Raw genomic sequence first — 113,896 nt, 5'->3', positions numbered from 1 at the left:
AGGCAGAAGATCCAGTCGGCCTTATCGGCGTAGGAGGTCCACACCTTTTGGCCATTCACCAGCCAATGATCGCCATTGTCCTCCGCCTTGGTCTGCAGGCTCGCAAGGTCCGACCCGGCATTGGGTTCCGAATAACCCTGGCACCAGCGAATTTCCCCGCGTGCGATTTCGGGCAGGAAGCGCTTCTTCTGCGCCTCCGTCCCATATTTCAGCAGCGCCGGTCCAAGCATCGAGATGCCGAAGCTGTAGAGTGGATTGCGCGCATTGATCCGCGCCATTTCCTGCCGCAAAACCTTCGTCTCGGCGGGTGAAAGGCCGCCACCGCCATAGTCGCGCGGCCAATCGGGCACGGTCCAGCCGCGCTCCGCCATCCGCTTCATCCATTGGCGCTGCGCCTCGCTCTTGAACACCGGATTGCGCCCGCCCCAACAGGCATCCTCCTCGCTCTTCATCGGCTCCCGCATTTCAGGCGGGCAATTCGCCTCCAGCCAGCTACGGGTCTCAGCCCGAAACGCCTCCAAATCCGCCATTGATCTTGTCTCCGCAGCCTCTCCGCGATAGCCCGATGATAGGTTGACGGAAACGTAAAGCAAGCGAGAGGAAGGCCGTGGATTTTACCCTTACGGAACGCGAGGCTTTTTACCGCGACCGGGTGCGCCAGTTCATCGAGACTCAGATTCGTCCGCGCATCGGCGATTATAAGAAGCAGCTCGCAACCGGCGACCGCTGGCAGCCGCTCGACGTGATCGAGGAACTGAAACCGAAGGCGCGAGAGGCTGGCCTCTGGAACCTTTTCATGCCTCCTGCCCCCGTCCTCCCGCACGTCGACGACACGTTCGGATTCGAAGGCACGCAGCTCACCAATCTCGAATATGCGCTCTGCGCCGAAGAGATGGGTCGGATCGGCTGGGCGAGCGAGGTGTTCAACTGCTCCGCGCCCGACACCGGCAATATGGAGGTGCTCCACCGCTACGGCACGCGGGAGCAGAAGAACCAGTGGCTGAGGCCGCTGATGAACGGCGAAATCCGCTCCGCCTTCCTGATGACCGAACCCGCCGTCGCCTCGTCCGACGCCACCAACATCGAATGCGACATCCGCCGCGAGGGCGATGAGTATGTCATCAACGGCCGCAAATGGTGGTCGTCAGGCGCGGGCGATCCGCGCTGCAAGGTCGCCATCGTCATGGGCAAGACCGACCGCGAGGCGCAAAAGCACAAGCAGCAATCGATGATACTCGTGCCGCTCGACGCCCCCGGCATCACCGTCGAACGCGCGCTCACAGTCTACGGCTATGACGATGCGCCGCACGGTCACATGGAGATCGAGCTGAAGGACGTGCGCATCCCCGCCTCCAACATGCTCTTGGGCGAAGGACGCGGTTTCGAAATCGCGCAGGGCCGCCTCGGCCCCGGCCGCATTCATCACTGCATGCGCACCATCGGCGCGGCCGAGGAAGCGCTGGAAGCGATGGTGAAGCGCCTCCAATCCCGCGTGGCGTTCGGCAAGCGCCTGATGGACCATTCGATCTGGGAACAGCGCGTCGCGCGCGCACGCATCGACATCGACATGTCGCGGCTCCTCTGCCTCAAGGCCGCCGACATGATGGACAAGGCCGGCAACAAGGCCGCGGCGAACGAGATCGCGATGATCAAGGTGCAGGCGCCGCAAATGGCGCTCCAAATCATCGACGATGCCGTCCAGGCGCATGGCGGCGCCGGCGTCAGCCAGGATTTCGGACTTGCCGCAAGCTGGGCGGGCATCCGCACCCTGCGCTTGGCGGACGGCCCGGACGAGGTGCACAACCGCGCGATTGCCAGAAACGAATTCGCGAAGCACGCACCGAAGGAGCATTAACCGTCATTCCCGCGCAGGCGGGCATCCAGACGATGTCCGGGCAAGGCAGAGCACGTCTCAACTCCCGCTTACGCGGGAGTGACGATGAAGAGAGGATGAAGATATGAACTTGTTCGACCTGACCGGAAAGGTCGCGATCATCACCGGCTCCTCGCGCGGCATCGGACGCGCCATTGCCGAGGCGATGGCCGAGCAGGGCGCGAAGGTGGTGATCTCCAGCCGCAAGGCAGAGGCCTGCGCCGAAGCCGCCGACGCAATCAACGCTAGGCATGGCGCTGGTACCGCGATCGTCGTCCCCGCCAACATCTCGTCGAAGGAGGAGCTTCAGAACCTCGTCGATGAAACGCGCGCACAACTTGGGCGGATCGACATCCTCGTCTGCAACGCCGCGTCCAACCCCTATTACGGGCCAATGGGCGGGATCACCGACGACCAGTTCCGCAAGATCCTCGACAATAATGTGCTGGCGAACCATTGGCTCATTCAGATGGTCGCGCCGGAAATGCTCGAGCGGAAGGAAGGTTCGATCATCATCGTGTCGTCGATCGGCGGCCTCACCAGTTCCACGGTGATCGGTGCCTACAACATTTCCAAAGCCGCCGATTTCCAGCTCGCCCGCAACCTCGCCGCCGAATTCGGTCCGGCGGGCATACGCGTCAATTGCATCGCGCCCGGTCTCGTCCGCACCGATTTCGCCAAGGCCTTGTGGGAAAATCCGGACACGCTGAAGGCCGTCACCCGCCACACGCCGCTGCGCCGCATCGGCGAGCCGCACGAAATCGCCGGTGCCGCCGTGTTTCTCGCCGCGCCCGCCTCCAGCTTCATGACCGGCCAGACGATCATCGTCGACGGCGGATCGACCACGGGAGCGGGACTGTGAAACTCGCAAACAAGGTCGCCATCATCACCGGCGCAGGCTCCGGCATCGGCAAGGCGAGCGCCAAACTGTTCGCGGAAGAAGGCGCCAAGGTCATCTGCGCCGACATCAAGAGCCATGAAGGCACCGCCGCCGAAATCGGTGATGCCGCCATCGCCATGGAAGCGGATGCAGGTTCCGAAGCCGATGTGAAGCGATTGGTGGACGAAGCCGTCGCCCGCTTCGGCGGCCTCGACATCATGTTCGCGAACGGCGGCATCTCCGGCGGACTCAAGGGCCTGTTCGATCAGACCCCGGAAGACTGGGCCGAAATCCTGCGCGTCAATTTGATCGGCCCCTTCCTCGCCATCAAACATGCGGCGCCCGTCATCAAGGAACGCGGCGGCGGCTCGATCATCTGCACCGCGTCCGTCGCGGGCATTCGCGCGGGCGCTGGAGGGCCAGCTTATTCGGCGTCCAAGGCGGGCGTCATCAACCTCGTGAAGACTGGCGCGGCGCAGCTCGTCGGATCGAACGTCCGCGTTAACGCCATCTGCCCCGGCCTGATCGAAACCGGCATGACGCAAATGATCTACGAACATGCGCGCGACCGGGGGAAGGAGGACAAGATCGGCCGCTTCAATCCGCTCCAGCGCGGCGGCGAGCCCATCGAAATCGCGCGCGCCGCCCTCTATCTTGCGTCCGAGGAGTCGAGCTACGTCAACGGCCATGCATTGGTCGTCGACGGTGGCCTCGCCGCGTCCTACCCGTTCACCAAATTGCTTTACGGCCAGACGGCCTTTTAAGTTCAGGAGAGAGACATGAGCCCCATTTCCACCAAGCGCCACGGCGACATCCTGATCGTCACGTCGAACAATCCGCCGGTCAACGCGCTCGGCCACGCCGTCCGCCAGGGCCTGGTCGCCGCGATCGAGGAAGCCGATGCCGACGACGCCGTGAAAGCCGTCGTCATCCGTTGCGAAGGTCAGACCTTCTTCGCGGGCGCCGACGTCTCCGAATTCGGCACGCCCAAGGCGTTCGAAGCGCCGATGCTGCCGCAGGTCGTCGACCGGATCGAGAATTGCACCAAGCCGGTGGTGGCTGCGATCCACGGCACGGCGCTTGGCGGCGGCCTCGAAGTCGCGCTCGCCTGCCATTATCGCGTTGCGGTGCCGACGGCGAAGCTCGGCGTTCCGGAAGTGAAATTGGGCCTGCTCCCCGGCGCGGGCGGCACGCAGCGCCTGCCGCGCGTCGTCGGCGTCCAGAAGGCGCTGGAGATGACGACCAGCGGCACCCCGATCGGCGCCAAGGAGGCCTTTGCCCTCGGCCTCGTCGACCGGCTGATCGAGGGCGATCTTGAGCAGCATTCCGTCGCTTATGCCGACGAGGTGAAGGAAGTCCGCCCGCTCCAGAAGACCAGCGAACGTGACGACAAACTCGCCGAAGCCCGCGCCAATCCCGGCATCTTCGAGGAATTCCGCAAGGCCAATGCCCGCAAGATGCGCGGCTTCGATGCGCCGGAAGCCAATATCAAGGCCGTGCAGGCGGCCGTCGAAAAGCCCTATGCCGAAGGCGTGCTCGAGGAACGCCGCCTGTTCATGGAACTGATGAGCGGCAAGCAAGCCAAGGCCCAGCAATATTTCTTCTTCGCCGAGCGCAAGGCTTCGAAAATCGAGGGCCTGCCCGAAGATACCAAGCCCCGCGACATCAAGCGCGTCGGCGTGATCGGCGCCGGCACGATGGGCGGCGGCATTTCGATGAACTTCCTTTCCGCCGGCATCCCCGTCACCATTGTCGAGATGCAGCAGGAAGCGCTCGACCGCGGCACGGGCATCATGCGCAAAAATTATGAAGCGACCGCTGCCAAGGGCCGCATGACCGCGGAACAGGTGGACGGCGCGATGGGCCTGCTGAAGCCCACATTGAACTTCGACGATCTCGCCGAATGCGACCTCATTATCGAGGCGGTGTTCGAGAATATGGACGTGAAGAAGGACGTCTTTTCGCGCCTCGACAAGATCGCCAAGCCAGGGGCGATCCTCGCGTCCAACACCTCTTATCTCAACATCGACGAGATCGCAGCCGTCACCTCGCGGCCGCAGGATGTGGTCGGCCTCCACTTCTTCTCGCCCGCCAACGTGATGAAGCTCCTCGAAATCGTGCGCGGGGCGAAGACCGCGCCAGACGTGCTGGTCACCGCCATGCAGCTTTCGAAGAAGATCAAGAAAGTCGCGGTCGTCGCGGGCGTCTGCTACGGCTTCATCGGCAACCGCATGCTGATCCCGCGCCAGACGCAGGCGATGCAATTGCTCCTCGAAGGCGCGACGCCGGAGCAGGTGGACCGCGTCCATGTCGAATTCGGCATGCCGATGGGGCCGTTCCAGATGGCCGACCTCGCGGGCGTCGATATCGGCTGGCACCGCGACCCCAACCGCATCGAAAATATCCGCGACGCGCTCTGCGCCATCGACCGCTGGGGCCAGAAGAAGGGTGCGGGCTTCTACGATTATGACGACAAGCGCCGCCCCTCGCCCTCCCCCACGGTGCAGGAGATCATCGAGCAGTTCCGTGCCAAGGAAGGCATCACCCCGCGCGACATTTCGGATCAGGAGATCATGGAGCGCACCATCTACACGATGGTCAACGAAGGCGCGAAGATCCTGGAAGAAGGCATGGCCCAGCGCGCGTCCGACATCGACGTCGTCTGGGTCTATGGCTATGGCTGGCCCGTCTATCGCGGCGGCCCGATGCACTGGGCGGACGGGGAAGGCCTGCAGAAGATCGTCGATGCCCTGAAAGGCCAGCAGGAGCGGCTGGGCAGTGACTTCACCCTTTCCAACCTCCTCGTTCAGAAGGCGCAAGCGGGCGAGAAATTCACGCGCTAATCCCGACCCTCCACGTCGTGCTCCTGTAGCAGGAGCACGACCGCACGGATCGAACGATTAGGTTCCTGCTTTCGCAGGAATACTCAAACCGGCAGCGCCGATTTCGGCGTCCGGAACCGCTGGAACAGCTTGCGGATGCGCACCCACAAGGGCCGGCGGTCCGGCACGTCTGGCACCCATTCGTCTCCGGGCGCGGGCAGCGGCTCCTCCGCTTTGTAGAGGCTGAGCGCGGCCGGAAGGCTCGGCCGCAGCCGTTCCCGCCCCCGGATCAGATCTTCGGCCGTCTTCAGCGCCCGCACCAGATCCTCCTCCGCGAACGGCTTGGCGAGGCAGCCGAGCGCCAGATCGGGCATCGGAAAGGGCGGCGCCTTGCCGCTGGTGAACAGGCAGGCGATGTCCATTTCCGCGAGCTTGGCCGCGACGCTGAACCCGGTGGAGCCGCGCGCCAGCTGCAGGTCGACCAGCGCCAAATCGGGCCGCCTGTCCTCCACCGCCGCGATGGCGCTGTCCACATCGTCGGCGACGGCGGTGACGATATAGCGCGGATTGAGTTCGACCAGCTGTTTCAGCGTTCTCGCCAGCAATGGTTCGTCTTCGACAATGAGAATGTTCAGCACCGGCCCCTCCGCGACAACGTTCCCGCCCCGGAATGGACAGCGCAAACGCGCTAAAGTCATCAGCCCGCTTGGAAATTTGCGACGAGCGATTCCTTTCGAGCGGCGAATTGACGGCATGACGCCATATTGCGGCGCGCAAAGCCCGTCATGGCCGTTTGGCAAAGGCGGCGGGACCGTGTTACGCCGGAAAAAAGAGGGAGAGAAGCAGGATGGCGACCGTTCCCGATGCCGTGCCGCAGGAAGGCGCGCTTTTGCGCTATAATAATGGCGCGGTGGCGCTGCACTGGATCACCGCGGTCCTGATCCTCGCGCAAGTCTATGTCGGTTTCACCTTCCACGATCTGCCGCGCGGGCCGTTGCGGGGCGAATGGTTCATGTGGCACAAGACGCTCGGCGCCGCGATCCTGGTCCTCGGCATAGCCCGCCTGGTCTGGCGCCTGACGCATAGACCGCCCCCCTATCCGCCCGAACTGCCGCGCTGGGAGCGGCTCGCGGCGGTGTGGAACCACCGCGCTTTCTACCTCCTCATCATCGCCCTGCCGCTGACCGGCCTCGCCGCCGTCTCGGGCGGAGCCGATGAAGCGACCACGAAGCTCGCGGGAGGCGTCCCGCTGCCGCTCATTCCGGGCCTCTCCGAAGCATTTGGCGATGCAATGGGCGAGACGCACGAGATCTTGGTCAAGCTCACCATCGCCCTCCTCATCCTCCATGTCGGCGCGGCGCTGAAGCATCAGTTCATCGACAAGAGCCGCGCGGCGGGCCGCATGCCCCCGTTCCGCAGCCCCGACCGCACGCCCACCTGCGAAGCCGACTGATGGCCTATTGGCTGATGAAGTCGGAGCCCGGCACCTACAGCTGGGCCGACCTCGTCCGTGACGGCGGCACGGATTGGGACGGCGTCCGCAACCCCGCCGCGCGCCTGCACCTGCGCGCCATGAAGCCGGGCGACGAAGCCTTTTTCTACCATAGCGCCGACGAGCGCGCGGTGGTCGGCATCATGCGCATCGCGGGCGAGGCGGAGCCGGACGGCCCGGACGGCGCCTGGGCCAAGGTCCGGGTGGAGCCGGTCCGCCCCCTCGGCCCCGTCACGCTGAAGGCGATCAAGGCGCAGCCCATGCTCGCCGCGATGGAGCTCATCCGCCAGTCGCGCCTGTCGGTAAGCCCTGTGCGGGACGAGGAGTGGGCGGCGATCGTGGACATGGCGGGCGGCTGAAGCGCGCTGCTGACGCGCTATTGCGATTTTCCGAAAGGTCCGATCAGGTGCCGATATTCGGCCTCCGCCATGCCATAGGATTCTCCGGCAATGTCTTCCAGCTGAGTGCGGTCTCGGATGATGACAAGGTTACGGCGCGCGCGAATGGCGCCGCTACTTTCCAGGGCATGAAGCGTCACCGTTACGCCCGCGCGGCGAACGGCGAGCATCATCGCCATGAATTCATGGGTGAGTGCGATTTCATCGCCGTCGACCCGGTCGTGGCACATGAGGAGCCACCGCGCCAAGCGTTCGGGTAATGTGCCGAGCGCATTGGACATCGCCGTTCGAGCGACTTGCAAGGCAAAGGTCTGAAGGTAGCGCAGCATGTGAACGTGCAGTGTTTCGCTTTGCCCCAGCGCGGTTTGCAAGGAAGCATGCGGGATGCGAAGCGAAGTGGCGCCGCCGATCTGCATGTAGGATCGCAACGGGGTGGTGTCGGAGCCAAGGAGAGTCGTGGCGCCCGACATCCCTTCACGCCCGAAAAGCCCTGTCTCTACTTCATTCCCATCGCGCTCCGTGACGACCGAACCTATTCCACCTTCCAGAAAGTGGATGTGCTTTATGGCCTGGCCCGCTGTAACCAGTGGATCCCTCAATTGCAGCTGCACTCGCTCCAGCTGCGGCTGAAGAAGAAGGAAATCTTCGGGAGACAAACTGCTCAAGAGGCGGTTTCGCGTAAAGGACTGGCTGGGGAAAGGCATGAATGCCCCTGATTTCGGGGCGGGAGCGACAAAGATCTCTCAGCCGCTCGCGCCCTGGACGTTAGCGAGCGATACACTCCATATGGTGCGCCGCACGCCATAATGGAACAGCCAAAGCATTGTATTTGCTTAAAATAATGAGACTCCAGTTGGCCTCCCAACTCCAGAGCCGAAGCGGGAGCGGGAGGCCTGCCGGCATTCGCCTAAATTCGGAAATGAGCCTTTGAAGTCAAAGGGAAGTTTCCTTCTGTTCGGAACCGCACATTTCAGTTGAGCTATCCTGACGGGGCGTCACGGGAAGGTGAAGCGGACTGTAGACAAGGCCATGTCATAATCGCTCATGGGATTTTCCTTGCCCTGCGGTTCCGGCTTTCTTCGAGGAGCGTGAAAGCGGTCCGATCAACCTCTCATATTCGGCTTCCGCAGCGCCATAGGCTGCGCCCGCCAGCGCCTCCAAGCGGTCGCGGTCGATAATGCAGATCATGCCGCGCCGTGTCTTGATCGCGCCCTCTCCCTCCAGGCTGTGCAATGTCACCGTCACGCCAGAGCGGCGAACCCCGAGCATGGTCGCCATGAATTCATGGGTCAGGCTGATTTGGTCGCCGTCCATGCGATCATGGCACATGAGAAGCCAGCGCGCCAACCGCTCCGGAAGGGTGTAATGGGCATTGGTTGCGGCCGTTTCCGCGGCCTGGACGGTCATGACCTGCGCAAACCGCAGAAGCTGCGCATGAAGACTGTGGCTTTTGCGGCACGCATCGAGGAGCGCGCCTGCGTTGAGACGGAGGGCGGTATTGCCATTCACCTGCATGAAGAAACGATGCGGGCTCGCTTCCGCCGCGAGGAGCAAAGCCGACCCCGACATTCCCTCCCGGCCGAAAATGCCGACTTCGACCTCCTCCTCATCTTCCCGGGCCGTGACGATCGAACACAAACCGCCTTCAAGGAAATAAACCTCCTTGATGGGCTCGCCCGGGTTGACCAGAATCTGGCGCAGGTGAAGCTCAACCCGATCCATATGAGGCTGAAGGAGAGCGAAGTCCGCGGGGGAAAGAGACCGGAGAAGATAGTTGCGCGTGTAAGATTGGCTGGCAGACACTTCCCCACCTCTAATGGCTAACCACCGGCCGGAAGTCGCCAGGCCCATGAGCCTAGAAGGTCGTTTCGCCCACAAATCCAGCCTCGGCCGCACGGGGGTGCGAAAGCGCACAAAGGTTAGGGAAGCCAGGAGAAACTCCCACCACATGCCGTTTGTTCGATACCGTACATTCGCAATGTGGTATCAGCCTTCCATGAAAAGGATTTCAGGAGACAAGAACCTGACCCAATCCAGTTTCTATTCCGCCAAGGCGCAAAATCCTAAGCCCGGGCATGTTGGCGAGGAATTGGAATTTGTGGCGAATGTCGAACGCGCGCCTTATTTAACGGCTCGGGAGAAGCAGGTGCTGGAATGGGTCGCATGCGGCTGGTCATCCAAGCAGATCGCCATTCTGTGCAAAAACGCGCCGAGAACCATCGAGGCCCACATCGCCAATCTCATGCGCAAGATGTCCGCCAGGAACAGGGCGCATTTGATATTGCTGGCGATGCAATGTGGCGTTCTGACAACCGCGGTCCCGCCCGCCTCCGATTGCTCTCAGTGCGACAAAAAGGCTGTAGAGCGGCTTGCGTTGACGAAGTGAACTTTCAGCGTTCCTTCATGCCGGATCAAGTCCGGCATGAAGGAGACGTGTTTAAGCCGCCGAGCGCGACGCGCGCTTGCGCTCGTGCGGATCGAGGTGGCGCTTGCGGAGGCGGATGCTCTTGGGCGTGACTTCGACCAGTTCGTCGTCCTGGATGTAGGCGATGGCCTGTTCCAGCGTCATCTTGCGCGGCGGGGTGAGGCGGATGCCTTCGTCCTTGCCGGAGGCGCGGAAGTTGGTGAGCTGCTTCGACTTCAGCGGATTGACCTCGAGATCCTGCGTCTTCGCATTCTCGCCGATGATCATGCCTTCATAGAGCTTCTCGCCCGGCGAGACGAAGAGGACGCCCCGATCCTCCAGCGCGTTCAGCGCATAGGCGACGGCTTCTCCCTGCTCCATCGAGATGAGGACGCCGTTCTGCCGGCCGCTGATCGGGCCCTTGTAGGGGCCGACATCGCCAAGTTGCGACACATGTTGCATCCGGGAAACACTCTTAACAGAAGAACGCACATGAGATACCATCGCGCTTCAGGTGCTTTACACGACTAAAACAATCTCGCATTATCCATCGGCTGCCTCGAGATCATGTTTGCAGGGCCATAAGCGAAGCAGTGGGTTTCGGTTGCCTGCAACCGCATCATGCCATTCGGGGGAACAGATGAGAAAAAGTCAAATTGCACGGCTGCGTACTGGCGTAGCCTTGTCCACGATCGTGCTCGCAGGGTCGCTTTTCGCGACGCCCGCACTCGCTCAAGACGCTTCGACAAGCGTCACGGCCGATATAGCTGACACGCAGGACGACCAGTCCGCTCAAAACGATATCGTCGTCACCGGCACGATCTTTCGCCAGTCCGACCCGCAAACCGCTCTGCCGGTGACGATCGTCACCGCCGAAAACCTGGAGCGCGCCGGCATCACCAACGTGACCGACGCCATCCGCTCGGTCTCCGCCGACGGCGCGGGCTCGATCGGCAACGGCTTTACCAGCGGTTTCTCGGCTGGCGGTGCTGCCGTTTCGCTGCGCAACCTCGGCGTCTCGTCGACCTTGATCCTGGTCGATGGGCTGCGCTCGACGAACTTTCCGCTCAGCGACGATGGTCACAATTCCTATGTCGACCTCAACAGCATCCCACTGGTCAACGTCGAACAGGTTCAGGTTCTTAAAGACGGCGCATCGTCGCTTTACGGCGCGGACGCGATCGGCGGTGTGGTCAATATCATCACGCGCAAGCAAATGGTGGGACTGAAGGCTGGCGGAGAAGCCGGCGTGACCCAGAAGGGCGATGGCCAGAAATATCGCGCGCATCTCCTTGCCGGTTTCGGAGACTACGACGCCCAGGGCTTCAACTTCTATATCGGCGGCGACTATGAATATGGCGGTCGCATTTCCGCCAATTCGCGCGGTTTCCCCTTCAATACGCTCGATCTGAGCTCGATTGGGGGCGTCGACAACAATCGCGCGGACGACACGCTGACGACCGCCACCACCGACGCGATTGTCACGCGCGTGACGCAGACCGATCTGAACAATCCGCTTGCCGGCTCGGTCACGAACGCGACCACCCCGGCGATTTTCACCTCGCTCACCCCTCTCGCGAACTGCCAGTTCGGCACCTATTCTGAGAACACGGCCTCGCGCGTTGGCACGGCGTGCAGACATGACAATACCCGGGAATATGCGCAGATCACGCCCTTGCAGGAGCGTTACGATTTTGTCGCGCGGGCGAGCCTTCGCCTCAGCGACAGCGTCGAAGGCTATCTTGCGGGAAGCTATGCGCACAATCGGGTCGATATCATCTCGCCGCCGCGTGCGATCCGTCAGACCCAGGCATTCGGCGGCGCTCCGGCGACTTCGACGAGCAACCCGGGCATCGTGCTGCCGGTCTATATCTGTTCGGCGGGCGTCAATTGCGCGACTGCAGCGGATCGCCGGCTTAACCCGAACAATCCTTATGCGGCCGCTTACGCCAACAACCCGGCTGCGGGTGCCGCGCGTATTTACTATCTGTTTGGCGATGTCCGCTCGGGCAGCACGCGCAACAATGAAGTGTTTCGCTTCACAGGCGGCCTGCACGGAAGCTTCGACGACACCTGGGACTGGAATGTCGAGACGGGCTACTCGCGCGCCAACCTGGATTTGACGCAATATGGCTGGGCCAATCTCAACGGCTTGATCAGGGCGATCAACACCGGCTCGTACAATTTCGTCAATCCGAGCCTCAATACCGAGGAAGTGCGCAACTCGGTCGCTCCTCCGATCACCGCGCGTTCGAATTCGAGCGAGTTCACCGTGGACGCCACGGTCAGCCGTAGCCTCTTTACACTCCAAGGCGGCGACGCGAAAATCGCCGTCGGCGGCCAGTATCGCAAGGAGAAGCTGACCAACAACAGCGCCAACCCGAACCTGGACGTGCCCGGCCTATCGACCGCGCAGGCCTATGGCGACCGGTCCGTCTATGCGGGCTTTTTCGAGGTCGAGCTTCCATTGCTGGATTCGCTCGATGTCAACGTGTCGGGTCGTTACGATCATTATTCGACCGACATCGGCCGCTTCTCGCCGAAAGCGACAGCGAAGTTCCAGCCGATCGAGCAGATTGCGATTCGCGGTTCTTACTCTGAAGGCTTCCGGGCGCCGACATTCGCGGAAGCGGACCCGCGCAGCTCTTATTCCGGCTTTGTCGGCTTCACGCCGAACGCCGCCTTCCGGGCCGCGCATCCCAACAATTCGTCTTACACCACAGCATACAGCTTGGGCCGCGGTTATGTCGGCAACCCGGATATCAAGCCGGAGACTGCCCGCAGCTTTACCTTGGGAGCCATTTTCGAGCCGACTCCCTGGCTGAGCCTGACGGCAGACTATTTCAACGTGAAAAAGTCGAACCTGATCGTGACCGGTCCGCAAACGTCGGATGCGATCAATGCTTATTACTCGGTCGCCAACCAGACCTTCGCTTCGGCTGACGCAGCCGCTGCGGCAGGTTGCGCCAGAGTCGCAGCGGTCGGTGCCGGCTATTCGTGCAACGTGGTCGATGGGGCCGATCCTTTCTCGCCCAATGCGTTGCCGCGTCTGCTCGTCGTAAATGCGCCTTATGTGAACGCGAACTATCTCATCATCTCCGGACTGGAATTCACCGCCGACGCGCGCGTGCGTCTCAGCGACAATCTGAGGTGGGAGAGCCGGGTCGACGCGCAAACGACACTCAAATACAATCTCCACCCTGAAACCGGCGCGGTTCAGCGCTACGCCGGCACCGTCGGTCCGGAAGATTTGTCCTCTGGTGGCGGCACCCCGCGGTGGCGCGCCAATTGGCAGAATACCTTCGTGTCCGGTCCGTTCGAACTCAGCCTGACGACCTATTATGTCGGTCGAATCAAGGCGGTTGCCGCTGACCAGGCCAGCTCGGTCAACGGGGACATTTCCTGCGCAGCGGCGATTTACAAAGCCCCGGACGGCAGCGATAAATTCTGCTATGTCAAAAGCTTCATCTATTCCGACTTGAACATGACGTACCGGGTGAACGATCAGTTCAGCTTCTACGGCATCGTCGGCAACGTGACGAACGCGCGGGCGCCGCTGTTTGCGAACACGGCTTACCCGAGCCAGGTGAACACGCTGACGTCGTGGCATGCGCCGGGCCTGATCGGCCGGACGTTCCGGGCTGGTGTGAACTTCGAGTTCTGACCGGCAAAACCGGAAGGATTGGGGGCGGCATCTTCGGATGCCGCCCTTTTTTTAAGCGAACGAGTTCTTGGAATGCATCCGGCCCAAGAGGAGGCCACGTTCGACTGTCATGAGGCCGTCGCCGGGGTACCGGGACAGTGATCATACTCCGCTCAGAAGCAGATGTGATATCGGTAGCTTGGAAGGGCGTGCCCCTCTCGGGCCGCCATCAATGCACTGCCCGCAAAAACCTATCTTCGTAAGATAGACCGCCCTGCCGGATCCGGCAGGGCGGAATGACTTACGCCGCCGAACGCGAGGCGCGCTTGCGTTCGTGCGGGTCTAGGTAGCGCTTGCGGAGGCGGATGCTCTTGGGCGTGACTTCGACCAGTTCGTCGTCCTGGATGTAGGCGATGGCCTGTTCCAGCGTCATCTTGCGCGGCGGGGTGAGGCGGATGCCTTCGTCCTTGCCGGAGGCGCGGAAGTTGGTGAGCTGCTTCGACTTCAGCGGATTGACCTCGAGATCCTGCGTCTTCGCATTCTCGCCGATGATCATGCCTTCATAGAGCTTCTCGCCCGGCGAGACGAAGAGGACGCCCCGATCCTCCAGCGCGTTCAGCGCATAGGCGACGGCTTCTCCCTGCTCCATCGAGATGAGGACGCCGTTCTGCCGGCCGCTGATCGGGCCCTTGTAGGGGCCATATTTCTCGAACAGCCGGTTCATGATGCCGGTGCCGCGCGTGTCGGACAGGAATTCGCCATGATAGCCGATGAGGCCGCGCGAGGGCGCGCTGAACGTCAGGCGCGTCTTGCCGCCGCCTGAGGGGCGCATGTCGGTCATCTCGGCCTTGCGCATCGCCATCTTCTCGACGACCGTGCCGCTGAATTCATCGTCCACGTCGACGACGACGGTTTCATAAGGCTCCTCGCGGCCGTTCGGGCCGTCGCGGAACAGCACGCGCGGGCGGCTGATCGACAGCTCGAAGCCTTCGCGGCGCATGGTTTCGATGAGCACGCCGAGTTGCAATTCGCCGCGGCCCGCGACTTCATACGCTTCGCCGCCCTGGGTTTCGGTGACGCGGATCGCGACGTTGGTTTCGGCCTCGCGCTCCAGGCGGTCGCGGATCACGCGGCTCTGGACCTTGTCGCCTTCCTTGCCCGCATAAGGGCTGTCGTTGACCGCGAAGCTCATGGCGAGCGTCGGCGGATCGATCGGGCGAGCGGGAACCGGATCAGTCACTGAGGGCGCGCCGATCGTATTCGACACGGTCGCCTTGGTGAGGCCGGCGATGGCGATGATGTCGCCCGCCTGGGCGCTGTCCACCGGCACGCGCTCGAGGCCGCGGAAAGCGAAGACTTTGGTGGCGCGGCCCGCTTCGACATCGTTGCCGTTCACGTCGATCGCTTTGATCGGCATGTTGACGTCGAGCTTGCCGCTCTCGATCCGGCCGGTGAGGATGCGGCCGAGGAAGGGATCGCGGTCGAGCAGGGTGGCGAGCATCTTGAATTCGGCTTCGGTGTCGAGGCCCGGTGCCGGGACATGCTCGACGATCTTTTCGAAGAGCGGCGTCAGGTCGCCCGAGCGCACGTCGTCGGTGAGGCCCGCATAGCCGTTGCGGCCCGACGCATAGAGAACCGGGAAATCGAGCTGCTCGTCATTGGCGTCCAAGGACAGGAACAGCTCGAAACATTCGTCCAGCACTTCGGCGGCGCGGGCGTCCGGGCGGTCGATCTTGTTGACGACGACGATAGGCTTGAGGCCGAGGCCGAGCGCCTTGCCGGTTACGAACTTGGTCTGCGGCATCGGCCCTTCGGCGGCGTCGACGAGCAGGATCACGCCGTCCACCATCGAGAGGATGCGCTCCACCTCGGCGCCAAAATCGGCGTGGCCGGGCGTGTCGACGATGTTGATCCGCATCGGCTCCGCACCCGCGCCCGTCCATTCGATGGAGGTGCACTTGGCGAGGATGGTGATCCCGCGTTCCTTTTCGAGGTCATTGGAATCCATGGCCCTTTCCTCGACACGCTGATTGTCGCGGAAGGTGCCGGATTGGCGGAACAGCTGGTCGACAAGGGTGGTCTTGCCGTGATCGACGTGGGCGATGATCGCCACGTTGCGGAGGCTCATTTCAATGCTCTTTCAGGAAAGGATTTCGGGGCGCCTATACGCGACATATTGCGGCGCAACAAGGGTGGGCTTGGGTTGAATGTCTTCGAGGGGAAGTTGATGAAATTGATGGCGTGGCGAAGTTTTCGCGGGCCTGGAACTTGATGGTTCGGGAAGGATGATGTGATGCGTGAAAGGATCGATGCTTCCGCCATATCCTCGCCATGGCAGATTCAGGCCGTGTAGGAAAATTCCACATGAGGGTCCGATTTCGACCCATAGCAGACATCTGGATCACTAAGCGCAAATTGCACCTCTTCTTCAGAGGTGGTACTCACTATGCTCCAGCGCGATCTTCCTGGGGGATGGAATGGGTATTTGGCTCCAACTCGGTTCGGTCATGGGAATATGGGCTGTAGTAGTAATGAGCCCTGGACCGGATACCCTCGCTGTTGCCTCGACTGCTATTGGCCATTCAAGACGTGCAGGAATGCTAGTGGCGCTGGGGTGTGCCGTCGCGACCTTCATGTGGGCCGCTGCAAGCCTTGCAGGTCTAGCTATCATCTTCGAGCGTGCACAATGGCTGTACCATCTGCTGAAATGGATAGGTGCCGCATACCTCATTTACCTCGGAATTAGCCTACTTCGGCAATTACATACGGGTGATGAGGCTGGTGGTCCGGAAAAGGCTCGGTCACCCGTGAGCGGCTGGCGAGCATTCCGCTTGGGGCTGGTCACTGATCTTGCCAATCCCAAGGCAGCTGCCTTTTTCACTAGTTTGTTTGCAGTCGCCTTATCCCCAGGGTCGCCGATCTGGCTTAAAGTCATTGTTGCCAGTTTCGTCACGGCAATCGCGGGCATCTGGTACGTTATATTGGCGGCCGTTCTCTCGACTGGCCCTGCTGCGCGTTTCTATGTGAAATCTCGTAAATGGATAGAAGGCAGCGCCGGCATATTGTTCATTGCGTTAGGCGGAAAATTAGCCACTGATCGCTGAGCCTGATTTGAAATGGCATGTCCGCTTTCCACCCTTAGCGGACATATGCGATCTTGGATCGCTGCTCCGATTTCGTTCGCGAATGGCCTTCTACCCCGCCAGATCGTCGATCCAGCCCGGCAACTCCGCCAGCCGCGCCAGGCGGCGATAGCGGGGGTGGTCCTCCGGCGCTGTAGCCGTTTCGTGGCTCCAGGCGAGGTCTTGGGGGATATAGGCCGCCCAGGCGCCCGCTTCGAGGGCGGGGAGGATGTCGGAGCGCAGGGAATCACCGGCCATGACGGCGCAGTGCGGATCGACGCCGTAGCGGGCGAAGAGGGTTTCGAACGTGGCCCGCGTCTTGTCGCTGACGATCTCGATCCCTGAAAAGCGGTCGCCGAGGCCGGAGGCGGCGAGCTTGGCTTCCTGGTGAAACAGGTCGCCCTTGGTGACGAGGACGAGGCGGCCGCGGTCCGCGAGCGCATCCAGCGTCTCCTCGATGCCTTCGAACAATTCGACCGGGTGGGCGAGGAGCTCGCGGCCCGCCGCCAGGATGTCGGCGATGACGCGGGCGGGAACGGCCTCGCCGCCCAATTCCAGCGCGGTTTCGATCATCGAGAGGGTGAAGGCCTTGGCGCCATAGCCATAGAGCTTCAGGTTGCGGATCTCGCACGCTTCCAGCACCTCGCGCGCGATACGAGCGTCCGCAAAGGGACGGAGCATGTCGACAAGCGCCCGCTCCGTGGCGTCGAAGAAGCGCATATTGTGCCAGAGCGTATCGTCGGCATCGAGGCAGATAAGGTCGATCGGCATGGATTGCGCGCCCTAGCAAAGCCGTGCTCCGCGAGCCATAACGCTTTCAAGCGAAGCTGGACATTCAGCCCGGAGCAACCTTCCGGACCGCATGCCCCCTCCGGGGAAGCCGTAAGGCATTGGGGAGAATTATGACTGCATTGTTGAAGATCGGCGCGCTGTGTGTCGCGCTTTCGGGCCTATCCGCGCAGGCCGTGGCGATTCAAGGAACCAGGAGCGCCCAGCCGCAAGTGACGGCGCCGAAGCTACTGACTGCCGCCGACCGCAAGGGAGTGGTCGACAACATCGCGATCGCGGCCGATGCCCGCTATGTCGATCCGGCGGGCGGCAAGAAGATCGCGGCCCATATGCGCGCGCAGCTCGCCAAGGGCGCTTATGACCGGCTGACCGATCCGGTCGAATTCGCGTCCGCGCTGACGCGGGACATGCGCGCCGCCGTCGCCGACGTGCATCTGCGCGCCGTTTATGAGCCCAATCGCGCGCAGCAGACGGTGCGCATGGCCGCCCCGGCCGCCGGAGCGGTACCCCAGCCGGGCCAAGGCGGCGGAACCGCCGGACCGCGCAGCTTCGCGCGCATCGACCAGCGCAGCGACGAACAGATCGCGCGCACCAATTATGGCTTCGACGCGGTGCAGCACCTGGACGGCAACGTCGGCTATCTGAAGCTCAACCGGTTCGTGCCGCTCGCCATGTCGGAAGAGACAGCGAAGGCCGCGATGGCTTTCCTTGCCAATACGGACGCCGTCATCATCGACCTGCGCGGCAATATCGGCGGATCGCCCGACCTTGTGCGCCACCTGATGAGTTACTTCACCGGTCCCGAACCCATGCAGTTGCTGTCCAATTACATACGCGAGGGAAACCGGTCCGACCGGATGATGAGCCTGGCGGAGGTGCCGGGCCGGAGGATGACCGGCAAGCCGCTCTATGTCCTCATCGACGCCGACAGCGCATCGTCGGCGGAGATGTTCGCCTATATCGCCCAGCGCAAGCAGCTTGGCACCGTGTTCGGGCAAAAGAGCTCCGGCGCCGGCAATGGCGGCAACATGCTTCCGGCCGGCTCCGGCATTTCCGTCTTCCTGCCCTTTGCCAGGATTACCGATGGGCCCGGCTGGGAGCAAATCGGCGTGACCCCCGATGTGGCCGTCGATCCGGAAGCGGCGATGGCGGCGGCGCACAAGGCCGCGCTGCAAAAATTGATCGCCGCCGCCACCGATCCCGTCGCGAAGCGCGAGCGGGAATGGGCGCTGGAATTGGCGATGGCCGGGGATCGCGCGAGCGCGCCGGCTGGCGGCCTCGCCGATTATGAAGGCCAGTTCGGCACGCGCGGGTTCAAGGTCGCGGAGGGCAAGCTGATGGTCGTGCCGTCGGCGGGAAGGCCGGAAGCGCTCGTCCGCACCGGCGCCGAAACCTTCCGCCTCGACAATGCCCGCTACACGTTCGAACGCGATGCGGCGGGGCAAGTGACGGGCGTGAAGGTGGAGACGCTGAGCGGCACCGAAACGCGGGCGGACAAGACGCCGTCCGCCTGATCGGCCATTCGAAACAAGGGCATGGCTGACGCGTTTCTTTCCGTCGAGAAAGGAGCGCACCATGCCGCGTGGAGACAAGAGCAGCTATACCGACAAGCAGAAGCGACAGGCCGAGCATATTGAGGAAGGATATGAACAGCGCGGCGTGCCCAAGGAAGAAGCCGAAAGCCGCGCCTGGGCGACGGTGAACAAGATAACGGGCGGCGGCAAGAAATCGGGTTCAGGCCGGGGGAAAGCGGAAAACCGCGCCCCGTCGCGCGCGGGCGGCAGGAAAGGCGGCGCTTCGGCATCGCGCAGCCGGGCCGACCGGTCGGCGGCGGCGAAAAAGGGCTGGGAGACGCGGCGCCGAAAGGCCGCGTCCTGACGGTCAGCCCTTCGCCTTCACCTTCTTATACGGCACGAATTCGCCGAGGAAGACGAGGCCGCTCATCATCCGCGAACCGGGGTCGACGAGCGTCACCACGTCATTGTCGCACAGCCGGGAACCGAAGGTGCGCGTGACCATGATGTCCCAATCGTTCATCCCCTCGGCGGACGCCGGCCGGTTGACGTAGAGGGTGTGGCCGGCATCGTAGACGATCGCGGTGTCGTCGATGATGCGGCTCGACAGGATGCGGCTGGTGTCGATGCAGTGCTGGGGCTTCCCGGCGACGCGGTCCTTGAGGATATGGGCCAGTTGCTGATCGGGCGTCGACCGGGGGGCCGCCACGGCCCCTGTGGCCAAAACGGCGGCGAGCAAGACGGATTTCATGGCGTGTCGCATATATTCTTCCTTCCGGAGCGAAAAGAATGCGCCCGCCAAGATGAATGAGGGCTGACGGCGAACCAAAGAGCCTTTGGGCCGTTTCCCGCCCCATGACCCGGCTTTTTCACGTTTCCGACCTCCATTTCGGGCGCGCCGATCAAGACGCGCTCGACTGGTTCGCCGCGACCGTCGCGGGCGAACGGCCGGACGCCGTGATCTGTACCGGCGACCTGACGATGCGCGCGCGCTCGGCGGAATTCGAAGCGGCCGCCCGCTATCTGGAAGCCTTGCCGGTGCCCGTGACGGTGGAGCCGGGCAATCACGATCTGCCTTATTTCAACCCGCTCGAACGCATGTTTCGCCCCTATCGCCGCTTCGGGCGGGTGGAGAAGATGGTGGAAAAGCCGCTGGAGCTGCCGTCCGTCACCATCGTGCCGCTGCGCACCACGGCCCGCGCGCAGCTGCGGCGCAACTGGTCCTGGGGCGTGGTGAGCGAAAGCAGCCTTCGCCGCGCCGTGGAAATGATCGCGGCGAGCGACAAGGGTCACGTCAAGATCGTCGCGGCCCACCACCCCCTCGTCGACAGGCCCGAGCTTCAATCCCGCGCCAAGACGAAGGGGGGCCTCGCGGCGCTGAAGGCCCTCGCCGAAGCCGGTGCCCACGCGGTGCTGAGCGGGCATGTCCACGACCCGTTCGACGTCGATCACACGCTGTGCGGCAGCGCGATCCGGATGATCGGCGCGGGCACCCTGTCCGAACGGCTGCGCGCGACGCGGCCGTCCTTCAACGAAATCCGGGTTATGGACGGCACGCTTTCGGTGATGGTAAGAACGATCGGCTAAGCGGAGCGGCCTTGGTCCTTCGTGCGCCAGGCACGCAACGCCAGCAACAGCCATCCCGCGATCATCAGCAGCCCGCCCACCGGCGTCACGGCACCGAGCCAGCGCAGGCCGGTCAAGGCGAGCAGGTACAGCGATCCCGAAAAGACCAGGGTGCCGATACTCAACAGAGCAGCGGGAAGGCCGAGGCGCCCCGGGAGCCCCGCCAAGGCGACGAGGGCGACGGCGTGCCACATCTGATATTGCACCGCCGTCTGCCACCAGCCGAGCGCGGCGGGATCAAGCCGGTCCTTGAGGGCATGAGCCCCAAACGCTCCCAGCATCACGCCGGTGCCGGCCAGCAGCACCCCGGTCATCAGGATCGGCCTTGAAAAAGCCCGTGCCGCCATGATGATCGAACGAGCTATTATCGCACCTCTTCCATCTTGCGAGCTATTTCATTCCAATCCGCCATGTAGAGCGCAGCGTAGAGGCGTGAAATATATTCCGTTTCCGACAATCCTTGATTATTCATTCTCAAATCCATGTCCGGGGGGCCACCTCGAATTTTACCTACCAGCAATTGTAGTTTCGAAGGAGGAATCGTCCTATCGAAGAAATCCGGATCATTACTGAAATAAGTAATGTCATCGACATGGTCATGGTATTGCAAAGGCCACCGGCTTGAATTTACGACAAAAACGTCCTCGTAAGCCAATAAGTTACCATTATATTTTCCACTCAAAAAACCGAGATTTCTAGGATATTCGAATAGCGGCATATTGAATTCAACATCCAGTGACGTGCCCTCACCGGGTGTGTAATAGCGACCATTGATTTTAATTGTTCTTGGACTACCCAAGGATATTGGTCTTGCAAATAATTTGAGCTCAGCTTCTATATGACCCGATAAAGTCCGGCGTATATTGATGCTCGACAGCAAACTAGCACCGCGAATATCCTTTAAAGACGGAAGCTCCATAAGGATTTTGTGCGCGACTTCCAACTTGCGCGCAATCAGATCAGCCTCTTTCGGCGGAACTTTCCCGTGGACATAGACTGAAGGCTTTTCATTAAATTGCCCGGGCGCCGATGCGCTGGGGTTTTCCCCTCTGCTCGATCCTGCAGGATATTCCTGCCAATATTGCACGATATAATGGTAATAGAGAGTGTGGCCATTCTCGAAGCGCCCGGTCTCACCGGCATCATGTGCGCTATTGATAATTTGATGCATAGGCGAGGGATCCGGAACAGAGCCCACCAGCAGCGCCGCGATAGCCGCCTGTACAATCATACTTCCCCTCATCCCCCGAACTACTGGCAATATATGGAGGGAGAATATCGCCGGTCGCAATAGGGATGGGTCAAAAAAGCCACCAGCGGATCAGATAGGCGACTGCGCCGGCAGCGGCGACGCCCGCCGCCCACAGGCCGACGAACCAGGCGAGGCGTTTGGGAGGGGAGCCGGGCGCCGTCATCAATGATAGCCTTCCTCGCCCACCTTGCCCCGGAACACCCAATAGGACCATGCCGTGTAGATGAGGATGATGGGGATGAGGATCGCGGCGCCGACGAGCATGAAGAGCTGGCTCTTTTCGGGCGCGGCGGCGTCCCAGATGCTGACGCGGCCGGGGATGACGTCCGGCCAGATCGAGATGCCGAGGCCGACCATCGCGAGGAGGAACAGGGCAAGCGTCCATAGGAAGGGCAGATGGTCCCTTTCCCCGGACAGGCTCCGCCAGCCGCAATAAGCGGCGATCAGCACCAGGATCGGCATCGGCACGGTGACGAAGAGGCCGGGCACGTCGAACCAACGTTCGTAATATTTGCCCTCGAGGAACGGCGTGGCGAGGCTGACCGCGCCGAAGGCGATGAGGAGGGCCGGGAAGGCGATGCGAGCATAGCGGCGGGCATCCGCCTGAAGCTGCCCTTCCGTCTTCCAGATAAGCCAGGTCGCACCGAGCAAGGCATAGCCGGCGACAAGCGCGGCGCCGGTCAGCAGGCTGAAGCCCGACAGCCATTCCCACCAGCCGCCGGCATAAGCGCGGCCCTCGACCGTGATGCCCTGAAGCAGCGCGCCGAGAGTGATGCCCTGCGCGAAGGTCGCGACCAGCGAGCCGAGGCAGAAGGCCGCGTCCCACCAGCGGCGATGAACCGGATCGCGCCAGCGGAATTCGAAGGCGACGCCCCGGAAGATGAGGCCGAGCAACATGGCGATGAGCGGCGCATAGAGGGCGGGCAGCACGATGGCGTAAGCAAGGGGAAAGGCTGCGAGCAGGCCGCCGCCGCCGAGCACGAGCCAGGTCTCGTTGCCGTCCCAGACCGGCGCGATGGCGTTCATCGCCTGATCGCGCTCCTTGCCGACGGTGAAGCCCGGGAAGAGGATGCCGATGCCGAGATCGAATCCATCCATCAGCACGTACATGGCGACGGCGGCGGCGATCACGAACGCCCAGATGACAGTGAGGTCCATCATTCCGCCTCCTCGCTGGTGTCGGGCCGGGGATCGGCGCCGCCCCGGCCCATGGCGGGCGACGGGGTGATGCCCGCGCTGCGGATCGGCGCGGCAGCGGGCGCGCTTTCGCCCGGATGCGGGGCGTGGCCCATCAGCTTCAGGATATAAAGCGTGCCGATGCCGAACACGACGAAATAAACGATAACGAAGGCGGCGAGCGAAGTGGCTACGGCGGGCGCATCGATCGGTGCGACCGCGTCCTTGGTGCGGAGCAGGTTGTAGATGACCCAGGGCTGGCGGCCGACCTCCGTCGTCACCCAGCCCGCGATCACGGCGATGAAGCCGGACGGACCCATCAGGAGCGCGAAGCGATGGAGCAGGCGCCAATCGTGCAGCTTCTTGGCCGCGCGCGCGACAAGGCTGAGGAGGCCGAGCGCGAGCATGAGGAAACCCAGCCCCACCATGATGCGGAACGACCAGAAGACGATTTCGACCGGCGGCCGGTCCGCCTTCGCGACCGTATCGAGGCCCGCGAGCGGAGCATCGGGATCGTGCTTCAGGATGAGAGAGGAGAGCTTTGGGATTTCCACCGCGGCGTGGACCGTTTCGGCCTCATCGTCGGGCAGGCCGAACAGGATGAGGGGGGCGCCGTCGGGATGGCTTTGAAAATGCCCCTCCATCGCCATCACCTTGGCGGGCTGATGCTCAAGCGTATTGAGGCCGTGGAGGTCGCCGACAAGGATCTGAGCCGGCGCGACCAAAGCGGCCATCCACATCGCCATCGAGAACATGGTTTTCGTCTCGTCGGTCTTCCGCCCTTTCAGCAGGTGCCAGGCCCCCACCCCGCCGACCACGAGCGCGGTGGTGAGATAGGCGGCGATGACGGTGTGGACGAGGCGGTAGGGAAAGCTCGGGTTGAAGACGATGTCCCACCACCCGGCGGCGGGCACGAACTGCCCGGCATCGTTCATGGCCCAGCCAACGGGTGTCTGCATCCAACTGTTGACGCTCAAAATCCAGAAGGCGGAAATGAAAGTGCCAAGCGCGACCATGAGAGTGGCGGTGAAGTGCAGCCCCTTCCCCACCCGGCTCATGCCGAACAGCATGACGCCGAGGAAGCCCGCTTCGAGGAAGAAGGCGGTCAGCACCTCATAGGCCATCAAAGGCCCGATCACCGGTCCCGCCTTGTCGGAGAAGACCGACCAGTTGGTGCCGAATTGATAGGACATGACGATGCCCGACACGACGCCCATCGCGAAGGCGATGGCGAAGATCTTCAGCCAATATCTGAAGAGATTGAGATATTTGTCCTGGCCCGTCTTCAGCCACAATCCTTCGAGGACGGCGAGATAGCTCGCAAGGCCGATGGAAAAGGACGGAAAGATGAAATGAAAACTGACCGTGAAGGCGAATTGGATCCGCGCGAGAAGAAGTGCGGTATCGTCCACGGCAGTCACCCCCTTCGGTTGGAAGCTCAAGCGGTTGCGCGCCCTTTAGCCGTTCGGACGCAGGGTTGCACGTCAAAAAACCGGCCTGCATCGATCCGTCAAATCCCGGCCTCCATTGACAAAATGGCTCTTTTTGTTGCCTCTGGACAGGCACCGGGGAGGGATGCGTGAATTTCGTCATGCGACATATCGCGCCCGAAAGCCTGGGCGATCGGACGGCAGCGTCCGGGAGCCGGAGGGCAGAGCGCACAATGCGGCCTTTTTCCTGGCCAGGGGCATGCCGCACGACGATCGCCCTCTGGCTGTTCGTGCTGCTGATCTTCCTGCCCATCATCGGCGAGCGTCACGCCGAACGGGGCTGGACGAGCGTCGCGCTGGACGGTTCGACGGTCCTCTTCTCCATGGCGTTGGGGCTGACCCTGTTCTTGCCCTTCAAATGGTCGGTTGGCCTACCGGGCCCGATGCAATGGCTCGTCCGCGCGCTGGCGGTCATCGCCGCCGCCGCCTTGAACACCGGTTTCGACCTGATCTTCCAGGCCTGGATCGCCGATCACGTCACGCAGGCGTGGCAGACATTGCCCGCCGACTTCCGCCGCGCTTATTCCTCGACGCTCAACTATCTGCTCGTTTTCGGCGTCAACATGATGCTGTACCACGTCAATCACACGCGGCGCGCCTGGATGGCGCAGGAATTGCGCGTATCAGCGGCGAACAGCATGGCGCAGGAAGCGCAGCTCGCGGCGCTCCGCTATCAGCTCAATCCGCATTTCCTGTTCAACGCGCTCAACTCCATCTCCTCCCTCATCGTCACGAAGCGCAACGAGGATGCGGAGGAAATGACGCAGCGGCTGTGCAGCTTCCTGCGCGGATCGATCAGCATCGACGCGAACGAACTCATTCCGCTTGAAGACGAGCTGTCGCTGACCCAGGAATATCTGGAGGTCGAACGGGTGCGCTTCGGCGACCGCCTGGCCATTGCCATCGACAGCACCGATGAGGCGGGCGCCGTTTTGGTGCCCGGCTTCCTCGTTCAGCCATTGGTCGAAAATGCCGTGAAGCACGGCGTTGCCCGGTCGAATCGTCAGATGGAAATCCGGATCGAGGCCCGGACGGAGGGCGGCTTTCTCAACGTCACGGTTTCAAACGGCCTGCCGCCCACCAGTGCGGACAGACAGCGCGTCCGCAGCGCCGGCGTCGGCCTCGCCAATATCCGCCGCCGCCTCAATGCCCTGTTCGGAACGCGCGCCGCTCTCGACACCGATCAGGTGGACGGGCGCTTCGTCGCGACACTGCGCATTCCCGCCAGCCTGGAAACCTACACCCGGCTTGGGTAGACGGGCTGAATATCGACGGGGATATGCGCCGTCGCTGCCAGAACCCCACGCGCCTGATCATCGAGTTTCGCATAGCGATCGAAGAAGGCTTTGGTGCCCGCATAATCGCCATCGCCCTGAAGGCGGACGAGGTCGGCGGTGAGATCGCGGATGCCGCTTTCCATCTTCGCATAATCGATCCGGTAACGCTTGGCCGCCGGATCCCAGGCGAAGGCGCCTTTCTCCTTCAAATAGCTGTACTGGACCGCCGCGCCGCGCCCGTGCGCTTCGTCGATGCCGAAGCGGACGGCGCGGAAGATGCCCGCGAAATAGGAGGCGAGCGCCTGCTCTTTCTCCGCCGCCGGAAGCTCGCCGCGCTGCATCATGTAGAGGATGTTCCAGACGCCCATCACGTCCGCCTTGCATTCCTCGCTGGCGGAATAAACGTCCTTCAACTCGGCGTTCACCGTTGTCTGGCGACCGTTTAGGGTAATCGTGCCCGGCCCGAGGCTGTGCGACAATTCGTGGAACAAGGTCTCGTTCGTCATATATTTTTCGGTGACGAGCTTCGCCTGATCCGGCACCAGAACCAGTGAGGCCATGGGCGCCAGAATGCGCTCATATTTGGCGCCCAGAACGTTTTCGAGGATCACCTTCTTCGCGCCCTTCGCCTCGCGGACGCGCTCGTCATTCGGCAGGTTGAAGGCGACAGTCTGCACGCCCGGCACATTGTCGCCGCCGCCATGGACTTGAGCGGCGACCAGGATCGGGCTTTCGAAGCCGCGCTGGAAATTCTTGTACTTCTCCTCGACGGGCAGGTTCTTCTCCATGTCCTTCAAGTAATTCTTATATTTGGCGAGCGCGGCGCTTTCCTGCGGGTTCTGGACGGTGATAAAGGCTTCGAACGCCGTCTTCGTCCCATAGAGCGTATCGGTATAGACTTCGTACGGCCCGATCACCGCCTCGATCGGCGTGCCGGTGACGTCCATCCAGGCGAGCTCGGATGCGTAATAATCGTCGGTGCGGAAGGCCTGGGCGCGCAGGATCAGGAATTTCTTGAGGCTGGCGTTTGAGGTGATCGCCGCCGCTTGCTCCAGCAGCTTGGCGGCGGGCTCCAACCATTGCCTATATTCCTGGGAATAGGGCACGGCGATCAGCTCATCCCCCTGCCGCTTCACCACCGTATAGGGGCTGGTGAGCGCCGCCTTGTCGGACGGATGGGCGGCGAGATAGGCTTCGAACGCCTCCTTCGTCAGATCCTCCGGATAGAAGCCCGCGCCGAGCGGCGCCGCCTTTGAGCCGTAAAAGAGCCGGTTTTCCTCCAGCGTGTCCCATGGGCCGAAATGCAGGTCGAACATGTCGAGCAGGGCCGCCTTGTTCGGCGCATCGCTCGCGGCGATCCCAGCACGGATTTCGGGATTATGGACGCTCTTCTGGCGCAGGTAGATGGGGTTCATCAGCTCGGCGGCCTGGATGAGCAGGTTCACCACCTGCCGCTCCTCGGCATTCAGGAAGCTCGTATCCGGATTCATGCTTATCCGCGCGATCTTCGCCCGCGCTTGGGCAAGACTGTCATCACTTCGTCCGCCGGAAGCAGTCGCTGGCGGCGCGTCGGCCGCGGGTACCGCACAGGCGGCAGTCGAAAGCAATGCCAGGGCCATGACCAGTTTGCGCATCATACTCTCCCAATCTTTTCCATGTTTTAGCAAGGGCGGCAGCCAAAGCAAACGGCGCGCGAAAGCGGCTTTGTGAAGGATCGGCGATGAATGGGAAGTGGATGCCCGACGTGGATTCGAACCACGATTGACGGAGTCAGAGTCCGTAGTCTTACCATTAGACGATCGGGCAGCGCGGGGGCGAAATAGGCGGTGGCGCTGGAGGGGTCAAGGCTCTTTCCCCTCCCCCTTGCGTTCGAATGCGAAAGTCCCTCGCCTTGCCGGATCGACCGCCACGCCGTATAGCCGGACCCAAGTCCAGGGCGGCAATGAAGCCTCCCCATGAGAAGATAAGAGTGTACGGCAATGGCGCAGGAAGCCGCCACGGTGCCGCGAACAGCCGGTGGGAGTCCGGCCAGCGCGGCCGATGCGAAGCCGCCGCCGCGGCGGACGGGCCGCCACACCTATGGCGCGCTCGACCTTGGCACCAACAATTGCAGATTGCTTGTCGCGCGGCCTTCCGAGGACGGCTTTACCGTCATCGACGCTTTCTCCCGGGTCGTTCGGCTGGGCGAAGGATTGGCGGGCAGCGGACGCATCAGCGACGCGGCGATGGACCGCGCGCTTGCCGCCCTTTCGGTCTGCGCGGACAAGTTGCGGCGGCGGCGCGTATCGATCGCCCGCTCCGTGGCGACCGAGGCGTGCCGCCGCGCGGTCAACGGCCGCGATTTCGTCGAGCGCGTCTATCGCGAGACCGGCCTTGCGCTCGACATCATCGCGCCGGAGGAGGAAGCGCGGCTCGCCATGCTCGGCTGCCATCGCCTGCTCGAGCCGGGCGACGGCCCCGCGCTCATCTTCGATATCGGCGGGGGATCGACCGAATTGGTGCTGATCGACACGGACGGCGTGACGCCGCGCATCAAGAGCTGGTGGAGTGCGCCCTGGGGCGTGGTGTCGCTGACGGAATCGGAAGGGCGGGATTTCAAGGATGCGGAGGACCGCGCCGCCGCCTATGTCCGCATGCGCGAGAAGGTGCGCCATGCCTTCCGCCGCTTCGCCGAGCAGCTTCCCGCCGCATCGGACAATATCCGCCTGATGGGAACGAGCGGCACGGTGACGACGCTCGCCAGCGTCCATCTGGCCCTCCCTTCCTACGACCGTAAGGCGATCGACGGGCTGATGGTGCCGGCGCAATCCATGCGGACGATCAGCCAGATGCTGTCGCGCATGTCGATCGGCGAGCGTTCCGAACTGCCCTGTATCGGCCACGAGCGCGCGGACCTGGTGGTTGCGGGCTGCGCGATATTGGAGGCGATCATGGACATCTGGCCGGCCAAGACCCTGGGCGTCGCCGACCGGGGCATTCGCGAAGGCATTTTGCGCTCGTTGATGGCGCGGGACGGATACAGGATATGAAGGGTAAGGGCCTCAAGGAACGAGTGCGTACCGCCAAGGGGCGCAAGACGAGCTCGACGCGCTGGCTGCAGCGGCAATTGAACGACCCTTATGTCAAGAAGGCGAAGGCGGAGGGCTATCGCTCCCGCGCCGCCTATAAATTGCTGGAGCTCGACGAGCGCTTCAACCTGCTGAAGGGCGTATCCCGCGTCGTCGACCTCGGCATCGCGCCGGGCGGGTGGAGCCAGGTGGTGCGGCAGAAGGTGCCGGGTTCAACGGTGGTGGGCATCGACCTGTTGCCGACCGATCCGTTGGACGGCGTCACGATCCTGCAGATGGACTTCATGACCGACGAAGCGGCCGATCTGTTGAAGGAAGCGCTGGGCGGACAAGCCGATCTCGTCCTCTCCGACATGGCGGCCAACACGGTGGGCCACCCGCAGACCGACCATTTGCGCACCATGGCGCTGGTCGAAGCCGGCCTTTATTTTGCCAGCGAAGTGCTGCGGCCCGGCGGCGCCTATGTCGCCAAGGTGCTTGCTGGGGGCGCCGACAACAACCTGGTCGCGGAATTAAAGCGGCTGTTCACCACGGTGAAGCACGCCAAGCCGCCCGCGAGCCGCAAGGATTCATCGGAATGGTATGTGATCGCGCAGGGATTCAAGGGATCGGCCTAGAGCGGTCGGCTTTCCACTCTTTTAGCCGGCATTCCAGCGAAAGCTGGAATCTCAGGCTGGCTTCTCCGCCTTGTGACGAACATTGTTAGATTCCAGCTTTCGCTGGAATGACGGTTCTTCCTTCGCGTGATTGGAATGGTTGCTTTTTTCACTTCTTCGCCCGTGCCTCGACGATGGCGTCCTTGAGCGCATCGTAGCCGACGGCGCCCTGCAGCACCTTGCCGCCGACGATGAAGGCGGGCGTGCCGGTCAGGCTCAGCGCGCGGGCGAGATCGTAATTCTTCTCGATTTCGGCATCGAAGCGGGGACTGGCGGACGGCGAAGCGCTGGTGCCCGCCGCGGCCTGGGCGGACTTCACCGCGTCGGGGGACGGCCGGCCAAGCGCGAACAATTTGTCGTGAAACGCCTTATACTTGCCCGCTTCGGCGGCGGCGAGGCTGACGAGCGCGGCTTTCCGGCTGTCCTCGCCAAGTACGGGGAATTCGCGCCAGACGACCTTCAATTTCTTGTCTTCCTTCAGGAGCCGTTCGACGTCCGGCTGGCTTGCGCGGCAATAGCCGCAGGCATAATCGAAGAATTCGACCAGCACGACATCGCCGTCCGCCGCGCCCGCCCAGGCGCCCGCGAACGGCGTCTCGATGGCCTTGCGATTGGCGTCGACCACCTTGGCGATCTCGCGCGCCTGCAGCCGCTCCATCGCTTCGGGAATGATTTCCGGATGGGCGAGGATATAATCGTGCACGATCTTCTCGATCGCGGCGCGGTCCTGCCCCGAAACCGGCGCGCCGGGCGCCAGCGCCATTGCCGAAGCGCCGAGAAGGACGCCCACCAAGCCTGCGGCCAAAATCATTCTCCTCTTGCGGATGAAGCCGGTGAAACCGCGTCCCGCCCCCGTGTCGTCCGTCACCGTTTCTTGTCTTTCCTGATCGCCTCTTCGGCCACCATCTTGATATCCTGCGCGCGCAGCCAGTCAGCGCTGTTTTCCGGAATGCCGTGGAGCGCCTGTTGCGCGCTGGCAAGGGCGAGCTTCGGATCGCCCTGCAGATTATACCGCTCCGCCGTTGCCAGTGCGGCGCGGGCCGTGTCGCCTTCGCGGTCGTAGATGATGCCAAGTTGATACCAGGCGAAGGGATTGGAATTGTCGCGCGCGACGGCGGCGCGGAGCACACCCTTCGCTTCCTCGAAATTCTTCGGATCCTCGGTCGCGATCAACGCGTGGCCGAAAAGGGCCGAAATGAGCGGCTGATCGGGCGCTTGCGCGACCGCGTCGCGCAAGGCTTCCACGGCCTCGGCCGGGCGACCGGATTCGAGCAGAACCTGGCCCTTGAGCTCAAGGAAATAGGGGTCGTGCGGCGCTTCGGCGAGCAGGCTGTCCACTTCCGCGACCGCTTTGTCGGGGAAAGCGGTCTTGTGATAGGCATAGGCCCGGGCATAGCGGGCGGGCATGCTCTTGTTGGTTTCGGGATAGGCGATGAGCGTCTGGCGCGGGTCGTTGACGAAGCCCGCGAGCTTCGCCTTCACGCGCTGAAAACGCGCTTCGATCGCCGGATCCGTCTTTTTGTCCCACGCGGGATCGGCGCGGTAGCGCGCCTCGAGCCATTGAATGCGCTCGCCCGACAAGGGGTGGGTGCGGCCGTAGCTATCCTCCTGCGGGATGGCGAGGCGGAATTCCTGGTTCTGCAATTTCTTGAAGAAAGAGAGCGAGCCCTTCCCGCTAACCCCTGCGCCGGAGAGGAATTTGGCACCCGCCTGATCCGCGCTCGATTCTTCCGCCTTCAGGAAAGCGAGGAACTTGCCCATCGCCGCCTGCTGGCCCGCCGCCATGATGCCCGCGCCCGCCTCCCCGGCCCCCGCCGCGACGGCGGCAACGCCGAGGAGCAGGGACAGGATGGTGATGCCGGTCGCGGTCCCGGCGCCCTGACTGTAGCGGATGACGTGGCCGCCGGTGATATGGCCAAGCTCGTGGGCGATGACGCCCTGCACCTCATTGGCATTGTCGGCAGCGGCGATCAGGCCGGAATGGATGTAGACGACCTGGCCTTGCGAGACGAAGGCATTGATCGAATTGTCGCCGATCAGCACGATCTCGACATTTTCCGGCCTCAGGCCCGACGCCGCGACGATCGGGCGGGACATGTCCTTGAACAAGGCTTCGGTTTCGGCATCGCGGAGGATGGATTGCGCGGCGGCGGGCTGGACGAACGCGGCGAAGCTCAACGCCAGGAGCATGACGTATCGCACAATTTGTGCTCCGGCGGAGGCCGGAGTCCAGCGGCGCTGATCGAAGGACTGGGCTCCGGCCTCCGCCGGAGCACGATGTGCGCTTTGACCCATCATCCGCTTATCCTTCCCGGCGGCTGAACAGCCGATGAAGTGCGAAGGGCGGCTCCCCATGCGAACCGCCCTTTATCCTATCAGCCGCCGAAAGTGCGCTGCCACCAGCCGCGGCGCGGTTCGCCGGTTTCGGCCGCGTCATTGTCCTCCGCGCTTCCAGCGGAGGATACCGCGGCTTCCTGACGGTCGATGGCGGGCCCTTCCGGGGCGGCGGCCGGTCCGGCATCGCCCTTCTTGCGGCGGGTGCGCTTGGGCTTGGCCGGAGCGTCATCGGCTTCGGCCGCGTCATTGGCGGCGACCGGCGCGGGTTCGGGGGCGGCTTCGGCCGGAGCGGCTTCGGCGGCGCCGTCGGCCGCGGCATCGGCCTTCTTGCGGCGGCTGCGCTTCGGCTTGGCGGGCGCTTCTTCCGCGACGGGTTCGGGTGCGGCTTCGGGTGCCGGTTCCGGCTGAACCTCGATCGCGGTCTCGACGGTGGCCTCCGCATCGCCCTTCTTGCGCGCGCGCGGACGGCGGCGCGACTTGCGCGGCTTGTCGCCGTCCTCGGCTTCGACGGCCTCGGCGGCCGGTTCCGGCGCCGCTTCGACTTCCGGAGTCTCGGTTACGGCCTCGTTCGCCTCGATTTCGCCTTCCTGACCGTTCCTGCGCCGTCCGCCTCGGCGGCCCCTGCGGCGGCGGCGGCGGCCGCGGCGTTCGCCTTCATCTTCCTCATCATGTTCAGGATGTTCGCCGCTTTCGGGATGGTCTGGACGCTCAGGGCGCTCAGCGCGCTCGGCACGGTCTCCGCGCCTGCCGCGTCCGCCGCGCTCACGGCCGGAGCGGCGCTCTTCGCGTTCTTCGCGCTCCTCCTGCTCGTCGGCTTCTTCTTCCTCTTCCTCGAATTCCTCGATGAGTTCTTCCTCATCGATGGCCGGTGCGGAAACGGCGGGTTCGTAGCGCTTTTCAGGGCGCGGGCCGGTGGCCTCCACGCTCATCTTGGCGCCTTCGAACGTCTCGTCGATCATCACTTCGACAATGACGCCATAACGTTCCTCGACCTCGGCGATCTCGGCCCGCTTCCTGTTCAAGACATAGATGGCGGCTTCGCGGCCGGCGCGCAGCACGATGCGGTTGCCGCGTCCGCGGGCCGCTTCGTCCTCGATCATGCGCAGCGCCGACAGGCCCGCCGAGGAGGCGGTGCGCATCAGGCCCGAGCCCTCGCAATGCGGGCAGGGCTTGGTCGAGGCTTCGAGCACGCCGGTACGCAGGCGCTGGCGGCTCATTTCCATGAGGCCAAAGGACGAGATGCGGCCGACCTGGATGCGGGCGCGGTCGTTCTTCAAAGCCTCCTTCATCGCCTTCTCGACTTTGCGGACATGGCCGTTCTGTTCCATGTCGATAAAGTCGATGACGACGAGGCCCGCCATGTCGCGCAGGCGCAGCTGGCGGGCGATCTCGTTCGCGGCCTCGATATTGGTCGCATAGGCCGTCTGTTCGATATTATGCTCGCGCGTCGACCGGCCGGAGTTGATGTCGATCGAGACCAGGGCCTCGGTCGGGTTGATGACGAGATAGCCGCCGGACTTCAGCTGGACGAGCGGCTGGTACATGCCCGCAAGCTGATCCTCGACCCCGTAGCGTTGGAAGAGGGGCACCGGATCGGCATAGCCGCGCACCTTCTTCATGTGGCTCGGCATCAGCAATTTCATGAAGGCGCGGGCATGCTTGTAGCCCTCGTCGCCCTCGACGATCACCTCGTCGATGTCGCGATTGTAGATGTCGCGGATCGCCCGCTTGATGAGATCGCTGTCGCCGTAGATGAGCGCTGGCGCCGCCGATTGCAGCGTCTTTTCGCGAATCTGATCCCACAGCCGCGCGAGATAATCGAAGTCGCGCTTGATCTCGGTCTTGGTGCGCTGGAGGCCCGCGGTGCGGACGATGCAGCCCATCGTCCGGGGCAGGTTGAGATCGGCCATGATGGCCTTGAGGCGCTTGCGGTCGGCGCCGTTCGAAATCTTGCGCGAAATGCCGCCGCCATGGCTGGTGTTCGGCATCAGCACGCAATAGCGGCCGGCGAGAGAGAGATAGGTGGTGAGCGCCGCGCCCTTGTTGCCGCGCTCTTCCTTCACGACCTGGACGAGCAAAACCTGGCGGCGCTTGATGACGTCCTGGATCTTATAGCGGCGGCGCAGTGCCTGGCGCTTTTTGCGCAATTCGTCGGCGGCATTTTCTTCCGGACGATTATGCTCGGCATGGGCGGGCGGCATGTCGTCGTGATGCTCGTCCTCGGCGGACTCGCCTACTTCTTCGACGCCGTCGAAGTCGCCATCGTCGTGATCGCCGTCATCGTCCCAGCGGCTGTCCTCGGCGGCGCGCAGGCGCTCTTCCTCGGCAGCATGCTCGGCTTCCTCGCGGAGCAGGGCCTCGCGGTCCTCGCGCGGGATCTGATAATAATCCGGGTGGATTTCGCTGAAGGCCAGGAAGCCGTGGCGGTTGCCGCCATAATCGACGAAGGCCGCCTGCAGCGACGGTTCGACCCTGGTTACCTTGGCGAGATAGATATTTCCCTTGAGCTGCTTGTGCTCGGCGGATTCGAAATCAAATTCCTCGATCCGGTTTCCCTTGACGACGGCCACCCTGGTTTCTTCCTGGTGGCGTGCGTCGATCAGCATACGCATGGTCATGAATGTCACTCCACGCGCGTGCCGCCGCTCCGGGGCCTCCCTCGCCTTTCGGTCGGAAGGTTGAGGCCAAAGCGGCGCTGCCCGCGCGCTCGAATATGGACGAAGGCGCGGCGGAAAGCCGCCGGCCTGCAAATGTCCGGGTTGAAAAGAAAATGTGCGTGTCTGCTGCGTATGGCAGGCCGGAATGTGTCACCGGCCGCAAAGTCCCCGCGACAACGCCATGACCCGTGAGGGGGCGTTGGAGGTCGGGGGAGAAATGCCTCATGCAGCGTCAACCTAGAAACACCGGCTTAAGGACCGGCACGAAATCATGAGCGGCTCTAATAAAATGCGGGGCCGCCGTGTCTTCGCCCTAACAGCTAAGCAGGAGAGCGGCAACCGTTAAGGGGGCGCAATGTCCGCATTTTCGCTGGACGTCCGCGCCAGGAAGGCGGCACAGAGCGGCGATGCTCGCGCTTGCCGTCTCCATCGCGCTCTGGCTCGGCCTGCTCGCCGATGGCGGCGGCGCGACCGTCATGCTCGATGCACCGGAAGCACGGCCGATGGACCTGCCGGAGATCGTAGGCGCAGCCGATCCGCGCCGCCCGCTGATCGTCATCGATCCCGGCCATGGGGGTTCCGACCCTGGCGCCGTGGCTCCGGACGGCACGCAGGAAAAAAGCGTGACGCTCGCGGTCGCCGCGGCGGTGCGCGAAGCCCTGGCCGAAGGCGGCCGCGTCCGCGTCGCCCTGACCCGCGCCGACGACCGGCGGCTGGGCCTTCGCCAGCGTTTCGAAATCGCGCGGAAGCTGGGCGCGAGCCTGTTCATTTCGATCCATGCCGATGCGGCGCCCAATCCCCAGGCGACCGGCGCCACCGTCTACAGCCTGTCCGAAGTCGCTTCGGACCGGGAAGCGGCCGAGCTGGCCAGCCGCGAGAATGCGGCGGAACTGGTCGGGGCACAGGACGCGCAGGGCGGAAGCGCGGTCAACCGCATCCTGATCGACCTCGCCCAGCGCGAGAGCATGGCCGCCTCCGCCGCTTTCGCCGATCTTCTCGTCCGCGAAGCCGAAGGACAGGTGCCGCTCCGCCCCGAACCGCGCAAATTCGCTTCGCTCATCGTGCTGAAGGCGCCCGACATTCCCTCCATATTGTTCGAAATCGGCTACATGACCAATGCGCAGGATGCCGCCTTTCTCGGTTCCGGCGAAGGAAAGGCGCGGATCGCGGCGGCGATGCGGCGCGCCATTGAAATCCACGCCGCGCGGCTGATGACGGGCGATTGACCGCAGCCGCGCTTCACCCTCTTCGCCTTATCCGCTAAAGCCCTTTCGAATGACCGCAGAATCGGCCCCCGCTCCCCGCTTCGATGTTCGCCCCGCCTTGGCCCGCGTGGGCGAGCGGCTGCGCGCCGTCTGGGGGACGCGTTGGGGCAAGATCGGGGCGGCTCTCATCGCGCTCCCGATCCTTGGCTACATCATTCTTTGGCTCATCTTCGCCGCGACCTTGCCGTCGGCGGAATCCCTGCTGACCTACCAGCCCGATCTTCCGTCCAATGTGCGCGACGTGGACGGCAACCCCGTCCAGACCTTCGCCCGCGAGCGGCGCGTCGAGCTTGCCTATGACGAATATCCCGAGCAGCTCATTCAGGCCTTCATCTCGGCCGAGGACAAGACCTTCTTCAGCCATGGCGGCATCGATTATCCCGGCACGATCGGGGCGGTGTTCGACTATATTTCGAAAGCCGGATCGGGCGAGCGGGCGCGGGGCGGATCGACCATCACCCAGCAAGTGGCGAAGAACCTGCTGCTCGGCGACGAATATTCGGTGGCGCGCAAGATCAAGGAAGCCTTCCTCGCCCGGCGCATCGAAAATGTGCTGACCAAGCAGCAGATCCTGGAGCTGTATCTCAATCAGATCTTCCTCGGCCGGAACGCTTATGGCGTCCAGTCGGCGGCGCGCGCCTATTTCGACAAGGACGTCGACCAGCTGACCTTGCCGGAAGTCGCCTATCTCGCCGTCCTTCCCAAGGCGCCGAGCAATTACGATCCGCAGCGCCACACGGAGCGCGCGCTCGACCGCCGCAATTATGTGCTGCGGGAGATGGAGAGCAACGGTTATATCACCGCCGCCCAGCGCGCGGAAGCCTCCGCCGCTCCGCTCGGCACGGTGCGAGGGCCCCGGACCACTATCCGCAATATCGGCGGCTACTTCATGGAAGAGGTTCGCCGCACGCTGATCGATCGTTATGGCGAGAAGAAGGAAAAGGGGCCGAACGGCGTCTATTCCGGCGGCCTCTGGGTGCGCACATCCGTCAACGTGAAGATGCAGGAGTCCGCCGCCACGGCGCTTCGCGACGCGCTCGTCCGCTACGATCGCGGCCGGGGCTGGCGCGATCCCGGGCTCAGCATCGACATGGCGAGCGATTGGCGCAGCCAGCTCGCGGCGGCCGAATATGGCGTCGGCTATGACGATTGGCGCAAGGCCGTGGTCCTCGAAAAAGCGGGCGGCAGCGCGACGATCGGGTTCGAGGACGGATCGACCGGCACCTTGCCCGCGAGCGGGGCCGCCGTGCCGAAGCGCGGCACCGGCGGATCGGCGTTCAATTACCTCAAACCCGGCATGATCATCGCCGTGAAGGACGAAGGCGGCGCCTATGCCCTGCGCTCCGTCCCGGAGGTTTCGGGCGGCATGGTCGTCGAGGAAGTAGGATCGGGCCGCATCCTTGCCATGCAGGGCGGGTTCGACGTGCGCGGCTCTTCCTTCAACCGCGCGACGCAGGCGCAGCGCCAGCCGGGATCGACCTTCAAGCCGATCGTCTATTCCGCCGCGTTGGACAACGGCATGACGCCGGCGACACTGATCGCCGACGCGCCCTTCTGCGCTTCGCAAGGGGCGGGCATGCCGCAAAAATGCTTCCGCAACTTCTCCGGCGGCTATGCCGGTCAGCAGACGATGCGCTGGGGCCTTGAGCAATCACGCAACCTGATGACCGTGCGCGCGGCGAGCCAGACGGGCATGGACAAGGTCGTGCGCCTGTCCAAAACGCTGGGCGTGGGCGAATATGACCCTTATTTGTCCATTTCCCTGGGCGCGGGCGACACGACGGTCACGAAGATGACCAATGCTTTCGCCATTCTCGCCAATCAGGGCCGCGCCCTCACCCCGACGCTGATTGATTACGTTCAGGACCGCAACGGCAAGGTCATCTACCGCACCGACACGCGGCCCTGCGCGGGCTGCAACGCGCCCGATTGGGACGGCAGGCCCATGCCGCGGCCGCCGCTGCGCACCAAGCAGCTGATGGACCCGATGACCGCCTATCAGATGGTCCATATCCTGGAAGGCGTCGTCCAGCGCGGCACCGCGCAGACGTTGCGGGAACTGGGCCGTCCGATGTTCGGCAAGACCGGCACGACCACGGGCCCGACCAACGTCTGGTTCATCGGCGGCACGCCGCAGGTGGTGGCGGGCGTCTATATGGGCTTCGATCAGCCCCGGCCGATGGGCGGCTATGCCCAGGGCGGCACGCTCGCCGCGCCGATCTTCAAGCAATTCGCGAAGGCCGCGCTCATGGACCTGCCGGTCGTGCCGTTCCGCGCGCCGCAAGGCATCCGCATGGTCCGCATCGACCGCCGGTCCGGCCAGAAGGTCTATGGCGCCTGGCCGACCGACGAACCCAAGGCGGCGGTGATATGGGAAGCGTTCAAGCCGGAAAGCGAGCCCCGCCGGGTCGTTCGCCGAGACACGCTGCCACCACCCAAAATGGCGAGCGCCGCCTCCCGCCCCGCGCGAGCCAAGGCAGCCGCACCGCCGCCGCAGACTCAAAGCAGCAGCGATTTCTTGCAAAGAGAGGGCGGGATTTACTAGGCGTGCATGCAGGGCACGCCGTGTCCCGGCGAAGGCCGGGATCCAGCCCGACAAAGTATCTGGATCCCGGCCTTCGCCGGGATACAGTCCATTGGAGAAAATGAATGCGCGCCGAAGCGCAAGCCTATGCCGATCAGATCAATGCCGCCCTGGCCCTTCTCCGCCGCTTTCTCGATTGGGATCGCGCCTTGCGGCGGCTGGACGAATTGAACAGCCGCGTCGAAGACCCGGCGCTCTGGAACGACGCCAAGGCCGCGCAGGACGTGATGCGCGAACGCCGCCGGCTCGATGAAGCGATTTCGGCGACCAACGCCATTTCCAAAGAGCTTGCGGACACGATCGAGCTGATCGAGATGGCGGAGGCGGAAGGCGATGAAGCCTTGGTCGACGACGCCGTCGCCTCCCTCCAGGCGCTCGCCGAACGGGCGGAGAAGGACAAGGTGACCGCGCTCCTCGCCGGTGAGGCCGACGCCAACGATACTTATGTCGAGATCAATTCGGGTGCAGGCGGCACGGAAAGCAACGACTGGGCCGGAATGCTCCAGCGTATGTACAGCCGCTGGGCGGAGCGGCACGGCATGAAGGTCGAGCTCGTCGACTATCATGCGGGCGAACAAGCGGGTATCAAATCCGCGACCCTGCTGGTGAAGGGCGAGAATGCCTATGGCTATGCCAAGACGGAAAGCGGCGTTCACCGCCTCGTCCGCATCAGCCCCTATGACAGCTCGGCGCGGCGCCACACCAGCTTCGCCTCGGTCTGGGTCTATCCGGTGATCGACGAAAATATCGAGGTCGAATATAATGAAAGCGACCTGCGCATCGACACCTATCGCGCCTCGGGCGCGGGCGGGCAGCATATCAATACCACCGATTCCGCCGTCCGCATCACGCACATTCCGACCGGCATCGTCGTCCAATGCCAGAACCAGCGTTCGCAGCACAAGAACAAGGCCGAAGCCTATAACCAGCTCCGCGCCCGCCTTTACGAGCTGGAATTGCAGAAGCGCGAGGCGGAAGCCAGCGCGACGGCTGCATCCAAGACCGATATCGGCTGGGGCCACCAGATTCGCTCCTACGTGCTGCAACCCTATCAGCTGGTGAAGGATCTGCGCACCGGCGTCACCTCCACCGCGCCGTCCGACGTGCTGGACGGCGATCTCGACCGCTTCATGGCCGCCGCCCTTTCGCAGCGCGTGACGGGCGAAAAGGTCGAAGTCGAAGATGTGGATTGAGAGCCTCATCACATCACGCATCTTAGCCCTCCCCCTTGATGGGGGAGGGTTGGGTGGGGGTGATGCTCGGCATAGTGCGGCGCACTTCCCCGGCATCACCCCCACCCAGCCTCCCCCATCAAGGGGGAGGGGCATGATTGCGCTTCTCATCCCCCTCGCGCTTCTCGCCGCCTGCAAGGAGCAGCCGGAAAAATCGCCCTTTCCCGATCCACAGCGCCCCGTCGCGCCGATCGTGTCGTCCAGCTATTCCAACGAGGATTCCCGCGACAGCGTCGGCGAGTTTGAAACCGTCGTCCGGCTCGCGGGCGTCGGCCCCGGCATGTCGGTCGCCGATATCGGCGCGGGCGAGGGCTATTATACCGTGCGCCTTGCCCCCCTGGTGGGCGCGCGGGGGCGCGTTCTGGCGCAAGACATCGTGCCGGAAACCCGCAACGCGCTCGCCAGTCGTGTTCAGCGCGAGCGGCTCGACAATGTCGCGGTGAAATTGGGCGAGCCCAACGATCCCAAACTGCCGCAAGCCTCGTTCGACCGCATCTTCATGGTACACATGTATCACGAGATCGAGCGGCCGAGCGAATTTCTCTGGCACCTCCGCCCCAGCCTGAAGAAGGGCGGCAGCGTCGTCGTGGTCGATGCCGACCGGCCGACCAACCGGCACGGCACGCCGCCCAAGCTGCTCATCTGCGAATTCGCATCGGTGGGGTTCGAACTGTCGAGCTTCGAGCGGCTCGGCGACAGCGAATCCTATTTCGCGCAATTCGTGGCGTCGGGCGCCCGGCCGGAACCGGCGCAGATCCAGGTCTGCCAGGTCTAGATCAGCCCCATCGCCCGGAGGCTGCGGCATCCGCCATCCGCGAAGATCAGGTGATCGCGCAGGGCCACGCCGATAGCACTCGCCACCTCGGCAAGCCGGCGCGTCGAATCCTTGTCGCGCGCGCTCGGCCGCGGATCGCCGCTCGGATGATTGTGGGCAAGGATGATGGCGTGGGCTTCCACGCTCAGTGCGTCCCGGACGATGTCGCGGATGGGAAGATCGACCCGGTCCTCCATCCCCGCCGTTTCGCTGAAGCCAAGCACGCGCCCCTCCCCGTCGAGATGCGCGACGATGAGTTTTTCCGAGGCGCAATTGGCGAGGATCGGCGCGAACAGGTCCGCCGCATCGCGCGCGGTGAGGATTTTCAAGTCGGCATCGGCGACATCCACCATGGCGTCTTCTTGCCATGTTTCGACACCAAAAAGGTCCACAAGCCGATCCATTTCGGATCGAAGCGAAGCCGCTTGGATTGCCGCGCGCGAGCCGCCATAAGCGGACCATGCAAGCCTATCTCGACCTTATCGCCCGCATTCTCGACGAAGGGGTGGCGCAGCAGGACCGCACCGGCACCGGCACCCTGTCCGTCTTCGGCCATCAGATGCGGTTCGACCTGTCGAAGGGCTTTCCGCTCGTCACGACGAAGAAACTCCACCTGCGCTCGATCATCATCGAATTGCTCTGGTTTCTGAACGGCGACACCAATGTCCGTTACCTCAAGGATAACAAGGTCAGCATCTGGGATGAATGGGCCGACGCGAACGGCGATCTCGGCCCCGTCTACGGCAAGCAATGGCGCGATTGGGAAGGGCCGGACGGCGTCCGCATCGATCAGATCGCCGCGCTGATCGACCAGATCAATACCAACCCGGCCTCGCGCCGCCAGATCGTATCGGCCTGGAATCCAGCCGAGATCGACCGCATGGCGTTGGCCCCGTGCCATTGCCTGTTCCAGACGCAAGTCGCGAACGGCAAGCTCAACCTGCAGCTTTACCAGCGCAGCGCCGACGTGTTTCTGGGCGTGCCATTCAACATCGCGAGCTATGCCCTCCTCACCCACATGCTCGCCCAGCAATGCGGGCTGGAGCCGGGGACGTTCGTGTGGACCGGGGGCGATTGCCACCTTTATTCGAACCATCTCGACCAAGCGCGCCTGCAACTGACCCGCGACCCGCGCCCGCTGCCGACCCTGACGATCAAGCGCAAGCCAGACGGCATCGACCGCTATGCCTATGAGGATTTCGAGATTAGCGGCTACGATCCCCACCCGCATATCAAGGCCGAGGTGGCGGTTTGACCCGCGCGCCATTCGTCATTCCAGCGAAAGCTGGAATCTCTTTGCCTTCAAAGTGGCGGGAAAGAAGAAGTGAGATTCCAGCTCTCGCTGGAATGACGGGGTAGGGATGTCAACGCGCATGCCCCGTATCGCCATCGTCGTCGCCCGCGCCGAAAACGGCGTAATCGGGAAGGACGGCAAGCTCCCCTGGCACCTCCCCGCCGACCTCAAGCATTTCAAGGCGGTGACGCAAGGCGCGCCGATGATCATGGGCCGCAAGACGTTCGAAAGCCTGCCCGGCCTGCTGCCGGGGCGCCGCCATATCGTCGTCACCCGCGATCCGCTTTGGCGGGCGGCGGGAGCGGAAGTCGCTCGCGGCGTGGAAGAGGCTTTGGCCTTGGCGGGGGGCGAACGCGTATCGGTGATCGGCGGCGCCGAGATCATTCGCCTGTTCGAACCGCTGGCGACCGCCTGGGAATTGACCGAACTGCACTGCGACGCCGATGGCGACACTTTTCTTGATCCCCCGAATCCGCAAAGATGGCGCGAAACGGCGCGCGCGCGGCATCCGGCGGAAAACGGCCATCCCCCTTTCAGTTTCGTGCATCTGGAAAGAGCGACATCATGATATTGGCCCTTCTCGCCCTCGGCATGACCCCGCAGCCGGGCGAGGTGAAGACCTTCGGCGACTGGATGGCCGGATGCGACAATGGCCGCGCCTGCCGCGCGGTGGCGCTGCTTGACGAAAATGGAAGCAGCGATTGGACGATCGCGATCGACCGGGGGGCAGGCCTGTCCGACCTTCCGACCGTCAACTATCGCGAAAATGACCTGCCGGAGACTTGCACCCATTACGACATCTACATTGACGGGGTGAAGCAGCCCCTCGACCTGGCGTCGGCCTGCCCGGACGGCAAGACCATCAAGCTGCGCGAGATCGCCCACGATTATGGCCCCTACGACCCCAATCTGCCCGCGATCCTGAAGGGGAGCCTGATGGAATATCGCCTGGAAGACGGGCGCGTCGCCGCGCGCGTGTCCCTGAAGGGCAGCGCGGCGGCCTTGCGCTACATGGACGAGCAGCAGGGCCGGATCGGAACCGCCACCGCCCTGACGGAAACGGGAAGCGCCGAGCAGGCCCCTCTGCCCGCCCTGCCGGAAATCGCCGCCGTCGCGCCGACGCGCCCGGCCCCGCCCGCGCGGCTCAACAAGGCGCAGATCGTGAAGTGGCAGAAACAGGCGCAATGCGATCTGGCCGGGAGGATGGAAGGCGCGGAAAGCCACCGGCTGGACGACCGCACGAGCCTCATCCTCGCGCCGTGCTGGCTCGCCGCCTACAATGCGGGTTCGCTTGCGCTCATCGCCCGCAAGGCGGACGGCAGCGACGCCGCGCCCGCGCCCATTGCGCGAGATCTTGGCGCGGATGGCACGGCATCGAAAGCCGCGCCGGTCATCGCGGGGGCGGAATGGTCGAAAGCATCCAACCTTCTATCAAGTTATTACAAGGGAAGAGGGATTGGCGATTGCGGCATACGTCAAATCTGGGCCTGGGATGGGCAAGCCTTCCAGCTGGCGTCCGCGGCCAAAATGGATGAATGCCGCGGCTCGGGGGATTTTATCCCGGTTTGGCGGGCGGAAGTCGTCCGCACTGGCTCTTCCCAATGATACGCGCCCGTTGTTCATCCCTGCCGCCTCCCGTATAGCGCGCTGATGGAGCGGCTGGACGGCGGCGCGAAGGTGCCGGAACATCTGCACGGGGGCATCGTCGCGCTCGGCAATTTCGATGGATTTCATCTGGGCCATCAGGCGGTGGTCGGCCGTGCCGTGGAGCGCGCGCGTGCCGAAGGGCGTCCGGCGCTGGTCGCGACCTTCGATCCGCATCCCGTCCGCCATTTTCGCCCCGACACGCCGCCCTTCCGGCTCACCACGCTGGATCAGCGCCAGCGGCTGTTCGCGGAAGCCGGCGCGGACGCAATGCTCGTTTTCCATTTCGACGGGGAATTGGCGAGCGTCACCGCGGAGGATTTCGTCACCGACCGGCTGCTCGCCCGCATCGGCGCGGCGGGCGTGGTGACGGGGGAAGACTTCACGTTCGGCAAAGGGCGCGGCGGCGATACCGGCGTGCTCCGCGCCATGGGCGAAGAGCATGGCTTTTCCGTCGACACGGTCGCGCCGGTGCTGAACGACGGCTTGGCGGTGTCGTCCAGCCGTATCCGCGAAGCGTTGCAGGTCGGCGATTGCGAGACGGCGGCGCGTCTCCTCACCCGGCCCTTCGCGATCGAGGCCATTGTCGAACATGGCGACAAAAGAGGGCGGGCGATCGGCTATCCGACCGCCAATATGAGCCTCGGCAAATATCTCCGTCCCGCCTTCGGCATCTATGCCGTTCGCGGGCGATTGCCGAACGGACGGTCGCTGGATGGGGCCGCGAGCCTCGGCATCCGCCCGATGTTCGACCCGCCCAAGGAATTGCTCGAACCCTATTTCTTCGACTTTTCCGGCAACCTGTACGGACAGAGGGTGGAGGTGGAGCTTATCTCCTACCTGCGCCCGGAAGCGAAATTCCACGATATGGACGCTCTTATCCGCCAGATGGACGCCGATTGTATCGAGGCGAGGCGCCGCCTTTCCCTCTATTCGTCACCCCGGACTGATCCGGGGTCCACGAACACGGGGGGCTAGCCGGAAAAGCCCCGTGTTCATAGATGCTGGGTCAAGTCCAGCATGACGGGTGGTTTGCAAATTGCAAACCACCCGCTAAGCCCGCCACCGACATGTCCGAAAAACCTGACTATAAGAATACCGTCTTCCTGCCGCAGACGGATTTCCCGATGAAGGCCGGCCTCGCGCAGAAGGAGCCGGCCATTCTCGCGCGCTGGTCCGAGCAGGGGCTGTACGACAAGCTCCGCGCGGCGCGCGCGGGCAAGACCCGCTTCATCCTCCACGACGGCCCGCCTTACGCCAATGGCGACATCCATATGGGCCATGCGATGAACAAGGTGCTGAAGGACATCATCGTCCGATCCCGCACCCTGATGGGCTATGACGCGCCTTACGTTCCGGGTTGGGACTGCCACGGCCTCCCCATCGAGTGGAAGGTCGAGGAAGCCTATCGCAAACAGAAGCTCGATAAGGATCAGGTGCCGACCGCCCAATTCCGCGCCGAATGCCGGGCCTATGCCGACAAATGGGTGGATGTGCAGAAGGCGCAATTCCAGCGCCTCGGCATCATGGGCGAGTGGGACGACCCCTATCTCACCATGAATTACGAGGCCGAGGCCGCAATCGTGGCTGAGCTTCTGAAATTCGCCGAAAGCGGCCAGCTCTACCGCGGCGCCAAGCCTGTGATGTGGTCGCCCGTGGAGAAGACCGCTCTGGCCGAAGCCGAAGTGGAATATGAGGACATCACCTCGACCCAGATCGATGTTGGATTTGAGATTGTTGAGGCGCCGAATGCGCCCGAAATAATCGGGACATACGCAGCTATCTGGACCACGACACCGTGGACGATTCCGGTCAATCAAGCTTTGGCGTATGGACCCAACATCCTCTATTTTATCGTATTCGATGGGACAAATCGTTTTCTCGTGGCGGATGCGCTGCTGGAATCGTTCTCACAGCGTACCGGAATTCACATCTCCCCAGCAGCGCGAGCTTTCGCGCTGAAATTGGGCAATGACCATTTCTTGGATGGAAAAATCCCGTCCGACTTAGGCTTCAACGCATTTGAGAACCTAGCTGGGTGGATTCCTGGATCCCGCTTGAAAGATGGAATGGCGATGCACCCGATGCATCACCTGGGCGGCTTCTATGCCAGCCCGCGCCCCCTCCTCCCCGGCGATTTCGTCACCACCGATGCGGGTACCGGCCTTGTCCACATGGCACCGGACCATGGCGAGGACGATTTCCTGCTCTGCAAGGCGCATGGGATCGATCCGGTTTTCGCCGTCACCGACGACGGGCGCTATCGCGAGGATTGGGCGTGGCTCGGCGGCCAGGGCAGCGTCATCAATCCGAAGTTCAATGCGTCGGGCAATGCGTCCAAGATGGAAGAGGGCCCGATCTGCCGCGACCTGCGCGAAGCGGGTGCCTTGCTCGCCGCGTCGGACGATTTCCAGCATAGCTATCCTCACAGCTGGCGCTCCAAGGCGAAGGTCATCTTCCGCTGCACCCCGCAATGGTTCATTCCGATGGATCAGAGCGGGGGTCAGCGTGTCTCGACTTCGCTCGACACGAACGGGGTTGAGGGCTCGCGTGACAAGGACGGAATTGAGGGCAATCCACAACCGTTCGCTTCGAGCGAAGTCGAGAAGCGTGGGCAATGCCACAACAGTGCTTCCATGACCCTCCGCGAAACGGCCATCGCCGCCATCGAAGAGACCCGCTGGGTTCCGGCCAAGGCGCAGAACCGCATAGGCGCGATGGTCGCTGGACGGCCCGACTGGGTCATCTCCCGCCAGCGCGCCTGGGGCGTGCCGATCGCGCTTTATGTGAATCGCAAGACCGGCGACTATCTCCGCGATCCCGCCGTCAACCGGCGGATCGTCGAGGCCTTCAAGAAGAATGGCGCCGATGCCTGGTTCATGGCGCGGCATGAGGAATTGCTCGGGCCCGACCACAATCTCGCCGATTACGACATCGTCACCGACATTCTCGACGTCTGGTTCGACAGCGGCTCCACCCACGCTTATGTGGTCGAGGCCCGCTATGGCGAGGGCACCCGCGCGGACCTGTATGTCGAGGGTTCGGACCAGCATCGCGGCTGGTTCCAATCCTCGCTTCTCGAAAGCTGCGGCACGCGCGGCCGGGCGCCATATGAGGCGGTGCTGACCCACGGCTTCGCGCTCGACCAGAATGGCCGCAAGATGTCCAAGTCGATCGGCAATGTCGTCGATCCGCTGAAGATAATCGACGAAAGCGGTGCGGACATATTGCGGATGTGGGTCGCCTCGACCGATTATTTCGAGGATGTGCGCATCGGCAAGGAAGTGCTCGCGGGCACGTCCGACGCCTACCGCAAGCTCCGCAACACCTTCCGCTATCTGCTCGGCGCGCTCGGCGATTTCACCGGGGCAGAGCGCGTTGCGGCGCGGGACATGCCTGAGCTGGAACGTTGGGTGCTCCACCGCCTCGCGCTTCTCGACGCGGAGCTGAAATCGGCGGCTGAGACCTTCGAATTCAATCGCTACACGCGCGCGATCACCAATTTCGCAAATGACGACCTGTCGGCTTTCTTCTTCGATATCCGCAAGGACAGCCTCTACTGCGATGCGCCGACCTCGGCGAAGCGCCGCGCCTATCGCACCGTTCTCGACATCGTCTTCCACGCGCTGGTGCGCTGGTCCGCGCCAATCCTTTGCTTCACGGCCGAGGAAGTGTGGGCGAGCCGCTATCCCGAGGAGGAGTCCATCCATCTGGAAACTTGGCCGGAAGTCGATGCCGCGTGGCGCGATGATGGGCTGGCTCAGAAGTGGGAACGCCTGAGAGAATATCGTCGTCTCGTAACCGAGACCATTGAGCCTTTCCGTCGCGAAAAGATCATACGCTCGAGCTTGGAAGCCAGTGTGACGGTTCACCACAGCCGACCCCACGATATTGCCTCTTATTCAGAAGACGAACTGGCCGAATATTTTATCGTCTCTCAAGTGGCCCTGGAACCGGAGGCATTGTCTAGCGAGGTGGCCGAAACCAGCGACACCCTTTCCCAAAATATTTTGGGAATTTCGGTGGAAGTAGCTCGCACGGACAATGAAAAATGCGGCCGCTGTTGGCGTCATTTGCCGGAAGTGAAGGAAGAAGGTGCGCTTTGCGCCCGCTGCGACGAGGTTCTCCATGGTTGATACGCACGACACATCGTTCGTCCCGAGCGAAGTCGAGGGGCGTCAGCACGAGCGCGCCTCGACTTCGCTCGGCACGAACGGAAAAGATATGACCTACAAAAGGCTTGGCCTGATCATCGCCGCCCTCATCTTCATCGCCGACCAGGCGACGAAATGGCTGATGATCGGCCCGCTGCAGCTTCAGCAGCGCGGCCTCATCGAAGTGCTGCCGATCTTCGACCTGCGCTGGACGGAAAATCGCGGCGTTTCCATGGGCTTCCTGACCGCCAGCACCGAGACGGGCCGCTGGCTTCTCGTCGCCATGACTGCCGCGATTGCCACGGGCGTCCTTGTCTGGTTGTGGCGGGAGAAGAACAAGCTCGACGCCATCGCCCTGTCGATGGTGCTCGGTGGCGCGCTCGGGAATATCGTCGATCGCACGCGTTTCGGCTATGTCGTGGACTTCGCCGATCTGCATTTTGGTGACGTTCATCCCTTTTTGGTATTCAATGTCGCCGATGCTGCCATTAGCATCGGCGTTCTGTTATTGGTCGTCCGCGCGCTTTTGACTCGCGAGCCGAAGGCCACTCGGAAGGAAATTTGATAAAAATGCGTATCGTGAAATTCGCTCTTGCCCTGACGGCGGCAACCTTGATCGCGGGCTGCGGCACGACGAACGGACTTTCGAACCGCAACGCGCCGGACGAATTCGCGGTGACGCGCAACCAGCCGCTCGTCATCCCGCCCGATTTCGCGCTGACCCCGCCACGTCCGGGCGAAGCGGCCGCGCAGGGCGTCGACAGCCGGGCCCAGGCGATCGATGTTCTGTTTGGCGGCCCGGCCCCGCGCAGCGCGGCCGAGCAGCAGGTGATCAATCAGGCCAATGGCGACGCGTCGACGGTCGGCGCGCGCACGACCGCCAGCGATCCCAACACGCCGGTCGTCGACAAGGGCGCCGTTACCCAGACCATCATCGCCGCCCCGGAAGGCCCCGGCCAGGAAGCCACGGTTTCCACGCCGCAATAAGGTTGCGGATGCGCTGTTGCGCTCCTGCCCAGTCTTTCAGAGTGATGTTGCTTGGCTCCTGCTTTCGCAGGAGCGCGAGGTCAAAAACCCACACCTAGTGACAGCACTAGGCCGGCATCCTGCCCCGGCAGATCGGGCAAATCGGTGTCGACATAGCGGATGCCCGCATTGATGGGGCCGAAACTCTTCCGCGCGCCGACCGACCAGTTCCAATAGCTGCCGAAAGCGCCCCAATCCTGCCGCCCGGCCTGAGCGGAAACGGTGACACCCGTCGCCGGAATTCCCGCTTCCAGCCCGCCGAACAGGTAGAGCATGTCCTCATCGCCGATCGCGTCCTGCGCCCAGGCATATTTGGCGCCCGCCGTCGCCTCGATAGGCCCCAGTTGATAGGAGAGCGAGGCATAGGGCTCCGCATAATCGGTGTCGCCATCGCCGCCCGGAAAGAGATAATATTGGATCCCGGCGTCCACCGACAGGCCCGGTCCCACCTGCGTCGAATAGCCGCCATAGAGGTCGAGCTGGACATCGCCATAATCCGCGACATCGTTCAACGTCGTGCCCTGCACGCCCGCGTAGAAAGCGCCGCTCGACACGGTGACCGACCCCTGCAGCGCCGGATCCTCGCCCGAACGCGACACGCCGCGGAAGCGATAATCGGACATCACAGTCACATCGGCGTCGACCGACACGCCGGTTCCCGGAACCTGGGCGGCGGCGGGCGTTGCGGCGGCGAACAAGAGGGCCGGCAGGAGGAGACGCATGACAAATCCTTCGCGAGAAAAAGCTGCTCTTCCCCTGCCCCACTTGGCGTGGAGTCGCAATCCGTTACGGCGCGATCCGCGCGAGGCCCCGGGCGAGATCGGCGATGAGATCGTCCGGATCCTCAAGGCCGATATGCAGCCGCACGATCAGGCCCTCGTCCGCCCGCCGCGTCGCCGTGCGGATGCGGTCGAGATCCACGGGGAGCGCAAGGCTTTCATAACCGCCCCAGGAAAAGCCGATGCCGAAATGACGAAGGCCGTCGATGAAGCGCGCGCGCGCCGCATCGTCGCTGGTCTTAAGCACAATCGAGAAAAGGCCGGACGCACCCTTGAAGTCGCGCGCCCACAAGGCATGGCCGGGCGTATCCGGAAGGGCCGGGTGCAGCACCCGCGCCACTTCGGGCCGGTCGGCGAGCCAGTGCGCGACCTTCAGTCCGCTTTCTTCATGCCGGCGCAGCCGCACCCCCAGTGTCCGCAAGCCGCGCAGGGTGAGATAGGCATCGTCCGGCGCCGCGCACTGGCCGAAGGCGCGCGTCGCGCGCTGCAATGCGTTCCAGGCCGCAGGCGCCGCCGTCACCGATCCCATCATGGCGTCGGAATGGCCGCAAATATACTTGGTGCAGGCGAGAATAGCGAAGTCGACGCCGCGCCCGATCGCAGGGAAAAGCAAAGGCGTCGCCCAGGTGTTGTCGAGCAGGGTGACGACCCCCAGCGCCTTCGCCCGGGCGCAGATGCCCGGCACGTCCTGCAATTCCATGGTGAGCGATCCCGGGCTTTCGAGAAAGATGGCACGCACGGAGGGGTCGAGCAATGCGTCTATATCGCCGCACGGATCGTAATAAATCGTCTCGACGCTCAAGCCCGCGAGCACATCGTCGCAAAAGGCGCGGGTCGGGGCATAGACGGTATCGGGCACCAGCAGCCGGTCCCCGGGCTTGACCACCGCCATCAGGGCCGTCGCGATGGCGGCGAGGCCGGAAGGAAATAATCTGGTCCCGGCGGCTCCCGGCTCCAGCGCGGTCAGCGCCTCTTCGAGCGCCCAGGTCGTCGGCGTCCCCTGCCGCCCATAATGCAGGCGATGCGGCTGCCCGATGCTCGCGCGCATGTCCGCGACGCTGTCGAACAGGATGGTGGAGGCATGATGGACCGGCGGATTGACGAGGCCCGCCGTCCATTCCTTGCGCCGCCCGCCGGACACGAGTTGAGTGTCTGGCCGGATATCGGGGCTCTCTTCCTCGCTCACGCGCGGCCCGTCGCCTTGGGGGTTGCGGGGTCGCTACCCCATTCGGCCCAGCTGCCATCGTATAGCCGGGCATCGTCCTTGCCGATGAGATGGGCGGCGAACAGCAGCGAGCAGGCGGTGACGCCCGACCCGCAGGTCGCGATCATCGGCTTGGCGAGGTCGATCCCGGCGGCGTCGAAGGCGGCGCGCAGCTCCTCGCCCGTCCTGAAGGTGCCGTCCGCCGCGTAGAGACTGGCATAAGGGAGGTTGCACGAGCCCGGAATATGGCCCGCCGCCATGTCGGGCCGGGGCTCCGGCTCCTCGCCCGAAAAGCGTCCCGCGCCACGCGCGTCGACAATCTCATGCTCCGACGAGTGGACGAGGCCGGACACATAATCCTTGTCCGCCACGCGCGCCGTATCGAGGGCCGCCGTGAAATGAGCGGAGCGTATCTGGGGCGCCCCTTTTTCCTCCGGCTGCCCTTCCGCCCGCCATTTTTCCAGCCCGCCATCCAGGATCGCGACCTCGCCCGCGCCATAGGATTTGAGGAGAAACCATCCCCGCGCCGCCGTGTGGAGGGGCGAATTGTCGTAGACGACGATGCGGTCGCCATCGCCGAGGCCCAGCGCCTTCATGCGGCTCGCGAACTTATGGTCCGGCGGCAGCTTGCCGACCACCGGCGCGTCGTTGCGCGTCAGCTCGCCAATGTCGAGGAAGACCGCGCCTGGAATATGCCCGGCCTCATATTCGGCCCGCGCATCGCGGTCGCCACCGGGCAGGAACCATGTCGCGTCGACGATCCTGAGGTCGGGCGCGCCGAGGTTCGAAGCCAGCCATTGGGTCGAAACGAGCGAGTCCATGTCCGCCTCCTGGTCACTCTCGACTAACGGGCGCGAATGAAGTTCCTCACATCGCGGCTGAGTGCTGCCCGATCTTCGTCACGAACATACATCATGTGCCCCGACCCATAATAGCGATACTCAATCCGTTCGACGGGAAAGCCAGTCCGGCCAAGCGCATATTCGGCGCCAAAGAAAGGCGTGGCGAAATCGTAATAGCCCTGACCCACGAACACCCGCAAATCGCTATTTTCCCGCATTGCCCGGGCGATATAAGGGGCGACGCTGCGATAATAACGGCTATCCCCTCCACCGATATTCCAGTCCCAATCGCCGACGCTGCCGATCGTCACATATTGGCGTTCGGTGTCGAACTTCAGACCGTCGCGCACCCAGCTGTTGATGGCGGCCGCATAGCCGCCGTCGATGCCGTAGAAGCTCGGGTCGTTGTCCGGCGTCTCACCCGCATTGTCGAAATCCCGTCCAGTATAACGGGCATCCAGCCGGCCGATCGTAAGGTTCCGGTCGCGAAGCAGCTCCTTGTAAAAACGGCTGTCCGTCACGCGCAGGTCGGCATTTTCCAGATATTGTTCGGACAGGCCGGTGTAACGCGCAAGCCGGCGGCGGATGTCCGCGCGCTCGTCGCCCTTCAAGGCCTGTCCTTTAAGCAAGGCGGTGGCATATTCGCCGGCCGCGAAGCGCCGCGCTTCGTCCACAAAGGTTTCGAGCGGCGGGGCATCGGGAACCTTGCCATGGAAATGCGCGGCGGCGGCCATGGACGGCAGGAACAGGATATAGGGCATTTCATTGCCCTCCACATTCGCCTGCGCGCCGAAATCGAGAATGGTGGAAATGAGAATGATGCCGTTCAGCGAAATATCGTTGAACGCGCCTTCGAGCTCGTTCGCCACCGCGGCCGAACGCGTGGTGCCATAGCTTTCGCCGCCAAGATATTTGGGCGCGTTCCAGCGGCGATTTTGGGTGAGCCAGATGCGAATGAATTCGGCGACGGATTTCGCATCGGCGGTCACACCCCAATAATCCTTGGGATCGGTCTTGCCGAGCGCATGGCTGAAACCCGTGCCGACCGGATCGATGAAAACAATGTCGGTCACGTCGAGGAGCGCGTCCGGATTGTCGACGATCGGGTAAGGCGGCCCACCATCGTCTCGCGCATCTGAAGGTATGGCTACCCGCTTCGGCCCGAACGCGCCCATGTGCAGCCAGACCGATCCTGAGCCGGGACCGCCGTTGAACAAGAAGGTGACGGGCCGGTCGGGGTCGTGTCCATCCTTGACGTAAGCGGTCGAAAAGATGGCGGCCTTCGGCGTGCCGTCCTTATCCTTAAGATAGGTTTCGCCGGCCGTCGCCGTGTAGGCGATCCGCTGGCCGCCGAAGGTGCCAATATGCTTCGTCACCGACACGGTCGGCGCCTTGACCGGCGCGGTTTCTTCCTTGGCTTTGTTCGCGGACGATTCCTGCGAGGCCGCCGGTGAAACGGCAAGGCACCAGGCCAACATTATGGATGTGGCAACGTTGACAGATTTCACGCGCAATCCCTCCCCTGTGCGGAGATGATGGCATACCTGTCAGCCGAAGGTAAAGGCGAAAGCCTCCACGCCGGGTTCCTCGAAGAGAATTTCGAACTGGGTCTGCCGCCCGCGTCCGGGATGACGGACGAGCTGGTAAAGCCTCTGTTCTCGAACCGTGCCGTAGCCGTTCGCATCCACGTCGACCCCCGCCGCGTCGCCCGGCGGCTTGCCGTCGATCAGCACGCGGAACCGCACCGGCTTGCCGCTCGCGCCCAGGACGAGATGCAAGTCGCGGGCGAAGAAGTGATAGCGGATGCCCCCGGACGGGCCGGTCAGCAGCCCGCTTTGCGGGCCGACCCGCCACTGGCCGGACAAGGCCCATTGGTTGAGGCCGAGCTCGTCGGGATAAGCATAGGTGCGGATACGGTTGAGCGCGAAGCCGCCGGGCGACTTGAACTCCTCGGCCCGCGCATAGCCGACATAGGTTTCGGGCGATCGCGATCCGCCGCCCGCCGCCGCCTGGGCGCCCGTCGCGCGCACATCGACCGGCGGCATGTTGCCCGGCGTCCGCCCCGCCTCGCGCAGCAAGGTCCGGATCACCCCTTCGGATTGCGCGTAATCGCCTTCGCCGAAATGGTGGTAGCGGACGCGTCCCTGCGCATCGATGAAATAATGGGCGGGCCAATAGCGATTGCCGAAGGCGCGCCACACTGCATAATCATTGTCGATCGCCACCGGATAGCGGATGCCGAGGTCCGCCATGGCCTTGCGGACATTGTCCACATCCTTCTCGAACGCGAATTCCGGCGCGTGGACGCCGATCACCACCAGCCCTTCCGGCCCATAGCGTTCCGCCCAGGCGCGGACATAGGGGATGGAGCGGATGCAGTTGATGCAGGAATAGGTCCAGAAATCGATCAGCACGACCTTCCCGCGCAACCCTTCGCGGGTCAGCGGCGGGGAGTTGAGCCAGGTGGTGATGCCATCGAGCGGCGGCATGCGCCCTTCGACCGGCAACGGCGCGCCCGATGCGACTTCGGAGCTTTGGGACTCGTCCATGTCGACGCCGAGCAGGCGCGACAATCCGCCTTCGATGGAGCTCGTCTGCGATTGCGAAAGGCGGGCGAGCAGGCGCGTATCGAGGCCCAGGGCAATGGCGGCGACACCGATCAGGACGAGCAGGCCAAGGGCGCGGCGCACCCATTCGCTGACCCCGAGCGAGCGTTTCATCGCCGCGAACAGGCGGCCGCCGAGAAGAAGCGCGAGCGCCAGCGAAGTCGCGGACCCGGCCGCATAGGCAAGAAGGAGCAGGCTCGTCTCGACGCTGGCGCCCTGAAGGGCGGCGCCGGTGAGGATGAGGCCGAGGATCGGCCCCGCGCAAGGGGCCCAGAGCAGACCTGTCGCTACGCCGAGCAAGAGGGAAGGCGCGGCTGTGCCGCCGCCCTGCCGCGCGTCGTCCACCGACTGCGACAGGCGGGAGCCCAAGGCGACGAGCGGGCGGGTGAGCCGGTCGGCAAGAGCAGGAAAAAGCAGGGTCAGCCCGAAGAAGGCGAGAAGCGCGATCGCCGCCCAGCGCCCGTAACGGTTGGCCTCCACCGCCCAGCCGCCGCCGACCGCCGCCAATGTTCCCACGACCGCGAAGGTGAGCGCCATGCCGATCAGCAAGGGAAGGCCGCTTTTCAGAAAGGGCAGATCGGACCGCGCGAAGACGAATGGCAGGACCGGCAAGATGCAGGGGCTGATGATGGTGAGGACACCGCCAAGATAGGCCAGGAGCAGAAGAAGCATGCATCCTCCTTGGTTTGCATGTCGATTCCCGCACCCTCCAAAAGATGCGGCGCGGCGCCAGCGGAATTATTTCATTCCCGCCCCGTTCCGTCTGCAACAAAGGATCGGCCTCTTGGTTGAAATAGGCAAGTGGGCTGAGCGGGCGAAAGAGAGTGAGGTCATCATGTTCAGGCCCTTCCTTGCCCTGCTTGCCACCGCCGCCTTGCCGGCTGCAGCGACATCCCAAACCACCAGCGGAGCCGAATTGTGGAACGCCTCGTCCCAGGGCGATGCCTGCATGGTGACGTCGTCCGACAGCGGCAGCCAGACGGTCTTGTCGATCATGGCCGCGCCGACCGACGGCGCCTTCATCTTCCTCGTGCAAAATCCGGCCTGGCAATCGCTGGAGGACGGCGCGGCCTATCCGGTCGCCGTCGAATTCGACGATTTCGGCCCCTGGCAGATCCAGGCTTCGGCCCGCGAGAATATCGACGCCGACGGGCCGGGCCTCGCTTTCACCGTCGCGCCGAGCCGTGAAGACGGCAACGGCTTCATCCAGGAAATGGTGAAGGCCAGCAGCATGGAGATCGTCGCGAACGGCGCGACCGTCGGCACGCTCAGCGTCGCGGGCAGCGAAAAGGCGATGCAGGAGCTTGCCCGCTGCATGGCGAAAAGCTGGGCGGGATTGAGCGAAGACGGCGCGGAAGTCCAGGCCGCCAGCGACACCCCGGCGACGCCGCTTTAAGCGCGGCATATCGGCGGAAAAGGCTTTTCCTCCTGCGCCGCGCCCCCTAAATCGCGGCCATGACGATGAAGCATCTCGGCCAGACGAGCGCGCTTCCGGCTTCGCCGGAAGAAGCAATTCTCGATTATGTGCCCAATCCCCGGCCCGGCACCCCCTATCTCGTGCGGTTCACCGCGCCCGAATTCACGTCCCTCTGCCCGGTGACCGGCCAGCCCGATTTCGCGCATATCATGATCGATTACGCACCGCGCGAGACGATCGTGGAATCGAAATCGCTGAAGCTGTTTCTCGGCGCTTTCCGCAATCATGCCGCCTTTCACGAGGATTGCACGGTCGGCATCGCCCAGCGCCTGGTCGACGAAATGAAGCCTTTGTGGCTGCGCATCGGCGGCTATTGGTATCCGCGCGGCGGCATCCCCATCGACGTTTTCTGGCAGAGCGGCGAGCCGCCCAATGGACTATGGGTTCCGGACCCCGGCGTCCCGTCCTATCGCGGGCGGGGCTGATTTTTTGCGCATAGCCGTCCTCGGCGCCGGATCGATCGGCTGCTTCGTCGGCGGCGTCTGGACGGCGCGAGGCTGCGACGTGACCTTCGTCGGGCGCCGGCGTGTCATGGACGAGGTGCGCGCCCACGGCCTGCGGCTGAGCGATTATGCGGGATGGTCCGCATCGATGCCGCCGGAACAGGCACGCTTCACGGCCGATCCCGCCGCATTGGCCCATGCCGATGTCATCCTCTTGACCGTCAAGAGCAACGGCACCGAAGCGGCGGCAACCGAAATTGCCCGGCATGCGAAAAAGGAAGCGGCGGTCGTCAGCCTGCAGAACGGGGTCGGCAATGCCGATCTGCTGCGGCGCCTGCTGCCGGGCCGGACGGTGCTGGCCGGCATGGTGCCCTACAATGTCGCCCATCTTGGCGGCGGACGCTGGCATAAGGGGACGGCGGGCCAGGTCATCGTCGAGGAAGGCGAGATAAGCGCAGGCCTGAAGAGGATGGCTGGCGACAGCCCTGCCGCTCTGGCCCTTTCCGGCGACATGCCCGCAATCTTGTGGGGCAAGCTCGTCATCAATCTCAACAATGCGGTGAATGCCCTTTCCGGCAAGCCGTTGCTCGCCCAGCTGCGGGAGCGCGGCTATCGGCGCGTCGTCGCGGCCGCGCAGCGCGAAGCGCTCGGCCTGTTGAAGGAAGCCGGCATCAAACCTGCCAAGGTGGGCGCGCTTCCCTCTTCCCTCCTGCCGCATGCCCTGGCCGCGCCCGACTGGCTGTTCAATGCGCTCCTGCTCCGCGCGCACAAGGTGGACGCGAATGCGCGGACCTCGATGGCCGACGATTTCGCCGCCGGACGGCCGACCGAGATCGATCATTTGAACGGCGAAGTGGTAGCCCTGGCCGAACGGCTAGGACGGACGGCGCCGGTCAACCGCCGGATCGTGGCGCTGGTTCGCGCGGCGGAAAAAGGCGGTCGACGCGATTGGAGGGCGGACGAGCTCGCAAAAGAAGTGCTTGGCTGACATGGGCTTGTCGTAAAGCGACATTACTGACATCATTGTGAGCAAGATGAGTCAAACCTTCCGCCATCCGATCGGCATCGCGCCCGCCGACATCGACTTCATGGGTCATGTCAACAACGCCACCTACCTCACCTGGGTGCAGGAGGCGGTCATCGCCCATTGGCGCAAGCTCGCCCCGGCAGAGGCGGTGGCGCGGCATTTGTGGGTCGCGCTGAAGCATGAAATCACCTATCGCAAGCCCGCCTTCCTGGACGACGATGTGTTCGCCGCCGTCATGCTGGAAAAGGTGGAGGGCGCGCGCGCCGTCTACCAAACGCTGATCAAGCGCGGCGAGGACGTGCTGGCCGAAGTGCGGTCGAGCTGGTGCTGCATCGACGCCGCGACCCGCCGCCCGGCAAGGATCGCACGCGACATCGCCGCACATTTTCTCCCAAAAGGCGAATGACCATCATCATTTGACTTCTGCCGCCGCCAAGGCACAGTCCGGCCCGCAACGAATTTCGCCGGAGACTCCCCATGCGCGCCCGCCCAGCCACTTCTCTTCTCGCCCTGACGCTCGCGTCGCTGACGCTCGGCGCCTGCACCCATGCGACGACCGCGAGCGGACCGGCGGCCAATGCCCATCTGCCCCAGGTGCCGACCCAGTTGCCGCGCACCGCAAAGCCGCTTCATTACCGGATCGAGGCGACGCCGGACGCGCAGAATCTGCGCTTTTCGGGTAAAACGTCGGTCGATATCGAGGTGCTGCAAGCAACCGACGCGATCACGCTGAATGCCGCCGATCTGCAATTCGGCACGGTCTCGCTGAGCGGACCCGGTGGACTGCGCAGCCCGGCCAACGTCGCGACGAATGAGACGGCGCAAACCGCGACCTTTACCTTCACGGAACCGCTGGCGCCGGGGCGCTACACGCTCGACATGCTTTATACGGGCCGGATCAATACCCAGGCGGCTGGCCTCTTCGCACTCGATTATCCGTCGGCCGGCGGGACCAAGCGGGCGCTCTATACCCAATTCGAAGCACCCGACGCGCGGCGTTTCTTCCCGGGCTGGGACGAGCCCATCTATCGCGCGCCCTACGACCTGACGGTGACCGTCCCCGCCAACCAGACCGCCGTCAGCAACATGCCGGTCGCGAAGCGCGAGGATTTGCCGGACGGGCTGGCGCGGGTGACGTTCGAAACCACGCCGTCCATGTCGAGCTATCTCCTCTTCCTCGGTATGGGCGAATTCGATCGCATCACCACCCAGGCGGGCGGCACCGAAATCGGCGTCGTCACCAAGAAAGGCGATGGGGAAAAGGGACGCGAGGCGCTGGCGGGATCGGCGCGCATCGTCCCTTATTACAACGATTATTTCGGCGTCCCTTATCCGTTGCCGAAACTCGACAACGTCGCCGGGCCGGGCAGCAGCCAGTTTTTCAGCGCGATGGAGAATTGGGGCGCGATCTTCACTTTTGAAAATACCCTGCTCGTCGACCCCGCCATCACCACCGACGCCGACCGCCAGCGCATCTTCGAAGTCGCGGCCCACGAAATCGCCCACCAATGGTTCGGCAATCTCGTCACCATGGCCTGGTGGGGCGATCTGTGGCTGAACGAGGGCTTCGCATCCTGGATGGCGACCAAGTCGACCGACGCGCTCAATCCGCAATGGGAAGTGCTGCTTGCCCGGGTGGGCGGGCGCGAGGGGGCGATGCGGCTCGATTCCGTCGCCACCACCCATCCGGTCGTGCAGGACATCAACACCGTGGAGCAAGCGAGCCAGGCCTTCGACGCCATCTCCTACGAAAAAGGAGAAGCGGTGATCACCATGCTGGAAGACTATGTCGGCGCCGACGCCTGGAGGGCGGGGGTGCGCGATTACATCTCCACCTATAAATATGGGAATACGGTGTCCGACAATCTGTGGGGCAAGGTCGAAAAAGCGGCGGGCAAGCCCATTACCGCCATCGCCCACGATTTCACCCTGCAACCGGGTGTCCCGCTGATCCGCGTCGAAAGCGCCACGTGCGAGGGCGGCGCGACGCAAGTGCGGTTGTCCCAAGGCGAATTCACCCGCGACCGCATGGACAAGCAGCCACTGCGCTGGCGCGTCCCCGTCATCGCAGCGACGCTTGGCGGCAGGGAAGCGCGGCAGCTCGTCGAAGGCGGATCGGCGGCCTTTACCGTCCCGGGCTGCGGCCCGCTGCTCGTGAATAGCGGCCAGGCAGGCTATTACCGGACGCTCTACACGCCCGCGATGCTCGACCAGCTGACCGCTCGTTATGGCGGGTTGGAACCCATCGATCAGCTCGGCCTTCTTGCCGACACATGGAGCCTCGGCCTCGCCGGCTACCAACCCGCGTCCGAAGCGCTCGACCTCATCGCCGCCGTGCCGGACAATGCGAATCCGCGCGTTTGGTCGAGCGTAGGCAATATTCTCAGCCAGATTTACGGCATGTATGAAGGCGATGCCGCGCGACAGGCGCAAGTCGCGCGCTACGCGAGCGCGCGTCTGTCGTCGGTGCTGAATCGGTTGGGCTGGGAACCCCGCCCCAACGAACGCGAGACCGAGGCGGTGCTGCGCTCCAGCCTGATCTCGATCCTCGGTTCCGTCGGCGATCCGGCCGTGGTGGCGGAGGCGAACCGCCGCTATGCCGCCGGTCCCTTAAGCGGTCCGCTCCGTTCCGCCATATTGGGCGTGGTCGCGGCCAATCTCGACGCCAAAGGCTGGGAGGCATTGCGTGCCCAAGCCAAGGGCGAGCAGAACAAGCTGGTCCGGTCGCAGCTTTACCGCCTCCTTGGATCGGCGAAAGACGAGGCGCTGGCACGGCGCGCGCTCGATCTCGCTTTGTCCGGCGAGCCCGATGCCACCGATAGCAGCCAGATCATCGCGGCTGTGGCAGCGGGCCATCCCGACCTCGCCTTCGACTTCGCCGTGCGCAACCGGGAGAAAGTGGAATCGCTGGTCGACGTTTCCTCGCGCAGCCGCTTCATCGCGCAGCTTGGCGGGGGATCGGCAGACCCCGCGATGATCGCCAAGATCGAGGATTTCGCCTCACGCTATCTGACCCCGGAATCGCGCCGGCCGGCCGATCAGGCGATCGTGTCGATCCGCGACCGGCTGAAGGTGCTCGAAAGCCGCCTGCCCGACATCAGCCGCTGGCTTGCCGCACGAGCAGGCTGATAAAAAAAAGGGCCGGGATTGCTCCCGGCCCTTTTTCCTTATGATCTTGAGGCCCCTTAACGGCCGGCGAGTTCCACGCCCACATAGAGGGGCTGGCTATTCGCCCGGCGGACGAGCAGCAGGACCGTATTCCGGCCTCCCCGGCGTGCAGCCTCGACGGCTGCCGCCGCTTCTTCCGGCGTCCGGGTCTGGCGCTGGTTGATCGACAGGATGATGTCGCCGGTCCGGATGCCCTTGGCCGCCGCGTCGCTCGACGGATTGACCGACGCGATGACGACGCCTTGCAGATTGACGTCGTTGAGGCGGAGATTGCGGGCGATCTGCGGCGTCAGGGTCTGAACGGTGAGGCCCAAGCCCTCGCGCGCCGCCTTCTGGCTGTCCGATTGCTGCGATGCGGGCGGCTCGGTCAGCTCCTGCTCTTCCTCGGTGCCATTGAGGCGGGCAAGTTCTTCGTCGGTCGGACGCTCGGCGATGGTGACGTTCACCGTGCGGCGCTGGCCGTTGCGGATCAGCTCGAAGGGGACCGTCGAACCGACATTCTGATTGGCGATCAGATAAGCGAGCGATTCGTCCGGCGTAACCGCGCGGCCATTGACGGTGATGATCACGTCGCCCTGCTGAATGCCGGCACGCGCGGCGGGGCCGCCCGGGCTGACGCTGCGAATGAGCTCGCCGCGATTCCGGGGCAAGTCGAGCGAGGCCGCAATGCTTTCGTCGAGCGGCTGGAAGCCGATGCCGAGATAGCCGCGCCTCACCCGCTGGCCGCGGCGCAGGGCTTCGATCACCGGCCGCGCCTGTTCCGCCGGAATGGCGAAACCGATGCCGACATTGCCGCCGGTCGGGGAGATGAGGGCGGTGTTGATGCCGACCACATTGCCATTGAGGTCGAACATCGGGCCGCCGCTATTGCCGGTGTTGATGGACGCGTCGGTTTGGATGTAGCGGTCGTAGAGGCCGGATTCGAGATTGCGGTGCACCGCGGAAACGATGCCCGCCGTGACGGTTCCGCCAAGCCCGAACGGGTTGCCGATCGCGACCACCCAGTCGCCGACCCGCGTGCGCGTCGAATCCCCGAAGCGAACGAACGGGAGCCCGTTCGCCTTGATCTTGAGCAATGCAAGGTCGGATGCTGCGTCGCGGCCGACCAATTCGGCTTCATATTCGCGACGGTCGGAGAGGGTGACCGTGATCTGGTCGACCGTCGCATTGGAGCGAGCAGGCGACACCACGTGATTGTTGGTGACGATATAACCGTCGTCCGAAATGAGGAAGCCGGAGCCCAGGGATCCGCCGCGCTGCGTTACCGTGTCGTTGCCGCCGCCGTCCGGAACTTGGCCGCCGAACTGGCGGAAAAATTCCTCGAAGCCCGGGGGCAGGCCTTGCTGGCGCCGCACCTCGATGCTCTGGCGGGTGGAGATATTGACCACGGCGGGCGCGAGGCGGTCGGCCAGGTCGGCAAAGCTCATCGGCGCGCCCGGACGGGGCGCCGATGAGGCGATTGTTCCCGGCTCGTTCTGCGCGGTCTGGGCGCTGATCGGATTGATGGTGAGCGTCGCAGCGGCCCCACCCAAAAGCAGGGCAGCGGTAGCGCCATATACGTAACGCACGATAATCGTCTCCTCAATTTCAGCCGGCGGATGCCCCCCGGCCTCCAGTCTGTTCCAACGCTATGCTTCGAAAATGAACCGCGATTGAATGACAGCCGTAATCATCATCTGCGGCCCTGAAATTCCTTCAAATATTGATTTTCGGGCGACAGGATGATGGAGGAACGGCCCATTTCCTCTCCCGATCCATTGTTAATGAACGTCGTCTCGTAAGACTGCATCGCCCGGTAGAAATCGTAGAAATCGGGATCCTGGTTGAAGGCGTCGGCATAGGTTTTCGCCGCCGCCGCGTCCGCCTCGGCCCGAATGATCTGCGCCTGTTTGGACCCTTGCGCCCGGATCGACCGTGCTTCCTGCTGACGCGCCGTCTGCATCCGCTGGAAGGCGGATTGGAGCGGCGTGCCTTCGGGCAAATCGGCGCGCTTGATCCGCACGTCGACGATTTCCGCGCCATATTGGCGGGCGACGCGGTTGAGCGCGCGCTGGATATTGTCCATCACCTCGCCGCGTTCGGGCGATAGAAGCGCCGCGAAAGGGCGGCGGCCAAGCTCGTTGCGCAGCGCCGAGCCGAGGATGGGGCGAAGCTGGTCGCTCACCCGGTCCTCCGTCCGCGCGGAAATATACATGCGGAGCGGGTCGACGATGCGGTAGCGCGCGAAGGCGTCGACCTGCAGGCGGAGCTGATCGGTGGACAGCACCTGCTGCTGGTCCATCTCGACCGACAGGATGCGCTTATCGATCCAATGGATTTCGTCCATGAACGGCCAGCGCGCGATAATCCCCGCGCCGCTGGATCCAAAGGCTTCGCCCGGATCGTAGCGGTTGATGATGCGCTTGGGCTCACCAAAGCGGACGATCACCGCCTGCTGGGTTTCGGGCACGATCGAAAAGGTGCTGCCGATCAGGACGAGCGCGATCACGGCGATCACCGCCAGGGCGATCGGGTTGCGGGTCATACGCTCGATCATTGCGCGTCTCCCTGCCGGACCGATCGCTGCGCCTGGGGCAGCGGCAGATAGGGCGTCACGCCCGGCGCTTCCACGACCGTCTTGTCGACGCGGGACAGCACTCGTTCCATCGTTTCGTAATACATGCGGCGGCGGGTGACTTCCGGCGCCAGGCGATATTGCGAATAGACTTCGTTGAACGCCGCCGCCTCGCCCTGCGCCTTGGCGGTAAGCTGAAGCGCGTAGGCACGGGCGTCGTTGATATAGCTCTGCGCTTCCTGCTGCGCGGCCGACACGTCCTTGAACGCATCGTTGACCGCGGCAGGAGGATCGGACTGCTTGATCGCGATGCCCTGAACGCGGACGCCCGCGCCATAATCGTCGAGCAGCCTCTGCATGGTCTGCTGCACGCGCTGTTCGATCTCGCCCCGGCCCGCGCCGATGGCGTCGTTCAGCGACACGCCCGCGACCACCGCGCGCATCGCGCTTTCGGCGACCTCGCGGATCGTTTCGTCGGGATCGGCGAGCTGAAAGAGGTAGAGTTGCGGATCGCGAATGTTCCAGCGCACCGAATAAGCCAGGTCGATGATATTCTGATCGCCGGTCAGGATCAGATTTTCGCGATTGGGATCGGTCGACCCGATGTCGACGGTGCGAATCTCCTCGACATCGACCTTCTGCACGCGGTCGATCGGGGCGGGAAGCGACAGGCCGATGCCCGGGCCCATCGTGCCCGCATAGGAACCGAAGCGCGTGATGACGCCGCGCTCTTGCGGCCCGATCCGGTGCATGGAGGTGAAGATCAGCCAGAGGACGATGAAAGCGGCGATGCCATAAACCCAATAAGGCTTGCCGCCCTGTTGCGGCAGACGGCCGCCAAGCCGCTCCCGGCTCTTCCTCAGGAAATCGTCGAGGGAGGTGACGTTGCCCGAACCGTCACTGCCTCCTGAAGGCGGCCGCGGCTTGCGCGGGCCGCCCCAGGGATTGCGCGGTCCATCGCCGCCGGATCCGCCCGAGCCGCCCCAGGGACCGCCCTTATTCTCACTCATCATGGCGCCGAGGCGTGCGCCCCACCCGAAAATTCTGCTCATGAAGCCTTTATAGGTAGCGTTTCGCGGAAAAACAGTGGCATCGCCCTCGAAGAGGCCTATCGGGAGCGCATGACCGATGCCGCCCTCGCCGCCGCCCTTCAAAACATTCCGGAAAATGTCCGCGACCGGGTCGCGGCACCGCGCATCGCAGGCGGCGTGCTGAGCCTCGTCCTCGATGCGACCGGCCTGTCGATCAGCGACAGGATCAAGCTGGAATCGCAAGTCCGTACCGGGGTGGAAGGCCTGCCGGGCATTGATGCGGTTCGTATCGCAGTCACCGCCGACAAGGTTCATCGCACGATCATCGCGGTGGGCAGCGGCAAGGGCGGGGTCGGCAAGTCGACCGTTTCGGCCAATCTCGCCATCGCGCTCGCCCGGACCGGCAGGAAGGTGGGGCTGGTCGACGCCGACATATACGGCCCATCCCAGCCCCGCCTCCTTGGCAGCGACGAGCGTCCCGAAGCGGTGGAGAAGACGATCATTCCGGTCGAAGCGCAGGGCATCCGCCTGCTGTCCATCGGCCAGCTGGTCGACAAGGACGCGGCACTCGCCTGGCGCGGCGCGATGGCGACCAAGGCGCTCGGCCAGCTGCTCGACGGCGATTGGGGCGATACCGAAATCCTGGTCGTCGACTTGCCCCCCGGCACTGGCGACGTGCAGCTGTCGCTGATGCAGAATTGGAAGCCGGCGGGCGCGGTGATCGTCTCGACGCCGCAGGATCTGGCCCTGATCGACGCCAGAAGGGCGATCGACCTGTTCAACAAAATGGGCGTGCCGATCCTCGGCCTCGTCGAGAATATGGCGGGCTATGCCTGCCCCCATTGCGGTGAAATGTCCGATCCATTCGGATCGGGCGGCGCGGAGGCGGCGGCGCGGTCAATGGAGATTCCATTTCTCGGCCGCGTGCCGCTGACCCTCGCCATCCGCGAGGCTTCGGACGCCGGAAGGCCGCCCGCTGCAAGCGATGGCGAGGAAGGACGCGCCTTTCATGCCATCGCGGCACGTTTGATCGAGCGGATGAACCAGAGCGCCGCCTGACCGTTCGTCCGCGTATAAGGAGTGCCGCCATGCCGCTGACCCGCGACGAAGACATTGCCGAACTGCTCGCCAACACCCGCACCATCGCGATGATCGGCGCCTCCGACCGGCCGGACCGGCCGAGCTACGGCGTGATGCGCTTCCTCCAGGATCGCGGCTATCGCGTCATCCCGGTCAATCCGCAGATTACCGGCGAGCATGTCCATGGCGAATATGTCTGGCGGGAATTGTCGCAGATCGGGGAGCCTATTGACCTGGTCGACATCTTTCGCCGGCCGGCCGCCGCCGGGGAAGCCGTGGACGAAGCCATCGCGGCAGGCGCCAAGGCGGTTTGGATGCAGATCGGCGTCGTTAACGAGGAAGCCGCCGCCCGGGCGGAAGCGGCGGGCCTCAAGGTCGTGATGAACCGTTGCCCCAAGATCGAAATTCCCCGCCTCGGAGTTCCAAGGCTCGGTTCCTTCGCAAGCTAGGCGCCGGCGACGGTCATCCCCTCGACGCGCAAGGTCGGCACGTTGACGCCGCGGCGATATTCGAGGTCGTCGGCGGCCGCCAATGTCCGGTACATGTCGATCAAATTGCCCGCGACGGTGATTTCCTGCACCGCCCCGGCGATCTCGCCATTTTCGATGATGAAGCCCGACGCGCCCCGGCTGTAATCCCCGGTGACTTCGTTCACGCCGTGGCCGATCAATTCGGTGATGTAGAGGCCGAGGCGGATATCGGCGATCAGCGCGTCGGGGCTCAATGCGCCGGGCAGCAAGGCGACATTGGTCGCCGACACGCCTGGGGCGCCCCCCGCGCCGCGCGTGGCGTGGCCCGTCGGGCTCTGACCCAGCTGGCGGGCCGACGCGCTGTCCATCAGCCAGCCGGTCAGCCGTCCGCTCTCGATCAGCTTGCGCGGCGCGGTCCGCAGGCCTTCGCCGTCGAACGGCTTGGAACGCAGGCCGCGCGGCCGGTGCGGATCGTCGACGATGGTGATGGCATCGGGGAAGATCGCTTCCCCTTCGCGGCCGACAAGGAAGCTGGTCTGCCGTGCGATGGCGGACCCCTTGATCGCGCCGATCAGGTGGCCGACGAGACCGCCGCCGACGCGCGGATCGAAGACCACCGGCATGACACCGCTCGCGAGCTTGCCGGGATCGAGGCGGCGCACCGCGCGTTCCCCGGCCCGCCGCCCGATCGTTTCCGGCGGTTCGAGATCGGCATAATGACGGACATTGTGGCTGTCATAATCGCGCTGCATGGCCGCGCCTTCGCCGGCAATCACGCTGGCAGAGGCGCTATACCCGCTGGTCGAATAGCCCCGGCAGAAGCCATGGCTGGTCGCCAGCGCGATAACCGAACGACCCGCGCTCACCCCCGCCCCCTCGCTGTTGGTCACGCCTGGCACCGCGCGCGCCGCATCCTCGAGCGCCAGGGCGCGGTCACGCAAATCGGAGGGTGCCGGATCGCAGCCGTCGTCGCCGTCGACATCAACGCCCGGACCGGTCAGCAGCATGCTTTCGGGCGCAAGGCCCGCATAAGGGTCTTCGGGCGCTTCCTTCGCCATCGCGGCGGCACGCTCTACGAGCGCCGCCAGCGCTTCACCGGACAGGTCGGAGGAAGAGATGGTCGCGGATTTCCGGCCGATGAAGAAACGAAGACCGATCGTCTCGCCTTCAGAGCGCTCGATATCCTCGAGCACGCCGAGGCGCACCTGCACGCCGGTCGATGCGTCGCCGACATAAAGCACGTCGGCGGCGTCGGCGCCCGCCTTCGTCGCGGCTTCGACCAACGCGGCGGCGCGCGCCTCGGCTTCCTTCACGTTCAACATGGAGAGGCGCTTACGCCGATCCGGCCAGAAGGAAAAGCCGTCAGGCGGAGGTTCCAACCACCAGGCAGGCGAGGAACATCAGGAAACCGGCGAAGCGGTTGGACCGGAATTTGGCGAGCGCGTCGGCGCCGTCGCCGGTCTGCAGGGTCAAAACCTGCCAGGCGAGATGCAGGGCCACGGGCAGCAAGGCGAGGCTGCCCAGCCAGTGCGGCCGGATCGTCCAAAGGGCGGCGATCCAGAAAAGCATGGCGAGAAGATAAAAGACCGCGATGCCGGCCCGCGCTTTCCCGCCCAGGGCCAAAGCGGAGGATTTGACTCCGACCAGGGCATCGTCCTCCCGGTCTTGCAGGGCATAGATGGTGTCGTATCCGATCACCCAGAAAACGGCACCGGCATAGAGGAGCAGCGCCGAAGCGCCGACTTCCCCCGTCACCGCCGGCCAGCCGACCAGAGCCGCCCAGGAGAAGACGAGACCGAGCCAGGCCTGCGGCCACCAGGTGATGCGCTTCATGAACGGGTAGGCGGCGACGAGCGCAAGGCTGACAAGGGCGACAAGTTGGGCGGGCGGCCGGAGCTGGAGGAGAACGAGCAGTCCGCACAGGCTCAAGACCACGAGCAGAATCCAGGCGCCCTTCAACGAGACGCGTCCGCTCGCCAAGGGCCGGAGCCGCGTCCGCTCGACCCGCGCGTCGAGGTCGCGGTCGACGATATCGTTATAGACGCAGCCCGCGCTCCGCATCGCGAATGCGCCAAGAGCGAAAAGCAGGATAAGCCGCAACCCCTGGCCCCCAAACCCGGCCAGCGCGATCGCCCAGGCGCCGGGCCAGAAGAGAAGCCACACCCCGATCGGCCGGTCGGCACGCATCAAGGAGGCATAAGGCCGCCATGCCCGGGGCAGGACGCCAAGCAGACCGCGCCTTTCGCTGTCGGGAACGATATCGGGATCGGTCATCACTGCCTTTCTAAGCGGGAGGGAGTCCGCAGAAAAGCCCTCCCCCTTGATGGGGGAGGGTTGGGTGGGGGTGATGCTGGGGACATTCACAGCCCCATGCCGAACATCACCCCTACCCAACCCATCAAAGGAGGGGCTTTGCTCTGGCACCCCTACCCATTAAATGCCTCTCATGCCCGCAACGCCCGCCTGGCCGCCATCCAGCCTTCCACGTCTTTATGTCGACCAGCCGCTTGGAGAAGGCGCATCGGTGACGCTCGAGAGCCAGCAGGCCAATTATCTCGGTGCCGTGCTGCGTTTGGGACCGGGCGCGCAGATCAAGCTGTTCGACGACCGCAGCGGCGAATGGCTGGCCGAAATCGTCGAAGCGGGAAAGAAGCGCGTCACGCTCCGCATCGTCCAGCAGCTTCGCGAGCGCGAGGCTGTGCCCGACCTGTGGCTCGCCTTCGCGCCGATCAAGAAAGGGCGGATCGACTGGATCGCGGAAAAGGCGACCGAGCTTGGCGTCGCGCGCCTCGTCCCCGTCATCACCCAACGCACGATCGTCGACCGGCTCAATGGCGAGCGGCTGCTTGCCCACATGATCGAGGCCGCCGAGCAATGCGAACGCACCGCTCTTCCGGAACTCGCCGAGGCGCGCAAGCTAGACGCTCTGCTCAAGGATTGGCCCGCCGGCCGCACCCTCTATTTCGCCGACGAGATGGGCGGTGAGCCCTTTGCCCCCGCCGCCACGCCTGGCCCCGCCGCGATCCTGATCGGCCCGGAAGGCGGTTTCACCGACGCCGAACGCGCGGCCATTCGCGCGTTGCCGGAGGCCAGGCCGGTTTCCCTCGGCCCCCGCATTCTGCGCGCCGACACCGCGGCCGTCGCGGCGGTCAGCCTGTGGATGGGCGCGGCGGGGGATTGGACACAGAGTCCGCGCTCTTAAGCCCCCCCTTGATGGGAGTACCGGGCCGGTCATGCCCCCGGCATGACCTGAATAGCACGGGGCGCTATTCACCCGGCGCTGGTTGGGTGGGGGTGATCTGCGACGTAGAGCGGCGTGCTTCCCCAGCATCACCCCACCCCCACCCCTCCCCATCAAGGGGAGGGGCTTATGTTCCGAAATCGGCTGGCGGGAGCGTGCGGCTAAGGCTACAGGAGCCAGCATGACGACGCGCACCGCTTCCGCCGGAAACGACCCCATTATCGAGACGCGCGACGACCTGCTCGCGCCCTTCATCAAGGGCGAGAAACCCCCGGAGCGGTGGCGGATCGGGACCGAGCATGAGAAGTTCGTCTATCGCCGCGCCGATCACCGCGCGCCGTCTTATGACGAGCCGGGCGGCATCCGCGACCTTTTGATGGCGCTCACCGCTTATGGCTGGCAACCGGTGGTGGAGGGCGGCAACGTCATCGCCCTTTCCGGCAGCGACGGCACGATCAGCCTGGAGCCCGCGGGGCAATTCGAGCTGTCGGGCGCGCCGCTGGAAAATCTCCACCAGACCTGCGCGGAAGCCGCGCGGCACCTGCGCCAGGTGAAGGAAGCCGGCGACACGCTCGGCCTCGGCTTCCTTGGTCTCGGCATGTGGCCGGACAAGACGCGCGCCGAACTGCCCATCATGCCAAAGGGCCGTTACGGCATTATGCTGCGCCACATGCCGCGCGTCGGCAGCCTTGGCCTCGACATGATGCTCCGGACCTGCACCATCCAGGTCAATCTGGATTACGAGACCGAAGCCGACATGGCGAAGAAGTTTCGCGTCGGCCTCGCGCTCCAGCCCCTCGCGACCGCGCTGTTCGCCAATTCGCCGTTCACCGAGGGCAAGCCCAACGGCTTCCTCTCCTTCCGCAGCCATATCTGGTCGGACACCGACCCGGCACGCACCGGCATGCTGCCTTTCGTGTTCGAGGACGGGTTCGGCTACGAACGTTACGCCGATTACGCGCTCGACGTGCCGATGTACTTCGTGTTCCGCGACGGCCAGTATATCGACGCGGCCGGCCTTTCCTTCCGCGATTTCCTGAAGGGCGAACTCTCCGTGCTGCCGGGCGAAAAGCCGCGCCTGTCCGACTGGAACGATCATCTGTCGACAGCCTTCCCCGAAGTGCGGCTGAAGAGCTTCCTGGAAATGCGCGGGGCCGATGGCGGGCGCTGGAGCCGCATCTGCGCGCTGCCCGCTTTCTGGGTAGGTCTCCTCTATGACGGCGCGGCGCTCGACGCGGCCTGGGACGAAGTGAAATATTGGTCGCTTGGCGAACGGCAAAGGCTGCGCGACGAGGTGCCGAAGCTAGGTCTCAAAACAGCCGTTCCGGGCGGCGGAACGCTGCGCGATCTTGGCGCCCGCATCCTCGACATCGCGACCGAAGGGCTCAACGCCCGCTCCCGCCTCAATGCGTCAGGCGACAATGAATCGGGCTTCCTCGATCCCCTGCGCGATGTAATCGCGCGCGGCCAGAGCCCGGCCGACATCCTTCTCGATCACTACGAAACCGCCTGGAACCGCGACGTTTCGCACATCTATGACGAAATGAGCTTTTGATATAAAACATGCAAATGACCGGTAGTTAGGCTTTTTTTAAAACGATATGTCGTAGGTGAACCGGACTGGGACACGATCCCAGCTGCGAAGGGCTGATGCATGCTGAACAAGGCGAATGAGGAGGAGACGATTTTCTCCTTCTCCACGGAAATGCCGGAACAGGATCCGCGTCGGCAGTCGCCGCGCATCCGCATCCTTCGCGTCGGCACCCTGATCGTCAACGGGCGGCGCGAGCTTTGCCTGATCCGCAACGTGTCGGCGGGCGGCCTTATCGTCCACATCTATTCCGAATTCCATGTCGGTCAGCGCGTCACGGTGGAGCTGAAATCAGCGCAGACGATCGACGGCACGATCATGTGGGTCACCGATTCCAATGCGGGCGTGCAGTTCGACCGGCCGATCGATGTCGAGGAATTGCTGTCGAACCAGATCCAGGAAGATGGCTGGCAGCCGCGCATGCCGCGTGTCGAGGTCGACCGTCTCGCCACCTTGCGCATCGGCGCACGGGTCGTCACCGCGACGGTGCAGGACATTTCGCAAGGCGGCGTCCGGGTCGAGGTAGACGGCGCGCTGGTGGCGGGCGACGACGTCATCGTGACACTTGAGAAATTCCGCCCCCTGCCCGGCGTCATCCGCTGGTACCACGATGGCCTCGGCGGCATCGCCTTCAACGAAGTGCTGCGCTTTCACGAATTGATGAGCTGGCTCCGTCCGAAGAGCTAAGGGGCTTTCGCCTCAATCGACATGGAGCGCGGTATAGGGGATCTGGAGATATTCCAGTCCATGGCGTCCAACGCTCGCGACCCCGCCGCTGCGGTTCTTCAGGAGCAGCTCCGAAATATTCAGGCCGATGCCGACGAACGGCTTCCGTTTCGGAACGAGTCCCGCGGCGCGATCGTCATCGTCGAAATCCTCGGCATGATAGCCCACGTGAAATTCCAGAAAGCGCAGGGGCGAGTCCCGAAATCGCTCGAACCCGGACGCCTTGAAGGCCAGCAGAAACCATTGCTGTTCGAAATGCTTGCGGCCGCGAAAGGTGATGATGTCGTCATTGGGTACGATGAGCAGGCGGAAATCGACCTTTTCGTCGAGGCCGGGCACCGAATGCTGAAGCGCCGTGAAGCCCGCCCCGGCGGCGTTGAAGGCCATGTCCTCCCACGAAAAGCCGCTGTTCTTGTGAAAGGCGTCGTAAATTTCGCCATAGGTTTGCAGGCCGAGACCCAGCAGCGCGGCCGTCCGGGCGCTGGCCGGCCCGCCGCCGGTCTTGCGCGCCATCCGCCGGTAGAGGATTTCGGAAAAGAGATGCGCGTTCCAGGCGTGGGCGAGCTTGTCCACGCCGATGTTCGACGTGTCCTTGCCGAAAAGACCCTCGCTCTTGAATCGGAAAGATTGGGGATCGCCCAGCGTGACGGGCAGGTTGGTCGCGGTCAGCAAGGCGACCATGCCGCCAAGTTCCCACTTCACCGCCCCGACGCGGCTGCCGAAGCTGGCATAGCTTTTTCCGTCAGCCGGTGCCTCCAAGGGGTTCACGCTCGGGGGGCCGTAAATCGGCTGAGACAATGGCGCCGGAGCGGGATTGGAGGGGGCGGGCGCGTCACCCTGTTCCCGGCCCGGTGGACTGGCGATAAAATTGGTGGAGAGACTATCCGGCAGCGGCTCCGACTTGGCGGGACTGCACCAGAAACAAAATGTCAGCATCGCGGCCAACAACACGCGCACGCCACTTTCAACCGTCATCCACCGTCCTCGATCGTAACGGCGTCCCAACAGTCGCGGCGCGGGAAGGTTTCCTAAACTGAACTGAGAAGGGAGGAAGAAGCGCTGGAGCGGGTAACGGGGATCGAACCCGTATCACAAGCTTGGAAGGCTAGTGCTCTACCATTGAGCTATACCCGCTCGCCCTGCGCTTTAGGCCTCATATCATCCGATGCGGATGGTGGACAGGGCTGGATTCGAACCAGCGTACGCTCACGCGGGCAGATTTACAGTCTGCTGCCTTTAACCACTCGGCCACCTGTCCAATGGTGCCCATGATAGGAAGGCGCCACATGGCGAATGGGCGCCGCCCTGTCAACGCGGCAGGCGCGATAATCCTGCTTTTCGCATCCTGCTTGCCTTGCCGCGCCGCCGGGGCCATGGACGGCCGATGCGCCGCAAAGCCCGCCAAGCGACCAATCCGCAGAACCGCCCCCGTTTCTGGGGCCGCCATGCCGTCTCAGCCGCCCTCGCCAATCCGGAACGCCGGATCGCGCGCATCTGGGTCACCCGCGAAGCGGCGGGCGATTACGATTTCGATCCCGCGACGCCGGTGAGCTTCGCCGAAGCGCCCGACCTCGGCCGCTTGGTGCCGAAGGACGCGCCGCATCAGGGCATCGTCGCGGAGGTGGAGAAGCTCCCCGATCTCTGGCTCGGCGACTTGCTCGACCAGGCGGAGGACGACCGCCCCCTGCTCGTCCTCGACCAAGTGACAGACCCCCACAATGTCGGCGCCATCCTGCGCTCGGCGGCGGCGTTCAACGCGCTCGGCATCGTCACGCAGGACCGCCACGCCCCGCCCGAATCCGGCGCGCTCGCCAAGGCGGCGAGCGGCGCGCTCGAGACCGTGCCGTGGGTGCGGGTCGTCAATCTCGCCCGCGCATTAGATGAAATTGCGGAGGCCGGTTTCTGGCGCGTGGGCCTCACCGGCCATACCGAAACCTTCCTCGCCGACGCGCTGGGGCCGAAGCGGATCGCGCTCGTCCTTGGCGCCGAAGGCGAAGGCATGCGGCAGAATACCGAAAGCCATTGCGACGCGCTCGCCAAGCTGCCGATCAGCGACCGGATCGAAAGCCTCAACGTGTCCAATGCCGCCGCCATTGCCCTTTATGCGGTGGCGGCGCATAAAAGCTGATATCTAAGCCGGGGGGTGTCATGAAGCTGTTCAAAATCGCTGCGGCGGGTTGCCTCGCTCTTTTCGCAACCGGATGCCTCTTTAGCCCCGGCCGGTTCGATGCCGGCATGACCGTGATGAAGGACGGCACGTTCAGCTATCGCTATGCGGGCGAGATTTTCCTTTTGAATGCCGCTGCGGCGATGAACGCCAGCGCGGAGGAGGAAGCGCAAGAAACGTTCGATCCGGAATCGCAGACCTGCTTGACCGACGAAACGCTCGATGAGCGCAAATGCACGGAAGAGGAAATTGCCGAGCGCCGCTCGGAATTCGAGGAGAATAAGGCTCGGAAGGCGCAACAGACCAAAGAGATGATCGAAGCGCTGGGCGGTATCAATCCGAAGGATCCTGCCACCATGCAGGCCTTCGCCAAGCGCCTGGAAGGGCATGACGGCTGGAAGAAGGTGGCTTACAAGAGCGATGGCCTGTTCGAAGTCGAATATGAAACACGCGGCCGGCTCGACCGGGAGTTCGTCTTCCCCGTTTTCGATTCGGTTTCGGTCATCATCCCGTTCGTTCAGGTGACGCGCCGCGACAATGGCGCGATCCATATCGCCGCGCCTGCTTTTCTCCATGCCGACAAGAAGAATATGTTCGACGGCAGTTTCCTGGGCGCTGCGGCGACGGCGGACAGCCGGGCCAAGCCGTTCATGCGGCCGACCGGCACTTTCACGATTCGCACCGACGCTGAAATCCTGACCAACAATACGCGCGACGGACCCGTCCGCGAAGGCAATGCCCGGATCCTCAAATGGGAGGTCGGACCGCTGGAGACGAACCAGCCGGAAGCGCTGCTGCTTCCTTAAGAAGCGCTCAATCTTCCGGCGCGATCGTGACGCGCATGCCGTCCAGCTCAGGGGTCAGCAGGATCTGGCAGGAGAGACGGCTCGATCCGTCCCGATGCGAGGAACTGTCCAGCAGATCGTCCTCGTCGCCGCTGGCCGGCGGCAGCCGGTCCAGCCAGGCTTCGTCGACCTGGACGTGGCATGTCGCGCAGGAGCAGCAGCCGCCGCACAGGGCCAAAAGCTCGTCGATGCCGGCCTCGCGGATCGCCTCCATGACATTATAGCCCGCTTTCCCCTCGACGGTCCGTTCGGTGCCGTTGCGGAGCACGACGGTGAATTTGGGCATGACGATCCTTTCGCGGCAAGAAACGGGAGCGCGCCCGCGCGCGGCATATGCTAGTCGGGGCTGGGCAAATCAAGCGAGGGCATGCGCGTGGGAATTTCAGCGGAGGCATTGAAGACATCGCTCGACATTCTGGCGGGGATCGAGCCTGCCTTCGGCACGGCCCTCGCGCGGGTTGGCTATCCCGAACCCCGGATCAGCGCGCCGGGTTATGTCACCTTGCTCCGCGCGATCGTCGGCCAGCAGGTCAGCATCAAGGCGGCGGCATCGATCTGGGCGAAACTCGATGCCGCGGTCGGCGGCGCGGACGATCCGGCGCGCGTCGCGGCGGCGAACGAGGATGTGCTGCGCGGCGCGGGCCTGTCGCGGATGAAGGCGCTTTACGCTCACAGCCTGGCGGAGGAGGTGCTGTCGGGCCGCCTCGATCTTCACAACCTTCCCGAGGATGATGAGGAGGCGATCGCGCTGCTCGTGAAGGTGAAGGGCATCGGGCGCTGGTCGGCCGAAATCTATCTGCTGTTCGCCGAGGGCCGCTCCGACATCTGGCCCGCGGGCGATCTTGCCGTGCAGATCGAGGTCGGCCGCATTCTGGGGCTGGACGGGAAACCGACGGAAAAGGAAGTGCGCGCCCTATCCGAAGCCTGGCGCCCGCATCGCGGCGCGGCGGCGATCTTCAGCTGGCACCACCGTCACGTTAACCCGATATAGCCATTTTTGCGCGAAGTTGTTGAGTCTGCGTGCAAGGCTTTCTAGAGACTCGGCTCATGATGGAATTCGCTCTTTTCGGTTTGGCTGCCGTGGCCGTGGCGGTGCCTTTTGCCGCCTATGAACTTTACGCGCGCCACCAGCAGCGCAAGCAGCAAGCGATCGCCCGCCGCCGCAAGGATCGCGGCTGAACATCTTGTCGTCACCGAACCGCAATATTGCCTTGGCAATGAAGCGGGGAAGGAGACGGGATCATGGCTAGCATCGCACCCCAGACTCATCCTGCCGCTCAAGGCTTTCGTCCACTAGACCGCAAGGGCGGGTGGCCCCTGTTCGGCCGGGTTCTGATGTGGGCTGTCCGCAACGCACGCTGACATTCGAAGCAACATATTGTTTCGATAGACTTTGCCTTAGCCCTTCCGAAGCTATAAGCTCCCGTCCGCTATATTGGGCGGGGAAATCATATGAATTTCATGCGGCCGGTCGCTGCTTTGGCGATCATTGCTCAATCGTCGGGCTTGGCATGGCAAAGCCCGGTGGCAGCGTCGGAAAACGAATTTCTTCATGTCGGCGATGTCGAAACCGATCCGGAAACTTGGATCCCCTATGGCCCCTATCACGACGACCCCGCCGCGGGGCGGCTGATGCGGTGCGGCATTTTCCTCGAGGCTGCGGCGGATCTCTATTTCGGGGCCCAGGGGCTGGTGAGCCAGGCCATGAACACGAAAGATATTCGCCCTCAGGAATTGACCCAATTGATGGGCGCCACGCCGCGCCTTTCAGCGGCGGAGATCGACGAACGCAATGCTTATGCCCGCGCCGGTAAGGCGCTTTACGAACGAGCGAAGGAGCCCGCCCAGTCCCTGTCCGATTACGGCAAGAAGCCGGGGTACGATGTCGAAGATTTTCATGACGATTTCCGCTGGGGGCGGATGAGCGCGGATGCGTTGATCCGGGGTGGCGCTGCGCTGCAGTCCATGGCCTCCAATCGCGCCGATTGCTTTGGTCTTCCCGAGGTCGCGCCGCTCAAGGCGCGTCTCGAGGCGCGCTTGGCCAAGCCCGTTCCCGGGATGGAAAGGCCGGCTTCGGCCCGGATCCAGATGGGCCGGATGCCTCGGCCGCTTCACGCCTACCTCTATAAGCCGGAGGCATATCGTTACCTCACCTGCGCCAGCATCGCCTACGTCGCGGGGACCGAGCGTTTCGGCATGATGCCCAATCCCGGCGCCCCCCTTCCAGAGGCTTCGAACGTCATTCTGAACCTTGCGCAGGCGAAGCTTGATTCGGCTCAGGCTGGGGAGCGGGAGGCCCATCGCAAGGCGTCGTGGGACACGTTCGAAGCCGGCCTCAAGCGCATGGGCATCAAGAGCCAGGCGGAAAAGGACAGCTATAAATATAGCTTTCGCGTCGCCGTCGACGCCGTGACGCCGCTGGTGAAGGAAGGGCTTGCCGCCGATTTGATGGCGGAGCCCGTGTTGCAATGCGCCGGCCTGCCGTCCATGGCGCCGTTCGTCACGGGCAAAGGCGTTCCAACATCGGTGGCCCCGGCCGCTTCATTGGAAAAGCCGGAAGGCTTCCGTTCCTGGCCGGACCGCAAGACCGGCTATCTCGCCAATCCGGTCGCGTTCCGGAACATGTTCTGCTCGGCAATGATCTATGCCGCCTATACCAATGGCGCGGCGGAAGATGTCTGGTTCGCGCCGCCATCGCGCCGGGACGAATTCTGGTCGAGCGGCGACGGCGATGCGCCGCGGCATGACGAAGATGCGGCGGAACGGGCGGCCGTCAAAGCAGTCGTCTACAAGCTCTACGATGCCGGACAGATCGACAAGGAAGCCAAGGACGGCGGCAAGTGGTTCTTCAGCAAATATGCCGGGGACTATACGCTCGCCACTTATGCCGCGAACAACATCCTCAAGGATCGGCAGGGCGTGGAGGCGATGACCCACGACACCGCCCGCTGCCTCGCCCTTCCCGACGTCGCGCCGATAGCGGACGCGATCGAGGCGAAGGTCAGCGCCTGGGACGAGCGCTGACCTCCTGATACCTAGCGCGCGTCGACGAGGACGATTTCGGTATCGTCCAGCGCGACGATCGCGACCTTTTCCTCGCCGGTGATCGCGACGCCGTCGCGGGGTTCGGCGCGAACGCCGTTCACCGTGACCGCGCCCTCGACCGGGACGAGATAGGTATGCCGGGCCGGATCGAGGTCCAGCTCGGCCGCCTCACCCGCCTTCAACGTCGCGCCCATGACGCGGGCGGCGGCGTTGATCTTCAAGGCATCCTCATCCTCTGCAAAGCCGCTGGCGAGCGTCACGAAGGCGCCGTGGCGGTCGCCCTTGGGAAACCGCTTCGCGCCCCAGCCCGGTTGCGCGCCCGGCCTGTCGGTCTGCACCCAGATCTGGAAAAGCGTCGTCGTTTCGTCCTCCAGATTATATTCGGCGTGCTGGACGCCGGTGCCCGCCGACATCACTTGCACGTCGCCCGCGCCGGTGCGGCCTTTGTTGCCCATCGAATCCTGATGGGTGATCGCGCCGGTGCGGACATAGGTGATGATCTCCATGTCCCGATGCGGATGGGGCGGAAAGCCCGAGCGCGCGGCGATCTCGTCGTCGTTCCACACCCGGATTGCGCCCCAGCCCATGCGCGCGGGATCGTGATAATTGGCGAAGGAAAAATGATGCCGCGCATTGAGCCAGCCGTGATCGGCGTGGCCGAGCGAAGCGAAAGGTCGAATGTCGATCATCTCTTATCTCCCCAAATTCCGCGTCAGGCGGCGAGTGCCACTTCCTGTTCGACCAAACTCGCCAGCGCCTCGTTCGCGGCCTTGATCGCAGCGTCCGCGGCTTCAGGTCCGAAGGCAAGGCCCTCGACCCGGACGAATGCCACGTCCGTCAGCCCCATGAAACCGAGCATGCCGCGCAGATGCGGTTCCTGCGCATCCATCGCCGCCGCTTCGCCTTCGCTGTAAATACCAGCCCGGCTTTCGATGACGATCACCTTCTTGCCGGTCATCAATCCCTCCGGCCCGTTTTCCGTGTAGCGGAAGGTGACACGCGCGCGCAGCACATGGTCGAACCAGGTCTTGAGCGTCGACGGGATGCCGAAATTGTACATCGGCGCGCCGATCACCAGGATGTCGGCGGCGCGCAATTCGTCGACCAAAGTATCGGACAATGTCCGCGCGGCACGCTCCGCATCGGTCACGGGCTGGCCGCGGATCCCGGCCACGGTTTCGGCGACGAGATGCGGCACGGGATCCCGGCCGACGTCGCGCACGGCGATTGCCGCATCGGGGCGGGCGGCGCGCACCCGTTCCGCGAACTCGCGGGTCAGGCGGCTGGAAACGGACGCATCGCCCTGGGCGCTGCTGTTGATGATCAAAACGTTGGCCACGGCCTGGTCTCCTCGAATAACTTGTCGAAGGGTGAGATAAGGGTCTATCGGTGTTGCTTGTAGACGCCGAAACAGCATCATGGTGTTGCGCGACATGAAACGCCCCAATGTCGATCTTGTTGACGTCCTCGCCTTCGTCCGCGTCGTCGAAACCGGCGCCTTCGCCCGCGCCGCCGAACGGATGGGCATGTCGAAATCCATCCTCAGCCGCCGCGTGGCACGGCTGGAGGAGCAGCTTGGCGCCCGCCTTCTCACCCGCAGCGCGCAGGGCGCGCAGCCGACGGAGATTGGGAGCGCCTATTTCGCCCGTGCCGCCAACATTCTGGCGGAGTTGGAAGCGGCCGAAGAAGTGGTGGCCGACGCCGTGACGCAGGTCGCCGGGTCGATCCGCCTTACCGCCCCGATCTCCTTCGGCATCGACTATCTGGCGGGCGCGCTCGCCGATTTCGCCGCCGCGCATCCGAAAGTCGATCTGGACGTGTCGCTGGAGGACAAGAAGGTGGATCTGGTCGCGGGCGGCTTCGACCTTGCCGTCCGCATCGGGAACCTCGCCGATTCATCGCTCATCGCGCGGCGGATCACGACCGTCCGCTCGGCGGTGCTTGCCAGTCCCGCCTATCTGGCGCGACGCGGCCGGCCGGAGCGTCCGGCGGATTTGGCCGAACATGATCTCCTTTTCTACGCCAATATCGGCAGCGGCGAGCAATGGCGGTTCGTCATCGATGGCCGCACCGAATATGTGCGCGGCACGCCCCGGCTGCGCGCCGACAATGGCGACGTGTTGCGTGAAGCGGCGTGCGCGGGCCTCGGCATCTGCATCCTGCCGACCTTCAACGCCGAGTCCGCGATCAATGCGGGCAAGCTCGAGATCATACTGCCCGATTACCCGCTGCCCGACATCGGCCTCCACCTCGTCATGCCGCCCGGCCGCGCCGCGACCGCCCGCGTCCGCGCCCTGATCGACTTCCTCGCCGCCCGCTTCGGGCCGGAACCGGCATGGGATCCGTGCAATGCGCACCGGACAAAAAACATCGTCTCCGATTGAGCGCATGGCGAAAGGGCGCTAGCGGCTATCCCCGATCATAGCGAAAAGGTTCCATCATGCCTGATACCCCGCCCGACCGTCTGTCGCTTAACCCGCGCAGCCCTCATTTCAACATCGACCTGCTGCAACGCGGCGTCGGCATCCGCTTCAACGGCGTCGAAAAGACCAACGTCGAGGAATATTGCGTCAGCGAAGGCTGGATCAAGGTAGCCGCCGGCAAAGCCGTCGACCGCCACGGCCAGCCGGTCACGATCAAGCTGAAGGGTGAAGTCGCGCCTTATTTCCAGGATGCGATAGATGCCGAAGGCGCGGAATAAGCGCCTCAATTGAAAAGACCGGAATGGAGTGAATGACCTCTTCCATATTGCCCCACAACGATAAAACGGGAAAGCGGAGTTTGGCTTTGCCGCCAAATGTGGCAGACTAGGCGCGGCATTCGTCAATGCTTGGGGTGTAGGGATTGAATTTGCAGACCGGTTTCTACTTCGAGGCTTTCGAGGATCGCCGTCCGCCAGCGCCCCTCCCTCACAACGTCGTCATCGAATCCCTTTGGCAATTCTGCGCGACGGTCGCGCTGGCGCTGGGCGGCTGGTATATCTGGTGGCGCTGGACGCAATCGCTGAACTTCGATGCGCTCTGGTTCGCGCTTCCGCTGGTGATCGCGGAGACATGCGCTTATTTCGGCATGATCCTTTTCGTCTACAATATTTGGGCGGTGCGCGATTATCCCAAGCGGCCCGCACCGGCCACGATCGGCGATTGCGATCCCGACGCGCCGGAGCCGGAGCGGCCGGTGTCGGTCGATATCTTCATCGCCACCTATAATGAGGATGAGGAGCTCGTCCGATTGAGCATCCGCGACGCGATGCGGATCGAATATCCCCATCCGATCGACATGAAGGTCCATGTCCTCGACGACGGACGGCGGGCGCGGATGCGGGAAGTCGCCGAAGAGGAAGGCGCCAATTATATCAGCCGGGACAACAATATCGGCTTCAAGGCGGGCAACCTGCGCAACGCCATGGAGCAGACGGCGGGCGACTTCATCCTGATCTGCGACGCGGACACGCGGCCTTTTCCGACCATATTGGAAAAGACGCTGGGCTTCTTCCGCGACCCGAAAGTGGGCTTCGTCCAAACGCCGCAATGGTTTTACGACCTTCCGGAAGGCGAAACGCTGACGCAAAAGCTCGGCCGCCGGCTTGGCAGGCCCGGCCGCTTCATCGGCCGGGTCGTCGAAGGCGCGATTGGCGAGCTGCGGATCGGCGAGGATCCGTTCGTCAACGATCCCGGCCTCTTCTTCGACATCATCCAGCGGCGGCGCAACCGCGCCAATGCGGCCTTCTGTTGCGGCGCCGCGTCCCTTCACAGGCGCGAGGCGGTGATGTTCGTCGCGTTGCGCGCTTATGGGCAGGCGATCGCCCATGCGTCGGAGGAAAAGCGCTCGCTCTTCCAGCGGCTGCGGCCTCGCCGGCAAGACCCACAGGCCGAGGCGCTTGCCTTGTGGCAAGCCGCGCAGGCGCAGGAGCTAATGCCGTACAAATTCCATGTGTCGGAAGACATCTACACCTCCATCGTCCTTCACCAGGATCGCGAGCGGGGGTGGAAATCCGTGCTGAGTCCCGAAATCCAGTCGAAGATGCTATCCCCGCAGGATCTGCTCACCTGGACGATCCAGCGCTTCAAATATGCGGGCGGCAGCCTGGACATCCTGTTCCACGATAATCCGCTATTCCGGCGCGGCCTGACGGTTCGGCAGCGGCTCATGTATCTGTCGACCTTCTGGTCCTATCTCGGCGCGGTCTGGAATTTCATCTTCCTCGCCGCGCCAATCGTCTATCTATTCAGCGGAATAGCGCCGGTCGCGACATACACGACCGATTTCTTCGTCCATGCGCTGCCGTTCCTGATCGCCAACGAATTGGCGATCATGCTGGGGACATGGGGTATGTCGGGCTATCGCGGGAAGGTCACCTATCTCGCCTCCTTCCCGCTCTCGCTGCAGGCATTGTGGGCGGTGATCCGCAAGCGCCAGATCAAGTTTCCGGTGACCCCCAAGGAGCGGCAGGAGGGCAATTTCCTGCATCTCGTCTGGCCCCAAGTGGCGGTTATGACGCTCACCTTCGCGGGCCTTGTCTATGCCGGCATCCGTCTGGCCGATGGCAGCGCTGACTATAGCGTCGGCGGCCTCATCGCCAACGGCTTTTGGGGCCTCAATAATATTCTCGCCATGTCGATCATGGTCCGCGCGGCCTTCTGGAAGCCGGGCAAGGAAGGAGAGTCTCGATGAGTTTCAGCCGCAACCTCGCGCGGGCGCGCAGCCACATCATCTTCGTCCTCGGCCTATTGGCGGCGACCGCGATCATCGTCCCGCTGGAGCTGGCCGACTTGCCGGGCGACGAAGCGAGCGATTATCAATGGGTCGCCGCAAGGCCGCTGAGCGCCGCTGACCGGGAAGCCGCCGCTTACGCCTGGCGCGTCCTTCAAAAGGATCCCGACCTCGCCAAGCGTCAGCGGGGCATGGCGGAAGGGCTCGGTGCGACCTGGGCGGACGCGCCCGCGCCGGCCGAGCTCAGTCCCGAAGCCGCCAGCGTCATCCTCGAGACCCTGGCGCGGCGTCACGCTAAAGCGGCAGGCCGCTAGAAGCGGCGCGTAAGCGTCAGCCGGTTTTCGCCCGCCGACGAACTGTATGACAGATCGTCGACACAGGCGCGGATGATCGCCAGGCCGCGGCCGCTCTCGCTGTCGATCGCCACCTCCCCAGCATCGAAGGCGCCAGCGGGGATCGGCGCGCCTCTATCGACGAGCGTGATCGTAATCGCGTCGGCTGACGCCGCGATCCGCGCTGAATAATGTCCCGGCGCGCCCGGGCCGTAACCATGAACGACGATGTTGTTGGCCGCCTCCACCACGGCGATCTCAAGGTCGATCGCGATGGCTTCGTCTACGCCGGCGGCGCGGCACGCCGCGCGGACATCGTCGGCCAGCGCCGCCACCGCGCCAAGATCGGCGGGCAGGATGCGCTCAGTTTGCCGCGCTTGCATCGCCCGCCAGTGCCGCCATCGCCTCCACATCGGTATCGAACAGCCGGAACACCCTGTCCATGCCGGTCAGCTTGAACAACCGCTGGACGACCGGTTGGGCCCCCGCAATGGCGAGCATGCCGCCGCTGTCCATCATCTTGAGAAGCGAGACGAGGACGCCAAGGCCGGTGCTGTCGAGGAAGCGGACGCCGCTGATGTCGACCAGCACCTTTTCCGGACGGGGCGGCAGATTCTTTTCCAGTTCCGCCTTGAGCGTAGGTGCCACAGCCGCATCAAGGCGTTCGCCCTCGACATCGATCCTGACAAAGCCCGATTCCTGGGTGAAGAGGGTCATGGTCGTCTCCTTAAACCTCCGTTTCGGCCGCTCGCTCGAGAACTAATATCGAAATATCGTCTTCGGGCGGGGTATTGCCGCGCTGGGCAGTCAGTGTTGCATCGAGCCGGGTCAGAAAGGCTGACAAAGGTAAGCCGGTAGAGGCGCGTGCCAATTCTTCGAGCCCCTCCTCACCGAATACCTCACCGTCATTGCCCGCGCTATCGGTCAGCCCGTCCGAATAAAAGAGGATGCGGTCGCCAGGCTCGAGATGAACGCGCGTCACTGGATGCGTGATATCGGGGAGCAGGCCAATGGGCAGCCCGCCATCGGTGAACCAGCACGCCTCTCCGTCTTGCCGGATAAGCAAGGGATGCGGATGGCCGGCGCGAATAAACCAGACCTCGCCCGTCCTCGCATCGGCGACGCCCAGCACCATCGTGAGGTAACTTTCGCCCCCCAGTGCGAGCAATTCGTGATTAAGCAGCACCGCCGCCTCCGGCAATCGTTCCGGTTCGAAGAAGGCGAGGCGCAGGATCCGCTCATGGACAGAAAAGGAGCCCAAGGCGGCGGGAATGCCGTGACCCGACACGTCCAGATGAAAAAAGAGCAGCCTGTCCCCGGACACCGGCAGCACGCTCAACGTGTCGCCGCCGATTTCGAGGGACGCGTCGACATGCCATGCATAGCGGAAGGGACCGTCGAGGCACGGCTCAGGCAGCAACTTGCGTTGCAGGTCGGCAGCAGCGGCAAGATCGGACTTGATGCGCCGATAGGCCTCGCGCGTCCGGGCATTGGCGGCGGCGAGGTGCCGGTTCCGGCGCATGAGGCGGCGCTGAAGGTCGACCACCCGCCGCGCGGACGCGATGCCGAGTTCGAGCTGAAGCTGATCGACCGGTTTTTGCAGGAAATCGTCCACCCCCACGCGAAGGGCGTCGCGCACCGTCTGTTCATCGCCCCGCGCCGTCATCATGATGATGTGCAGATAGCTTTCCGCCGTTTCGGCGCGGACGCGGCTGACGAGATCGAGGCCGTCGAGCCCGGGCATCTGCCAATCGGTGATGAGCACGTCGAAATGGCGGCTGCGCAGCAGGGCGAGCGCCGCCTCTCCATCCGCCGCATCCTCGACGATGCAACCCAGTCCTTCGAGGATGATGGCGACGAATCCGCGCACCAGCTCATCGTCGTCGACGACAAGCACGGAGAGGGCGCGATCGATGCGTACGGGCGCGGCGGGCTGGTCCATGCCTTTTCCTGCTAGCATCGGAAAATCATATCGGCACCCTGTTTGTGATTTGGCAATTGATCCATCATACAAAGGCCGTTCAAGTCGAGGAGGTTCCGTTGAAGCATTCGTCCATCATCCTGCCGCTCGCTCTTCTTCTCAGCGCTGCGCCGCTGGCCGCGCAGGAAAACCGGGATGGGGTGCTGTTCTTCGGCGGTTCGGCGGGGGACGGCGTATCCGCCTATGCCGGCGGCCTTGTCTCCCTGCCCGGGGCGCGACTGGGTCAGGGCTTCGCCTTGCGGGGATCGGCCAATGCCGGGCGGTATAAATACCAGCAGGGCGTCGCGACGGTCGAAGCCGATTATGTCGGTGCCGAAGCGGCCTTGGTCTATCAGACTTCGGCGCCGTGGGGCTGGGCGAATTTTTCGGCCGGGCCGCGCCTGACCGACACGTCGCTGTCTCCCCGCGATCCCGCCAATGAACGCTCGGGCACGCGGGTCGATGCGGTGATCGGCGCGGAAGGCAATTATCGCACCGGTGGGTGGAGCCTTGGCTGGTACGGCAATGCCGGGCTTTTCGACGAGACTTACTATACCCAGCTCCGCGCCGGCCACAGGATCGACTCCGCAGGCAGGGCCTTTTTGGGAATCGAGGGCGGTTTTCAGGGCGATCCGAGCTATGACAGCCGCAATATCGGCCTGTTCTATGCCCGCGACTTCTCCGATGCCTGGAACGTCCAGCTGTCGGGCGGCATTCGCGATCAGGAAGGCCGTAAGGTGAAGCCTTATGCCGCGATCGGCCTGAGCCGGCTGTTCTGACGCCACGCCGCTCTTTTTTGGCGGCCGTCCTGCCGGTCGCCGCCGCAAGCCTGGGCGGCTGCACGACTTTGGCGGGGTCTATGCATCGGGAAGCGCTCTATACGCTCGAATGGTCGGACGAATTTCACGGCCGCGACGCGCCCGATCCCCGAATTTGGACTTATGATACCGAATTCAACCGGACGGGCTGGCACAATGACGAGCGGCAATATTATGCGCGCGACCGGCGGAAAAATGCCCGGATCGACAAGAGCCGTCTGATCATCGAGGCGCATCGGGAGGATCTCGCGCCGCAAGATTACGACGATTGGAACGGCCAGCCTTATTCGTCCGCGCGCCTCACCACGCGCGGACGCAGGCACTTTCAATATGGCTATTTCGAAGTGCGGGCGAAGTTGCCGTGCACGGTCGGCACCTGGCCCGCCATCTGGCTGCTGCCGGTGGAGCAAGACAAAGGATGGCCGGACGATGGCGAGATCGACATCGCCGAACATGTCGGCTTCGATCCCGGCCGCGTGCACCACACGCTCCATACCGCGACGATGAACCACCTTCGCGGCACCCAGCGCAGCGCCCAGTCGATGGTGCCCGATGCCTGCCGGCGCTTCCGCCGCTACCAATTGCTCTGGACGCCCGACCGTATCCAGATGGGCGTGGACGACCGCATCACCTTTCGCCTGTCAAAGAGCGCGGCGCGGGAATGGCCGTTCGACAAGCCTTATTATCTGATCCTGAACCTCGCGGTCGGCGGCAGCTGGGGCGGCCGCGAGGGCATCGCCGACGTCGCTTTTCCGGCTCGCATGGAAGTGGATTATGTCCGCTATTATCGTCCGGCCAGGACCGGCCCGGCAGCGGGGACGGTCCTGTAGAACGCATCGCCGGGCTGGCACTGAAAAAATGGTGCGCCACGCAGTCAGGTGCGAACCAGTCTCCGCCGTGTTTCCCTGCTCATCAGGGATTCTACAGGGAATTGCGTGTGCTTCATGCGGGCTTGCGGGTTTCCTTGGTCACCCTGGCCTCCCGTATTTCGCTACTTTGGAGGGCGTTCCCTAAGCGTTCGAGCAGGGAATTGCCTTCCTCATTTGGACACTTACCTAGGTAGTATCCGCCAGAGACAGTGAACCGAAGAATGGTCGATTTCTCACACTACTCGAAAGTGACGATTAACACCTTCGCGTGGGTCATCGCCCAAGGTGACCCATGACTGATGAGATGTTCTCCGAAGCGCTGAGAATGGTGACACTATCTCTTATTAGCTGAGACGCTGATGCAGGCGCTCTACCAAGAGCTCGATTTAAAATACCTCGGAAGAGGGGCAGGCCCTCTGGTGGTCCATTAACCAGACACAGGCTTGCTGAGGAGGTTCGGAAAATAGACCGACCTGATGTTCCTCCAATTTTATCGACGCCCCTATGATAGGTACATTCGATTATCAGTCATAGAATATGAATTTGGCGACCTCTGTAGCCGTAACATAGAGGATAACAACCAGCAGGCAGATAGCCAGCAGAGCTATGGAAAGTGGCATCAATCCAAATATCGAGCTGACGCTCCCAAGATAAGGCCCGACAAGTGTGAGGATCAGCATGGCTATCGTGGTCCAAAGGAGGAGCGGACTTGGGCGGCTGCGCCACGCCAAATGCCGAGTACGCAGGACAAGCACGACGACGAGCTCCGTCATTAGCGAGACAACGAACCAGGCGGTCTGAAATTCGCTTTCTCCTGCGCGATAAAGGAGAAGCAGGACCGCAAATGTCAGCAGATCGAAGGCCGAACTGACCAGGCCGAACACAATCATGAACTTCTGTATTTCCCTCACGTCCCACCGCTGCGGCGATGACAGGCGTTCTGCGTCAACATTGTCCGTGGAAATGGCCGCCGAAGGTAGGTCAGACAGAAAATTGTTAAGCAGAATCTGTTTGGGCAGCAGCGGGAGGAAGGGCAGAACAGGAGTTGCGATCGCCATGCTTACCATGTTGCCGAAATTGGCGCTGGTCGTGATGCTGATATATTTGAGCGTGTTGGCGAAGGTCTTCCGCCCATCCAAGACACCGCGCCGCAGGATCTCAAGGTCGGGGCGCAGCAGGACGACGTCCGCCGTCTCGCGGGCGACGTCCACCGCCTGATCGACGGATATGCCGACGTCCGCGGCCTTGAGGGCAGGTGCGTCGTTGATGCCATCGCCCAGGAAGCCGACCGAATGGCCGCCATGTTGAAGCGCGCGCACGATGCCTTCCTTCTGCTGGGGATCGATTTCGACGAACAGGTTCGCTTCGGCCGCAGCGCGCGCCAAGGCCTCTGACGGCATGGCCCGGATCTCGCCGCCCGTCAGGATCCGGCCGATGGGAATGCCGACCTCCTCGGCGAGGTGGCGGGTGAGATAGCGATTGTCGCCGCTGATGATCTTGACCCGGACGCCGAGGTCGAGAAGCGCCGCGAGCGTTTGCCGCACGTCGTCTTTCGGCGGATCGGCGAAGAGGAGAAGACCGATGAGGGTCATGTCCCGCTCGTCCGCCGTGGCATAATGGGCGCGGGCCTCGAGCGTCCGTTCGGCGACCGCGAGAACGCGAAAGCCGCTCTCGCCTAACGTTCGAAACCGCGCCTCTATGCCTGTCCGCTCCGTGTCCGTGAGCGGATGAACGGCGCCGCTGCGGTTGAGCGTCGCGCATGTCGCCAGAACATCCGCGAAGGCGCCCTTGGTGATCATCCGCGCCTGCCCCGCCAGGGAGGGATGGACGACGACGATCGTCAGGCGGCGGCGGGAAAAGTCATAGGGTATTTCATCGATCTTCGCGGCGGAGGAAATGGTCCGTCCGGATGCCTTCGCATCGTCCAGCAGAGCGGCATCGAGCGGGTTTTTGATGCCGGTTTCAAGCGCGGCATTCTGATAGGCGGCAAGGCGCACAGCGTCCGAGGAGGCACCGTCGACATCGATCGCGTCGTGGAGGCGGACGACGCCCGCGGTTAGCGTTCCCGTCTTGTCGGTGCAAAGCACTTCCATGCTTCCAAGATTTTCGATCGCCGCGAGCTTGCGGACAATGACGCCGCCGCGCGACAGATCGCGCGCGCCCGCGGCCAGCGTCACGCTGACGATGGCAGGCAGGAGCTCAGGCGAGAGTCCGACGGCTAGTGCGACGGCGAATAACAGGGACTCATTGAAGGGACGTCCGATCATCTGGTTCATCGTCAGTACGGCGATCACGATGACGGTCATGACCTTCAGCAATAGGCCGCCGAAAGAACGGACGCCGCGTTCGAAATCGGTTTCGGGCTCGCGCTTCCGCAGCCGCGCCGCGATGCGCCCGTAGGCGGTGCGTCCCCCGGTCTGGGTGATGAGGATGCGGGCGGTGCCGCTTCGGACCGACGTCCCCATGAACACGCTGTTGGTGCGGGCGGCGACGGGAGCGTCGGGCGGCGCCAGGCCCGGCGACTTTTCGACCGGAAAGCTCTCGCCGGTCAGCGCGGCCTCGCTCACCAGGAAATCCCGGGATTGGAGGATGCGGCCGTCCGCCGGGACGAGGTTTCCGGCCGAAAGGAGGACGACGTCGCCGGGCACGATCCCATCGTCCGGCACGGTCATTTCCCGCCCGCTACGGAGAACCTGCACTGTCAGCTTCAGCCGGTCCTGCAGCGCCGCGACCGCTCGGGATGCCCGAAATTCCTGATAGAAGCCGAGCAACGCGCTCCCCGCGACAATCGCCACGATGATGGAAGCATCCATCCAATCCTTGAGCGCCATCGACACGGCGGCGCCGAACAGGAGGATGAGGACCAGGGGATTTCCAAATTGCCGGAGCAGCAGCAGAGCAGCACTGCGTTCCGGGGTGTCGCGGAAGCTGTTGGGTCCGACAGTCTTCAGCCGTTGCGCCGCGGCCTTCTCGTCGAGCCCATCGGCTGTGGCTGAAAGACCGGTCAGCAGTGCGGGGAGAGATTGCGCCCACCAGCCATCGTGATCGCCCGTTTTTCCTTCCGCCCGGGGAGGCGTGCCTCTGCCCTCATGGTTCATCGCCGCGCCTCCAGCGCCAATTGGCTGTACCTGAAAGACCTCTATCGGCTGATAGGGGATATTGCGGATGGAGATGGGCGCGGCATCAGCCCATTCCGGCAGGGTGAGCGGAGACGAAACAGTTAGGCAGCGATTGCCGCTCGCGGCCCTTTTCGTCGGCCTTTTGGTGTTCGCCGCGCTTGTCGCGATCGTGCTGAACTTCGGTGAATTGCGGCAGTTCACGGCCGCAGTCAGGCGCGCCGAGCCGCTCTGGCTGATCGTCGCGCTGGGATTGCAGCTTTCCACCTACATATCCGTGGCCGGAACATGGTCGGCGGCCCTAAAAAAGGCGGGGCACCCCCTGCCCCTGCGGTCGCTCGTCCCATTGAGCATTTCAAAGCTGTTCGCCGATCAGGCCGTGCCGACGGCGGGGATGAGCGGCAACGTCCTGCTCGTGAACCAGCTCATCCGGCGCGGGCTCCCTCGCGCCGCCGCCTTATCCGTTTTGCTGGTTTCGATCGTCGGCTATTATATCGCTTATGCGGTGATGGCCGTCGCCATACTCGTCCTCCTCTGGCTTCATGCGGAGGCGAGCGTCCTGCTGGCGATTTCGGTATCGGTGTTCCTCGCGGTCGCCTTCCTGATCGGCGGCATCGCCTTTTGGCTCGGGCGGCGCGGCCGCCGGCCCTTGCCCCCTTTTCTCGCCAGGATCGGGCCGGTGCGGCAGCTTTACGGCTATGTCGGAGAAGCGCATACCGATTTGCTGAACGACCGGCGGCTGATCTTGCGCTCGGCGGGGTTCAACCTCCTCATCTTCCTCGCCGACGCCGCGACGCTTCAGGTATGCCTGTTCGCGCTCGGTGGAAGCGCCTCCTTCGCTACTGCCTTGATCGCCCTTGTCATGGCCTCGATCGCCGTCACCCTCGGCCCCATCCCGCTCGGCCTTGGATCCTTTGAGGCGGTTTCGATCACCATGCTGCATTTCCTGGACGTCAATCTGGCCCTGGCGGCGGCGGGCACATTGCTGCTGCGTGGCTTCACGCTCTGGCTGCCACTGATCCCAGGATTGCTGCTGTCCCGCCGCCTGCTCCGCCGCAAGCACGTGCACGGCAACCAAAGAGCCTGATCCGGAATACTGCGTATTACGCCTCCGCGGCTCAGGGCCGATCATGCGCGGCAAGGAATGGAGGCGTGCGATGGACAAGATGAAGGCGGCAATCTTTATCGAGCCCGGACAGATCATCCTCGGCGAGAAACCCGTGCCCGATGTGGGACCGCTCGACGCGCTTCTCCGCATCACGACCACGACGATCTGCGGCACGGATATCCATATTTTGAAGGGCGAATATCCTGTCCAGAGCGGCCTCACCATCGGTCACGAACCGGTCGGGATCATCGAAAAGCTCGGATCGGAGGTGAAGGGTTTTCAGGAAGGTCAGCGGGTCATCACCGGCGCAATTACGCCTTCGGGCTATTCAAACGCCTCGCTCTACGGCTGCGGCGCGCAATGCGGCGCGGGAACGCCCCATGGCTGGAAGCATATGGGCGGCTGGCGGTTCGGGAACACGATTGACGGCGCGCAGGCGGAATATCTGCGCGTGCCCGACGCCATGGCCAACCTCGCTGTCGTGCCGGACGAGCTGACTGACGAGCAGGTGTTGATGTGTCCGGACATTCTGTCGACCGGCTTTGGCGGCGCTGAATCCGGCGGGATTCGCATCGGCGATACGGTGGCGATCTTCGCCCAGGGTCCGATCGGGCTGTGCGCGACGGCCGGCGCGCGGCTGATGGGCGCGTCGCGGATCTTTGCCGTGGAGGCGGTGCCCGAGCGCGCGGCAATCTCTCACAAGATGGGCGCGGATCACGTCATCGACTTCAGCAAGGACGATCCGGTCGAGATGATCATGGAGCTGACCGATGGCCGCGGTGTCGACGTGTCGATCGAGGCACTTGGACGGCAGGAAACGTTCGAAGGCGCGCTCCGCGTCCTACGGCCGGGCGGCACCTTGTCATCGCTTGGAGTCTATTCGAGCGACCTCAAAATTCCGCTCGATGCCTTTGCCGCAGGGCTTGGCGACAATAAAATCATCACGACGCTTTGTCCCGGCGGGAAGGAACGGATGCGGCGCCTCCTCGCCATCGTGAAGGGCCGCCGTGTGGACACCTCCGCCCTTGTCACCCACCATTTCACGCTCGACGAAATCGAAGCGGCCTACGATCTTTTCGGCCACCAGCGCGATGGGGTGCTCAAGGTCGCGATCAAGCCCTGAACCAGCGGTCGTGCTGCTTCCGGATCCAGTCGCGGCGGCGCCGTTCCATGGGTTCGTCATATTCGCTGGGAAGAACGAAGGGCACGGTCAGGCAGGCGCTCTGCGCGGGCAGCACTTCCTCCCACCGTGCGATCAGCTTCTTATAGGCGCGTCCGACCGGCCGGATATTCCGGTCCATATCGAACAGGCCCCGCCGGTTGACCGTCCCGGCCTTGGTGCGGAGCAGACTATCCCAATCGACCTGATCGATCAGCGAATACCAGGTGAAGCCGACGATCGGGATGCCATTGTCGCGAACCCGAAGGACGTTGGCCCATTGCTTGTGCAGCCATTTCACCGCTTCGTCCCCGGAGCACCCCTCGTCCACATTGGTCTCGGTGTGCATCAGCGGGATCTTGTACCGGTCGTAATATTGCCGGGCGATCTCATCGAACCCGAATATCTCGCCCGCGTCATGCACCTCTTCATCGGGCGTCACGAAATGCTCGTTGCTCGGATAATAATCGTTGCCGAGGATGCAATGATGGCGAATGCCCGCGGTGCGGAAGGCGCGATACTCCTCTTGGCTCATGCCGTTATCAAGAAGGAATTGGTAGGTCGCGGCATCCACTTCGTGGCCGTAATTAAGGTCAAGCGGAAGAAAACGCCGAGCATTGAACTTCTCCGCGGCAGGCGCCGCGTCGGGAAACAAGGCATGGAAATACTCGGTCGATTCCGACTGGATGAAGATGGCGTCGGGCCGGACTTCCAAGATGGCCTTGCTCGCCAGAACGTTGGCCGAGACGATGTGCTTGAGCGCCGTCACGAAAGCCCTATCCGAACGCATTTGCTCGTTCCACCAGCCGTATCTTGCGCTGAACAGAGCGCAGACGAACATCTCGTTTACGGGCGTATAGAATTGCACCCAGGGATAGCGGGCGGCGAAAGCCTGCGCGTAGGACGGGAATAGAGTTGGAAAATCGGGGTTTTGGAAATTGCCAATCCAATCGGGAACGCCGAAATGGCAAAGATCGGCAACCGGGATCAGGTCGCGCGCGAAAAGGCTGGCGAAGGTGGCATCCGTAAAGGACCAGTCGTAACGATTTGGGCCGAGCCACGTCCGGTGAAGCACAGGGCCGTAACGCAGGAAGTGGATGCCGAGGCTTTGCACGAGATCGAAGTCGAGGGACCATAGGTCATAGTGGCGGCTCGCCTCCATCTGATCGAAGCGCGTCCGCCCGCCATCGATGGTCGGGCAGCTGTTTTCTATGCCCGTGGCGAAGATGAAGAACGGGCTCGGTCGCGAGGAGGTATTGGCCTCCACGTTGCGGGACCGGTTCGCCATTTAGCAGGACCACCTCATTTGAAGCTCTCCGCAGCTTCCAGCACCTTTGAGGCATGACCGGAGAGCGGCGCGTTGCGCCAGATGTGGCAGAGCCGTCCGTCGCGATCGTAGAAGAAGGTGGCAGGCGCCGTACCGCGCGCCGGAGCGCCGCCATTCAGCCAGACCGAGAAACATGTGGACGCCGACCTTTCGGCATCTTCGACGAGCTTGATGTCGCTCCCCTGCATGAGCCGCCTCGCCCCCACTCGGTTTGGCAGCACGCCCATTATCCAGGCTCCGCACCGGCTGAACGACCGAGCAAGGAGCGCGAAATCCTCAATTTCGGAGACGCATTCCGCTTCGTCGGCCGGGCAGAAGAAGAGGATGAGCTTCTGTCCTCGAAAGTCCTTAAGGCGGATCCAGCTGCCCGATGAGGTTCTGAATCTGGCCTCCGGACAGCAGCTGCCGGTCGTCAACATTTCCGCATCTGCCGAACGGTGCACCATGCGATGAAATTAGCCTCCGGGGAGGCGACCCGATGCCCGTAAATGTCCTTATCACGCTGATATCTGACTAAGCTGCTCGTCGGACTTTCATCCCGTCGGCGCTGTCAATGCGCGAGGAGAAGCGGGATCTCCGCCCGGTCCAGCATCCGGTGCGTGACGCCGCCGAAAATAGCCTCCCGAACATGGGAATGACCATAAGCGCCCATGACAAGATAGGCCGCATTGAGCCTGCGGGCCTGCTCGGCGACGATGTCGTCCGGCCGCACGTCCTCCCCTTTTATCTCCTTCACCTCCGGCTCGATGTCGTGGCGGGAGAGATAGACCGCCGCTTCCTCGATCGTGGCGGCGCAGGCGGGTTCGCCGACCTGGACGAGGTGAACGGAACCGGCAAGCTTCAGGAGCGGGATCGATCCGGTCAAGGCGGCCATTGCCGGGACGGATCCGTCCCAGGCGATAAGGACGTTGCCGGCAAGATCGAGCCGCCGCCAATCCTGGGGGATGGCCAGTACCGGCTTATGAAGACGGAGCACGAGAGAGGAGACGATGCTTGCCATTTGAGGGGACGTGACGTCCTCTAGGCGGGTGTTCGCGACCACGATGTCGGAAAGACCGGCGGAGGCCTCGATGCAATCGCCGATCTCGCCTGTGCTCTTGCACATGTCCCAGGCGACGTCCTCGCCGGAGAGATGCTGCATGATCCGGTCCCTGTTGCCGGCCTCCCGCGCTTCATTGTCCTCCAGCATGACGGCATAGCCTTCGGCGCTGAAAAAGTCGCCGACCAGCATGGGCAATTGAACGACATCGAGGCAGGTCAGGTGGCCGCCGAGTGCCCTCGTCAGGTCGAGCGCCGCCTGGAGCCGGGCTTCCTGTCCGGCATCGTCATGGATGAGAACGAGAACGTTTTTCATCGAAGCGCTCCTTGACTGCGATCACCCGAGGATGATGGAAGGCGGGTGGAGCGAATATCCGGGATGTTACGGATGCCGTGGGATGGTCTTACCTCTATCTGCCGCGCCGTCCGAGCACCGCCATCTCCGCAAGCGCGCGATGACGCGCGGTCTCGCTATCAACGCCGCCGACCACGGTCGCACGGACGGGCGTAATCCCTGCAAAGTTCAGGATGTTCCGCTTCAGGCTCTTCAGGCTGTGGGCACGATAGACGAGCCGGTAGAACAAGGCCGGCATGCCCATGGTGACGACGATCCGGGCGGAGCGCCCCGTGAGGAGCTTCCTGGGAAATCCTTTGGACATGTCGATTGCGAAGCCAGGCCGCGCCACCTGCTCGAGAAAGCCCTTGAGGAGCGCAGGCATGTCGCCGAGCCACAGGGGATAGAAGAAGGCCAGGTGATCGGCCCAGAGAATGTCTTGCTGCGCCTCCCTGATCGCAACGGGCGGCTTCCGGTGCAGCCAGTCCTCCGGCGAGTGGAGGATTGGGAAACGAAGGTCGGAAACGTTGATGCGGCGCACGTCGTTATCCTCTGACGCACCCTCCTCGTAGGCATCCGCCAGCGCGTGGACGAGATGTCCTTCCTTTTTGTCGGGATGTGCATCGATCAGCAGGATGTGCGCCATGGCCACCTCTCATTTTGGGTGAATGTACCAAGGCGACAGATCGTTGAATCAGGAGTATCCCTTATGCAGGGCTCCCGGGCCCTCCCGTGCAAAATGGGTGCGAAATGCATGCGAAGCGCGAGATCGTGGCGAAGGGCAAGCGCGTGGAGGCGCCCCAGCCCTTCGCGCGCGAGGAGCATCTGCGATCGATCCTCGACGCGGTGCCTGACGCGATGGTGGTCATCGACGAACGCGGGCTCATCATTTCCTTCAGCGCGGCGGCGGAAAAGATGTTCGGCTACAGGGAAGCCGAGCTTCTCGGCGAAAATGTCAGCAGGCTCATGCCGTCGCCCGATCGGGAGCGGCACGACGGCTATCTCCGCCGCTATTATGAAACGGGACAGCCCAAGATCATCGGCATCGGCCGCGTCACCACCGCGCGGCGCCGCGATGGAACGACGTTTCCCATCGATCTCCATATCGGCGAGGCGCGGCTTGGCGAGGACCGGGTCTTTACCGGCTTCATCCACGACCTGTCGGAACGCCAGGAAACGGAACGGCAGCTCCACCGGCTGCAATCCGAACTGGCCCATGTGTCGCGGGTCACGACGATGGGAACCCTCGCAACCTCGATCGCGCACGAACTCAACCAGCCCCTCACCGCCATCGCAAATTATACGGAGACGGCCCGCGAGCTTCTGAAATCCCCTGACCCGGCCACTCTGGCCATCGTGCAGGAGGCGTTGGCGGACTGCGCTCAGCAGTCGATCCGCGCCGGACAGATCGTGCGGCGGCTGCGCGACTTCATTTCAGGAGGGCAGCCGGAACGGCGCGTCGAAAGCCTCAGCCGCCTCATCAACGAGGCAAGTGCCATGGCCCTCGTCAGCGCGCGTGAGCGCGGCGTGGAAGTGGAGATCAGCCTTGACCAGGATGCGGACGCGGTCCTCGTCGACCGCATCCAGATCCAGCAAGTTCTGTTCAACCTGATGCGCAATGCCATGGAGGCGATGGAGGGGAGCCGGACGAAAATCCTGAAGATTAGATCCGCGCAAGATGCTCACGGCTTCGTGCGCGTTTCGGTTTCCGACAGCGGTCCGGGTCTCGACGGCGACATTGCGGCTAAGCTGTTCCATCCCTTCATCAGCACCAAGGCAACGGGCATGGGACTCGGCCTCTCCATCTGCCAGACGATCGTCCGTGGCCATGAGGGGCGGATTTGGGCAGAGCCGTCTCGGCTTGGCGGCACCGCCTTCAACTTCACCCTGGTCAATGCGGGAGTGAAAGATGGCTGACCGCGTCGTGCATCTCGTCGATGATGACGAGGCAATCCGCCGCTCCGCGAGCTTCATGCTGAAGACATCGGGTTATGTCGTGAAGACTTATGCCTCGGGCCCCGAATTCCTGAGGGTGCGCGATCTGCCTCCCGGCTGTATCCTGCTCGACGTTCGCATGCCCGGCGTGGACGGTATAGAGGTTCAGCACGCTCTTCGGGATCGCGGAACGCTTTTCCCGGTGATCGTGATGACCGGCCATGGCGATGTCTCGGTCGCCGTTCAGGCCATGAAGCTCGGCGCCAGCGACTTCATCGAAAAGCCGTTCGAACGCGCGACACTCCTACAGGCGGTGGAGCATGGCTTCGACCGCCTCGAGAGGTCTGACAAGGCGAAGGCGCGCGCGTCGGAAGCCGAAATCATGCTGCACGCCTTGACGCCGCGCGAGCGCGACGTGCTGGAAGGTCTAGCACGGGGACTGCCCAACAAGACGATCGGCTACGATCTCAGTATCAGTCCGCGCACCGTCGAAATCCATCGTGCGAACGTCATGACCAAGCTGAAAGTCGCCAGCCTATCGGAAGCGTTACGCATCGCCTTCGCGGCTGGGCTGGGGGAGGATCGGCCGCTGGGGCCTGATCCCATCATGCCTGCCGGAGGAGAAAATGAGATCGATCCTGCTGCACGTCTATGACGACACCGGCTTTGAAAGCCGCTTCCAGGCGGCGCTCGATCTCACCCGGGCCTTTGGCGGGCACATCACCTGCCTCCATGCGACGCCTTTCGAAGACTATCTCATTACCGACCCGCTGGTCGCCGCGGCGATGCCGGAGGAATTCTCGACGAAGATCCGAGACATCCGGCTGGCGCTCCAGCATCGCATCGAAGACCGCCTTCACGGCGAAGGGGTGAGCTGGGACTGGGTTCATCGCGACGAACTCCTGTCGACCGCGCTCATCCGCTATTCGATGCTTTCGGACGTGGTCGTGATCACCCGGGCTGACCGTGCGCTGTTTCAGGATGAGCCGCGCCCCATCGCCGCCGCCGTCGCGATGAGCGCGAGGGCGCCCGTTCTCGCCATTCCGGGGGCGCAGCTGGGCTTCGACGCCGGAAAGCCGGTGATCATCGCCTGGAACGGTTCACCCGAAGGCGCTGCCGCCCTTCGCGGCGCCCTTCCTTTGCTCCAGAGGGCCTCGGACGTGCATCTGGTGGAAGTGGAGGAGAAAGAGCGTCTTTATCCGCGCGATCTCGCCGCCCGCTATTTGTCGCGCCACGACGTGCATGTTTGCATCGTCGAACGCCAGGCGGATCGGGGAGACATTGCCGCTGCCTTGCGGAGCGCCGCGGCGGAAATCGGCGCGGGCCTGATCGTCATGGGCGCGTTCGGCCATTCACGCCTGCGCGAATTTCTTCTGGGCGGCGTCACGGCCGATCTGCTGTGCGAGTGTGAGGTGCCACTGCTGCTCGCCCATTAGGCCGCCTCACTCCTCGTCCCGGTTGGATGATCGGAGGGTAAGCCCACTGGCACTATTAGCACGTCGAAGCTGGCCCAAAGGAGCATATATTCGGCGAAGCTGTCCTGGATCAGCCGCTCCATGCCCATGCAGCCATGGGTTCCCATGGCGATGAGGTCCGGCCGCAGGCGATCGGAGCAATGCTCGATGACGGCCATCGGGTCGCCTTCCTCGACGCTGGTAAAGAGATGCTCTGCTACAGGCTCGGACGCGAGCGCCGCGGCAAGGGTTTGCTGCAACGCGTGCTCCCTGCCGTGGCGCCGCTTTGCGATCGCCGCATCGCTCTCAAACAGAGCCAGGCCGCGAGGGTTCACCGCCTGAACGACGTGCATGTCTGCGCCAGGCGCGATCTGGCTTGCGACGCGAACGAGGTCGGCCGCGAAGGCAGCGTCGTCCGACGCGGCCATCACCCTCTTATAATCGCCCGCATTTTCTCCCTGCGCGACTAGAAGCGGGACGGCCAAGCGCTGGAGAACATGGCTGGCGGTAATGCCGAAAATCGCGTCGCGAAAGCGCGGTTCGCCATGCCCGCCGACGATGACGAGGTCTGCCCCAATCCGCTCGGCTTCCTGGGCGATCGCCTCCTCCGGACGGCCTTCGGGGATATGGAGGGAAAAATCGATTTCGGGATCGGAAAGGCGCTCCGCGATCTGATGCACCTGCTTGCGGATATCGACGCGAAGCGCGGCCTGCTCGGAAAGATCGAGCGGCCCCGGCGCGGCGTGGATGATCCGAAGACTCGCGCCTCTTTGTGCCGCAATCCGGCACCCCCTCGCCAACGCTTTGCCGGAATGTTCGCCAAGATCGATGGCGACGACGATGCGGTGCAGGGCACGGCTACCCTCCTGCTCGGTGTCCGCCCGGCGCTTCGGACTTAGGCTGCCGGTATCACTGGCCATCGTCTCCTGCCATTCTCGCCACCTCCTCGAAACGGGCAGCCATCAAGCTATCGCGCAGGCCTCCATTCCTGGATACGGAATGTCCCTTAAGAGGGGGGAATGAGGACGGCGGCACCCTGGAGCGCGCCTGCCCTCACCGCCGCAACGGCCTCATTCGCCTGTTCGAGCGGGAAATCATGAGTGCGCGTCTCCACCGGAATTTCTGCCGCGATCCGCAAAAACTCTTCGCCATCGGCTCGAGTGAGGTTGGCGACGGACAGAAGCGCGCGCTCGCCCCAAAGGTCGGCATAAGGAAAAGCCGGAATATCGCTCATGTGGATGCCGCCGCAGACGAGCCTGCCGCCCTTGTGGACGGCGCGAAGTGCGAGGGGCACGAGCGCCCCCACCGGCGCGAAGATGATGGCGGCATCCAGTTCCTGCGGCGCCGCCTGGTCCGATCCGCCCGCCCAGACGCAGCCGAGCGCACGCGCGAAGGTCTGGCCATCCGTGTCGCCGGGCCGGGTGAATGCATAGACTTCCCGCCCTTGCCAGAGCGCCACCTGCGTCAGGATGTGCGCGGCGGCACCGAAGCCGTAGAGGCCAAGGCGACGGGGGTTCCCTGCCAGGCGTAGGGAGCGGTAGCCGATCAGGCCGGCGCAAAGCAGGGGCGTCGCTTCGGCATCGGAAAACTGGCCGGGTATCGAAAAGCAGAAAGCGGTATTTGCGATGCAATGGCTGGCAAACCCTCCGTTCCGGTTGAAGCCGGTGAAGAGGGGATCGTCGCAGAGATTTTCCTGGCCCGCACGGCAATAACGACACTGCCCGCATGTGCGGCCGAGCCAGGGCACGCCGACGCGGTCTCCGATCGACACGCCCGGCGTGTCCGGCCCCTTTTCAACGATCCGGCCGACAATCTCATGTCCTGGAACGACCGGCAGATGGTCCCTTATGTCCCCATCAATGATGTGGAGGTCGGTGCGGCAAACGCCGCAGGCCGATATCTCGATGAGAAGTTCGCCTGGCCCAGGTCGCGGCACTTCCCGCTCGACATGGCGAAGGGGTCCGCCGATCGCCTGTAACTCCATCGCCCGCATGGTGCTCATCTTATGGATTAAGCTCGGCGCGGAGCAGGATGAGGGTGGAATCGCCCGGATATTCCTCGGCGCAAAATCCCATCTCCCGTTCCAGCTCGATCGCCTGATGGTTTTCCCGGCTCTCGATCGATTTCAGGCACTTAAAGCCGCGCGCCTTCGCCCAGCGGGCGGCATGTTCGAGCAAGGTCCAGCTAATGCCCTTCTTTTTATAGTCGGCGCGGATCGACAGAGCGACTTCGGCGCATTCTCTCTTCTCATCGGCCGCGACCATGGCCGTGGCGATGATCGTGCCGCTGGCGGGATCGAGGGCGAGAAAATTCTCGGTGCGATCATGGTCCACCTCAACCATCATCTCGAGGAATTCCGGCCCGACCTTGTTGAGCGCAGTGAGGAAGCGAAAACGGAGATCTTCGTGCGCGACATGGGTGAAGAATTGGCCGAGCGCGGCCTCGTCGCCGGAGCGAACGGGGCGCACATCGAACGAGAAGCCGCTACGCGCGGTCAGCCGTGTGAGCTCTTCCTGCCCGTGACATTGCTGAAGATCGGAGGCCATGGACGATTCCCTTGTGCCGGACGCCCCCATCGTCGCGCCCTCTCCCCTTTGCCGGAATAAGTAATGAACCGGATCCGGGAGCGAACAGGTTGCGCTTATTCTGAGCTTTGCAGATCGAGGGAGATGAGGATTGGGCGGCACGAACCGGATCGGCTGCGAGGCACTCCGCGCGAAGGTGAGGACGGCCGAGGAGGCAGCGTCGCTGATCAAATCGGGCAGTACGGTGGGGATGAGCGGCTTCACCGGTTCGGGCTATCCAAAGGCGGTGCCGCTGGCGCTCGCCGCCCGGATCGAGGCCGAACATGCCAAAGGGCGGCCGTTCCAGGTGCGGGTGTGGACGGGCGCATCCACCGGGCCCGAGCTCGACGGCGCGCTCGCCAAGGCGGGCGGCATCGAATTCCGCTTGCCCTATAATAGCGATCCGATTGCGCGGGAGATGATCAACCGCGGCGAGATGGAATATTTCGACATGCACCTCTCGCAGGTCGCGCCGATGGCCTGGCAGGGCTTTTTGGGGCCGCTCGACACGGCGGTGGTCGAGATATCCGGCATCCGCACGGACGGGTCGCTTATCCCCTCTTCCTCGGTCGGCAACAACAAGACCTGGCTCGACCGCGCGTCCCAAGTGATCCTGGAAGTGAACAGCTGGCAAAACGAAGCGCTAGAGGGGATGCATGACATCTATTATGGTACGGCGCTGCCGCCCAACCGCATACCCATCCCGCTTATCCGCCCGGACGACCGGATCGGCGAGCCCGCTTTCCGCTGCGACCCGAACAAGATAGCCGCCATCGTGGAGACGGACGCGCCGGACCGCAACCTTCCGTTCAAGGCACCGGACGACCATGCCCGCGCCATTGCGGGCCACCTGCTCGAATTCTTCCGGCATGAAGTGGCGAAGGGGCGGCTTCCGCGATCGCTGCTGCCGATCCAGTCGGGCGTCGGCAATATCGCCAATGCCGTGCTAATCGGCCTGCTCGATGCCCCGTTCGACACGATGACCGCCTATACCGAAGTGATCCAGGACGGGATGCTCGACCTGCTTGCGGCGGGCAAACTCCGCATGGCGTCCGCTACGGCCCTTTCCCTAAGCCCGGAAGCGGCGGCGACACTTAACGCGGAAATGCCTCTGTTCCGCGACAAGATGATCCTTCGCCCGCAGGAGATCAGCAATCATCCCGAGCTCATTCGCCGCCTCGGCTGCATCGCGATGAACGGAATGATAGAGGCGGATATCTACGGCAATGTGAATTCGACGCACATCATGGGGTCGCGTATCCAGAACGGCATCGGTGGTTCCGGCGATTTCGCGCGGAATGCTTACGTCTCCATCTTCATGGCGCCCTCGACCGCGAAGAATGACGCCATTTCGGCGATCGTGCCCCAGGCGAGCCATGTCGATCACATCACGCAGGACGTGCAGGTGCTCGTCACCGAGCAGGGCTTGGCGGACCTTCGCGGTCTTTCGCCTAAGCAACGGGCGGAGACGATCGTCGAAAATTGCGCCCACCCCGATTACCGCCCGATGCTCCACGACTATTTCCACCGGGCGCGCGAGCATTCCTATGGCCAGCAATCGCCCTCGATCCTGACCGAGGCGCTGTCCTGGCACCAGCGCTTCATCGATACGGGCAGCATGCGCGCCTAGGTAACATTCCGCACTGACAGCTCCCGCCCAAGCGCGGACACTGCGCCTCCTTCGAAAAGGACGCGCCTCATGGACCATGTGCGGTGGCTGAAGGATGTGAGCATCGCGGACGTTCCGCAGGTCGGCGGCAAGAATGCCTCGCTCGGCGAGATGATCCGGGGGCTGTCCGGACAGTGCATAAGAGTCCCGGGCGGTTTCGCGACCACCGCGTCCGCCTATCGAGCCTTCCTCGCCAACAACGATCTTGCCCCATTCATCGCGGAGGCGCTCGGCCGCTATCGTGCCGGGGCCACGTCGCTTCGGGAGGCAGGGAAGTCCGTGCGCGAACGCATCCTCGCGGCCACCTTATCCGCCGACATGGAAGCGGCCCTGCGCGACCATTATCGCACCCTGTCGCGGGAAGCGGGAAAGGAGGACATCGCCGTCGCCGTGCGGAGCAGCGCCACGGCCGAGGACCTGCCGGGCGCGAGCTTTGCCGGGCAGCAGGAAACCTTCCTCAACGTGCGGGGCGAGGAAGCGCTGATCGACGCCTGCCGCCGTTGCTACGCCTCGCTCTTCACCGATCGCGCGATCACCTATCGCGAGATCAAGGGGTTCGACCCTCTCGACATCGCATTGTCCGTGGGTGTGCAGCCGATGGTGCGGACCGACCTCGGCGCATCGGGCGTCATGTTCACCATTGATCCGGAAACCGGCTTTCCCGGCGTCGTGGTGATCAGCGCGGCCTGGGGCCTTGGCGAAACGGTGGTCCAAGGCGCGGTGGATCCGGACAGCTATATGCTGTTCAAGGCCTTCTTCGACCGGCCCGGCATCGTGCCGCTGCTCGAAAGGACGCGGGGCGCCAAGGCGATCAAGATGGTCTATGGCGACACCCAGGCCGAGCGGACCCGCACCGTCGAGACGAGCGCAGCGGAGCGGGAAGCTTTCGTTCTCGGCGACGATGATATTCTAACCCTCGCCCGCTGGGGCGCCGCGATCGAGCGCCATTATGGCCGGGCCATGGACATCGAATGGGGGAAGGACGGCGAGACCGGAGAGTTGTTCATCCTGCAAGCGCGGCCGGAAACGGTGCACGGCGCCGCCTCGGTCTCCTGCTTCGAGGTCTATACGCTTAAGGAGAAGGGCAAGCTGATCGCGACCGGGGCCGCGGTCGGCAGCGGGATGGCGGCAGGCGAGGCCTGCCTTCTGAACGGGATAGAGGAGGCCGGGCGCTTTCGGGACGGCCAGATCCTCGTCGCGATCGCGACCAATCCCGACTGGGTGCCGCTGATGAAACGCGCCGCCGGGATCGTCACCGATCATGGCGGGCCGACGAGCCACGCCGCCATCGTCAGCCGCGAGCTTGGCTTGCCCGCAGTAGTCGGCACCGGCGACGCCACCGCCCATGTCCGCGACGGGCAGCCGATCACGATCAATTGCGCGCAAGGGGAGGAAGGCCTCGTCTATGACGGGCGGCTCGCCTTCGACCGGCAGGTGATCGAGACCGCACAGCTCCCCGATCCCGGCGTCGATATCATGGTCAACATGGCCAACCCTTCCGCCGCCTTCCGTTGGTGGCGGCTCCCGGCAAAGGGGGTGGGCCTGGCGCGGATGGAGTTCATCATCGGCGGGCTCATCAAGCTCCACCCGATGGCCGCCGCTCATCCCGAACGCCTCTCCCCTGATGACGCCGTGGCGACCCGCGCTCTGTCCCAAAATTACGAGAGCCCCGCCGATTACTTCGTTCAGACCCTGGCGGAAGGGATCGCAAAGCTTGCCGCGCCCTTCCACCCTTACCCCGCCATTGTCCGTTTGAGCGACTTCAAGTCGAACGAATATGCCAGCCTCATCGGCGGCAAGACATTCGAACCGGGCGAGGCCAATCCGATGCTCGGCTTCCGGGGCGCCTCCCGTTATTATGATCCGCGCTACAAGGACGGCTTTGTGCTGGAATGCCGGGCGATGAAAGCCGCGCGCGAGGAGCTGGGCTTTTCAAACATCCTCGTGATGATCCCCTTTTGCCGGACGGTGGGAGAAGCGGACAAGGTGCTCGCGGTGATGGCGGAAAACGGTCTGCGCCGGGGTAAGGATGGCCTACAGGTCTACATGATGTGCGAAATCCCGTCGAACGTCGTCATGGCCCGCGAATTCGCGCGGCGTTTCGACGGATTTTCGATCGGCTCCAACGACCTCGCGCAATTGGTGCTCGGCGTCGACCGCGATTCCGCCGAGCTTGCCAAGGCCTTTGACGAGCGGGACGAGGCGGTGAAACGGATGATCGCAGAGGCGATTGCGGGCGCGCATCAGGAGAGGATCAAGATCGGCATCTGCGGACAGGGGCCGAGCAATCATCCCGACTTCGCCCGTTTCCTGATCGAGCAAGGGATCGATTCACTCTCCCTCAACCCCGACAGCTTCGTGAAGACGGTGGAGGCGCTGGCCCGGATGCGGGAGGAGGCTAGGCCGTTCCCCGGCGAAGGCCGGGGTCCAGCTTCTGAGATCATCGCCGCTGGGCTCCGGCCTTCGCCGGAGCACGCCCTTAGTTCGAACCTTTGACCTCCACGCCGTCGGCGACCTTGTCGCCGGGATGGAGGATCACCCGGTCGCCCGCTTTCAGGCCGGCTTCCACTTCTCCGAACGTGTCGTTGATATGGCCGATCTTCACCTTGCGAAGACGGGCGCTTCCATCCTGAATCACGAACAGGGCCCAGTCCGGCCCGGAGCGGAACAGGGCGCTGATGGGGACGCGCAGCACGTCGCGCGCCGCCCAGGTCGCGATCCGGACGTCGGCGCGATAGCCATGGCCGAGGCGTTCGAAGGTGGCGCGCGGCTCGGCGAAGTCGATGATCACATTCACCCTCTGCTCCTCGACGCCGAGGGCGGAAAATTTGGTGAAGCCGAACGGCTCGACAAGCCGCACCCTGCCTCTCAGCGGACGATCTCCGCCCCAGGCGTCGATCTCCACCGGCGCGCCGGGCCGCACCTGAACGGCATCGGAGGAGAGGAGGTCGCTGACGATCTCCAAGCGCTCGGGATCGCCGACTTCCACGATTGGAGTCCCGGCGAGGACAACGCGCGCGCTTTCCTGGGGAACGGTGAGCACATAGCCAGGAACGGGCGAGGTGACTGCGACCGCGCCCCGGCCCGCGCCGCCGCTTCCCGGCACGATCAACGCGGCATTGGCTGCGGCCAGGGCTTCGACGGCGGCCTCGGCCATATTCACGCTTTCCGAAACGGCCGCGCGGCCGGAATCGCGGGCGGCGCGGGCTTCGTCGAGCTGGGCGCGGGAGGCGAAGCCGCGCCCGGCAAGATCGGCGATCCGCGCGAATGTCCGGTCCGTCGCCACCGCATTGGCGCGCGCGGTGGAGACGCGGGCGCGGGCGGCAGCGAGCTGGGCTTCCGCGGCGCGCACGTTCGCCCGCGCTTCGGCGAGGCTGCGGGCATCTAGCGGCGCGGGATCGGCGGGGACGATGCGGGCAAGCACCGTCCGGCCCGGCACGAGCGGTGCGCCCGGCTTCAGCGGCACGCGCTCCATCTCGCCCGACACGGGCGCCGAGACGACATAGAGATCGCGCACCCGCGTCTCGCCAAGGTCGCCGACCGTGACGACGAGCGGTCCGCGCGAAACCTCTCCCGCCTCGACCTCGATTGCAGGCGTACGCAGGGCAAAGAAGAGCGCGATCGCGACGGCGAGCGCCACCAGAGCGGTGACGATGCGGGGGCCGGTGAGGATCTTGCCCGCCATCCCTTCACTCCCGCGTCTTGAGCGCGCGGATGAGATCGAGCCGGTCGACCCGCATTCTGATAAGCAGCGCAGTGACGACGGCTGCCGCTCCGACGATCAGCACCCCGTCCGCGACGGTGCTGACGTTCATGCCGAAGGGGATGGTGTAGAGATCGGCATGGCCGTCCCCCGACGTGCTGTAGCGATGGGTGACGTAGAGCGAGAGGCCGATGCCGAACAGGATGCCGAAGGGGATGGCGGTCAGCACCAGGATCGCAAGCTCCCCCAAGAGCACGAAAGCAGTTTCGGCGCGGCGGAAACCGAGCACGCGAAGCGAGGCGAGATCGCGTGCCCGCTCGGCAAGGCTGATGCGCGCGCTGTTATAGACGACGCCGACCACGATCAGACAGGCAAAGCCCGTGTTGAACAGGGTGACGATGCCCATATTCTGCGCGATCGTGTCGCGCAGGCTTTGCACCGTGGCCGAGAAGCTGGTGACGTTGGCGACGAGCGGCGTGCCCTTGAGCGCGGCGTAAAGCGCCGGGAGACGGCTGCTGTCGACCAGTAGATAGGCGCCCGATATCGTGTCCCCTTCGCGCAGCAGACGGTTGAGCAAGGTGCGATCGACGGTGGCCGATGAGCCGATCGGGCTGTCGATCACTCGCGCGACCTGAAGAGGCAGCACCGGCCGGTCGCCCTCCGTCACTTCCGCACGGAAAGTATCGCCGGGCTTCACGCCCAATTGCTCGGCGATCCGTTTCGAGAGGACCACTCCGGCGGGCGGCAGCGCCACCAGGCGGCCCTCGATGTCGATCACGCGGCGAAGGTCGGACTCCGCGTCGGCACTGCTGAGGCCTTCCCGCTCGACGACATGCCCCGCGACAAGCCGCGCACCCACTGCGCGGAACGGTTCGACGCGCAGGACGCCGGGAAAGTGGGCGAGGTCATGAAGCGCGCGCGCGTCCCGCGCCTCGACGAAGGAGACGATGATATTGGCGCGCTGGGACTTGCCGAAGATGAGGGCGATCATCCGCTCGACATTGTCCGTCGCGCTCGCCGACGCGATGTAGAGGCCGAGCGCCAGGGACAGCCCGGCGATGGTGAGCATTGAGCGCAGGGGGCGCCGGAGCAGGCCGCGCAGGATCATGCGGGTCGGCTCGTCCGGCCCGATGCGGCTTGCGAGTGCGACGAGGCGGCCGGAAAAATCGGGCGGGACCGGCGGGCGCATCGCTTCGGCGGGCGCGAGCCTGGCGGCGCGGCGGACGGCGGCAATGGCCCCCGCGAGGACGGCGGCGAGCGTCACGCCCGCCGCGATCAGGTAAACGTCGGTGCCCGCGCGAAATTCCAGCAAGGGGAAGGTGAAGAAGCGCTGGTAGAGCGTGGCGAGCTCGCGCCCGAGCCAGGTGCCGAGGATGACGCCGAGCACCAGCCCGCCCGCCGAAAGCAGCAAGGCGAGCGTCATATAATGCGCCATCACGTCGCGGCTGCGATAGCCGAACGCCTTCATCAGCCCGATCACCTCACGCTCCGTATCGACGAGGCGGGCGAGCACGATGTTGAGAAGGAAGGCCGCGACGCCGAGGAAGATGGGCGGCAGGATCTCGACGGTGGTGCGGAGCTGGCCGATCTCGTTGGTGACGAAGCGGTTCGATATTTGAAGGTCGCGGCCATAAGCGCCCGGCGCGCCATAGGGTTCGAGGAGCAGGTCGAGACGGCGGGTCACCTCGGCCTCGCTCGCTCGCGGCTCCAGCCTGATCACCGCTTCGTTGAAGGCATCGGTCAGGTCGAGCGTGGCGGCGAGCGGCTCCCGGTTCATCCAGAGCGCGCCGAAGCGGCGATTGTCCGGAAAAATCTGGCCGGGCGGCACGGCATAGACATATTCGGGCGACAGCACGATCCCGACAAGGCGCAGCTCCACCTGCTTGCCATAGAGAAGCGCCTTCACCGTGTCGCCGGGCGCGAGGCGCGCGGCATTGGCAAAGGCTTCGTTCGTCACGGCCTCGTCGGGCTGGCCGGGCTCGGGCAACCGCCCGCTTCGCAGTACCAGCCGATTGAGAGCGGGCTGTTGCCCCGGCGGCAGGGACAGGACACGTGCGGCAACCGGCTCCATGATGCCCGGGATGTCGAGCACGGCGCCTGCGCTCACCCGGCTTTCCGCGACCGCGACGCCTTCGATCCGCCGGATGTCGTTCATCACCGTCTCGGGCGCGCGCTTCACGGGCGCGAATAGATCGGCGAAGCGGTAGCGCTCGTAATAAGCATCGCGGCTCGCCTCCAGCGAGCGGATCATCCCGAACGACATCACCACCATGCCCACGCCCGCCGCGATGACGAGCGCGATGGCGAAGGATTGGGCACGCAAGCGCCAGAGGTCGCGCAGCAATTTCGTCGTGAGGACGGAGCGGAAGCCGATCACCAGCGCAGCTCCGACGCGGCCTTGCGCGCCGCATTTTCGCGCCGCCCGGCGATCCGCCCGTCGCCGAACAGGATCACCTCGTCCGCCATGTCGGCGATGACGGCATTGTGGGTGATGACGAGGCTGGTGGTGCCGAGCTTCTCGTTCACCGCCTCGATCGCGGACAGGACGCGCGTGCCCGTGGCGCTGTCGAGCGCGCCGGTCGGCTCGTCGCACAAAAGCACCTTGGGTTGCTTGGCGATGGCGCGGGCGATGGCGACACGCTGCTGCTCCCCGCCTGAAAGCTGGGACGGGAAATGGTCGACCCGCGCTTCAAGGCCGACGATGCGCAACGCCTCGGCGGGATCGAGCGGGTTTTCCGCAATCTCCGTGATCAGCGCCACATTCTCCCGCGCGGTCAAGGAAGCGATGAGATTGTAAAATTGGAAGACGAAGCCGACACTTTTGCGCCGGTATTCGGTCAGCTGATCCTCGTCGCAGGCGGTGAGATCGAGGCCGTAGAACAGCACCTGCCCGGCCGTCGCGGTGTCCAGACCGCCAAGGATATTGAGCAGGGTCGACTTGCCCGAGCCGGAGGGGCCGAGGAGAACCGCCATCGAGCCTTCCTCGACGTCGAGGTCCACGCCGCGCAGGGCATGAACCGTTCCGGCGCCGCTGCCATAGGTCTTGGTGAGACCTTCAACCCTATAGACCGCCGCCATCCGCCTTCCGATCGGTTCAGGACCGATCGAGGCTAAGAGAGGCGGGAGCGGTCCCCAATCCGTAACATCCCGGATTTGTCCGGCCCCGCGCTTTGCCGATCATCTCCGTCCGGAAGCAGAGTCGCCCCATTCCAAGGAGAAATGCCATGAAGGTCAGGAATATCATGACCCCTTCGGTCGAAACGATCAGCCCCACCCACACCATCGCCGATGCCGCCAAGATGATGGGCGAAATGGATGTGGGGGCCTTGCCCGTCGTTGACGATGGAATGCTGGTCGGCATGATCACCGACCGCGACATCGCCATACGCGGCGTCGGCGGCGGCCTGCATCACGGTGCCCCGGTGCTCCGCGTCATGTCCGAGGATGTCGAAACCTGCCGCGAAGACGACGATCTCGACGATGTTCTCGATCGCATGGGCCAGGAACAGGTTCGCCGGATGCCGGTCACCGCCAAGGACGGCGGGCTGATCGGCATCGTGTCGATCAGCGACGCGGCGCGCGAGGGCGACGATGAGGAGGAAGTCGGCGAGGCACTGAGCAGCATCGCTCGTCCCTCCGGCCGCCATTGCCAGACGATTCTCGCGTGACGGGGCGGGGAGAAGGCATGTTCTCGCACATCCTTCTCCCGCTCGACCTCGACGAGCCGAGCAGTTGGCGAGCGGCTTTGCCCGTCGCGCTCTCGCTCGCCCGGCACTTCCGCGCCCGCCTCACACTTTATACGGTGATCAGCAACGCCCATGCGGCGGCGAAAGCGGAATGGTCGGCAATCGGCTATCGCGAACTCCTTTCCGTCGCCGAAGCCCGCCTCGCCAACCTTGCCTCCGAGATCAGGGAGCCGCCGGAAATTTCCACGCGCGTCGGCAGCGGGAATATCTGGAGAAGCATCATCGGCGACGCGCGGGAGCTGGGCGCGGACCTCATCGTCATGTCCGCCCATCGGCCGGAGATGAAGGATTATCTGATTGGCGCCCACGCGGCGGGCGTCGTCCGGCATGCCGATTGTTCCGTCTTCATCGTGAGGGAATGACGTGCGGCGGCCCATTCCCGCCGATCGGCTGCCCCTCTTGCGAACCGATGCCGGGCTGGGCTTGAGCGACGACGAGGCATCGGCGCGGCGAACGATATTCGGGCCCAATCGCATCGCGGAACGCCCGCCCCATTCCGGCGCGGCACTGGCGCGCGACACGGCGCGGGATCCGATGATCTGGTTCCTGCTGCTCACCGGTCTCCTCTTCATGCTGGTCGGTGATTATCGCGATGCGGCGATCCTCGCGCTTGCCATCATTCCGCTCGTCGGGATGGACTTCTTTCTCCATCGCCGCGCGGAAGTGTCGATCGAAGCGCTGGGCAGCGTGCTCGCCGCCTCCGCGCTGGTCGTGCGGCGCGGGCAAAGGATAACGATCGCGGCCGAAGAATTGGTGCCCGGTGACATCGCGATCGTCGAGGCTGGCGCCTCTTTCCCCGCCGACGGCCTGGTCCTTTCGGGCAAAGGGGTGGAAGTCGACGAATCCGTCCTGACCGGTGAGGCCAATCCGGTCGGGAAGACGGGTTTGGCAGCAATCGAGGACAGCCTGGGCATCGCCGAGGAAAATTGGGTTTCTGCCGGAACCCGCCTTCTCACCGGCAAGGCCTTCATGATCGTCGTCTTTACGGGCCAGGACACCCTTTACGGCCAGATCGTCCAGACGGCGATGGCCGGTCCCACGGGACAGACGCGGCTGCAAAAGGCGGTGCTCGGTCTCGTCCGCATCCTGCTCGCCGGGGCGCTCGCGCTTTGCTTCCTGCTAGCGGCCGTCCGCCTGTGGCAAGGCTTCGGCCTTCTCGATGCCCTGATCAGCGCGGCCACCCTTGCGGTCGCGGCCATTCCGGAAGAGTTTCCGGTTGTTCTCACCTTCTTCCTCGCGGCCGGCGTCGTCCACCTCGCCCGCCGCCGCGCCCTCGTCCGGCACGCAATGGCGGTGGAGAATATCGGCCGGGTGTCGATCATCTGCACGGACAAGACCGGCACCATTACCGAAGGCCGCCTCAGCCTCTCCTCGCTCCTGCCGGCGCGCGGGACGGACGAGAACGATCTGCTCCGTGCCGCCTCGATGGCCGCCCAAAGCGGTGCTCACGACCCGCTCGATGCGGCGATCGCGGCGCGGGCGCCGCCGCTCGATCCATCCTGGTCGTTAAAGCGCCTTTATCCTTTCACGGAGGGGCGGCGTCACGAAGCTGCGTTCTGGACCGGCGGCGAGGGGTGCGGGCTGCTGGTCATCAAGGGGGCCGCCGAAGAGGTGATCGCCGCGTGCGATCTCGCTCCGGACGAACGGCAACACTGGCTCGGGGAGATCGGCAAGGCGAGCCGACGCGCCGAGAAAGTTATCGGCTGCGCGATGCAGGAGACATCCCCAAGCCCCCCTGCGGAAGAGCCGCGCGGCGGCTATAAATTGATCGGCCTCCTCGGCTTTGCCGATCCGCTGAAACCGACCGCGCGGGATGCCCTCGCGCGCGCCGGGCAATATGGCGTGAAGGTCGTGATGGTCACCGGCGACCATCCCGAAACCGCGGCGGCTATCGCACGGCAAGCCGGCATTGCCAGCGATCCGGCCATTATTACCGGCGAACAGCTGGAGGCCGGCTTGGCCGATGGCGCGCCGATGCCCGCCGACGTCTTCGCCCGCGTCTCCCCATCTCAGAAAAAGGAGGTCGTCGCGGCTCTAAGACAGCCCGGCGCTGTCATAGCCGTTACCGGCGACGGCGTGAACGACGTCCCCGCTTTGCGCGAGGCGGATGTCGGCATCGCCATGGGCCTTAAAGGCACACGCAGCGCCCGCGAAATCGCCGACATCGTCCTCCTCGACGACAATCTCGGCACCATCGTCGACGCGATCGCGGAAGGGCGTCAGCTTTTCGCCAATTTGAAGCGCAGTTTCGCCTTCCTGCTCATGATCCACATCCCGCTCGTCCTCTCGGCGGCGGCGGTGCCCTTCTTGGGCTATCCGCTCCTCTATTTGCCGGTACACATCGTCTGGCTCGAACTCCTCATCCACCCCTCCTCGATCCTGGCATTTGCCAGCAGGCCCACCGGAAAGCCCGTGCCGGCCCCGGAGCCGAACTTCTTTTCGGCGCCCGAATGGATCGTCATCGCCGCCACCGGCGCGCTGATCACCGGGGCCGTCATCCTCGCCTTTCTAGGCGCTCTCGATCTCGGCATTGGGCAAGCGCGCGCAGCCGCCCTCATATGCCTCGTCTCCGCGCTGGGAGCATTGACCTTGCTGCTTTCCCAAGGCGGCAAGGTACCAGCGGCGATCGCAGGTCTAGCCTGGCTTTCGACAGGCCTTCCTCTCACCCCCGTCGCGGCATGGCTCCATCTCAACCCACTCCCTGCTCATCTCTGGCTGCTCACCTTCGGAATGGGCACCATCGCCGCAGCTGCTTGCCTCATGATTAAGATGGCTTCGAACGGTAGATATGGAGGGCGGAAATTGGACCTTAGCAGGAGCTGATAGGAGATCGAGAGAAGCGCTCCTTTCTGTCGCCCTCTGCAGCTCAGAAGGTCGCCAATCTCCACTACCTAGGATCTGAGGCATTGCCAGTTCGCGAGGCCTTGCAGAATGGCCGCCGTAATCGCGCAAATTCCAAGCTATTTCCTCGGTGTCGCTGCCGATCAGCGGGTTAGAACACAGACCGTGACTGGTTCTTCGAGGGGGACAAGCGTTGCCGTTTTTGACTTGCAAGCCCCCGTGTGATCTCTGCCGTTTCTCAACGGGCGGCGGCTTTCGCAGCACTGATGTTCGTGATAGGCTCGGTATTGGCCACGGGCATCCTCGGCTGAGGTCCGCTTTCCAGGTTTAGCTGCCTCAGCAGGCGAGCGATTCTAGGCCTTGGAGCCTGGAAGGTAGTCATACTCGCGATTGGAGCGGCTACCAAATTGATGTTCGTCAAATCACCTTGGGTGGTGTATTGTTATTGTCCTCCAATCAGGAGGGCCGATATGAAAATAACCATAAACGTGCTGTGGTTGGTTATCCCGGCTGCCGTTGGACTGGTGCTGCTTCTGTTCTCATCGCATCGGCAGCACGTCCTGGACTTCCTGCCCTTCCTCATCCTCCTGTCTTGCCCGTTGATGCACCTGTTCATGCCTCATCGACATAGCCGCAGCTCCCGGGACAATGCTTCCGCCCGACCCAGTAAACCGGCCCGTTTGACCCTGACTTCGTGTCAAGGTTCACAAGGCGCCGCATGACGAGTCAACGCATAGAGGAAAGCGTCATGGCCGAGTGCCAGCACCGCGGACACGAGCACCATCATGGGCCTGCGGCGACCGCCGATCGCGCCGCGTTCGTCATCGACCCGGTCTGTGGCATGAAGGTCGATACCGGGACCGCGAAACACCGCCAGGAACTAAGTGACGCGATCTATTACTTCTGCAGTGCGCGCTGCCTTGAGAAGTTCAGGGCTGACATAGGCGCCTACCTGAATCCGGCCAGCCACGACGCGGCGGTGAAGCAGCCAGCGCTGCCCGCGGCTGCCGCAGGGACGATCTGGACGTGCCCGATGCACTCGCAAATCCGGCGCGATGGACCTGGGCAATGCCCGATCTGCGGAATGGCGCTGGAGCCTCTGGAGCCGACCCTCGAAGAAGGTCTGAACCCCGAACTGATCGACATGAGCCGCCGGTTCTGGGTCAGCACGGCCTTCACCGTGCCGCTGGCCTTGCTGGTAATCGGCATGGAGCTGCTCGGTTGGGAGCCTATCGCTATGCGCACTGCAATCTGGGTACAGCTTGCGTTGGCGACCCCCGTCGTCCTTTGGGGCGGCTGGCCGTTCTTCGGCCGGTTCTGGGCTTCCCTGAAGACGCGCAACCTCAACATGTTCACGCTGATCGGCCTCGGCATCGGCGCCGCCTACGGCTACAGCGTCGTTGCGACGCTCGCGCCCGAGATCTTTCCTTCGTCGCTCAGGACGATGAGCGGGTTGGTGCCGGTCTATTTCGAAGCCGCGGCGGTCATCACGACACTGGTGCTGCTTGGTCAGATCCTCGAGCTCAGGGCGCGATCGGCGACCGGCCGAGCCATTCGGGCCCTGCTAGGGCTCGCTCCAACGGCGGCGCGCAAGGTGCATGAGGATGGCAGGGAGGAGGACATCCCGCTGGAGCACGTGCACGTCGGCGATCTGTTGCGCGTGCGGCCCGGTGAAAAGGTGCCGGTCGACGGGGTGGTAGTCGAAGGCCACAGTTTCGTCGATGAATCCATGATCAGCGGCGAGCCGGTCCCGGTGGAGAAGGTCGTCAACGAGAAGCTTGTCGGCGCCACGTTGAACGGCACCGGCAGCCTCCTAATCCGGGCGCAGCGCGTCGGCCGGGACACAATGCTGTCGCAAATCGTGCGCATGGTGGCTGAAGCTCAACGCTCGCGCGCACCCATACAAACGCTGGCCGACAAGGTCTCGGCCTGGTTCGTTCCCGGCGTCGTTCTGGTCGCGGTGATCGCCTTCGTGGTGTGGAGCCTTGCCGGTCCCGAACCCCGCCTTGCACATGCGCTCGTCAACGCCATCGCAGTGCTGATCATCGCGTGCCCATGTGCGCTGGGCCTCGCCACACCAATGTCCATCATGGTCGGAACGGGACGGGGCGCGACCGCAGGCGTGCTCGTCAAGAATGCCGAAGCGCTCGAGTTGATGGAGAAGATAGACACCCTCGTGGTGGACAAGACCGGCACGCTGACGCTCGGTAAGCCCAAGCTTACCGCCATAGAGCCCGCCAACGGGCATGAGGAACAGGAGGTGCTGCGTCTCGCAGCAGCGCTCGAGCGCGGGAGCGAGCATCCGCTCGCCGCAGCGATCGTGGAGGGCACTCAGGAGCGCGGCCTCGATATTCCGTCGACGGAGCATTTCCAGTCGCACACCGGTAAGGGGGTGACGGGCCGTGTTGCCGGACGCGAGGTCGCC

104 protein-coding genes, 3 tRNA genes and 1 pseudogene (2 of these 108 running past the window's edge) are annotated in these 113,896 nt (G+C 63.9%); 59 read left to right on the top strand and 49 right to left on the bottom strand.

Annotated features, from left to right (window positions below; genetic code table 11):
• Positions 1-530, bottom strand: the 5' portion of a protein-coding gene (locus IC614_RS12215; RefSeq protein ID WP_200971720.1) for an acyl-CoA dehydrogenase family protein. The gene continues 634 nt to the left of window position 1, outside the view; only the first 530 of its 1,164 coding nucleotides appear in the window; its start codon is at positions 528-530; the stop codon falls past the left edge of the window.
• A gap of 77 nt (positions 531-607) precedes the next feature.
• Here IC614_RS12215 and IC614_RS12210 point away from each other — a divergent pair, with 77 nt between their 5' ends.
• The 4 genes from IC614_RS12210 (at position 608) to IC614_RS12195 (ending at position 5,596) form a co-directional block, all read left to right on the top strand.
• Positions 608-1,855, top strand: a complete 1,248-nt coding sequence (locus tag IC614_RS12210) for an acyl-CoA dehydrogenase family protein (RefSeq protein WP_200971719.1) — start codon at positions 608-610, stop codon at positions 1,853-1,855.
• Between the two features lie 103 nt (positions 1,856-1,958).
• Positions 1,959-2,735, top strand: coding sequence for an SDR family NAD(P)-dependent oxidoreductase (locus tag IC614_RS12205; protein WP_200971718.1), 777 nt, complete (start codon positions 1,959-1,961; stop codon positions 2,733-2,735).
• Positions 2,732-3,517, top strand: a complete 786-nt coding sequence (locus IC614_RS12200) for an SDR family NAD(P)-dependent oxidoreductase (RefSeq protein ID WP_200971717.1) — start codon at positions 2,732-2,734, stop codon at positions 3,515-3,517. The genes IC614_RS12205 and IC614_RS12200 overlap by 4 nt, the downstream gene beginning before the upstream one ends.
• A 15-nt stretch (positions 3,518-3,532) precedes the next feature.
• Positions 3,533-5,596: a 3-hydroxyacyl-CoA dehydrogenase NAD-binding domain-containing protein gene (locus tag IC614_RS12195; RefSeq protein ID WP_200971716.1), complete on the top strand. Its 2,064-nt coding sequence runs from the start codon at positions 3,533-3,535 to the stop codon at positions 5,594-5,596.
• An 83-nt stretch (positions 5,597-5,679) separates the two neighbouring features.
• Here IC614_RS12195 and IC614_RS12190 read toward each other — a convergent pair whose 3' ends face one another.
• Complete coding sequence (locus IC614_RS12190) at positions 5,680-6,213, bottom strand: LytR/AlgR family response regulator transcription factor (protein WP_200971715.1); 534 nt, start codon at positions 6,211-6,213, stop codon at positions 5,680-5,682.
• A 209-nt stretch (positions 6,214-6,422) separates the two neighbouring features.
• Here IC614_RS12190 and IC614_RS12185 point away from each other — a divergent pair, with 209 nt between their 5' ends.
• Positions 6,423-7,028 carry a cytochrome b gene (locus IC614_RS12185; protein ID WP_200971714.1) on the top strand — a complete coding sequence of 202 codons (606 nt, stop codon included), beginning with the start codon at positions 6,423-6,425 and terminating at the stop codon, positions 7,026-7,028.
• Positions 7,028-7,426, top strand: a complete 399-nt coding sequence (locus tag IC614_RS12180) for an EVE domain-containing protein (protein WP_200971713.1) — start codon at positions 7,028-7,030, stop codon at positions 7,424-7,426. Before IC614_RS12185 ends, IC614_RS12180 begins: the two co-directional genes overlap by 1 nt.
• 17 nt (positions 7,427-7,443) lie before the next feature.
• Here IC614_RS12180 and IC614_RS12175 read toward each other — a convergent pair whose 3' ends face one another.
• Together IC614_RS12175 and IC614_RS12170 are read right to left on the bottom strand one after the other, a co-directional pair.
• On the bottom strand, positions 7,444-8,169 hold the full coding sequence (locus tag IC614_RS12175) for a Crp/Fnr family transcriptional regulator (protein ID WP_200971712.1): 726 nt from the start codon (positions 8,167-8,169) through the stop codon (positions 7,444-7,446).
• A 328-nt stretch (positions 8,170-8,497) separates the two neighbouring features.
• Positions 8,498-9,187 (bottom strand): Crp/Fnr family transcriptional regulator, encoded by a 690-nt coding sequence (locus tag IC614_RS12170; RefSeq protein WP_200971711.1) that lies wholly within the window; start codon positions 9,185-9,187, stop codon positions 8,498-8,500.
• Positions 9,188-9,461: 274 nt separating this feature from the next.
• On the opposite strand from IC614_RS12170, the gene IC614_RS12165 reads away from it, so the two are divergent.
• Positions 9,462-9,851 (top strand): LuxR C-terminal-related transcriptional regulator, encoded by a 390-nt coding sequence (locus tag IC614_RS12165; RefSeq protein WP_200971710.1) that lies wholly within the window; start codon positions 9,462-9,464, stop codon positions 9,849-9,851.
• Between the two features lie 51 nt (positions 9,852-9,902).
• Here the strand turns inward: IC614_RS12165 and IC614_RS12160 are convergent.
• Positions 9,903-10,301, bottom strand: a pseudogene (locus tag IC614_RS12160) (translational GTPase TypA); the annotation flags it as partial.
• 82 nt (positions 10,302-10,383) lie between these two features.
• Between IC614_RS12160 and IC614_RS12155 the strand changes: the two are divergent.
• Positions 10,384-13,533: a TonB-dependent receptor plug domain-containing protein gene (locus IC614_RS12155; protein WP_318962889.1), complete on the top strand. Its 3,150-nt coding sequence runs from the start codon at positions 10,384-10,386 to the stop codon at positions 13,531-13,533.
• A gap of 280 nt (positions 13,534-13,813) precedes the next feature.
• On the opposite strand, the gene typA is transcribed toward IC614_RS12155, so the two are convergent.
• Positions 13,814-15,640 carry a translational GTPase TypA gene (gene typA, locus IC614_RS12150; protein WP_200971709.1) on the bottom strand — a complete coding sequence of 609 codons (1,827 nt, stop codon included), beginning with the start codon at positions 15,638-15,640 and terminating at the stop codon, positions 13,814-13,816.
• Positions 15,641-15,989: 349 nt separating this feature from the next.
• Here typA and IC614_RS12145 point away from each other — a divergent pair, with 349 nt between their 5' ends.
• Positions 15,990-16,616: a LysE family transporter gene (locus IC614_RS12145; RefSeq protein ID WP_200971708.1), complete on the top strand. Its 627-nt coding sequence runs from the start codon at positions 15,990-15,992 to the stop codon at positions 16,614-16,616.
• Positions 16,617-16,706: 90 nt separating this feature from the next.
• Here IC614_RS12145 and IC614_RS12140 read toward each other — a convergent pair whose 3' ends face one another.
• Positions 16,707-17,405, bottom strand: a complete 699-nt coding sequence (locus tag IC614_RS12140) for an HAD family hydrolase (RefSeq protein WP_200971707.1) — start codon at positions 17,403-17,405, stop codon at positions 16,707-16,709.
• A 131-nt stretch (positions 17,406-17,536) separates the two neighbouring features.
• Between IC614_RS12140 and IC614_RS12135 the strand changes: the two genes are divergently transcribed.
• Entirely contained in the window at positions 17,537-18,937 is a 1,401-nt protein-coding gene (locus IC614_RS12135; protein ID WP_200971706.1) for a S41 family peptidase, read from the top strand.
• Between the two features lie 61 nt (positions 18,938-18,998).
• Positions 18,999-19,301, top strand: coding sequence for a plasmid stabilization protein (locus tag IC614_RS12130; protein ID WP_200971705.1), 303 nt, complete (start codon positions 18,999-19,001; stop codon positions 19,299-19,301).
• A gap of 3 nt (positions 19,302-19,304) precedes the next feature.
• On the opposite strand, the gene IC614_RS12125 is transcribed toward IC614_RS12130, so the two are convergent.
• Entirely contained in the window at positions 19,305-19,688 is a 384-nt protein-coding gene (locus IC614_RS12125; RefSeq protein ID WP_200971704.1) for a hypothetical protein, read from the bottom strand.
• Between the two features lie 104 nt (positions 19,689-19,792).
• On the opposite strand from IC614_RS12125, the gene IC614_RS12120 reads away from it, so the two are divergent.
• Positions 19,793-20,524 (top strand): metallophosphoesterase family protein, encoded by a 732-nt coding sequence (locus IC614_RS12120; protein ID WP_200971703.1) that lies wholly within the window; start codon positions 19,793-19,795, stop codon positions 20,522-20,524.
• Here the strand turns inward: IC614_RS12120 and IC614_RS12115 are convergent.
• The 5 genes from IC614_RS12115 to IC614_RS12095 form a co-directional block, all read right to left on the bottom strand.
• Positions 20,521-20,910, bottom strand: coding sequence for a DUF423 domain-containing protein (locus IC614_RS12115; RefSeq protein WP_226372661.1), 390 nt, complete (start codon positions 20,908-20,910; stop codon positions 20,521-20,523). The two genes, IC614_RS12120 and IC614_RS12115, sit on opposite strands and share 4 nt — an antisense overlap.
• 17 nt (positions 20,911-20,927) lie before the next feature.
• Positions 20,928-21,794, bottom strand: coding sequence for a hypothetical protein (locus IC614_RS12110; protein ID WP_200971702.1), 867 nt, complete (start codon positions 21,792-21,794; stop codon positions 20,928-20,930).
• 70 nt (positions 21,795-21,864) lie between these two features.
• Entirely contained in the window at positions 21,865-21,978 is a 114-nt protein-coding gene (locus IC614_RS12105) for a DUF2474 family protein (protein WP_200971701.1), read from the bottom strand.
• Positions 21,978-22,976: a cytochrome d ubiquinol oxidase subunit II gene (cydB, locus tag IC614_RS12100; protein ID WP_200971700.1), complete on the bottom strand. Its 999-nt coding sequence runs from the start codon at positions 22,974-22,976 to the stop codon at positions 21,978-21,980. The genes IC614_RS12105 and cydB overlap by 1 nt, the downstream gene beginning before the upstream one ends.
• Complete coding sequence (locus IC614_RS12095) at positions 22,973-24,403, bottom strand: cytochrome ubiquinol oxidase subunit I (RefSeq protein WP_404829133.1); 1,431 nt, start codon at positions 24,401-24,403, stop codon at positions 22,973-22,975. The genes cydB and IC614_RS12095 overlap by 4 nt, the downstream gene beginning before the upstream one ends.
• Before the next feature lie 251 nt (positions 24,404-24,654).
• On the opposite strand from IC614_RS12095, the gene IC614_RS12090 reads away from it, so the two are divergent.
• Positions 24,655-25,737, top strand: a complete 1,083-nt coding sequence (locus IC614_RS12090) for a sensor histidine kinase (RefSeq protein WP_200971699.1) — start codon at positions 24,655-24,657, stop codon at positions 25,735-25,737.
• Here IC614_RS12090 and IC614_RS12085 read toward each other — a convergent pair.
• The gene (locus tag IC614_RS12085; protein ID WP_226372660.1) at positions 25,719-27,248 is read right to left on the bottom strand and encodes a dipeptidyl-peptidase 3 family protein; all 1,530 of its coding nucleotides are present in this window, start codon (positions 27,246-27,248) and stop codon (positions 25,719-25,721) included. The two genes, IC614_RS12090 and IC614_RS12085, sit on opposite strands and share 19 nt — an antisense overlap.
• A gap of 242 nt (positions 27,249-27,490) precedes the next feature.
• Positions 27,491-27,564, bottom strand: a tRNA-Gln gene (locus IC614_RS12080).
• A 173-nt stretch (positions 27,565-27,737) separates the two neighbouring features.
• Here IC614_RS12080 and IC614_RS12075 point away from each other — a divergent pair.
• Together IC614_RS12075 and IC614_RS12070 are read left to right on the top strand one after the other, a co-directional pair.
• The gene (locus IC614_RS12075; RefSeq protein WP_200971698.1) at positions 27,738-28,787 is read left to right on the top strand and encodes a Ppx/GppA phosphatase family protein; all 1,050 of its coding nucleotides are present in this window, start codon (positions 27,738-27,740) and stop codon (positions 28,785-28,787) included.
• Entirely contained in the window at positions 28,784-29,443 is a 660-nt protein-coding gene (locus tag IC614_RS12070) for an RlmE family RNA methyltransferase (protein ID WP_200971697.1), read from the top strand. The genes IC614_RS12075 and IC614_RS12070 overlap by 4 nt, the downstream gene beginning before the upstream one ends.
• 148 nt (positions 29,444-29,591) lie before the next feature.
• Here IC614_RS12070 and IC614_RS12065 read toward each other — a convergent pair whose 3' ends face one another.
• The 3 genes from IC614_RS12065 to IC614_RS12055 all read right to left on the bottom strand — a co-directional run bounded on the left by IC614_RS12065 (position 29,592) and on the right by IC614_RS12055 (position 34,437).
• Positions 29,592-30,350: a DsbA family protein gene (locus tag IC614_RS12065; RefSeq protein ID WP_318962878.1), complete on the bottom strand. Its 759-nt coding sequence runs from the start codon at positions 30,348-30,350 to the stop codon at positions 29,592-29,594.
• The gene (locus tag IC614_RS12060) at positions 30,347-31,684 is read right to left on the bottom strand and encodes a M48 family metalloprotease (protein ID WP_449697017.1); all 1,338 of its coding nucleotides are present in this window, start codon (positions 31,682-31,684) and stop codon (positions 30,347-30,349) included. Before IC614_RS12060 ends, IC614_RS12065 begins: the two co-directional genes overlap by 4 nt.
• A 173-nt stretch (positions 31,685-31,857) precedes the next feature.
• Positions 31,858-34,437 (bottom strand): Rne/Rng family ribonuclease, encoded by a 2,580-nt coding sequence (locus tag IC614_RS12055; RefSeq protein ID WP_200971695.1) that lies wholly within the window; start codon positions 34,435-34,437, stop codon positions 31,858-31,860.
• Positions 34,438-34,883: 446 nt separating this feature from the next.
• On the opposite strand from IC614_RS12055, the gene IC614_RS12050 reads away from it, so the two are divergent.
• From IC614_RS12050 to IC614_RS12035, 4 genes are all read left to right on the top strand, one after another.
• Positions 34,884-35,702: an N-acetylmuramoyl-L-alanine amidase family protein gene (locus IC614_RS12050; RefSeq protein WP_200971694.1), complete on the top strand. Its 819-nt coding sequence runs from the start codon at positions 34,884-34,886 to the stop codon at positions 35,700-35,702.
• Between the two features lie 49 nt (positions 35,703-35,751).
• Positions 35,752-38,286 (top strand): penicillin-binding protein 1A, encoded by a 2,535-nt coding sequence (locus IC614_RS12045; protein WP_200971693.1) that lies wholly within the window; start codon positions 35,752-35,754, stop codon positions 38,284-38,286.
• Positions 38,287-38,390: 104 nt separating this feature from the next.
• Complete coding sequence (gene prfB, locus IC614_RS12040; protein WP_200971692.1) at positions 38,391-39,518, top strand: peptide chain release factor 2; 1,128 nt, start codon at positions 38,391-38,393, stop codon at positions 39,516-39,518.
• A 133-nt stretch (positions 39,519-39,651) separates the two neighbouring features.
• A complete protein-coding gene (locus tag IC614_RS12035) occupies positions 39,652-40,332 on the top strand; it encodes a class I SAM-dependent methyltransferase (protein WP_200971691.1) in 681 nt (226 codons plus the stop codon).
• On the opposite strand, the gene IC614_RS12030 is transcribed toward IC614_RS12035, so the two are convergent.
• Entirely contained in the window at positions 40,329-40,763 is a 435-nt protein-coding gene (locus tag IC614_RS12030) for a JAB domain-containing protein (protein WP_200971690.1), read from the bottom strand. The genes IC614_RS12035 and IC614_RS12030 overlap by 4 nt on opposite strands.
• A gap of 68 nt (positions 40,764-40,831) precedes the next feature.
• Between IC614_RS12030 and IC614_RS12025 the strand changes: the two genes are divergently transcribed.
• From IC614_RS12025 to IC614_RS11995, 7 genes are all read left to right on the top strand, one after another.
• A complete protein-coding gene (locus IC614_RS12025) occupies positions 40,832-41,626 on the top strand; it encodes a thymidylate synthase (protein WP_200971689.1) in 795 nt (264 codons plus the stop codon).
• 118 nt (positions 41,627-41,744) lie between these two features.
• Positions 41,745-42,233, top strand: coding sequence for a dihydrofolate reductase (locus IC614_RS12020; RefSeq protein ID WP_200971688.1), 489 nt, complete (start codon positions 41,745-41,747; stop codon positions 42,231-42,233).
• Positions 42,230-43,270 (top strand): DUF1176 domain-containing protein, encoded by a 1,041-nt coding sequence (locus tag IC614_RS12015; protein WP_200971687.1) that lies wholly within the window; start codon positions 42,230-42,232, stop codon positions 43,268-43,270. The genes IC614_RS12020 and IC614_RS12015 overlap by 4 nt, the downstream gene beginning before the upstream one ends.
• A gap of 45 nt (positions 43,271-43,315) precedes the next feature.
• A complete protein-coding gene (locus IC614_RS12010) occupies positions 43,316-44,287 on the top strand; it encodes a bifunctional riboflavin kinase/FAD synthetase (RefSeq protein WP_200971686.1) in 972 nt (323 codons plus the stop codon).
• A 92-nt stretch (positions 44,288-44,379) separates the two neighbouring features.
• Entirely contained in the window at positions 44,380-47,445 is a 3,066-nt protein-coding gene (gene ileS / locus IC614_RS12005; protein WP_200971685.1) for an isoleucine--tRNA ligase, read from the top strand.
• Between the two features lie 88 nt (positions 47,446-47,533).
• Complete coding sequence (gene lspA, locus IC614_RS12000) at positions 47,534-48,028, top strand: signal peptidase II (protein WP_200973221.1); 495 nt, start codon at positions 47,534-47,536, stop codon at positions 48,026-48,028.
• 5 nt (positions 48,029-48,033) lie between these two features.
• Positions 48,034-48,450 (top strand): DUF3035 domain-containing protein, encoded by a 417-nt coding sequence (locus IC614_RS11995; protein WP_200971684.1) that lies wholly within the window; start codon positions 48,034-48,036, stop codon positions 48,448-48,450.
• Between the two features lie 80 nt (positions 48,451-48,530).
• Here the strand turns inward: IC614_RS11995 and IC614_RS11990 are convergent, their stop codons facing one another.
• From IC614_RS11990 to IC614_RS11970, 5 genes are all read right to left on the bottom strand, one after another.
• Positions 48,531-49,211, bottom strand: a complete 681-nt coding sequence (locus tag IC614_RS11990) for a TorF family putative porin (RefSeq protein WP_200971683.1) — start codon at positions 49,209-49,211, stop codon at positions 48,531-48,533.
• 64 nt (positions 49,212-49,275) lie between these two features.
• A complete protein-coding gene (metC, locus tag IC614_RS11985; RefSeq protein WP_200971682.1) occupies positions 49,276-50,454 on the bottom strand; it encodes a cystathionine beta-lyase in 1,179 nt (392 codons plus the stop codon).
• Positions 50,451-51,293, bottom strand: coding sequence for a sulfurtransferase (locus IC614_RS11980; RefSeq protein ID WP_200971681.1), 843 nt, complete (start codon positions 51,291-51,293; stop codon positions 50,451-50,453). Before IC614_RS11980 ends, metC begins: the two co-directional genes overlap by 4 nt.
• A gap of 23 nt (positions 51,294-51,316) precedes the next feature.
• Positions 51,317-52,792, bottom strand: coding sequence for a S10 family peptidase (locus tag IC614_RS11975; RefSeq protein ID WP_200971680.1), 1,476 nt, complete (start codon positions 52,790-52,792; stop codon positions 51,317-51,319).
• Between the two features lie 69 nt (positions 52,793-52,861).
• Entirely contained in the window at positions 52,862-54,592 is a 1,731-nt protein-coding gene (locus tag IC614_RS11970) for a cytochrome c biogenesis protein DipZ (RefSeq protein WP_200971679.1), read from the bottom strand.
• A 163-nt stretch (positions 54,593-54,755) separates the two neighbouring features.
• On the opposite strand from IC614_RS11970, the gene IC614_RS11965 reads away from it, so the two are divergent.
• The 5 genes from IC614_RS11965 (at position 54,756) to IC614_RS11945 (ending at position 59,996) form a co-directional block, all read left to right on the top strand.
• Complete coding sequence (locus IC614_RS11965) at positions 54,756-55,316, top strand: hypothetical protein (protein WP_200971678.1); 561 nt, start codon at positions 54,756-54,758, stop codon at positions 55,314-55,316.
• Between the two features lie 59 nt (positions 55,317-55,375).
• Complete coding sequence (gene queF, locus IC614_RS11960; protein WP_200971677.1) at positions 55,376-55,822, top strand: preQ(1) synthase; 447 nt, start codon at positions 55,376-55,378, stop codon at positions 55,820-55,822.
• 4 nt (positions 55,823-55,826) lie between these two features.
• The gene (locus tag IC614_RS11955) at positions 55,827-56,828 is read left to right on the top strand and encodes a 2-dehydropantoate 2-reductase (RefSeq protein WP_200971676.1); all 1,002 of its coding nucleotides are present in this window, start codon (positions 55,827-55,829) and stop codon (positions 56,826-56,828) included.
• 46 nt (positions 56,829-56,874) lie between these two features.
• Positions 56,875-57,273, top strand: coding sequence for an acyl-CoA thioesterase (locus IC614_RS11950; protein ID WP_200971675.1), 399 nt, complete (start codon positions 56,875-56,877; stop codon positions 57,271-57,273).
• Between the two features lie 71 nt (positions 57,274-57,344).
• Positions 57,345-59,996, top strand: coding sequence for a M1 family metallopeptidase (locus IC614_RS11945; RefSeq protein WP_200971674.1), 2,652 nt, complete (start codon positions 57,345-57,347; stop codon positions 59,994-59,996).
• A 56-nt stretch (positions 59,997-60,052) separates the two neighbouring features.
• Here the strand turns inward: IC614_RS11945 and IC614_RS11940 are convergent, their stop codons facing one another.
• The 3 genes from IC614_RS11940 to hflK all read right to left on the bottom strand — a co-directional run bounded on the left by IC614_RS11940 (position 60,053) and on the right by hflK (position 63,641).
• The gene (locus IC614_RS11940) at positions 60,053-61,603 is read right to left on the bottom strand and encodes a Do family serine endopeptidase (RefSeq protein WP_200971673.1); all 1,551 of its coding nucleotides are present in this window, start codon (positions 61,601-61,603) and stop codon (positions 60,053-60,055) included.
• A gap of 104 nt (positions 61,604-61,707) precedes the next feature.
• On the bottom strand, positions 61,708-62,571 hold the full coding sequence (hflC, locus tag IC614_RS11935) for a protease modulator HflC (protein ID WP_404829132.1): 864 nt from the start codon (positions 62,569-62,571) through the stop codon (positions 61,708-61,710).
• Positions 62,568-63,641, bottom strand: a complete 1,074-nt coding sequence (gene hflK, locus IC614_RS11930) for an FtsH protease activity modulator HflK (protein ID WP_200971672.1) — start codon at positions 63,639-63,641, stop codon at positions 62,568-62,570. The genes hflC and hflK overlap by 4 nt, the downstream gene beginning before the upstream one ends.
• Before the next feature lie 69 nt (positions 63,642-63,710).
• Between hflK and IC614_RS11925 the strand changes: the two genes are divergently transcribed.
• Entirely contained in the window at positions 63,711-64,679 is a 969-nt protein-coding gene (locus IC614_RS11925) for an Mrp/NBP35 family ATP-binding protein (protein ID WP_200971671.1), read from the top strand.
• A gap of 29 nt (positions 64,680-64,708) precedes the next feature.
• Complete coding sequence (locus IC614_RS11920) at positions 64,709-65,149, top strand: CoA-binding protein (RefSeq protein WP_200971670.1); 441 nt, start codon at positions 64,709-64,711, stop codon at positions 65,147-65,149.
• On the opposite strand, the gene IC614_RS11915 is transcribed toward IC614_RS11920, so the two are convergent.
• Together IC614_RS11915 and ubiA are read right to left on the bottom strand one after the other, a co-directional pair.
• Positions 65,146-66,492, bottom strand: coding sequence for a TldD/PmbA family protein (locus IC614_RS11915; RefSeq protein ID WP_200971669.1), 1,347 nt, complete (start codon positions 66,490-66,492; stop codon positions 65,146-65,148). The two genes, IC614_RS11920 and IC614_RS11915, sit on opposite strands and share 4 nt — an antisense overlap.
• Before the next feature lie 40 nt (positions 66,493-66,532).
• On the bottom strand, positions 66,533-67,444 hold the full coding sequence (gene ubiA / locus IC614_RS11910; protein ID WP_200971668.1) for a 4-hydroxybenzoate octaprenyltransferase: 912 nt from the start codon (positions 67,442-67,444) through the stop codon (positions 66,533-66,535).
• A 172-nt stretch (positions 67,445-67,616) separates the two neighbouring features.
• On the opposite strand from ubiA, the gene IC614_RS11905 reads away from it, so the two are divergent.
• From IC614_RS11905 to IC614_RS11895, 3 genes are all read left to right on the top strand, one after another.
• A complete protein-coding gene (locus tag IC614_RS11905) occupies positions 67,617-68,372 on the top strand; it encodes a 16S rRNA (uracil(1498)-N(3))-methyltransferase (RefSeq protein WP_200971667.1) in 756 nt (251 codons plus the stop codon).
• Positions 68,373-68,592: 220 nt separating this feature from the next.
• Positions 68,593-69,966, top strand: coding sequence for a glutamate--cysteine ligase (locus IC614_RS11900; protein WP_200971666.1), 1,374 nt, complete (start codon positions 68,593-68,595; stop codon positions 69,964-69,966).
• Positions 69,967-70,065: 99 nt separating this feature from the next.
• On the top strand, positions 70,066-70,689 hold the full coding sequence (locus IC614_RS11895) for a PilZ domain-containing protein (protein ID WP_200971665.1): 624 nt from the start codon (positions 70,066-70,068) through the stop codon (positions 70,687-70,689).
• A 12-nt stretch (positions 70,690-70,701) separates the two neighbouring features.
• Here the strand turns inward: IC614_RS11895 and IC614_RS11890 are convergent, their stop codons facing one another.
• From IC614_RS11890 to IC614_RS11880, 3 genes are all read right to left on the bottom strand, one after another.
• Positions 70,702-71,703: a DUF2279 domain-containing protein gene (locus IC614_RS11890; RefSeq protein ID WP_226372659.1), complete on the bottom strand. Its 1,002-nt coding sequence runs from the start codon at positions 71,701-71,703 to the stop codon at positions 70,702-70,704.
• A gap of 85 nt (positions 71,704-71,788) precedes the next feature.
• Positions 71,789-71,862, bottom strand: a tRNA-Gly gene (locus IC614_RS11885).
• A gap of 38 nt (positions 71,863-71,900) precedes the next feature.
• Positions 71,901-71,986 (bottom strand) — tRNA-Tyr (locus IC614_RS11880).
• A 126-nt stretch (positions 71,987-72,112) separates the two neighbouring features.
• Between IC614_RS11880 and rlmB the strand changes: the two genes are divergently transcribed.
• Together rlmB and IC614_RS11870 are read left to right on the top strand one after the other, a co-directional pair.
• Positions 72,113-72,856 carry a 23S rRNA (guanosine(2251)-2'-O)-methyltransferase RlmB gene (gene rlmB / locus IC614_RS11875; protein ID WP_200971664.1) on the top strand — a complete coding sequence of 248 codons (744 nt, stop codon included), beginning with the start codon at positions 72,113-72,115 and terminating at the stop codon, positions 72,854-72,856.
• Between the two features lie 20 nt (positions 72,857-72,876).
• Positions 72,877-73,701, top strand: coding sequence for a hypothetical protein (locus tag IC614_RS11870; RefSeq protein ID WP_200971663.1), 825 nt, complete (start codon positions 72,877-72,879; stop codon positions 73,699-73,701).
• Positions 73,702-73,708: 7 nt separating this feature from the next.
• Here IC614_RS11870 and IC614_RS11865 read toward each other — a convergent pair whose 3' ends face one another.
• Positions 73,709-74,026, bottom strand: a complete 318-nt coding sequence (locus tag IC614_RS11865; protein WP_200971662.1) for a 2Fe-2S iron-sulfur cluster-binding protein — start codon at positions 74,024-74,026, stop codon at positions 73,709-73,711.
• A gap of 87 nt (positions 74,027-74,113) precedes the next feature.
• Here IC614_RS11865 and IC614_RS11860 point away from each other — a divergent pair, with 87 nt between their 5' ends.
• The 3 genes from IC614_RS11860 to IC614_RS11855 all read left to right on the top strand — a co-directional run bounded on the left by IC614_RS11860 (position 74,114) and on the right by IC614_RS11855 (position 76,764).
• On the top strand, positions 74,114-74,731 hold the full coding sequence (locus IC614_RS11860; RefSeq protein ID WP_200973218.1) for a DNA-3-methyladenine glycosylase family protein: 618 nt from the start codon (positions 74,114-74,116) through the stop codon (positions 74,729-74,731).
• 56 nt (positions 74,732-74,787) lie between these two features.
• Entirely contained in the window at positions 74,788-74,919 is a 132-nt protein-coding gene (locus tag IC614_RS12425; RefSeq protein WP_264175499.1) for a hypothetical protein, read from the top strand.
• Between the two features lie 345 nt (positions 74,920-75,264).
• Positions 75,265-76,764 carry a hypothetical protein gene (locus tag IC614_RS11855; RefSeq protein ID WP_207791123.1) on the top strand — a complete coding sequence of 500 codons (1,500 nt, stop codon included), beginning with the start codon at positions 75,265-75,267 and terminating at the stop codon, positions 76,762-76,764.
• An 11-nt stretch (positions 76,765-76,775) separates the two neighbouring features.
• On the opposite strand, the gene IC614_RS11850 is transcribed toward IC614_RS11855, so the two are convergent.
• Both IC614_RS11850 and IC614_RS11845 read right to left on the bottom strand, forming a co-directional pair.
• Complete coding sequence (locus IC614_RS11850; protein ID WP_200971660.1) at positions 76,776-77,474, bottom strand: pirin family protein; 699 nt, start codon at positions 77,472-77,474, stop codon at positions 76,776-76,778.
• Positions 77,475-77,497: 23 nt separating this feature from the next.
• Complete coding sequence (locus IC614_RS11845) at positions 77,498-78,124, bottom strand: FMN-dependent NADH-azoreductase (protein WP_226372658.1); 627 nt, start codon at positions 78,122-78,124, stop codon at positions 77,498-77,500.
• A 94-nt stretch (positions 78,125-78,218) separates the two neighbouring features.
• Here IC614_RS11845 and IC614_RS11840 point away from each other — a divergent pair, with 94 nt between their 5' ends.
• The 4 genes from IC614_RS11840 to IC614_RS11825 all read left to right on the top strand — a co-directional run bounded on the left by IC614_RS11840 (position 78,219) and on the right by IC614_RS11825 (position 81,812).
• Entirely contained in the window at positions 78,219-79,169 is a 951-nt protein-coding gene (locus tag IC614_RS11840; RefSeq protein ID WP_200971659.1) for a LysR family transcriptional regulator, read from the top strand.
• Positions 79,170-79,225: 56 nt separating this feature from the next.
• Positions 79,226-79,486: a DUF3297 family protein gene (locus IC614_RS11835; protein WP_200971658.1), complete on the top strand. Its 261-nt coding sequence runs from the start codon at positions 79,226-79,228 to the stop codon at positions 79,484-79,486.
• A 143-nt stretch (positions 79,487-79,629) separates the two neighbouring features.
• A complete protein-coding gene (locus IC614_RS11830; RefSeq protein WP_200971657.1) occupies positions 79,630-81,459 on the top strand; it encodes a glycosyltransferase family 2 protein in 1,830 nt (609 codons plus the stop codon).
• Positions 81,456-81,812, top strand: a complete 357-nt coding sequence (locus tag IC614_RS11825; protein ID WP_200971656.1) for a hypothetical protein — start codon at positions 81,456-81,458, stop codon at positions 81,810-81,812. Before IC614_RS11830 ends, IC614_RS11825 begins: the two co-directional genes overlap by 4 nt.
• Here IC614_RS11825 and IC614_RS11820 read toward each other — a convergent pair.
• The 3 genes from IC614_RS11820 to IC614_RS11810 are packed head-to-tail and all read right to left on the bottom strand — an operon-like array spanning position 81,809 to position 83,772.
• A complete protein-coding gene (locus tag IC614_RS11820; RefSeq protein WP_200971655.1) occupies positions 81,809-82,213 on the bottom strand; it encodes an ATP-binding protein in 405 nt (134 codons plus the stop codon). The genes IC614_RS11825 and IC614_RS11820 overlap by 4 nt on opposite strands.
• The gene (locus IC614_RS11815) at positions 82,194-82,547 is read right to left on the bottom strand and encodes an STAS domain-containing protein (RefSeq protein WP_200971654.1); all 354 of its coding nucleotides are present in this window, start codon (positions 82,545-82,547) and stop codon (positions 82,194-82,196) included. The genes IC614_RS11820 and IC614_RS11815 overlap by 20 nt, the downstream gene beginning before the upstream one ends.
• A 10-nt stretch (positions 82,548-82,557) precedes the next feature.
• Positions 82,558-83,772 carry a PP2C family protein-serine/threonine phosphatase gene (locus IC614_RS11810; RefSeq protein WP_200971653.1) on the bottom strand — a complete coding sequence of 405 codons (1,215 nt, stop codon included), beginning with the start codon at positions 83,770-83,772 and terminating at the stop codon, positions 82,558-82,560.
• A gap of 98 nt (positions 83,773-83,870) precedes the next feature.
• On the opposite strand from IC614_RS11810, the gene bcsS reads away from it, so the two are divergent.
• On the top strand, positions 83,871-84,569 hold the full coding sequence (bcsS, locus tag IC614_RS11805) for a cellulose biosynthesis protein BcsS (protein WP_200971652.1): 699 nt from the start codon (positions 83,871-83,873) through the stop codon (positions 84,567-84,569).
• Between the two features lie 17 nt (positions 84,570-84,586).
• Positions 84,587-85,438 (top strand): glycoside hydrolase family 16 protein, encoded by an 852-nt coding sequence (locus IC614_RS11800; protein WP_226372657.1) that lies wholly within the window; start codon positions 84,587-84,589, stop codon positions 85,436-85,438.
• A 563-nt stretch (positions 85,439-86,001) separates the two neighbouring features.
• On the opposite strand, the gene mgtA is transcribed toward IC614_RS11800, so the two are convergent.
• A complete protein-coding gene (gene mgtA / locus IC614_RS11795) occupies positions 86,002-88,575 on the bottom strand; it encodes a magnesium-translocating P-type ATPase (RefSeq protein WP_200971650.1) in 2,574 nt (857 codons plus the stop codon).
• A gap of 103 nt (positions 88,576-88,678) precedes the next feature.
• Here mgtA and IC614_RS11790 point away from each other — a divergent pair, with 103 nt between their 5' ends.
• A complete protein-coding gene (locus IC614_RS11790; RefSeq protein WP_200971649.1) occupies positions 88,679-89,680 on the top strand; it encodes a lysylphosphatidylglycerol synthase transmembrane domain-containing protein in 1,002 nt (333 codons plus the stop codon).
• 70 nt (positions 89,681-89,750) lie between these two features.
• Positions 89,751-90,824 (top strand): NAD(P)-dependent alcohol dehydrogenase, encoded by a 1,074-nt coding sequence (locus IC614_RS11785; RefSeq protein WP_200971648.1) that lies wholly within the window; start codon positions 89,751-89,753, stop codon positions 90,822-90,824.
• Here IC614_RS11785 and IC614_RS11780 read toward each other — a convergent pair.
• From IC614_RS11780 to IC614_RS11765, 4 genes are all read right to left on the bottom strand, one after another.
• The gene (locus IC614_RS11780; protein ID WP_200971647.1) at positions 90,814-92,148 is read right to left on the bottom strand and encodes a family 1 glycosylhydrolase; all 1,335 of its coding nucleotides are present in this window, start codon (positions 92,146-92,148) and stop codon (positions 90,814-90,816) included. The two genes, IC614_RS11785 and IC614_RS11780, sit on opposite strands and share 11 nt — an antisense overlap.
• A 14-nt stretch (positions 92,149-92,162) precedes the next feature.
• Positions 92,163-92,606: a redoxin domain-containing protein gene (locus IC614_RS11775; protein WP_207791122.1), complete on the bottom strand. Its 444-nt coding sequence runs from the start codon at positions 92,604-92,606 to the stop codon at positions 92,163-92,165.
• A 131-nt stretch (positions 92,607-92,737) separates the two neighbouring features.
• The gene (locus tag IC614_RS11770; RefSeq protein WP_200971645.1) at positions 92,738-93,541 is read right to left on the bottom strand and encodes a universal stress protein; all 804 of its coding nucleotides are present in this window, start codon (positions 93,539-93,541) and stop codon (positions 92,738-92,740) included.
• Positions 93,542-93,635: 94 nt separating this feature from the next.
• Positions 93,636-94,205 carry an NAD(P)H-dependent oxidoreductase gene (locus tag IC614_RS11765; protein ID WP_200971644.1) on the bottom strand — a complete coding sequence of 190 codons (570 nt, stop codon included), beginning with the start codon at positions 94,203-94,205 and terminating at the stop codon, positions 93,636-93,638.
• A gap of 104 nt (positions 94,206-94,309) precedes the next feature.
• On the opposite strand from IC614_RS11765, the gene IC614_RS11760 reads away from it, so the two are divergent.
• Genes IC614_RS11760 through IC614_RS11750 form a run of 3 tightly spaced genes read left to right on the top strand, consistent with a single transcriptional unit; the run spans position 94,310 to position 96,930 of the window.
• Positions 94,310-95,476, top strand: a complete 1,167-nt coding sequence (locus tag IC614_RS11760; RefSeq protein ID WP_200971643.1) for a sensor histidine kinase — start codon at positions 94,310-94,312, stop codon at positions 95,474-95,476.
• On the top strand, positions 95,469-96,149 hold the full coding sequence (locus tag IC614_RS11755; RefSeq protein WP_200971642.1) for a response regulator transcription factor: 681 nt from the start codon (positions 95,469-95,471) through the stop codon (positions 96,147-96,149). The genes IC614_RS11760 and IC614_RS11755 overlap by 8 nt, the downstream gene beginning before the upstream one ends.
• A complete protein-coding gene (locus tag IC614_RS11750; RefSeq protein WP_200971641.1) occupies positions 96,121-96,930 on the top strand; it encodes a universal stress protein in 810 nt (269 codons plus the stop codon). Before IC614_RS11755 ends, IC614_RS11750 begins: the two co-directional genes overlap by 29 nt.
• On the opposite strand, the gene IC614_RS11745 is transcribed toward IC614_RS11750, so the two are convergent.
• From IC614_RS11745 to IC614_RS11735, 3 genes are all read right to left on the bottom strand, one after another.
• The gene (locus tag IC614_RS11745) at positions 96,927-97,868 is read right to left on the bottom strand and encodes a universal stress protein (protein ID WP_200971640.1); all 942 of its coding nucleotides are present in this window, start codon (positions 97,866-97,868) and stop codon (positions 96,927-96,929) included. The two genes, IC614_RS11750 and IC614_RS11745, sit on opposite strands and share 4 nt — an antisense overlap.
• A gap of 86 nt (positions 97,869-97,954) precedes the next feature.
• Positions 97,955-98,941, bottom strand: a complete 987-nt coding sequence (locus tag IC614_RS11740; protein WP_404829131.1) for a zinc-dependent alcohol dehydrogenase family protein — start codon at positions 98,939-98,941, stop codon at positions 97,955-97,957.
• A gap of 10 nt (positions 98,942-98,951) precedes the next feature.
• On the bottom strand, positions 98,952-99,494 hold the full coding sequence (locus IC614_RS11735) for a GNAT family N-acetyltransferase (RefSeq protein WP_200971638.1): 543 nt from the start codon (positions 99,492-99,494) through the stop codon (positions 98,952-98,954).
• A gap of 130 nt (positions 99,495-99,624) precedes the next feature.
• On the opposite strand from IC614_RS11735, the gene IC614_RS11730 reads away from it, so the two are divergent.
• Positions 99,625-101,142 (top strand): acetyl-CoA hydrolase/transferase family protein, encoded by a 1,518-nt coding sequence (locus tag IC614_RS11730; RefSeq protein ID WP_200971637.1) that lies wholly within the window; start codon positions 99,625-99,627, stop codon positions 101,140-101,142.
• Between the two features lie 69 nt (positions 101,143-101,211).
• Positions 101,212-103,677 (top strand): phosphoenolpyruvate synthase, encoded by a 2,466-nt coding sequence (ppsA, locus tag IC614_RS11725; protein WP_200971636.1) that lies wholly within the window; start codon positions 101,212-101,214, stop codon positions 103,675-103,677.
• Here ppsA and IC614_RS11720 read toward each other — a convergent pair.
• Genes IC614_RS11720 through IC614_RS11710 form a run of 3 tightly spaced genes read right to left on the bottom strand, consistent with a single transcriptional unit; the run spans position 103,661 to position 107,962 of the window.
• A complete protein-coding gene (locus IC614_RS11720; protein ID WP_200971635.1) occupies positions 103,661-104,866 on the bottom strand; it encodes an efflux RND transporter periplasmic adaptor subunit in 1,206 nt (401 codons plus the stop codon). The genes ppsA and IC614_RS11720 overlap by 17 nt on opposite strands.
• A 4-nt stretch (positions 104,867-104,870) precedes the next feature.
• Positions 104,871-107,261, bottom strand: coding sequence for an ABC transporter permease (locus tag IC614_RS11715; RefSeq protein WP_200971634.1), 2,391 nt, complete (start codon positions 107,259-107,261; stop codon positions 104,871-104,873).
• Positions 107,258-107,962: an ABC transporter ATP-binding protein gene (locus tag IC614_RS11710; RefSeq protein ID WP_200971633.1), complete on the bottom strand. Its 705-nt coding sequence runs from the start codon at positions 107,960-107,962 to the stop codon at positions 107,258-107,260. The genes IC614_RS11715 and IC614_RS11710 overlap by 4 nt, the downstream gene beginning before the upstream one ends.
• A 146-nt stretch (positions 107,963-108,108) precedes the next feature.
• On the opposite strand from IC614_RS11710, the gene IC614_RS11705 reads away from it, so the two are divergent.
• The 5 genes from IC614_RS11705 to IC614_RS11685 form a co-directional block, all read left to right on the top strand.
• Positions 108,109-108,552 carry a CBS domain-containing protein gene (locus IC614_RS11705; protein WP_200971632.1) on the top strand — a complete coding sequence of 148 codons (444 nt, stop codon included), beginning with the start codon at positions 108,109-108,111 and terminating at the stop codon, positions 108,550-108,552.
• Positions 108,553-108,569: 17 nt separating this feature from the next.
• On the top strand, positions 108,570-108,992 hold the full coding sequence (locus IC614_RS11700) for a universal stress protein (protein ID WP_200971631.1): 423 nt from the start codon (positions 108,570-108,572) through the stop codon (positions 108,990-108,992).
• Position 108,993: 1 nt separating this feature from the next.
• Complete coding sequence (locus tag IC614_RS11695; RefSeq protein WP_200971630.1) at positions 108,994-111,453, top strand: cation-translocating P-type ATPase; 2,460 nt, start codon at positions 108,994-108,996, stop codon at positions 111,451-111,453.
• A 428-nt stretch (positions 111,454-111,881) separates the two neighbouring features.
• Entirely contained in the window at positions 111,882-112,193 is a 312-nt protein-coding gene (locus tag IC614_RS11690) for a DUF2933 domain-containing protein (RefSeq protein WP_318962816.1), read from the top strand.
• Positions 112,190-113,896: the 5' portion of a heavy metal translocating P-type ATPase gene (locus IC614_RS11685; RefSeq protein ID WP_226372656.1), read on the top strand. It continues 696 nt past the right edge of the window; 1,707 of the gene's 2,403 nt are visible here — the first part of the coding sequence; the start codon lies at positions 112,190-112,192; its stop codon lies off the right edge, out of view. Before IC614_RS11690 ends, IC614_RS11685 begins: the two co-directional genes overlap by 4 nt.

The sequence above is a fragment of the Sphingosinicella flava genome, assembly GCF_016025255.1.
Taxonomy (GTDB): domain Bacteria; phylum Pseudomonadota; class Alphaproteobacteria; order Sphingomonadales; family Sphingomonadaceae; genus Allosphingosinicella; species Allosphingosinicella flava.
Note: the sequence above shows the minus strand (reverse complement) of the source record. Positions and strands in the feature narration are given on the sequence as shown.

Coding starts and splice junctions, on each gene's coding strand:
- hflK (WP_200971672.1), bottom strand. CDS start 63,641: ATGAGCAGAATTTTCGGGTGGGGCGCACGCCTCGGCGCCATGATGAGT.
- IC614_RS11810 (WP_200971653.1), bottom strand. CDS start 83,772: ATGGACCAGCCCGCCGCGCCCGTACGCATCGATCGCGCCCTCTCCGTG.
- IC614_RS11755 (WP_200971642.1), top strand. CDS start 95,469: ATGGCTGACCGCGTCGTGCATCTCGTCGATGATGACGAGGCAATCCGC.
- IC614_RS12175 (WP_200971712.1), bottom strand. CDS start 8,169: ATGCCTTTCCCCAGCCAGTCCTTTACGCGAAACCGCCTCTTGAGCAGT.
- IC614_RS12170 (WP_200971711.1), bottom strand. CDS start 9,187: ATGGATCGGGTTGAGCTTCACCTGCGCCAGATTCTGGTCAACCCGGGC.
- IC614_RS11895 (WP_200971665.1), top strand. CDS start 70,066: ATGCTGAACAAGGCGAATGAGGAGGAGACGATTTTCTCCTTCTCCACG.
- IC614_RS11920 (WP_200971670.1), top strand. CDS start 64,709: ATGCCGCTGACCCGCGACGAAGACATTGCCGAACTGCTCGCCAACACC.
- cydB (WP_200971700.1), bottom strand. CDS start 22,976: ATGATGGACCTCACTGTCATCTGGGCGTTCGTGATCGCCGCCGCCGTC.
- IC614_RS12015 (WP_200971687.1), top strand. CDS start 42,230: ATGATATTGGCCCTTCTCGCCCTCGGCATGACCCCGCAGCCGGGCGAG.
- IC614_RS11915 (WP_200971669.1), bottom strand. CDS start 66,492: ATGTTGAACGTGAAGGAAGCCGAGGCGCGCGCCGCCGCGTTGGTCGAA.
- IC614_RS12115 (WP_226372661.1), bottom strand. CDS start 20,910: ATGGCGGCACGGGCTTTTTCAAGGCCGATCCTGATGACCGGGGTGCTG.
- IC614_RS12045 (WP_200971693.1), top strand. CDS start 35,752: ATGACCGCAGAATCGGCCCCCGCTCCCCGCTTCGATGTTCGCCCCGCC.
- IC614_RS12010 (WP_200971686.1), top strand. CDS start 43,316: ATGGAGCGGCTGGACGGCGGCGCGAAGGTGCCGGAACATCTGCACGGG.
- IC614_RS11965 (WP_200971678.1), top strand. CDS start 54,756: ATGTTCAGGCCCTTCCTTGCCCTGCTTGCCACCGCCGCCTTGCCGGCT.
- IC614_RS12075 (WP_200971698.1), top strand. CDS start 27,738: ATGGCGCAGGAAGCCGCCACGGTGCCGCGAACAGCCGGTGGGAGTCCG.
- IC614_RS12070 (WP_200971697.1), top strand. CDS start 28,784: ATGAAGGGTAAGGGCCTCAAGGAACGAGTGCGTACCGCCAAGGGGCGC.
- IC614_RS12035 (WP_200971691.1), top strand. CDS start 39,652: ATGATTGCGCTTCTCATCCCCCTCGCGCTTCTCGCCGCCTGCAAGGAG.
- IC614_RS11990 (WP_200971683.1), bottom strand. CDS start 49,211: ATGCGTCTCCTCCTGCCGGCCCTCTTGTTCGCCGCCGCAACGCCCGCC.
- IC614_RS11840 (WP_200971659.1), top strand. CDS start 78,219: ATGAAACGCCCCAATGTCGATCTTGTTGACGTCCTCGCCTTCGTCCGC.
- IC614_RS11740 (WP_404829131.1), bottom strand. CDS start 98,941: ATGCGGGCGATGGAGTTACAGGCGATCGGCGGACCCCTTCGCCATGTC.
- IC614_RS12165 (WP_200971710.1), top strand. CDS start 9,462: ATGAAAAGGATTTCAGGAGACAAGAACCTGACCCAATCCAGTTTCTAT.
- IC614_RS12085 (WP_226372660.1), bottom strand. CDS start 27,248: ATGAATCCGGATACGAGCTTCCTGAATGCCGAGGAGCGGCAGGTGGTG.
- IC614_RS11950 (WP_200971675.1), top strand. CDS start 56,875: ATGAGTCAAACCTTCCGCCATCCGATCGGCATCGCGCCCGCCGACATC.
- queF (WP_200971677.1), top strand. CDS start 55,376: ATGACGATGAAGCATCTCGGCCAGACGAGCGCGCTTCCGGCTTCGCCG.
- IC614_RS11785 (WP_200971648.1), top strand. CDS start 89,751: ATGGACAAGATGAAGGCGGCAATCTTTATCGAGCCCGGACAGATCATC.
- IC614_RS11710 (WP_200971633.1), bottom strand. CDS start 107,962: ATGGCGGCGGTCTATAGGGTTGAAGGTCTCACCAAGACCTATGGCAGC.
- IC614_RS12125 (WP_200971704.1), bottom strand. CDS start 19,688: ATGAAATCCGTCTTGCTCGCCGCCGTTTTGGCCACAGGGGCCGTGGCG.
- IC614_RS11765 (WP_200971644.1), bottom strand. CDS start 94,205: ATGGCGCACATCCTGCTGATCGATGCACATCCCGACAAAAAGGAAGGA.
- IC614_RS11705 (WP_200971632.1), top strand. CDS start 108,109: ATGAAGGTCAGGAATATCATGACCCCTTCGGTCGAAACGATCAGCCCC.
- IC614_RS12130 (WP_200971705.1), top strand. CDS start 18,999: ATGCCGCGTGGAGACAAGAGCAGCTATACCGACAAGCAGAAGCGACAG.
- IC614_RS12120 (WP_200971703.1), top strand. CDS start 19,793: ATGACCCGGCTTTTTCACGTTTCCGACCTCCATTTCGGGCGCGCCGAT.
- IC614_RS11995 (WP_200971684.1), top strand. CDS start 48,034: ATGCGTATCGTGAAATTCGCTCTTGCCCTGACGGCGGCAACCTTGATC.
- IC614_RS11770 (WP_200971645.1), bottom strand. CDS start 93,541: ATGAAAAACGTTCTCGTTCTCATCCATGACGATGCCGGACAGGAAGCC.
- IC614_RS11970 (WP_200971679.1), bottom strand. CDS start 54,592: ATGCTTCTTCTGCTCCTGGCCTATCTTGGCGGTGTCCTCACCATCATC.
- typA (WP_200971709.1), bottom strand. CDS start 15,640: ATGAGCCTCCGCAACGTGGCGATCATCGCCCACGTCGATCACGGCAAG.
- IC614_RS11900 (WP_200971666.1), top strand. CDS start 68,593: ATGACGACGCGCACCGCTTCCGCCGGAAACGACCCCATTATCGAGACG.
- IC614_RS11905 (WP_200971667.1), top strand. CDS start 67,617: ATGCCCGCAACGCCCGCCTGGCCGCCATCCAGCCTTCCACGTCTTTAT.
- IC614_RS11945 (WP_200971674.1), top strand. CDS start 57,345: ATGCGCGCCCGCCCAGCCACTTCTCTTCTCGCCCTGACGCTCGCGTCG.
- IC614_RS12180 (WP_200971713.1), top strand. CDS start 7,028: ATGGCCTATTGGCTGATGAAGTCGGAGCCCGGCACCTACAGCTGGGCC.
- IC614_RS11720 (WP_200971635.1), bottom strand. CDS start 104,866: ATGGCGGGCAAGATCCTCACCGGCCCCCGCATCGTCACCGCTCTGGTG.
- hflC (WP_404829132.1), bottom strand. CDS start 62,571: ATGATCGAGCGTATGACCCGCAACCCGATCGCCCTGGCGGTGATCGCC.
- IC614_RS12020 (WP_200971688.1), top strand. CDS start 41,745: ATGCCCCGTATCGCCATCGTCGTCGCCCGCGCCGAAAACGGCGTAATC.
- IC614_RS12140 (WP_200971707.1), bottom strand. CDS start 17,405: ATGCCGATCGACCTTATCTGCCTCGATGCCGACGATACGCTCTGGCAC.
- IC614_RS11700 (WP_200971631.1), top strand. CDS start 108,570: ATGTTCTCGCACATCCTTCTCCCGCTCGACCTCGACGAGCCGAGCAGT.
- rlmB (WP_200971664.1), top strand. CDS start 72,113: ATGCGCCGCAAAGCCCGCCAAGCGACCAATCCGCAGAACCGCCCCCGT.
- IC614_RS11980 (WP_200971681.1), bottom strand. CDS start 51,293: ATGGACTCGCTCGTTTCGACCCAATGGCTGGCTTCGAACCTCGGCGCG.
- IC614_RS11835 (WP_200971658.1), top strand. CDS start 79,226: ATGCCTGATACCCCGCCCGACCGTCTGTCGCTTAACCCGCGCAGCCCT.
- IC614_RS11735 (WP_200971638.1), bottom strand. CDS start 99,494: ATGGCCTCCGATCTTCAGCAATGTCACGGGCAGGAAGAGCTCACACGG.
- IC614_RS12025 (WP_200971689.1), top strand. CDS start 40,832: ATGCAAGCCTATCTCGACCTTATCGCCCGCATTCTCGACGAAGGGGTG.
- IC614_RS11850 (WP_200971660.1), bottom strand. CDS start 77,474: ATGATCGACATTCGACCTTTCGCTTCGCTCGGCCACGCCGATCACGGC.
- IC614_RS11865 (WP_200971662.1), bottom strand. CDS start 74,026: ATGCCCAAATTCACCGTCGTGCTCCGCAACGGCACCGAACGGACCGTC.
- IC614_RS12195 (WP_200971716.1), top strand. CDS start 3,533: ATGAGCCCCATTTCCACCAAGCGCCACGGCGACATCCTGATCGTCACG.
- IC614_RS11975 (WP_200971680.1), bottom strand. CDS start 52,792: ATGTTGGCCTGGTGCCTTGCCGTTTCACCGGCGGCCTCGCAGGAATCG.
- ubiA (WP_200971668.1), bottom strand. CDS start 67,444: ATGACCGATCCCGATATCGTTCCCGACAGCGAAAGGCGCGGTCTGCTT.
- prfB (WP_200971692.1), top strand. CDS start 38,391: ATGCGCGCCGAAGCGCAAGCCTATGCCGATCAGATCAATGCCGCCCTG.
- IC614_RS12145 (WP_200971708.1), top strand. CDS start 15,990: ATGGGTATTTGGCTCCAACTCGGTTCGGTCATGGGAATATGGGCTGTA.
- mgtA (WP_200971650.1), bottom strand. CDS start 88,575: ATGAACCATGAGGGCAGAGGCACGCCTCCCCGGGCGGAAGGAAAAACG.
- IC614_RS12050 (WP_200971694.1), top strand. CDS start 34,884: ATGCTCGCGCTTGCCGTCTCCATCGCGCTCTGGCTCGGCCTGCTCGCC.
- IC614_RS12105 (WP_200971701.1), bottom strand. CDS start 21,978: ATGACGGCGCCCGGCTCCCCTCCCAAACGCCTCGCCTGGTTCGTCGGC.
- IC614_RS12110 (WP_200971702.1), bottom strand. CDS start 21,794: ATGATTGTACAGGCGGCTATCGCGGCGCTGCTGGTGGGCTCTGTTCCG.
- IC614_RS11690 (WP_318962816.1), top strand. CDS start 111,882: ATGTTCGTCAAATCACCTTGGGTGGTGTATTGTTATTGTCCTCCAATC.
- IC614_RS11750 (WP_200971641.1), top strand. CDS start 96,121: ATGAGATCGATCCTGCTGCACGTCTATGACGACACCGGCTTTGAAAGC.
- IC614_RS11775 (WP_207791122.1), bottom strand. CDS start 92,606: ATGTTGACGACCGGCAGCTGCTGTCCGGAGGCCAGATTCAGAACCTCA.
- IC614_RS11890 (WP_226372659.1), bottom strand. CDS start 71,703: ATGACGGTTGAAAGTGGCGTGCGCGTGTTGTTGGCCGCGATGCTGACA.
- lspA (WP_200973221.1), top strand. CDS start 47,534: ATGACCTACAAAAGGCTTGGCCTGATCATCGCCGCCCTCATCTTCATC.
- IC614_RS11870 (WP_200971663.1), top strand. CDS start 72,877: ATGAAGCTGTTCAAAATCGCTGCGGCGGGTTGCCTCGCTCTTTTCGCA.
- ppsA (WP_200971636.1), top strand. CDS start 101,212: ATGGACCATGTGCGGTGGCTGAAGGATGTGAGCATCGCGGACGTTCCG.
- IC614_RS11825 (WP_200971656.1), top strand. CDS start 81,456: ATGAGTTTCAGCCGCAACCTCGCGCGGGCGCGCAGCCACATCATCTTC.
- IC614_RS12205 (WP_200971718.1), top strand. CDS start 1,959: ATGAACTTGTTCGACCTGACCGGAAAGGTCGCGATCATCACCGGCTCC.
- IC614_RS12185 (WP_200971714.1), top strand. CDS start 6,423: ATGGCGACCGTTCCCGATGCCGTGCCGCAGGAAGGCGCGCTTTTGCGC.
- IC614_RS11925 (WP_200971671.1), top strand. CDS start 63,711: ATGACCGATGCCGCCCTCGCCGCCGCCCTTCAAAACATTCCGGAAAAT.
- IC614_RS12055 (WP_200971695.1), bottom strand. CDS start 34,437: ATGACCATGCGTATGCTGATCGACGCACGCCACCAGGAAGAAACCAGG.
- IC614_RS12425 (WP_264175499.1), top strand. CDS start 74,788: ATGATGGAATTCGCTCTTTTCGGTTTGGCTGCCGTGGCCGTGGCGGTG.
- IC614_RS12135 (WP_200971706.1), top strand. CDS start 17,537: ATGACTGCATTGTTGAAGATCGGCGCGCTGTGTGTCGCGCTTTCGGGC.
- ileS (WP_200971685.1), top strand. CDS start 44,380: ATGTCCGAAAAACCTGACTATAAGAATACCGTCTTCCTGCCGCAGACG.
- IC614_RS11780 (WP_200971647.1), bottom strand. CDS start 92,148: ATGGCGAACCGGTCCCGCAACGTGGAGGCCAATACCTCCTCGCGACCG.
- IC614_RS11820 (WP_200971655.1), bottom strand. CDS start 82,213: ATGCAAGCGCGGCAAACTGAGCGCATCCTGCCCGCCGATCTTGGCGCG.
- IC614_RS12090 (WP_200971699.1), top strand. CDS start 24,655: ATGCGGCCTTTTTCCTGGCCAGGGGCATGCCGCACGACGATCGCCCTC.
- IC614_RS11745 (WP_200971640.1), bottom strand. CDS start 97,868: ATGGCCAGTGATACCGGCAGCCTAAGTCCGAAGCGCCGGGCGGACACC.
- IC614_RS11815 (WP_200971654.1), bottom strand. CDS start 82,547: ATGACCCTCTTCACCCAGGAATCGGGCTTTGTCAGGATCGATGTCGAG.
- IC614_RS11760 (WP_200971643.1), top strand. CDS start 94,310: ATGCATGCGAAGCGCGAGATCGTGGCGAAGGGCAAGCGCGTGGAGGCG.